This window comes from Rhodococcoides sp. S146-33, from assembly GCF_059489205.1.
Map to the genome: position 1 here is coordinate 1 of NZ_JCAJWY010000002.1, position 115,343 is coordinate 115,343.

Annotated in this window: 97 protein-coding genes and 2 pseudogenes; 54 read left to right on the plus strand and 45 right to left on the minus strand. The window is 61.1% G+C overall.

Annotated elements, in window-relative coordinates:
• The first annotated feature begins 419 nt into the window (after positions 1–419).
• Complete coding sequence (locus tag AC5WEY_RS08715; protein WP_495645564.1) at positions 420–4,040, plus strand: DEAD/DEAH box helicase; 3,621 nt, start codon at positions 420–422, stop codon at positions 4,038–4,040.
• Positions 4,041–4,429: 389 nt separating this feature from the next.
• Complete coding sequence (locus AC5WEY_RS08720) at positions 4,430–6,745, plus strand: KAP family P-loop NTPase fold protein (protein WP_495646512.1); 2,316 nt, start codon at positions 4,430–4,432, stop codon at positions 6,743–6,745.
• 157 nt (positions 6,746–6,902) lie between these two features.
• Here AC5WEY_RS08720 and AC5WEY_RS08725 read toward each other — a convergent pair whose 3' ends face one another.
• Both AC5WEY_RS08725 and AC5WEY_RS08730 read right to left on the minus strand, forming a co-directional pair.
• The gene (locus tag AC5WEY_RS08725) at positions 6,903–10,310 is read right to left on the minus strand and encodes a PIN domain-containing protein (RefSeq protein ID WP_495645565.1); all 3,408 of its coding nucleotides are present in this window, start codon (positions 10,308–10,310) and stop codon (positions 6,903–6,905) included.
• Positions 10,256–10,621, minus strand: a complete 366-nt coding sequence (locus AC5WEY_RS08730; protein ID WP_495645566.1) for a DUF4365 domain-containing protein — start codon at positions 10,619–10,621, stop codon at positions 10,256–10,258. Before AC5WEY_RS08730 ends, AC5WEY_RS08725 begins: the two co-directional genes overlap by 55 nt.
• Positions 10,622–11,201: 580 nt before the next feature.
• On the opposite strand from AC5WEY_RS08730, the gene AC5WEY_RS08735 reads away from it, so the two are divergent.
• From AC5WEY_RS08735 to AC5WEY_RS08745, 3 genes are all read left to right on the plus strand, one after another.
• Positions 11,202–12,071 carry a DUF4062 domain-containing protein gene (locus AC5WEY_RS08735; RefSeq protein ID WP_495645567.1) on the plus strand — a complete coding sequence of 290 codons (870 nt, stop codon included), beginning with the start codon at positions 11,202–11,204 and terminating at the stop codon, positions 12,069–12,071.
• Between the two features lie 138 nt (positions 12,072–12,209).
• Positions 12,210–12,746, plus strand: a complete 537-nt coding sequence (locus AC5WEY_RS08740; RefSeq protein WP_495645568.1) for a hypothetical protein — start codon at positions 12,210–12,212, stop codon at positions 12,744–12,746.
• Between the two features lie 107 nt (positions 12,747–12,853).
• Positions 12,854–13,177 (plus strand): hypothetical protein, encoded by a 324-nt coding sequence (locus AC5WEY_RS08745; RefSeq protein ID WP_495645569.1) that lies wholly within the window; start codon positions 12,854–12,856, stop codon positions 13,175–13,177.
• On the opposite strand, the gene AC5WEY_RS08750 is transcribed toward AC5WEY_RS08745, so the two are convergent.
• Positions 13,174–14,331: a tyrosine-type recombinase/integrase gene (locus AC5WEY_RS08750; RefSeq protein ID WP_495645570.1), complete on the minus strand. Its 1,158-nt coding sequence runs from the start codon at positions 14,329–14,331 to the stop codon at positions 13,174–13,176. The two genes, AC5WEY_RS08745 and AC5WEY_RS08750, sit on opposite strands and share 4 nt — an antisense overlap.
• A gap of 503 nt (positions 14,332–14,834) precedes the next feature.
• Here AC5WEY_RS08750 and AC5WEY_RS08755 point away from each other — a divergent pair.
• The 3 genes from AC5WEY_RS08755 to AC5WEY_RS08765 all read left to right on the plus strand — a co-directional run bounded on the left by AC5WEY_RS08755 (position 14,835) and on the right by AC5WEY_RS08765 (position 17,899).
• A complete protein-coding gene (locus AC5WEY_RS08755) occupies positions 14,835–15,608 on the plus strand; it encodes an SDR family NAD(P)-dependent oxidoreductase (RefSeq protein ID WP_495645571.1) in 774 nt (257 codons plus the stop codon).
• An 84-nt stretch (positions 15,609–15,692) separates the two neighbouring features.
• Positions 15,693–16,844 (plus strand): acyl-CoA dehydrogenase family protein, encoded by a 1,152-nt coding sequence (locus AC5WEY_RS08760; protein ID WP_495645572.1) that lies wholly within the window; start codon positions 15,693–15,695, stop codon positions 16,842–16,844.
• The gene (locus tag AC5WEY_RS08765) at positions 16,841–17,899 is read left to right on the plus strand and encodes an acyl-CoA dehydrogenase family protein (protein ID WP_495645573.1); all 1,059 of its coding nucleotides are present in this window, start codon (positions 16,841–16,843) and stop codon (positions 17,897–17,899) included. Before AC5WEY_RS08760 ends, AC5WEY_RS08765 begins: the two co-directional genes overlap by 4 nt.
• Before the next feature lie 73 nt (positions 17,900–17,972).
• On the opposite strand, the gene AC5WEY_RS08770 is transcribed toward AC5WEY_RS08765, so the two are convergent.
• Together AC5WEY_RS08770 and AC5WEY_RS08775 are read right to left on the minus strand one after the other, a co-directional pair.
• The gene (locus tag AC5WEY_RS08770; protein ID WP_495645574.1) at positions 17,973–18,431 is read right to left on the minus strand and encodes a MaoC family dehydratase; all 459 of its coding nucleotides are present in this window, start codon (positions 18,429–18,431) and stop codon (positions 17,973–17,975) included.
• A 13-nt stretch (positions 18,432–18,444) separates the two neighbouring features.
• Positions 18,445–19,563, minus strand: a complete 1,119-nt coding sequence (locus AC5WEY_RS08775) for an acyl-CoA dehydrogenase family protein (protein ID WP_495645575.1) — start codon at positions 19,561–19,563, stop codon at positions 18,445–18,447.
• An 85-nt stretch (positions 19,564–19,648) separates the two neighbouring features.
• Between AC5WEY_RS08775 and AC5WEY_RS08780 the strand changes: the two genes are divergently transcribed.
• Complete coding sequence (locus AC5WEY_RS08780; protein ID WP_495645576.1) at positions 19,649–20,434, plus strand: enoyl-CoA hydratase/isomerase family protein; 786 nt, start codon at positions 19,649–19,651, stop codon at positions 20,432–20,434.
• Positions 20,435–20,480: 46 nt separating this feature from the next.
• On the opposite strand, the gene AC5WEY_RS08785 is transcribed toward AC5WEY_RS08780, so the two are convergent.
• Positions 20,481–21,629: an acyl-CoA dehydrogenase family protein gene (locus AC5WEY_RS08785; protein WP_495645577.1), complete on the minus strand. Its 1,149-nt coding sequence runs from the start codon at positions 21,627–21,629 to the stop codon at positions 20,481–20,483.
• Between the two features lie 116 nt (positions 21,630–21,745).
• Here AC5WEY_RS08785 and AC5WEY_RS08790 point away from each other — a divergent pair, with 116 nt between their 5' ends.
• Positions 21,746–22,501: a FadR/GntR family transcriptional regulator gene (locus AC5WEY_RS08790; protein WP_495645578.1), complete on the plus strand. Its 756-nt coding sequence runs from the start codon at positions 21,746–21,748 to the stop codon at positions 22,499–22,501.
• Positions 22,502–22,541: 40 nt separating this feature from the next.
• Here AC5WEY_RS08790 and AC5WEY_RS08795 read toward each other — a convergent pair whose 3' ends face one another.
• Positions 22,542–23,768, minus strand: a complete 1,227-nt coding sequence (locus AC5WEY_RS08795; protein WP_495645579.1) for a CaiB/BaiF CoA transferase family protein — start codon at positions 23,766–23,768, stop codon at positions 22,542–22,544.
• A complete protein-coding gene (locus AC5WEY_RS08800) occupies positions 23,765–24,991 on the minus strand; it encodes an acyl-CoA dehydrogenase family protein (RefSeq protein WP_495645580.1) in 1,227 nt (408 codons plus the stop codon). Before AC5WEY_RS08800 ends, AC5WEY_RS08795 begins: the two co-directional genes overlap by 4 nt.
• 56 nt (positions 24,992–25,047) lie before the next feature.
• Between AC5WEY_RS08800 and AC5WEY_RS08805 the strand changes: the two genes are divergently transcribed.
• The 7 genes from AC5WEY_RS08805 to AC5WEY_RS08835 all read left to right on the plus strand — a co-directional run bounded on the left by AC5WEY_RS08805 (position 25,048) and on the right by AC5WEY_RS08835 (position 31,375).
• Entirely contained in the window at positions 25,048–25,839 is a 792-nt protein-coding gene (locus AC5WEY_RS08805; protein ID WP_495645581.1) for an enoyl-CoA hydratase/isomerase family protein, read from the plus strand.
• 14 nt (positions 25,840–25,853) lie between these two features.
• Positions 25,854–26,726, plus strand: coding sequence for an amidohydrolase family protein (locus AC5WEY_RS08810; protein ID WP_495645582.1), 873 nt, complete (start codon positions 25,854–25,856; stop codon positions 26,724–26,726).
• A 49-nt stretch (positions 26,727–26,775) separates the two neighbouring features.
• A complete protein-coding gene (locus AC5WEY_RS08815; protein WP_495645583.1) occupies positions 26,776–27,690 on the plus strand; it encodes an SDR family oxidoreductase in 915 nt (304 codons plus the stop codon).
• Between the two features lies 1 nt (position 27,691).
• Positions 27,692–28,543 carry an enoyl-CoA hydratase-related protein gene (locus AC5WEY_RS08820; RefSeq protein WP_495645584.1) on the plus strand — a complete coding sequence of 284 codons (852 nt, stop codon included), beginning with the start codon at positions 27,692–27,694 and terminating at the stop codon, positions 28,541–28,543.
• Positions 28,536–29,324 carry an enoyl-CoA hydratase-related protein gene (locus tag AC5WEY_RS08825; RefSeq protein WP_495645585.1) on the plus strand — a complete coding sequence of 263 codons (789 nt, stop codon included), beginning with the start codon at positions 28,536–28,538 and terminating at the stop codon, positions 29,322–29,324. The genes AC5WEY_RS08820 and AC5WEY_RS08825 overlap by 8 nt, the downstream gene beginning before the upstream one ends.
• Before the next feature lie 15 nt (positions 29,325–29,339).
• Entirely contained in the window at positions 29,340–30,530 is a 1,191-nt protein-coding gene (locus AC5WEY_RS08830; RefSeq protein ID WP_495645586.1) for an acyl-CoA dehydrogenase family protein, read from the plus strand.
• Between the two features lie 74 nt (positions 30,531–30,604).
• Positions 30,605–31,375 carry an SDR family oxidoreductase gene (locus tag AC5WEY_RS08835; protein WP_495645587.1) on the plus strand — a complete coding sequence of 257 codons (771 nt, stop codon included), beginning with the start codon at positions 30,605–30,607 and terminating at the stop codon, positions 31,373–31,375.
• Positions 31,376–31,434: 59 nt separating this feature from the next.
• Here the strand turns inward: AC5WEY_RS08835 and AC5WEY_RS08840 are convergent, their stop codons facing one another.
• On the minus strand, positions 31,435–32,604 hold the full coding sequence (locus AC5WEY_RS08840) for a thiolase family protein (protein WP_495645588.1): 1,170 nt from the start codon (positions 32,602–32,604) through the stop codon (positions 31,435–31,437).
• Between the two features lie 176 nt (positions 32,605–32,780).
• Here AC5WEY_RS08840 and AC5WEY_RS08845 point away from each other — a divergent pair, with 176 nt between their 5' ends.
• The 3 genes from AC5WEY_RS08845 to AC5WEY_RS08855 all read left to right on the plus strand — a co-directional run bounded on the left by AC5WEY_RS08845 (position 32,781) and on the right by AC5WEY_RS08855 (position 35,180).
• Positions 32,781–33,551 carry a crotonase/enoyl-CoA hydratase family protein gene (locus AC5WEY_RS08845; RefSeq protein ID WP_495645589.1) on the plus strand — a complete coding sequence of 257 codons (771 nt, stop codon included), beginning with the start codon at positions 32,781–32,783 and terminating at the stop codon, positions 33,549–33,551.
• A gap of 28 nt (positions 33,552–33,579) precedes the next feature.
• Positions 33,580–34,089 carry a DoxX family protein gene (locus AC5WEY_RS08850; protein ID WP_495645590.1) on the plus strand — a complete coding sequence of 170 codons (510 nt, stop codon included), beginning with the start codon at positions 33,580–33,582 and terminating at the stop codon, positions 34,087–34,089.
• 77 nt (positions 34,090–34,166) lie between these two features.
• Positions 34,167–35,180 carry a hypothetical protein gene (locus tag AC5WEY_RS08855; protein WP_495645591.1) on the plus strand — a complete coding sequence of 338 codons (1,014 nt, stop codon included), beginning with the start codon at positions 34,167–34,169 and terminating at the stop codon, positions 35,178–35,180.
• On the opposite strand, the gene AC5WEY_RS08860 is transcribed toward AC5WEY_RS08855, so the two are convergent.
• Entirely contained in the window at positions 35,173–36,429 is a 1,257-nt protein-coding gene (locus AC5WEY_RS08860) for an acetyl-CoA C-acetyltransferase (protein ID WP_495645592.1), read from the minus strand. The two genes, AC5WEY_RS08855 and AC5WEY_RS08860, sit on opposite strands and share 8 nt — an antisense overlap.
• Between AC5WEY_RS08860 and AC5WEY_RS08865 the strand changes: the two genes are divergently transcribed.
• Complete coding sequence (locus AC5WEY_RS08865; protein WP_495645593.1) at positions 36,413–37,381, plus strand: acyl-CoA thioesterase; 969 nt, start codon at positions 36,413–36,415, stop codon at positions 37,379–37,381. The two genes, AC5WEY_RS08860 and AC5WEY_RS08865, sit on opposite strands and share 17 nt — an antisense overlap.
• On the opposite strand, the gene AC5WEY_RS08870 is transcribed toward AC5WEY_RS08865, so the two are convergent.
• The 5 genes from AC5WEY_RS08870 to AC5WEY_RS08890 are packed head-to-tail and all read right to left on the minus strand — an operon-like array spanning position 37,364 to position 42,821.
• Positions 37,364–38,890, minus strand: coding sequence for an AMP-binding protein (locus AC5WEY_RS08870; protein ID WP_495645594.1), 1,527 nt, complete (start codon positions 38,888–38,890; stop codon positions 37,364–37,366). The two genes, AC5WEY_RS08865 and AC5WEY_RS08870, sit on opposite strands and share 18 nt — an antisense overlap.
• 13 nt (positions 38,891–38,903) lie before the next feature.
• On the minus strand, positions 38,904–40,049 hold the full coding sequence (locus AC5WEY_RS08875; RefSeq protein WP_495645595.1) for a thiolase family protein: 1,146 nt from the start codon (positions 40,047–40,049) through the stop codon (positions 38,904–38,906).
• Positions 40,046–40,441 (minus strand): OB-fold domain-containing protein, encoded by a 396-nt coding sequence (locus AC5WEY_RS08880; protein WP_495645596.1) that lies wholly within the window; start codon positions 40,439–40,441, stop codon positions 40,046–40,048. The genes AC5WEY_RS08875 and AC5WEY_RS08880 overlap by 4 nt, the downstream gene beginning before the upstream one ends.
• A gap of 41 nt (positions 40,442–40,482) precedes the next feature.
• Positions 40,483–41,931: a class I adenylate-forming enzyme family protein gene (locus AC5WEY_RS08885; RefSeq protein ID WP_495645597.1), complete on the minus strand. Its 1,449-nt coding sequence runs from the start codon at positions 41,929–41,931 to the stop codon at positions 40,483–40,485.
• A complete protein-coding gene (locus AC5WEY_RS08890; protein ID WP_495645598.1) occupies positions 41,928–42,821 on the minus strand; it encodes an enoyl-CoA hydratase in 894 nt (297 codons plus the stop codon). The genes AC5WEY_RS08885 and AC5WEY_RS08890 overlap by 4 nt, the downstream gene beginning before the upstream one ends.
• A gap of 504 nt (positions 42,822–43,325) precedes the next feature.
• Between AC5WEY_RS08890 and AC5WEY_RS08895 the strand changes: the two genes are divergently transcribed.
• Positions 43,326–43,730 (plus strand): hypothetical protein, encoded by a 405-nt coding sequence (locus AC5WEY_RS08895; RefSeq protein ID WP_495645599.1) that lies wholly within the window; start codon positions 43,326–43,328, stop codon positions 43,728–43,730.
• A 195-nt stretch (positions 43,731–43,925) separates the two neighbouring features.
• On the opposite strand, the gene AC5WEY_RS08900 is transcribed toward AC5WEY_RS08895, so the two are convergent.
• Positions 43,926–45,185: a CaiB/BaiF CoA transferase family protein gene (locus AC5WEY_RS08900; protein ID WP_495645600.1), complete on the minus strand. Its 1,260-nt coding sequence runs from the start codon at positions 45,183–45,185 to the stop codon at positions 43,926–43,928.
• Between the two features lie 113 nt (positions 45,186–45,298).
• Here AC5WEY_RS08900 and AC5WEY_RS08905 point away from each other — a divergent pair, with 113 nt between their 5' ends.
• The 3 genes from AC5WEY_RS08905 (at position 45,299) to AC5WEY_RS08915 (ending at position 49,025) form a co-directional block, all read left to right on the plus strand.
• Entirely contained in the window at positions 45,299–46,948 is a 1,650-nt protein-coding gene (locus tag AC5WEY_RS08905) for an AMP-binding protein (protein ID WP_495645601.1), read from the plus strand.
• Complete coding sequence (locus tag AC5WEY_RS08910) at positions 46,945–47,814, plus strand: alpha/beta fold hydrolase (RefSeq protein ID WP_495645602.1); 870 nt, start codon at positions 46,945–46,947, stop codon at positions 47,812–47,814. The genes AC5WEY_RS08905 and AC5WEY_RS08910 overlap by 4 nt, the downstream gene beginning before the upstream one ends.
• Before the next feature lie 104 nt (positions 47,815–47,918).
• Positions 47,919–49,025 carry a CaiB/BaiF CoA transferase family protein gene (locus AC5WEY_RS08915; RefSeq protein ID WP_495645603.1) on the plus strand — a complete coding sequence of 369 codons (1,107 nt, stop codon included), beginning with the start codon at positions 47,919–47,921 and terminating at the stop codon, positions 49,023–49,025.
• Positions 49,026–49,130: 105 nt separating this feature from the next.
• Here the strand turns inward: AC5WEY_RS08915 and AC5WEY_RS08920 are convergent, their stop codons facing one another.
• The 5 genes from AC5WEY_RS08920 to AC5WEY_RS08940 form a co-directional block, all read right to left on the minus strand.
• Positions 49,131–50,213 (minus strand): 2Fe-2S iron-sulfur cluster-binding protein, encoded by a 1,083-nt coding sequence (locus AC5WEY_RS08920; RefSeq protein ID WP_495646513.1) that lies wholly within the window; start codon positions 50,211–50,213, stop codon positions 49,131–49,133.
• A 22-nt stretch (positions 50,214–50,235) separates the two neighbouring features.
• On the minus strand, positions 50,236–51,288 hold the full coding sequence (locus AC5WEY_RS08925; RefSeq protein ID WP_495645604.1) for a Rieske 2Fe-2S domain-containing protein: 1,053 nt from the start codon (positions 51,286–51,288) through the stop codon (positions 50,236–50,238).
• 74 nt (positions 51,289–51,362) lie between these two features.
• Positions 51,363–52,574, minus strand: coding sequence for an amidohydrolase family protein (locus AC5WEY_RS08930; RefSeq protein ID WP_495645605.1), 1,212 nt, complete (start codon positions 52,572–52,574; stop codon positions 51,363–51,365).
• A gap of 83 nt (positions 52,575–52,657) precedes the next feature.
• Positions 52,658–53,266 (minus strand): TetR family transcriptional regulator, encoded by a 609-nt coding sequence (locus tag AC5WEY_RS08935; protein WP_495645606.1) that lies wholly within the window; start codon positions 53,264–53,266, stop codon positions 52,658–52,660.
• A 181-nt stretch (positions 53,267–53,447) separates the two neighbouring features.
• Positions 53,448–54,098 (minus strand): TetR/AcrR family transcriptional regulator, encoded by a 651-nt coding sequence (locus tag AC5WEY_RS08940; RefSeq protein WP_495645607.1) that lies wholly within the window; start codon positions 54,096–54,098, stop codon positions 53,448–53,450.
• A gap of 175 nt (positions 54,099–54,273) precedes the next feature.
• Here AC5WEY_RS08940 and AC5WEY_RS08945 point away from each other — a divergent pair, with 175 nt between their 5' ends.
• From AC5WEY_RS08945 to AC5WEY_RS08955, 3 genes are read left to right on the plus strand one after another with little or no spacing between them, the layout of a single operon-like run.
• Positions 54,274–55,332, plus strand: coding sequence for a hypothetical protein (locus tag AC5WEY_RS08945; RefSeq protein ID WP_495645608.1), 1,059 nt, complete (start codon positions 54,274–54,276; stop codon positions 55,330–55,332).
• 17 nt (positions 55,333–55,349) lie between these two features.
• Entirely contained in the window at positions 55,350–56,444 is a 1,095-nt protein-coding gene (locus AC5WEY_RS08950; RefSeq protein ID WP_495645609.1) for a phosphotransferase family protein, read from the plus strand.
• Entirely contained in the window at positions 56,441–57,619 is a 1,179-nt protein-coding gene (locus tag AC5WEY_RS08955) for an Rv3169 family protein (RefSeq protein WP_495645610.1), read from the plus strand. The genes AC5WEY_RS08950 and AC5WEY_RS08955 overlap by 4 nt, the downstream gene beginning before the upstream one ends.
• 1,538 nt (positions 57,620–59,157) lie before the next feature.
• Here the strand turns inward: AC5WEY_RS08955 and AC5WEY_RS08960 are convergent.
• The 3 genes from AC5WEY_RS08960 to AC5WEY_RS08970 form a co-directional block, all read right to left on the minus strand.
• Positions 59,158–59,346, minus strand: a complete 189-nt coding sequence (locus AC5WEY_RS08960; RefSeq protein ID WP_495645611.1) for a VOC family protein — start codon at positions 59,344–59,346, stop codon at positions 59,158–59,160.
• 130 nt (positions 59,347–59,476) lie between these two features.
• Positions 59,477–59,908, minus strand: a complete 432-nt coding sequence (locus AC5WEY_RS08965) for a hypothetical protein (protein ID WP_495645612.1) — start codon at positions 59,906–59,908, stop codon at positions 59,477–59,479.
• Positions 59,905–60,732: a VOC family protein gene (locus tag AC5WEY_RS08970; protein ID WP_495645613.1), complete on the minus strand. Its 828-nt coding sequence runs from the start codon at positions 60,730–60,732 to the stop codon at positions 59,905–59,907. The genes AC5WEY_RS08965 and AC5WEY_RS08970 overlap by 4 nt, the downstream gene beginning before the upstream one ends.
• 140 nt (positions 60,733–60,872) lie before the next feature.
• Between AC5WEY_RS08970 and AC5WEY_RS08975 the strand changes: the two genes are divergently transcribed.
• The 3 genes from AC5WEY_RS08975 (at position 60,873) to AC5WEY_RS08985 (ending at position 63,779) form a co-directional block, all read left to right on the plus strand.
• Complete coding sequence (locus tag AC5WEY_RS08975; protein WP_495645614.1) at positions 60,873–61,421, plus strand: dihydrofolate reductase family protein; 549 nt, start codon at positions 60,873–60,875, stop codon at positions 61,419–61,421.
• 172 nt (positions 61,422–61,593) lie between these two features.
• On the plus strand, positions 61,594–62,184 hold the full coding sequence (locus AC5WEY_RS08980) for a TetR/AcrR family transcriptional regulator (protein ID WP_495645615.1): 591 nt from the start codon (positions 61,594–61,596) through the stop codon (positions 62,182–62,184).
• Positions 62,181–63,779: a carboxylesterase/lipase family protein gene (locus AC5WEY_RS08985; RefSeq protein WP_495645616.1), complete on the plus strand. Its 1,599-nt coding sequence runs from the start codon at positions 62,181–62,183 to the stop codon at positions 63,777–63,779. The genes AC5WEY_RS08980 and AC5WEY_RS08985 overlap by 4 nt, the downstream gene beginning before the upstream one ends.
• Before the next feature lie 32 nt (positions 63,780–63,811).
• Here the strand turns inward: AC5WEY_RS08985 and AC5WEY_RS08990 are convergent, their stop codons facing one another.
• Positions 63,812–64,348 carry a pyridoxamine 5'-phosphate oxidase family protein gene (locus AC5WEY_RS08990; protein WP_495645617.1) on the minus strand — a complete coding sequence of 179 codons (537 nt, stop codon included), beginning with the start codon at positions 64,346–64,348 and terminating at the stop codon, positions 63,812–63,814.
• Positions 64,349–64,658: 310 nt separating this feature from the next.
• Here AC5WEY_RS08990 and AC5WEY_RS08995 point away from each other — a divergent pair, with 310 nt between their 5' ends.
• The 4 genes from AC5WEY_RS08995 (at position 64,659) to AC5WEY_RS09010 (ending at position 67,692) form a co-directional block, all read left to right on the plus strand.
• A complete protein-coding gene (locus tag AC5WEY_RS08995; RefSeq protein ID WP_495645618.1) occupies positions 64,659–65,150 on the plus strand; it encodes a hypothetical protein in 492 nt (163 codons plus the stop codon).
• A 228-nt stretch (positions 65,151–65,378) separates the two neighbouring features.
• Positions 65,379–66,593, plus strand: a complete 1,215-nt coding sequence (locus AC5WEY_RS09000; protein ID WP_495645619.1) for an FAD-dependent oxidoreductase — start codon at positions 65,379–65,381, stop codon at positions 66,591–66,593.
• The gene (locus tag AC5WEY_RS09005; protein WP_495645620.1) at positions 66,590–67,066 is read left to right on the plus strand and encodes a MarR family winged helix-turn-helix transcriptional regulator; all 477 of its coding nucleotides are present in this window, start codon (positions 66,590–66,592) and stop codon (positions 67,064–67,066) included. The genes AC5WEY_RS09000 and AC5WEY_RS09005 overlap by 4 nt, the downstream gene beginning before the upstream one ends.
• On the plus strand, positions 67,066–67,692 hold the full coding sequence (locus AC5WEY_RS09010; protein ID WP_495645621.1) for a VC0807 family protein: 627 nt from the start codon (positions 67,066–67,068) through the stop codon (positions 67,690–67,692). The genes AC5WEY_RS09005 and AC5WEY_RS09010 overlap by 1 nt, the downstream gene beginning before the upstream one ends.
• Positions 67,693–68,586: 894 nt before the next feature.
• On the opposite strand, the gene AC5WEY_RS09015 is transcribed toward AC5WEY_RS09010, so the two are convergent.
• On the minus strand, positions 68,587–69,195 hold the full coding sequence (locus AC5WEY_RS09015; RefSeq protein WP_495645622.1) for a TetR/AcrR family transcriptional regulator: 609 nt from the start codon (positions 69,193–69,195) through the stop codon (positions 68,587–68,589).
• 98 nt (positions 69,196–69,293) lie between these two features.
• Here AC5WEY_RS09015 and AC5WEY_RS09020 point away from each other — a divergent pair, with 98 nt between their 5' ends.
• Positions 69,294–70,355 (plus strand): hypothetical protein, encoded by a 1,062-nt coding sequence (locus tag AC5WEY_RS09020; protein ID WP_495645623.1) that lies wholly within the window; start codon positions 69,294–69,296, stop codon positions 70,353–70,355.
• Positions 70,352–71,473, plus strand: a complete 1,122-nt coding sequence (locus tag AC5WEY_RS09025; protein WP_495645624.1) for an ABC transporter permease — start codon at positions 70,352–70,354, stop codon at positions 71,471–71,473. Before AC5WEY_RS09020 ends, AC5WEY_RS09025 begins: the two co-directional genes overlap by 4 nt.
• 589 nt (positions 71,474–72,062) lie before the next feature.
• Here AC5WEY_RS09025 and AC5WEY_RS09030 read toward each other — a convergent pair.
• Positions 72,063–73,070 (minus strand): amidohydrolase family protein, encoded by a 1,008-nt coding sequence (locus AC5WEY_RS09030; RefSeq protein ID WP_495645625.1) that lies wholly within the window; start codon positions 73,068–73,070, stop codon positions 72,063–72,065.
• A gap of 63 nt (positions 73,071–73,133) precedes the next feature.
• Here AC5WEY_RS09030 and AC5WEY_RS09035 point away from each other — a divergent pair, with 63 nt between their 5' ends.
• On the plus strand, positions 73,134–73,568 hold the full coding sequence (locus AC5WEY_RS09035) for a MarR family winged helix-turn-helix transcriptional regulator (RefSeq protein WP_495645626.1): 435 nt from the start codon (positions 73,134–73,136) through the stop codon (positions 73,566–73,568).
• 95 nt (positions 73,569–73,663) lie between these two features.
• On the opposite strand, the gene AC5WEY_RS09040 is transcribed toward AC5WEY_RS09035, so the two are convergent.
• Complete coding sequence (locus AC5WEY_RS09040; RefSeq protein WP_495645627.1) at positions 73,664–74,326, minus strand: SDR family NAD(P)-dependent oxidoreductase; 663 nt, start codon at positions 74,324–74,326, stop codon at positions 73,664–73,666.
• A 98-nt stretch (positions 74,327–74,424) separates the two neighbouring features.
• On the opposite strand from AC5WEY_RS09040, the gene AC5WEY_RS09045 reads away from it, so the two are divergent.
• Positions 74,425–74,883 (plus strand): winged helix-turn-helix transcriptional regulator, encoded by a 459-nt coding sequence (locus AC5WEY_RS09045; protein WP_495645628.1) that lies wholly within the window; start codon positions 74,425–74,427, stop codon positions 74,881–74,883.
• A 582-nt stretch (positions 74,884–75,465) separates the two neighbouring features.
• On the opposite strand, the gene AC5WEY_RS09050 is transcribed toward AC5WEY_RS09045, so the two are convergent.
• Positions 75,466–76,119, minus strand: coding sequence for a TetR/AcrR family transcriptional regulator (locus tag AC5WEY_RS09050; RefSeq protein WP_495645629.1), 654 nt, complete (start codon positions 76,117–76,119; stop codon positions 75,466–75,468).
• Positions 76,120–76,239: 120 nt separating this feature from the next.
• On the opposite strand from AC5WEY_RS09050, the gene AC5WEY_RS09055 reads away from it, so the two are divergent.
• The 5 genes from AC5WEY_RS09055 to AC5WEY_RS09075 all read left to right on the plus strand — a co-directional run bounded on the left by AC5WEY_RS09055 (position 76,240) and on the right by AC5WEY_RS09075 (position 82,723).
• Entirely contained in the window at positions 76,240–77,457 is a 1,218-nt protein-coding gene (locus AC5WEY_RS09055; RefSeq protein ID WP_495645630.1) for a serine hydrolase domain-containing protein, read from the plus strand.
• A 121-nt stretch (positions 77,458–77,578) separates the two neighbouring features.
• On the plus strand, positions 77,579–78,469 hold the full coding sequence (locus AC5WEY_RS09060; protein ID WP_495645631.1) for a LysR family transcriptional regulator: 891 nt from the start codon (positions 77,579–77,581) through the stop codon (positions 78,467–78,469).
• Between the two features lie 286 nt (positions 78,470–78,755).
• Positions 78,756–79,994, plus strand: a complete 1,239-nt coding sequence (locus AC5WEY_RS09065) for an alpha/beta hydrolase family protein (protein ID WP_495645632.1) — start codon at positions 78,756–78,758, stop codon at positions 79,992–79,994.
• Between the two features lie 303 nt (positions 79,995–80,297).
• Positions 80,298–81,638 (plus strand): MFS transporter, encoded by a 1,341-nt coding sequence (locus AC5WEY_RS09070; protein ID WP_495645633.1) that lies wholly within the window; start codon positions 80,298–80,300, stop codon positions 81,636–81,638.
• Positions 81,638–82,723: a C45 family autoproteolytic acyltransferase/hydrolase gene (locus AC5WEY_RS09075; RefSeq protein ID WP_495645634.1), complete on the plus strand. Its 1,086-nt coding sequence runs from the start codon at positions 81,638–81,640 to the stop codon at positions 82,721–82,723. The genes AC5WEY_RS09070 and AC5WEY_RS09075 overlap by 1 nt, the downstream gene beginning before the upstream one ends.
• 445 nt (positions 82,724–83,168) lie before the next feature.
• Here the strand turns inward: AC5WEY_RS09075 and AC5WEY_RS09080 are convergent, their stop codons facing one another.
• The 3 genes and pseudogenes from AC5WEY_RS09080 to AC5WEY_RS09090 form a co-directional block, all read right to left on the minus strand.
• Positions 83,169–85,106: a primary-amine oxidase gene (locus tag AC5WEY_RS09080; RefSeq protein ID WP_495645635.1), complete on the minus strand. Its 1,938-nt coding sequence runs from the start codon at positions 85,104–85,106 to the stop codon at positions 83,169–83,171.
• Positions 85,103–86,563 carry an APC family permease gene (locus tag AC5WEY_RS09085; protein ID WP_495645636.1) on the minus strand — a complete coding sequence of 487 codons (1,461 nt, stop codon included), beginning with the start codon at positions 86,561–86,563 and terminating at the stop codon, positions 85,103–85,105. The genes AC5WEY_RS09080 and AC5WEY_RS09085 overlap by 4 nt, the downstream gene beginning before the upstream one ends.
• A gap of 171 nt (positions 86,564–86,734) precedes the next feature.
• A pseudogene (locus AC5WEY_RS09090) lies at positions 86,735–88,241 on the minus strand (aldehyde dehydrogenase family protein).
• A 388-nt stretch (positions 88,242–88,629) separates the two neighbouring features.
• Here AC5WEY_RS09090 and AC5WEY_RS09095 point away from each other — a divergent pair.
• From AC5WEY_RS09095 to AC5WEY_RS09105, 3 genes are all read left to right on the plus strand, one after another.
• Positions 88,630–90,075 (plus strand): APC family permease, encoded by a 1,446-nt coding sequence (locus tag AC5WEY_RS09095; RefSeq protein ID WP_495646514.1) that lies wholly within the window; start codon positions 88,630–88,632, stop codon positions 90,073–90,075.
• The gene (locus AC5WEY_RS09100; protein WP_495646515.1) at positions 90,072–90,827 is read left to right on the plus strand and encodes an IclR family transcriptional regulator; all 756 of its coding nucleotides are present in this window, start codon (positions 90,072–90,074) and stop codon (positions 90,825–90,827) included. The genes AC5WEY_RS09095 and AC5WEY_RS09100 overlap by 4 nt, the downstream gene beginning before the upstream one ends.
• A gap of 523 nt (positions 90,828–91,350) precedes the next feature.
• Positions 91,351–91,629: a GGDEF domain-containing protein gene (locus AC5WEY_RS09105; protein WP_495645637.1), complete on the plus strand. Its 279-nt coding sequence runs from the start codon at positions 91,351–91,353 to the stop codon at positions 91,627–91,629.
• Between the two features lie 775 nt (positions 91,630–92,404).
• Here the strand turns inward: AC5WEY_RS09105 and AC5WEY_RS09110 are convergent.
• The gene (locus tag AC5WEY_RS09110) at positions 92,405–92,923 is read right to left on the minus strand and encodes a PadR family transcriptional regulator (RefSeq protein ID WP_495645638.1); all 519 of its coding nucleotides are present in this window, start codon (positions 92,921–92,923) and stop codon (positions 92,405–92,407) included.
• 185 nt (positions 92,924–93,108) lie between these two features.
• On the opposite strand from AC5WEY_RS09110, the gene AC5WEY_RS09115 reads away from it, so the two are divergent.
• Both AC5WEY_RS09115 and AC5WEY_RS09120 read left to right on the plus strand, forming a co-directional pair.
• Complete coding sequence (locus tag AC5WEY_RS09115) at positions 93,109–94,089, plus strand: NADPH:quinone reductase (RefSeq protein WP_495645639.1); 981 nt, start codon at positions 93,109–93,111, stop codon at positions 94,087–94,089.
• A gap of 40 nt (positions 94,090–94,129) precedes the next feature.
• Positions 94,130–94,549: an ester cyclase gene (locus AC5WEY_RS09120; protein ID WP_495645640.1), complete on the plus strand. Its 420-nt coding sequence runs from the start codon at positions 94,130–94,132 to the stop codon at positions 94,547–94,549.
• Positions 94,550–94,670: 121 nt separating this feature from the next.
• Here the strand turns inward: AC5WEY_RS09120 and AC5WEY_RS09125 are convergent, their stop codons facing one another.
• Positions 94,671–96,029: an MFS transporter gene (locus tag AC5WEY_RS09125; protein WP_495645641.1), complete on the minus strand. Its 1,359-nt coding sequence runs from the start codon at positions 96,027–96,029 to the stop codon at positions 94,671–94,673.
• 181 nt (positions 96,030–96,210) lie between these two features.
• The gene (locus AC5WEY_RS09130; protein WP_495645642.1) at positions 96,211–97,038 is read right to left on the minus strand and encodes an IclR family transcriptional regulator; all 828 of its coding nucleotides are present in this window, start codon (positions 97,036–97,038) and stop codon (positions 96,211–96,213) included.
• Between the two features lie 141 nt (positions 97,039–97,179).
• Here AC5WEY_RS09130 and mhpA point away from each other — a divergent pair, with 141 nt between their 5' ends.
• From mhpA to AC5WEY_RS09150, 4 genes are read left to right on the plus strand one after another with little or no spacing between them, the layout of a single operon-like run.
• Positions 97,180–98,769 carry a bifunctional 3-(3-hydroxy-phenyl)propionate/3-hydroxycinnamic acid hydroxylase MhpA gene (gene mhpA / locus AC5WEY_RS09135; protein ID WP_495645643.1) on the plus strand — a complete coding sequence of 530 codons (1,590 nt, stop codon included), beginning with the start codon at positions 97,180–97,182 and terminating at the stop codon, positions 98,767–98,769.
• A 43-nt stretch (positions 98,770–98,812) separates the two neighbouring features.
• Positions 98,813–99,802: a gamma-resorcylate decarboxylase gene (gene tsdA / locus AC5WEY_RS09140; protein ID WP_495645644.1), complete on the plus strand. Its 990-nt coding sequence runs from the start codon at positions 98,813–98,815 to the stop codon at positions 99,800–99,802.
• A complete protein-coding gene (locus tag AC5WEY_RS09145; RefSeq protein ID WP_495645645.1) occupies positions 99,799–100,893 on the plus strand; it encodes a maleylacetate reductase in 1,095 nt (364 codons plus the stop codon). The genes tsdA and AC5WEY_RS09145 overlap by 4 nt, the downstream gene beginning before the upstream one ends.
• The gene (locus AC5WEY_RS09150) at positions 100,890–101,741 is read left to right on the plus strand and encodes a dioxygenase family protein (RefSeq protein ID WP_495645646.1); all 852 of its coding nucleotides are present in this window, start codon (positions 100,890–100,892) and stop codon (positions 101,739–101,741) included. The genes AC5WEY_RS09145 and AC5WEY_RS09150 overlap by 4 nt, the downstream gene beginning before the upstream one ends.
• Positions 101,742–101,897: 156 nt before the next feature.
• On the opposite strand, the gene AC5WEY_RS09155 is transcribed toward AC5WEY_RS09150, so the two are convergent.
• From AC5WEY_RS09155 to AC5WEY_RS09180, 6 genes are all read right to left on the minus strand, one after another.
• On the minus strand, positions 101,898–103,436 hold the full coding sequence (locus tag AC5WEY_RS09155) for an MDR family MFS transporter (protein WP_495645647.1): 1,539 nt from the start codon (positions 103,434–103,436) through the stop codon (positions 101,898–101,900).
• Complete coding sequence (locus AC5WEY_RS09160; RefSeq protein WP_495645648.1) at positions 103,433–104,080, minus strand: TetR/AcrR family transcriptional regulator; 648 nt, start codon at positions 104,078–104,080, stop codon at positions 103,433–103,435. Before AC5WEY_RS09160 ends, AC5WEY_RS09155 begins: the two co-directional genes overlap by 4 nt.
• Positions 104,081–104,116: 36 nt before the next feature.
• Positions 104,117–104,341 (minus strand): hypothetical protein, encoded by a 225-nt coding sequence (locus AC5WEY_RS09165; protein WP_495645649.1) that lies wholly within the window; start codon positions 104,339–104,341, stop codon positions 104,117–104,119.
• 363 nt (positions 104,342–104,704) lie between these two features.
• Positions 104,705–106,201, minus strand: coding sequence for a CoA-acylating methylmalonate-semialdehyde dehydrogenase (locus AC5WEY_RS09170; protein ID WP_495645650.1), 1,497 nt, complete (start codon positions 106,199–106,201; stop codon positions 104,705–104,707).
• Positions 106,202–106,227: 26 nt separating this feature from the next.
• Positions 106,228–106,575, minus strand: coding sequence for a cupin domain-containing protein (locus AC5WEY_RS09175; protein ID WP_495645651.1), 348 nt, complete (start codon positions 106,573–106,575; stop codon positions 106,228–106,230).
• Positions 106,576–106,596: 21 nt separating this feature from the next.
• Positions 106,597–107,997: an NAD(P)/FAD-dependent oxidoreductase gene (locus tag AC5WEY_RS09180; RefSeq protein WP_495645652.1), complete on the minus strand. Its 1,401-nt coding sequence runs from the start codon at positions 107,995–107,997 to the stop codon at positions 106,597–106,599.
• 157 nt (positions 107,998–108,154) lie between these two features.
• On the opposite strand from AC5WEY_RS09180, the gene AC5WEY_RS09185 reads away from it, so the two are divergent.
• Positions 108,155–109,648, plus strand: coding sequence for a PucR family transcriptional regulator (locus tag AC5WEY_RS09185; RefSeq protein WP_495645653.1), 1,494 nt, complete (start codon positions 108,155–108,157; stop codon positions 109,646–109,648).
• 49 nt (positions 109,649–109,697) lie between these two features.
• Here the strand turns inward: AC5WEY_RS09185 and AC5WEY_RS09190 are convergent, their stop codons facing one another.
• The 4 genes and pseudogenes from AC5WEY_RS09190 to AC5WEY_RS09205 form a co-directional block, all read right to left on the minus strand.
• On the minus strand, positions 109,698–111,140 hold the full coding sequence (locus AC5WEY_RS09190) for an amino acid permease (RefSeq protein WP_495645654.1): 1,443 nt from the start codon (positions 111,138–111,140) through the stop codon (positions 109,698–109,700).
• 329 nt (positions 111,141–111,469) lie between these two features.
• Positions 111,470–111,568: pseudogene (locus AC5WEY_RS09195) on the minus strand (transcriptional regulator); the annotation flags it as partial.
• Positions 111,569–113,231: 1,663 nt separating this feature from the next.
• On the minus strand, positions 113,232–114,374 hold the full coding sequence (locus tag AC5WEY_RS09200; protein WP_495645655.1) for a CocE/NonD family hydrolase: 1,143 nt from the start codon (positions 114,372–114,374) through the stop codon (positions 113,232–113,234).
• Between the two features lie 114 nt (positions 114,375–114,488).
• Positions 114,489–114,875 carry a CocE/NonD family hydrolase gene (locus AC5WEY_RS09205; RefSeq protein ID WP_495645656.1) on the minus strand — a complete coding sequence of 129 codons (387 nt, stop codon included), beginning with the start codon at positions 114,873–114,875 and terminating at the stop codon, positions 114,489–114,491.
• Positions 114,876–115,343 lie beyond the last annotated feature (468 nt).

Consider the following 115,343-nt stretch of genomic DNA (forward strand, 5'->3'; position numbering starts at 1 on the left):
CGGACCTGGGGAATTACGTGACAACTACCCCTGGGGAATTACGAGACCGTCGACATTCATGGGAGTCCATCGGAATCCATCCTTCCGGACTTAAAATTCGCACAGTGTCGGTTCGAGTCCAACTGGGGGCACCAGAGTCCATATGGATCCAAATTTCTGGACCAAGACAGTGCTTTTCGGGTGGTAGCGTGGACTTCAGCGGCCTACCACGGATTTCAGTGGACAACCGAGACAGCGGATTTCAGATCCGCGTGAGGTCTGCTGTCTCCATCGATCCATCTGCACGTTCGTGCAGCTCAGGCCCGCTCTTCGGGTTGGTTGGCGGTCTCTGGGTGTGGCTCGCTGTCACGAGGCTGTCACAACTTGATCTGGCTGAGCTGACTGACCTCATCAACGGTCGCGGGGGTATTTTCTCTACCGTGGCCGTCTTCGCTGATCTCGTTGCATCTCTCGCAGTTGATCCTGGGCTGCGGGGGAGGCAGTTCGAGCACGTCTGTCGCTGGTACTTGGCGAACGATCCGCAGTACCGGAGCACGTTTCGTAACCTGTGGCTGTGGGACGAGTGGCCGGGCCGGTGGGGTGCGGATGCAGGTATAGATATCGTCGCCGAAGACCACCAGGGGCGACTGTGGGCGATTCAAGCGAAGGCTTACGGAAGTCAGCATGCGGTCACCAAGGCCGACGTGAACACGTTCTTGGCCGAATCCTCCCGCGCGGTGTTCTCCCACCGGCTTCTCGTCGCTACCACAGACAAGCTCAGCCCCAACGCCAGGCGAACCATATCCGCTCAAGAAAAGCCCATCGGGTTGGTGATGCTGAGCGACTTACTCACTGCCGAGGTCAACTGGCCTGCCGATCCCACCCAACTAAAACAATCTCCGATGCCACGTAGCTACGTACCGCACCCCTATCAACACGAAGCGATCGAGGCGGTCATCCGCGGCTTCGAGGACGCCGATCGTGGTCAACTGATTATGGCGTGCGGTACGGGTAAGACGATTACAGCGCAATTCATCAGCGATCGACTGGACTCGCGGAGCACGCTGGTTCTGGTTCCTTCACTGTCTCTGTTGAAGCAAACGATGCGCGTCTGGAAGCCTCAATTGCCTTTGGCCGTCGCAGTTCTTCCGGTTTGTTCGGACGAAACGGTGTCACGTGATGACGACACTCCGGTCGAGCACGCCAGCGAGCTTGGACTGCCCGTCACCAGCGACCCCGCCGCCATCGCTGAGTTCCTTCGGGATCGTCGTGGGCCTAGCGTCGTGTTCTCTACATACCAGTCGTCTCCTCAGGTCGCCGAGGCGCAGAAGTTAGCCGGCGTGCCAGGGTTCGACTTGGTCATCGCAGATGAAGCGCACCGCTGTACCGGTCGCCAATCGTCTGCCTTCGCGACGGTATTGGACAGGAATCAGATACGGGCTTCGCGGCGGTTGTTTATGACCGCGACGCCGAGGTACTTCACCGGACGAGTGATCAAGGCTGCGAACGAAGTCGACTTCGAAGTCGCGTCGATGGACGACGAAATGTTGTTCGGCGACGTGTTCCACAGACTTGGCTTCGGTGAGGCAATCAGCCGGGACCTTCTCACGGATTACCAGGTGGTGATCGTCGGAGTCGATGACGCGACGTACAGGAACCATGCCGAGCGGGGGAGCCTGGTCAGCCGGACAGGTGAGGCAATCACCGACGCTCGCACCCTGGCCGGACAGATCGGGCTGGCCAAGGCCATGCGTCAGTACGACCTCACCCGTGTGATCAGTTTTCATTCCAGGGTTGCCCGCGCCCGCAGCTTTGCTGCAGAGATGCCCGCGGTCATCGACTGGATGCCCGACGACCAGCGCCCGATTGGCGACCTGTGGTCCAGGCACGCCTCGGGTTCGATGTCCGCCGGCGAACGACATGTGTTGTTACAGCGCCTGAGCGGTCTGGGTAGTGGGGAGCGAGGCTTGCTGGCAAACGCCCGCTGCCTCGCCGAAGGCGTGGACGTGCCAACCCTCGACGGCGTTGCATTCATCGACCCGAGGAGTTCCGAGGTCGACATCGTCCAGGCCGTCGGACGTGCGATCCGCAACGCCGACGACAAGATGCTGGGAACGATCGTTCTACCCGTCTTCATCGACTCCAACGTGGACCCCGCTGTTGCGCTTGATGATTCCGCGTTCAAGCCGGTGTGGGAGGTGATCAAGGCTCTGAGGGCGCACGACTCCGACCTGGCCGAACAGATTGACACGCTGCGCCGTGAGATGGGTCGCCATGGCGGTTCGCCGAAGTTGCCGGACAAAATCCACCTCGACGTACCGGTGAAGGTCGGGGACGACTTCGTCCGCGCATTCGACACCCGCCTCGTCGAGCAGGTGAGCCAGCCATGGGAGTTCTGGTTTGGACTGCTGCAACGATACGTCGACCAGAATGGGCATGCTCTGGTACAGCAAACACACAGCATCGACGGCTATCGCCTGGGTTCCTGGGTGACAGGTCAACGCAGCCGTATGTTGAAGAACCAACTGAGCCCGGAACGTCGAGAATTATTGCAGGCTTTGCCTGGATGGAGCTGGGACCCGAAGGCGGATCAGTGGGAAACAGGCATCCGACATCTCGAGGCGTATGCAGCTGTGCACGGCACGTCGGAGGTCCGCGACGACTTCGTATGTGATGACGAGTATCGGCTCGGCAAGTGGGTGGGTAAGCAGCGCAGCAAGTGGGCTGCAATGCCGACGGAGCGACAGGCGCGGTTGCAAAGTCTGCCCAGTTGGACCCTAGACGCTCGAACAACATTGTGGGACAGATCATTTACCGCATTGTCGACCTACGTCGAGGAACATGGTCATGCGAATCCTCCGCGAGGGCTGACAGTCAACGGCATCGATTTGGAATCGTGGGTACGACGCCAACGACGGACATGGAACCAGCTGACCGACGACAGGCAGGTAAAGCTCGAAGTACTACCTGGATGGACGCTGAATGCTGTCGAGGGAAAATGGAACTCCGGACACCAGCATCTCGTGGATTACGTAAAGAAGTTCGGTAGTGCCGCCGTCATGCAGTCGTATGCTGCCGGCGACGGCTATCCCTTGGGAAAGTGGGTCAGTGTCCAGCGGGCACAGTGGGACAAAATGGATGAGGCTCGGCGCAGCAAACTCGCGAACCTCCCAGGTTGGACACTCGATGCACGGGGCGACTGGTGGGAAGACTGGGTCGGCAGGCTCGATGCATACGTGGCGGAACACGGTACCTGTCGGGTGCCGATATCCTACGTGGCAGAAGACGGAGCCAAACTCGGAAGCTGGGTCAGCAACCTCAGGACGACGTGGGATTCACTCAATGACGAACGTCGGCGACGAATAGAGCACCTGCCCGGGTGGACACTAGACACCCGGACCTCGGCATGGGAAGACGGCTACCGTCAGCTGGAGCAATATGTATCGGAACACGGCAACGCGAGAGTCCCGCAGGCATACTCCACCGGCGACGGGAAGCGCCTCGGGTCGTGGGTCGCCAATCAGAAGACGAAGTGGCCATCCCTCACAGAAGAGCGCCGCTTTCGGTTAGAGCAGCTCCCCGGATGGACTTTGAACGTTGCAGACGCGCAGTGGGAAGAAGGATTCGAGCGGCTCGCTGCCTACGTAGATGAGAACGGCGGCGCGCAAGTGCGAGCGGACTGCATCTTTCAGGACTTTCGTCTGGGACAGTGGGTTGCCACCCAGCGCACGAAGTGGTCCGAGCTCAGCGAGCAACGCCGCGAGCGCCTCGTGACATTGCCCGAGTGGACCGTGTCATCGCGAGACTTACGTTGGGAGGAGGGCTACCAACATCTGCTGCGATACGTTGATGAGCACGGGCACGCGTGCCCTGCGCAAAAGCAAATCGACGCAACAGGATTCAAGATCGGAACCTGGGTCGCTGGGCAGCGCCAGAGTTGGGCCCACGGGCGGATGGCGGACGAGCGCAAAGACAAGCTCGGCGCGCTACCGGGTTGGAAGTGGAGCACGAGACCGGGAAATTCAGGGCCGGCTTTAACTCCAAGTGAATATCTCTTCTGACTTTCGGCACCACTGCCTACCCTTGTGGTAACCCGTGCGACACGGGCCTTGGTGACGGGTCGGCATTGCCCGCCAGGCTCGGTCGGGACTGCCCCAGGTTTGGTGGCTGTGTGCGTGGCGTAGGCGGTTGCATGTCCGAGGCGAGGTTAAAGTTTCCGGTGTTGGTCACGTCGGCCGACTGGAGAAGTTCACACGGATCCGCAGTCAGAGCTGACGCGGCGGCGCTCCTCCAGCAGCCTGGAAGGTAGTTTTAGTTGAGTGTGGTCGAAGTGGGGAGCTGGGTTGTCGACGCCGTCGAGGCTCTGGGGCCAAGGGGTGAGGATTGGTCGATCTTCAGAAGCGTGGTCGGGGCACTAATTGCTGGCTGTGTCGCACTACCGTTGGCTACTGTGTGGTCCGCAACGCGACCAGCCCCACCACGCCCGCTCGCGAATGTTCAGAATGTTCTAGGTACGGTCTCGCTTTCCCAGGGCTTCTCCGACTCGAACCTGCCCATTGGGGCATCGGAAAACGACATTGAACAATTTGACCGGCTTGGCAGAGCTCCTTATGCCAGCCAAATTGCTGAGCGGATAAACCGGACGGGAACGGGCGCAAGCGTTGTCTACGGACTAACAGGCCCCTGGGGGAGCGGCAAGAGCAGCGTGCTCGCAATGATTGCGTCCAAGCTTGGCAGCAAGACCCGCGAGGACGGAACGTGCACCTGGGCGGTTCGTACCTTCACTCCCTGGTCCGCGGACGACACGACGTCCCTTACCGAAGAATTCTATCGAACCGTGATTGCAGCAATGCCCGACACGAACGAGGGACGCGAGGCCGTTCGTACCCTTGCTAATGCAATGCCAGTCGCAAGCGCGGTATTGAAAGCTGGCCTGACTTCTTATATCGAGAAGCATCTCGGAGATGGGGCTTTGCAAAAGATGGCGGTGAGTGGCACCGACGCAGTCGCGGAACAGCTAGGGAAGTATGGAACGGCCGTCGATCCGTTTGCGGCTCGATTCGCGAAAGCCTCGGCTGCAATAGCCGCCGCCAACGTGAATGTTCTTGTGATTGTGGACGATGTCGATCGCCTGCATTCAAATGAGTTGGTGTCGGTTATGAAGGCGGTTCGACTGCTCGGGCGTTTTAACCGAGTTCACTACCTCCTCGCCTACGACGAAGGCGCAGTCCTTGATGTCCTTGCAGACGCAGATCTAACTGGTGGGCATAGGGAACGAGCTAGGGGGTATCTCGAAAAAATAGTGCAATACCCATTTGCCCTGCCGCCGATACAAGCTGGTCATTTATTGGCTGAGTCTCGCAGGCTACTTCAGCAAGTTGCGGCAACGCACAGCCTCGACTTCGCGGTGCATCTTCGCGGAACGCCCGGTAGGAATCAAGATCTGGCAGCCTTCGTGGTCGAGGCTATTCCGCGGAGTGATCGAATGAATTTGCGATCTGTCTATCGCCTGTGCACCCAGGTGGATGTTATGTTCACACTGGTTGGTGCTCAGGAACTCGATTTAGTAGACGCCACCTTGCTAACTTACGTGCGCCTAACGTACCCGCAAATGTACGAAGAACTGAGGCTCTGGCGCAAGGATCTATTTGACGGAGGAACGCCTTATCTCGGGAAAAAGCCTAGTCTTTCTCGTGTCGACTGGGAGCATCGAATTTCGAAAACCGCAAATTTGGATGCCTCAGGTTCTGAGGTAGCCGAAGTTCTTAATCTTTTGTCAATTCTATTCCCTAAGCTTTCAGAGGTGGACAGAATACCGGGTAGCGATCGGGCCGATGGACACAAGCGAATTGGAGACGGTGCGTACTTCGACCGCTACTTCGATCTTCGTATCCCACTGGACGATATCTCTGACAGCCAAGTGCGCGCTGAGTTCGAATATTTAGTAAGTCACGGATCGTGGCCGCCTCAAAGTGAGATAGAAACGGCAATAGCAAGCGAGGGGCGTGGAGTTCTCGTGCGACGCAAGATCACGGCCGCGCTCGACGCGTGTGCAGAGGCAAGATCGCAACCGTGTCTCGAGGCGGCAATACTCGTCAGCAATTCCGCGCTGGCTGAAAGCCAATACCCCTACCTTCCGTCGACAGGTTGGGACTCTGTAGTCTTTGCCATACTTTGCCGCGCGATCTCCGCAAGCAATGAGCGTGATAGAGAAGGCATTGTTGACGACTATCAACGAGCCTGTGGCCTGACGGCAGCATTTGATGTGCTGGTAGTAAACTATGCAAGGTGGCAAACAAAGGAGAAGTCCTCAGCTTTTGAACGCCCGCTGCCGGGAGTTGATCTGTCGGCAGTCGAACCTTTAAGCGATATCGTCCGAAGGCGTGCTGTAGAAGTCGCGGACAGTGGCCTCATTGAGGAACGGTTTCGGGACGACCCAAAGCTCTATACGTCGATTCTTCACGTTGGACAATGGATGAAAGATGTCGACTGGGCCATGCTCAAGCACAGAGTAACTGATCGCCTTGCATCAGGGGTCACGACTCCTCTAGACATTGCATCGCGCTTTGTCAGCACTGCGTTTCGCGACGGGACTGAATTTTCAGACGAGCTCTTCCAGAAGCTAGTCCCGAGCGAACTTTGGAGGGAGGATGACTTTGTCTTCAATGCGGCGGATGCCCCTGATCCGGGCGACACGACGACTCTGGCAGCTTGCAAATTCTGGGCTTCAAAACACATTCTCGCCGCAATGCCCGGAGAGAAGTAAGGAGCATCACGCACACCTCTATCGCTGGCACATGATCGCGACGGTCCAGTTAGATTTCCCCGGAGGATCTAAGCGGCGTGGCCGTCGCTGCACGAGAACGAGCATAGTTGTGGTTGTCCGTCCGTCGCTCGCACATCGACACCAGGCAGACTGCTGGCTAGTCGGCTTCGCGGAGATTGGCTACTACCTCGGCGGCAACGGCTCCGAGCGTCTCGACGCTCTCGGATGGCAACAGCTTGGCCGCCGAGGCCAGGTAGTTGAGCGGATCGTCGAGGTTGTTTGCCTCTGCTGCGATTCGTGCACGCCGGATTCCCTGCGAGACAATTTCAACGGTCACATCGGTGCCGAACCCAGCGAGCGAAAGTGCTGCGAGCACCGTGGCGGCATATTGTCCGTCGGTGTAAGCAGATGCAGCTCCCTGCATCGCGGCGGATTGCCAGGAACCAAGTTCGTCCGGCGCTGACTCTTGTACCTTTTCATATAACGCGCGGAGGTCCTCGAACGGCGTTTCGGTCCAGCACCACCAAGCGGCGCGAGAAATAGCAGTGGCACCGCTGTGGGCCCGCCAGAGGTCGTTTTCGGCGAGTTCAATCAAGTCCTCGCGAGTCAAAGGCACGTCCACCACGAAATCTTTGGCTAGCTGGAGATTGTCTGATGCCGCTCGTACCGCAGCCGCCTCAACTGCGGCGTCGGTAACCCGCCGCGCAATTGTTCGGTCGCGCACTGCTTCGATCAAGGCTGAGGTTCCGAAGCACACAACCGAATGCTCGCGTGCATATCGTCTGAGCCCGAGGTCATCGCTCCATAGGGGCACACCTCGATCATGAGCGAGTTGTATGACATCGGTCCAGGGATGATGCGCGGGTGCGTCAGATAGTTCCGGATACAGGGTGCGAGCCAACACGACCCGTCCCGGTAAACCTTCGGCGAACTGCTCCAGTTTCGCGGCGCGATCGTGGATCCTTACGAACTCTTCGTCCAAGAGGGGTGCAAAGTAGGGCGAATTGGTTCTCCGATCCCACCCGAGTGTTCCTGGGCTGTTCGCAAGCTGCCGAATGTGTGCTGACGCGTGGTGAACGTCGCGCATGGAGCTTGCAGGCACAGTGAGTTCGACAAATTGGCCACCAAGCCTGCTGCCGGTCTCCATACCTGAGATCGTCAACATGGCTGACGCGTCCATCACCGCTGAGCTGCCGAGTGATTGCTCTGCGTCTTCAACGTCGCGCGTATGCTCGTTATCGTCCGCAGACCCGGAGACCAATGCGCCGAAGAGTCGCTGTATGAGGACCGTCGCATAACCCTTCTCGAGCAGGCCTGACAGTGCGCCCATCGGGAGCCGAGAGGCGTTCACCGACTTCACTATTTCTTCTAGCGAGGAAGTTATCGCGTCACGCTGTTGGAGCTGGGAGATGATCTCTTCCGGTAGTTGATCCTCGGAGACCTGGTGTTCGTCAAACCCCGTAGGTGTTCCCTGAGCGTTGAGGGACGTGAGGATGGCAAATGCTCGCTCGTGAAGTGCCGACGGAACTTCTGACAAGGCGAATGCTCGTATGTCTGGGGCATCGTCATCCGGCGGGTCGCCTCCAGTCTCGGGGTCGGCGGAAGAACGGGTCGCGACCAACACAGCTCGTGCGCACTCCGACGGCAGGTCTGAATCATCGAATTTTTCGGCTAGGGTGAGCGCCTGCGCTGCGGTCTCCTCTTCCCACCGGACAGTGGCGTGCGCGTTGAGCCATAATCGCGCCTCGGCGAGATTGCGAATGCGTGGCCGGTACTTGGCGAAGGTAGCGGCTGCACGATTTAGCTTTCCTTGATTGAGTTGGGCGATCACAATTCTCCAAACGGCAGCGTCGGATTGGCCTCCGACCGCGAGCGCCGCGACGAGATCGCGTTCGGCGACGTGCCAATCGCCGCGGTCTCCGGCTAACCCGGCTAGAAAAAGGTGTAATCGTGCGCGTTCCGCGGGCTGCACTTCTGTGGAATTGGCAGCCGACCGGGCCACCTCCTCAGCATGGGGTGCACCGGCATCTATGAGATTCTGGGCCTGTTGGATCAAGAAATGTGGGTTACCTGTGACGTCGAACTGGGTCCGTGCGTTGTCGGCTGCTTCCTGATATCGCTGGTCCTCCCTCAGTAGCGCGTTGAGGTGTTCGCTGGCGACGATGTCGGTGCGCGCGAGGGCTCGGAGGGTCGGCAAGGCCAGGTCTAAGTCATCGTGAGCCGCGATCAATGCATCGACCAGTTCGACCATCTCTCCGGGCACGATGGATCGGTCCTTCAGCTCACGGAGTACGTCGCCGTGGTCCTCGCCCAGGGCGGCCAATGCGATTACGGCGTTCGCGATTTCGTGGTACTCGAGTGACGCGCGCGCTTCGACAAGCGCTGATCGGTGAAGGGCGATCTGTTCGATGGGGGAAAGTTCTAACAGGCCGATTCGGACTTTCAGCAGGGAGTCGGCCGTGCCGTCACCTAGGTGGGCGATCAGGTGATCGACGAGGTGAGGCTGATCAGAGAAGTAGGCAGCGATGATCGTGTTCCTGCGGATCCGTGGGTCGGCGGTGTCATCGGATGTCGTAGGCCCGCGATCTTGCAGGCTCAGATCGAGGATTGCGTTGAATTTTCCAATGACCAGTAACGATTGCGAGAGTGTCACCGTGAGCTCAAGGATTGGTCCGGCCCACAGGATTCGTTGTGCTCTTGCGCGAGTGAGCAGTTCGATAGCATCGGGCATGTCGTCGGGGTCCGCCGACGTCGAGTTGGAACGGCGCATCAGGATTTCGGCACGCTGCATCATGACAGCTGAGCTCGTCGGCTCTGCGGCAAGCTGTGCAGACGAGTGGCGTTCGGCGGTGTTGACGTCTCCTGCGCGTAGAGCTTGGTCGGCGAGGAAGCCCTGCACCGGTCCTGATGCACGGACTTCCTCGCTGTCAGTTGCGATGACTGGCGGAATCCTCCGGGGCCCGGCATCGTCGGCAGGATGCTCGAGCAGCGCCCTACCGACTGCCACTAAGAGGCGGGCATTTGATGTGAGTTCCGCTTCCGTCAGGAGTTGCTCGGCTCGGATGCGGTCACTGTGCATAGCGTTGAGTCCTGCGGCAGCTAGTAGGTGGCCTCTGCCTGCAGAAAGTGGATGGGCGGCACGTTCGAACGCTTCTGAGCTGAGGTCGAAGTGCTCGTGTTCTGCGGCATAGGAACCGAGTGCTTGCCAAGTCCACACAGGATATCTAGTCATCCAAATCGGCGATGTAGCTAGGAGGGATTCGACCGTGCCTCTCGGATTGGCTCGTCCAGCAGCTAGATGAGCGGTCAGCAGTGCAGCGTCGGCTCTTTCGGACGCTGGGCGATTGGACAGGACTTCTGCGACGGTGGGTGGCACTTGCCCGATGGTGTTCTCGAATTTTGTAAGTGCCTGCGTTTCCAGACCACTTGCGATATGTGTCCACTCAGCGTCGGCGGTTGTCACCGTTTGTGCGCGAGGAACTTCGACTTTGAAACCTTTGCCTGTTGATGTCACCGTTCCATCGGAGATTCTTTGCCAGTAGATCTGGTCGACATCGAGGTCCACATCACAAGTACTACGACTACCGGCAGCGCATGGTCAAGCCATAGTTTGTGCTTTTTTGCGTCGAATGAGAACCACCAGCCGTTGGGGGAAGGCGTCTTGAAGTAGCTCGATCCGGTCTTGATCTGGACGGCGATCAGTCGGCCGGTACCGACCTCCCTGTCCGGCCTACCGGGAGCTTCGGTGATCTCGACTTTTTCGACATGAGCGTCGATGCCCTGATCGCTTTCCTCTTGGGAACGGAAGAACCAGCCGAGTTGTAGCGCCTGCTGTTTGGCGAGTGCAACACCGCGCTGGTTCGTGATCTCGCTCAATTGTCCTCCCGGGTCGAAGGAAAACAAGATTACAGTCGCTCGTCGCTGGGGATTTGTATGACACGAGCTCTTTCCGTCCGCAGGGGCAGAGGCTGAAGCGTATCGGTGGATCGACCCGTCTGTAAGGGGGCTTTCGCGTCACCGTTGGCATTTTCAGATGTCACAGGATCCGCTGCCATTGAACTGCGTAGCCCGACCGTTGGTCCTCCGCGCACCACTGAAGTCCACGTTCGTTCAGGCTCGCCTGACGTCGGCAGGTGCGCATAGTTCGGTGTCACGAGAGTGTCACAAGTCGGTACGTTCGGACATGGACTGGCCCGGACGGTGATGTACGAAAACTGTTGCGAATAAACAGATATCGAGTCCAACGTAGTTCAAGTGAATCCACTTCTAGGGACTTAAAATCCGCACAGTGTCGGTTCGAGTCCGACTGGGGGCACGGCGTTCTCGCAGGTCAGCGGTCGATCGACCGGGCTCGGTTCGCATCCCAACTCTCCGAGGGCCGTGAAAAGGCCGTGAGGGCGGAAAATCGTCCGCGCAACGCAGTTCGCGTGTCGGTACCGCTCGGTACGATCTGGTAATGGCCTTTGACGCGCACGTCCTCGAAGTGATGATCTCGACTCCTGGTGATACAGCCGAGGAGGTGGCAACCGTAAAGGACGCTCTCCACGGTTGGAATGCGAGCCGTGCTCCCGGGGCTCAAACAATTCTGCTGCCGAGATTTTGGAAGACGGATTCCGTCCCGCAGCTCAACGCGAGCGGTGGGCAAAGCGTCATCAACTCGCAGTTGGTGGACAAGGCCGATGTAGTGATTGCCTTGTTCGACAGCCGTCTCGGGCAGGAGACCGATTCTGCAGTGTCGGGAACGGCAGAGGAGATCGAGCGTGCTGCCGATGCGGGCAAGCCGGTGCACGTCTACTTCTCGGACGAACCAATCGATCGCAGCAAGTTTGACGCCAAAGAGTTCTCGCGTCTGGAGAAGTTTAGAGCTGAAATGGAATCCAAGGGCTTGCTGGGTGTTTACACCGACCTGAACGACCTAGCGTTCAAAGTCCGCAACGCCCTCGAGGATGACTTAACCGAGATGGGGCTTGGCGCACCGTCTGTCGTGAAGAAGGGCGAACATGCCGTTCCCCGCCTGACGATAGAAAAGCGACGCGAACAGACGGGCATCGATAAGAAAGGCGCACCGAAGTTCACGACCCGTGCAGCGGTTGTTGTCGCGAACAAGTCTCAGACAGTAACTGCGGAGGGGCTCACGATTGACTTTGGAGACGGGCTACGTGAACACGTCTGTCGGCGGGATGACTCGCCAGTGGACTTGCCGCCACTTGCTTCGCTCAACTGGGTAATGGGATTGCGAATGGGTATGGCGGAACGAACGACCGTCGTATTTAACTGGACCGAGAGTGGCGAAGCGCACTCGGAGAATCAGCCAGTCACCTTGTGATGCCGGATTGTAATGTTGCGCGCAATGCGCAATCGGTAGGAACAGGGTTCCAACGGTGCCAGAGAAATCTACGCCGAGCCGACGTATTGGTGGCGAGTGGTCGTGAAACGCGTGTGTGCCGGTGGGTAGGATGCGTCTGTGACAGCTGAGGGCGGAAGTACGCCGCGCCGTATACCGATTTGGTCGATCGTTCTCGCCGCCTCGTTGGTTTTCGCAACCCTGGTCACGTTCGTTGTTGGCATAGCTCTCAGCTCAGATGGAGGGCAGACTCCAAAGGAAGGGTATGTACTCACAGTTCTGCTGACGGTCCTATCAGTCGCTGCTGGCTGGATAATCGCACTGCTGATGCAGCAGCATCAGCAGCACGACAAGAATTTGCAGGATCTCCACAACCGGGAACTGATGGAGCAGAATGCACGGTCCGCGGCCAGGAGGATCTTTCGATCCCTCAGCGGCCTTGGCCGCTTGCAGGAATTGACTCGGGATCGAAGCGGCAGTTCGTCAGAGTTGCGGACCCAAATGCGCATTGCGGAAGAGTTGGCACAGTCAATATTCAGCAATACTGAAGACTCGATTAAGGATTGGGAGCGGTTCGTTCCAGAAGCAGTCCAAGATGAAATCAATATCGTCCGGGAAGCGGCGGATAGCACCAACAACGGAGGTGGGGAGACTTAATGGCCGATCTAGATGCACAAGGTTTAATAGTCGGATCTGTCGCGAGAGTGGACTCTCAGTACGCTGTCGTAATCAATCGCGGGTCAGAGGATGAGGTCGAACTCGGTATGCGATTCCAGATCCTGTCACGGGAGGGCGAGCCGATCGTCGACCCGGAAACCAATGAGGTGATTGAGACCATTCCTTACGAGAAGGCGCGTGTCGAGGTCGACGAGTTGTATTCGCGCGCTGCGGTTGCTAGCACTTTCAGCACACACTTCGTTGGCGGCCAAGGAGGGCTTGGGGTATCCGGTCTGGCAAATGTGTTCGGTCCGCGGCGTGAAGTGCTCGATTCGTTTGACGCCGAGTTCTCCGAAGCTGACAGCGAGAAGCGGGACATGAAAGTACGAGTCGGCGACCGTGTTCGACAAATCCCAGACGCGACGGATTAGCCCGACCTCTTACCGAACAGCGGCACGACGTTCGACTGCTCGGCGTTGGGTGTCATCGGGACGGCGGTTGGCTCGGGCAGGTTGTTGCCCGCGCCGCCGTCCTCCTCGGGGATCCAATCGCCGTACGTGTCGAGCGTGAGGGTGAATGTACTGTTTCCCAGCCACTTTGATACCTGCATGAAGTGGGTCCCGGCCATCAGCTGCATCGTGGCGAACGTATGCCTGAGGTCGTGGAGCCGCACTCCGCGAGTGGCCGGGGTGTCGCCATCTGCCGGGGCGCTGGCGGGCAGGCCGACCGCGACTAACGCCGGTCGGAAGATGGTGTCGTAGAACGATCCCATCGCCAACGGCAGCGACCAGTCCAGCGGTACTGCGTAGCGTTCGCCTACTGCGCGGTATCCGCCGCCGTTCTTCCGCGAAGGCCACCGGGGAGCGGTCGGCTCGTTGGCTCTCGGGTGGTGTTCCGTGAGGTACAACCGCATCCGTTCCGCGAGCCAGGTCGGCAGCGGAAGCGTTCGCCGAGATTTCCGGGACTTGGGCGTGCTCGGTACCCACTGCCCGTTCTTGCGGTCCTTGGTTCGGCGCACCTGGACGGCGCAGCGCACGGTAGGGGAGCCGTCGGCTCTGGCGGGGCCAGTCGTGAAAGCCAGGTCTCCGACCTCCAGTCCCGCGTTCTCGGCGGCGCGGATGCCGCTGTAGGCGAGGAAGTCCACCATCGGCGCGTAGATCGGGAAGGCCGGTAGCCCGTCCACCTCACCCGCGACCGCGTTCGAGACTGCGGAAACCTGAGCGGCAGTGAGCGGGTGGTGCTCGAAGCGGTCGTGGTCTCCGGTGGACCGCTTTCCGGCGAAGTCCACTCGGTCGGCTGGGTTCGACGGGATTGCGTCGTGCCGCATGGCGTACTTGAGTACTCGTCCGAACGTCGACCATGCGTGCTTGATCGTCGCCGGGGTGAGTCGATTGTTCAGCACTCCGTCTGCGCCTTGCCTGGATTGCTGCCGAACTAGGGCTGCCAGGAACTCCTCGCACTGTCTCGCGGTGATGGTTGCGACGGCCTGGCGGCCGAACCTGTCGAGCACGTACCGATGGAGCAGCTTCCGGTAGTCGTTCAGGGTGCGCTCTTTGAGCTGACCGCGTGCGACCTTGACCTCCATCGACTCCAGCCACGCCGCCGTGTAGTGGCCGAACGGTTGGTCGTCTGCCTTGCGTATCTCCGACGCGGATTGCGCAATGGTCCTGTGCCTTTTGCCATTTCAGTTCGTCGCATCGCTCCTGCGCAGCTTCCTTGGAACCGAACGTCTCCTCGAGGTGGACTTGCTTCTTCTGGCCGTCGGGTCGAGACGGGCTGACTGGGATCGGCCTACCCATCTCTGTTTCGTCCTGGTTCGAGAGCAGAATTTCTTCCTTTGAGCCTCGGCATAGATGTGCGACCACCTTCTGTGCCGAATCCCTGACGATTCGCCCAGTATTCGTCCAGTTCTCCTACCCACGCGATCGCGGCGGTTCGTGCCGATCGGCTGCGGTCATCGCTGCCTCCCTCCGCGCGCCGTTGGTCCGAATCAGGCAGTAACAATATGTAAGACTCTCTCGCAAAGGTTCAGCTAAATTAGCTGAATGATTAAAATATAGACTGTCGAGCATGAAGGAGAGTGACGCAATGGTTGACTTGACTGGGCGGATTGCCTTGGTCACCGGGGCTGCCGGGCAAGGGATCGGAAAAGCGATTGCGATGCGGCTGGGCGCAAGCGGTGCGACCGTCGTGGTGACGGACTCGCATCCGAAGCGAGTTGTCGAAGCGGCCGAAGAGATCGACCGCGCAGCTCGTGAGCACGGGGGCCGGGCGGTCGCCCGACGACTGGATGTCGGTGACCGAGACGATATCGTCGAGGTGACCGACTGGTGCCGTGGGGAGGTGGGACCGATCGACCTGTTGGTCAACAATGCGGCCTACAACGTGCTCGGCTCGATCTTCGACTACGACCCCGCCGAGTGGGATCGGGTCATGGATGTGAACCTCAACGGTCCGTGGATGCTATCTCGTCAGGCCATGAGGCAGATGCGTGACGCGGGCCGAGGTGGGGTGATTCTCAACGTGTCGACCTACGCGCCCGATGTCGGCGGACTGGGGATCGAAGCACCCTATGCAGTCTCAAAGGGCGGATTGAACGTCCTGACCCGCAGCTGTGCCCACGAGGGCGGCCCGTTCGGCATCAGGGCCAACACGCTGTCGATGGGGATGATTACCGGCACCCGCTTCACCGACACGCTCCATGCCGATATGAAGACTGCCGAGCTCTCCAAGTCTCCTCTGGGACGTCTGGCCTCTGTCGGCGATGTCGTCGAAGCGGCTGCGTTCCTCGTCTCCGACGCGTCCGCGAACATCACCGGCGAGACGATCAACGTCTCGGCCGGAACGCACATGCGTTACTGACCCCGTGCGTTGAGACCTTGCCATTGGCCCCGGCACCTATATAGGTATATTATTTTGTTGATTACACCTAGGGAGAGGGGCGTCATGACGATCGGACTCGTGCCGGAGTATCAGGCGCGCACCCGGCCGGGCGCGGACGAGCTACGGCGACGGGTACGAGAGTTCCTCGACATCGAGCGTGCGTCCGGTGGATTCCGGCCGGTCGTGGACTCGTGGATCTCGGGATGGTCTCCAGAGTTCAGCCGCAGGCTCGGTGAACACGGATTCCTGGGAATGACAATTCCCGCGGAATACGGCGGTCAGGGCCGCACACATCTCGACCGCTACATCGTCACCGAGGAACTCCTCGCGGCGGGCGCGCCTGTCGCCGCCCACTGGGTTTCCGATCGCCAGATTGCGCCCGCTCTGCTTGCATACGGTACCGAGTCCCAGCGGCGTATGTACCTCCCGGGGATAGCGCGAGGGGAGACATATTTTGCCATCGGCATGAGTGAACCGGAGTCGGGTTCCGACCTCGCGAGCGTCCGTACGACGGCGAAGAAAGTCGCCGGCGGGTGGACGATTTCGGGCACCAAGGTGTGGACGTCGGGTGCTCATCACAGCACGGCGTTCTTCGTCCTCGCTCGCTCGGAGCCACTGGATCCCGCGCATCGGCACGATGGCCTGTCACAGTTCATCGTCGCCTTGGATTCACCCGGAATCGATATCCGGCCGATCAAGCTGTTGACCGGAGTCCACCACTTCAACGAAGTGCATCTCGACAAGGTGTTTGTTCCGGATGAGATGGTGCTCGGTAATCCCGGTGACGGCTGGTCGCAGGTGACGTCGGAATTGGCCGTCGAACGGAGTGGGCCGGAACGAATTCTGTCCACCATGCCGATACTGAACGCACTCGCCCCAACAGATATCGCCGATGACGACCTCGAACACATGGGTGCCCTGATCGCGCGGGGAAGTGCTCTGCGTCGTCTGTCGATGGCGATCGCGGGTGAGCTGTCCGATGGACACACGCCCGATCTCGCAGCCGCCCTCGTGAAAGACGTTGGTACGCGCTTCGAAGGCCGGGTAGTGGAAGAGGTCAGTAGCGGGACCGTCGATCAACCGGATGCTACGTCCGAAAAGATGCTTACCAGGCTCCTCGCCGAGGGCATTCTCCACGCGCCTGGCTTCACGATCCGCGGTGGTACAAGTGAAATTCTCAGATCCGTGATTGCACGGGGATTAGGTATGCGATGACAGACCCTGACGATCTTGCTGACCTTCGAGAACTGGCCGGAAATATCTTTGCGTCATCGGAAACTCCCAGCGCGCCAACTGTATCGGTACCGTTCGATCGCGACCTGTGGCGAAAGCTCACCGACAGTGGGCTAGCGCTGTTGACGACGTCGGAAGCGGCGGGAGGTAGCGGTGCAAGTGTCCGTGAGTGGAGCACAGTACTCAGGTCTTCGGCGGAGCATTCCGCGCGAGTTCCCCTGGCGGAGAACGACCTCTTGGCGTCGTGGTTGTTGGAACGATCAGGATTGGCTATCGCATCGGGTCCGATGACGGCTGCTGCCGGGACAATCGAGATCAAGTCTGGGCGCGTCAGTGGCACATTCGAGCGGATTCCATGGGCGCGCGACGTCGACTGCGTTGTCGTGCTGGGTGATTGGCGCGGTGAACTGTTCGTGACCGTTGCGACGCCATCCGATCTGGTTCACGGATACAACGTCGCTCGCGAACCGCGTGACTCTTTCGCCATCGACGCAGCGGTGGTGGATCTCGGCCTGACTGCTGTCGACAGTTCGACCTTGGCCGAGTTTCAGCTCCGTGGGGCCCTCGCCCGAGCGGTGCAGATTTCCGGCGCACTCGGCAAGGTGCTCGACCTGACCGTCGAGCACGCGAATTCACGGGTACAGTTCGGTCGATCGGTGGGCAAGTTTCAGGCGGTGCAGCAGCTGGTGGCCGAAGCGGCGGGTGAAGCCGCCATAGCCTCGACTGCAGTGTCCGCTGCTGTGGAGGCAGTCGTTGAAGAGGGGTTCGGCTCCGGGGCAGCGGCTTTCGCCATTGCCGTTGCTCGATCCTGCACCGGCCACGCGGCGACGGTGGTGACGAGGAATGCTCATCAGGTTCACGGTGCTATCGGCTTCACCCTCGATCACCAACTTCGACTGTCGACCATGCGGGCTTCGGCTTGGAGGGACGAGTTCGGAACGCGACGGCAATGGGACCGCGCTGTCGGCCTGCGGACTCGCGACGCCTCCAGTGAATCGATGGGTATCTGGAAACTGATGTCGGGAGAAGCGAGTTAGACGCGGGGGTCTCCGAAACGAGAGAAAGGGCAGAGTCGTCATATACGACTCTGCCCTACTCGATTGCCGGTGGTCAGAAAACGAGGCGGCTGACTGTCTCGGCGACAAGGGCGGGTTTGTCACTGCCCTCCACGTCCAATGTCTGAGTCACGACCATCTGTATCGATCCGTTGGCAAGAGTGGATGCCTCGGACAGAATCGACGTCAGGCGAACCCTCGCCCCGACGAGCACCGGAGTGGGAAAACGCACCTTGTTGGAACCGTAATTGACGCCCATCTTGGCACCTCGGGATGCGTAGATCTGTCCACCGAGCATCGGCAGTAGGGCCAGTGAAAGGTAGCCGTGGGCGATCGTGGTCCCGAAGGGGCTCTCTTTCTGGGCTCGTTCGACATCGACGTGAATCCATTGATTGTCTCCGGTGGCATCTGCGAAAGCGTCGACCCGCGCTTGGTCGATCTCCAGCCAGGCGCTCGAACCGAGCGTCTCGCCCACTGCACCGAGAATGTCGTCTCCTGATTCGAATATTCGCATGAGCTCTCCTTTTTCAGACGATTCCGATTTGCGCCGCGATCAGATCACGATGATGAGACGGACTGCCGAACATGATCTCGGACGTCTTGGCTCTCTTGAAATACAGGTGGGCCGGGTGTTCCCACGTGAATCCGATACCGCCGTGCATCTGGATCGCTTCGGCAGCGATATGGAGAAAAGATGTCGAGCAATAGGTCTTGGCGACCGACGCCGCTACCGGTGCGTCATCGGCGGTGGACGAGATGGTCGACGTCGCGTAATATGCCGCCGAACGCGAGGATTCGAGTTCGACAAGCATGTCTGCGCAGCGGTGTTTGATGGCCTGGAACGAACCTATCGACCGGCCGAATTGCTGACGTACACCAAGATATTCCACAGTGGTTTCGAGCATGAAAGCCGATCCGCCGACCTGCTCGCATGCCAACGCGACCGATGCGATGTCGAGCAGGCTCGAAACGGTGTCCCATCCGGCCCCGTCCACACCCAGGAGCTCGGCGTTCGCACTTTCGAAAACGATGGCGGCCTGACGTCGCGTCGTGTCCATCGTCTGCAGCGGTTTGACGGTCACCCCCTGTGTGCTCGGATCGACGAGAAACAGCGAGATTCCGGCGTCCGTTCGAGCGGCGACTATGATCAGGCTCGCTGACTTGCCATCGAGCACATAGGGTTTGACGCCATTGACCGTCCACGATCCGTCGATGAGAGTGGCGGACGCCGAGATCCCGGACTCGTCCCACTTGCCGGTTGCTTCGGTGATGGCAACCGTCGCGATGAGCGATCCATCGGCGATGGCCGGAAGATATCTGTTGCAGGCCTCGGTATCCTCGGACAACAGCAGGGCGTTGGCGGCGAGGACAACTGTCGACATCAAAGGTGCGCAGAGCAGGCTGCGTCCTGCTTCCTCGAGAACGACGGCGAGTTCGCTGAATCCGTAACCGGCACCGCCGTATTCCTCGGGGATGGCAAGCGACTGAATCCCGATCTGATCGGCCATCTCCTGCCAGACCTTCGGGTCGAAACCGAGCTCGGATTCCATGTGCTGGCGGACGCGCTCTTCGGAAGAACGTGTGGCGAGGAACTTCCGCGTGACCTCGCGAAGTTGCTCTTGTTCGGATGTGAAAGTGAGAACCATGGACACTCCTGTGGACAAGTCGCCTGAGGCAGGCTCTTAAAAGGTATAATAAACTTACTGTTTACCGCAATCGAGGGAGCGAATCGTGTCCAGTCAGCCGGAGTTGGGTACCTTCACAGCGATCGACGCACGGTGCGAGGGAGGGATCTGCTTCCTCACTCTTAACCGTCCGGAGTCGATGAACGCCGCCGACGCAGTCATGCACCGCGAGTTGGCAGAAGTGTGGGACGTGATCGCGGCCGACGACACCATTCGCTGTGTGGTGTTGACCGGTGCCGGCCGCGCCTTCAGTGCGGGTGGAGACTTTCCGAGAATGATTGCGACGCAGGAGGATCAGTCAATTCAGGACGAGGTGTTCGACGAGGCGCGCCGCACAGTTCTCGCCATGCTGAACCTGCCCCAGCCGATCGTCGCTGCGGTGAACGGACCAGCCGTCGGATTGGGTGCAAGCCTGGTGGCCCTGTGTGACCTTGCGGTGGCGTCGGAGCGGTCCTTTCTCGCCGATCCGCACCTCGGCGTCGGCTTGGTGCCCGCTGATGGTGCCGCGCTGCTCTGGCCGTTGGCAATGGGGTTGATGAAGGCGAAGGAGTACATCTTCACGGGCAAGCGGATACCGGCGTCGGTAGCACTCGAACTCGGGTTGCTGACCCGGGTAGTGGCCGCCGACGACGTGATGGCCACCGCCACCGAGTTGGCACGGCAATTGGTTGCGTTGCCTGCTGCGGCCCTGCAGGATACCAAGCGAATCATGAACACTCACGCCGGACTCGTCTTGGATGCCGTGTTGGACGATGCGATCGCGGCCGAACGGCGCAGCGTGAATTCACCCGAGCACAAGGCGCTGACGGCCGAATTGGTTCGCACGAGCTGAACGCACAACCGGCCGGCACGTGAAAGTGCCGGCCGGTCGGCGGTGTCTAGAAGCCCATGGATTTGCCGACGATATCGAGCATGATTTCGTTGGTGCCGCCATAGATTCGCTGTACTCGCGCGTCGCGCCAGAGCCGTGCGATCTCGTACTCGTTGATGTATCCGTACCCGCCGTGCAGCTGAAGGCACCGGTCGATGATCTCCCACTGTGTTTCGGTTGCCCACCACTTGGAACCTGCCGCTTCGTCGGCGGTGAGCGATTTGTCGTTGACACCGAGGATGCACTGATCGATGTACGTTGTCATCACGTTGATCTTCGTGCGCATCTCCGCCAGCGCATGGCGGTTGGTCTGGAACGAACCTATCGCTTGTCCGAAGGCTTTCCGTTCGTGGGCATACGCTTCGGTCAGTTCCAACGCGCGGCGCGCCTGCGCCACCGCGTGGACGGCGATTCCGAGCCGCTCGGCCGGAAGATTTGTCATCAGATGGTAGAAGCCGCGGTTCTCCTCCCCGATCAAGTTCTCGGCGGGAACCCGGACATCTTCGAAGAACAGTTCCGCAGTGTCGGCGGACTTCTGGCCGATCTTGTCGAGTTTGCGCCCGCGCGTGAACCCTTCCATGCCCGTCTCGACCACGAGCAAACTGATTCCGCGGTGAGGTTTTTCGGCATCGGGGTCGGTCCTGCACACGACGACGACAAGATCGGCCAGCAGGCCGTTCGAGATGAACGTTTTCGATCCGTTCAGCACGTAAGTGTCACCATCGCGCCTCGCGGAGGTCTTGATGTTGGCGAGATCCGAGCCAGCGCCGGGTTCCGACATCGCGATCGCGGTGATGTATTCGCCGGACACGTACTTCGGGAGCCAGCGATCTTTCTGCTCCGGCGTCGTGAGATCGCGGAAATACCCGGCGAGGATGTCGTTCTGGACGCCGAGCCCGATTCCGACTGCGCCGGTTGCGTGAAATTCCTCGTTCAGGATGGCGTTGAACCGGAAGTCGTCGATGTCCGCCCCGCCGTAGGTCTCGGGCATCTGCCATCCGATCAACCCCAGCTTCCCGGCCTCGAGCCATGCTTCGCGGTCCACCCAGCCGCGCTGTTCCCATTCTTCCGAATGCGGCACACACTGCTTCTCGAAGAAGCTTCGGGCGGTCCGCCTGAAATCATCGTGTTCGGGTTCGAAAATCGAGCGTTTCATGTGAAGACTCCTGCCGTGAGCATCAAGCATTCGAATGAGCGTAACTATTAAACTATATCAATCGGTTAGATCTCTAGTAGACTTCGGGTTGATAGCGTTCGAAGACAGGGAGTGGCATGGCCGTCGATTTCAGATCGCAGCACGTGAGGGTGCCCAAGGCCGGTGAACTGGTGGCTGCGCAACTTCGACGGCAGATCGTCACGGGGGAGCTGTCTCCCGGGGACCCGCTGCCGTCCGAGGCGGCGTTGATGGACAAGTACGGGGTCTCGAGGCCCACTTTGCGTGAGGCGTTCCGGATCCTGGAGAGCGAATCGATCATCAGGGTGCTCCGCGGCGCGCATGGGGGAGCGCGAGTGCTCGCCCCGAGTACGGAGGTTGCGGCGAACTTCACCGGACTGCTCCTGCAGTACCACGGCGCACCGCTGGTGGATGTCTACCGCGCCCGAGCGTCGATCGAGGTATCGGTCCTGACCGACCTCGTCGGCACCGGTTCGGGTCCCCGTCTGGACATACTGCAGGAGGAGGTGGACAAGGGCAGCGACTTGGTCGGGGAGGCGGTGGCTTTCGCTCGGCACGATGCAACTGTCCATCAGAAGATCGTCGAACTGTCCGGGAACAAGGCGCTGGCCCTGATCTCGAGCATGCTCTACCACATCATCGTCGTGCACAACGAGCAGTTCATCGCGGCGCACGGCGTCGAACACGAACGACCGGCCAACAGGGCGGCGCAGCGTGCGTACGGCAAGTTGATCGGCCTGTTGAGGCAGGGTGATATCGCAAAAGCACAAGCGTTCTGGCGCAAGCATCTCGACGGCGTCGAGAAGTACATGGTGGGTAGCTCGGACACCAAATTGGTAGAGATTCTGTCGTGAACGGAGGACCCTGGCGTGGGGTCCGCCAGGGACCTCCCGATCAGAGGACGCCGTCGGCCGCGAGTTGGTCGATCTCCTCCGTCGACCGGCCCAGTACTCCACCGATGACGTCACGTGTATGCTCGCCCAGTCTTGGTGGCGCTGTGTATTCGTCTATCTCGTTGTTCGAGAAGCGAATCGGATTTCGGATCAGATCGACAGTGTCCGATGTCGGATGGTCGATCGATATGCGAAGACCGCGATGCCGTACCTGCGGGTCGGCGAACACGCCCTCCATCGAATTCACCCGACTGACCGGCACGTCGGCTGCCTCCAATTCTGCCACCCACTCTGCAGCAGAGCGGGTTTCGAATATGGTGCGCAGAGTGTCCAGAACGGTGTCTCGGTGCGCAATGCGCGCGGACACCGTGGCGAATCGAGGGTCGTCGACGAGGTCGGGCCTGCCGAGTGCGCCCGCCAACGCCGCGAACTGACTCGGCGTGCTTGCTACGACGAAGACGTCGTCGTCGGCGCAACGGAACAACTGCGACGGAATGCCCCCGAACCCGCCGTTGCCACGCCTGGGTGCCGCCACCCCGGCGACCAGGTAGTTCTGGGCATAGTGCGACAACGATGCCACGCCACAGTCGAGCAATGACAGGTCGACGTGTTGCCCTGCTCCACCGGACGCGTCGCGGCGGTAGAGGGCGGCAATGATTGCATTGCTGGCGTATAGGCCCGCCACAATGTCGACCATCGAAATCCCGACCTTCATCGGTCCAGCGCCGGGTTCACCGTCAGGCACGCCGGACACGCTCATCATCCCGCTCATGGCCTGGAAGACCCCGTCGTAGCCAGGTCGGTGAGCGTAGGGGCCGTCCTGGCCGAAACCGGTGACCGAGCAGTAGACGAGTTTTGGATTGAGGGCGTGAAGACTTTCGTAGTCGAGCCCGTACTTCGTCAATACACCGCTGCGGAAGTTCTCGACGAAGACGTCGGACTCGAGCGCAAGATCTCGAATGATCCGGGCCCCGTCCGGTGTCGAATACTCGACGGTGATCGAACGTTTGTTTCGGTTGCAACTCAAATAGAAGCCTGACTCGCTGGTCGGATCGCCGTTGCTGTCGTGGAGGAAGGGTGGGCCGTACTGGCGTGCGTCGTCGCCGGCTCCCGGCCTCTCGACTTTGATGACGTCAGCACCCATATCCCCAAGCATTTGAGTCGCAAAGGGAGCAGCAAGGATTCGACTCAGGTCGAGTACGCGAATTCCATCCAGTACTCCGGTCATCGTCCGCCGACCTTGCCTTCCTTTGGCATCCTCATCACTCGTTCGCTGATGATGTTCTTCTGGATCTCGCTGGACCCGGCATAGATGGTCTCTGCTCGCGCGCGGATGAACGACCGTCGAAGCGATTCGGCCACTGTGCTCGGACCGGTGCCCCACTCGGTACCGAGCGCAGCGTCTGGTCCGAGAACATCCATCGCGAGCTCGGTGAACTGTTGATGCCATCTGGACCAGTAGTACTTGCCGATCGAGGCCTCCGGGCCGAACTTGCCGTCCCGGAGTGCGCCGACGAGAGTTCTGGAATTGTTGTGACCCATGATCCGAAGACCGATGTAGCTGTCGATTAGTCGGTCTCGCAACACAGGGTCGTCGAAACTCTGTCGTTGGGCGGCCAGAGTCAGCACCTCGTTCATCTCTCTCCGGAACGAGTATTGGTAGTTCAGAACCGAGGTTGCGCGCTCGTGGCCCAAAGTGGTCATAGCGGCGCGCCACCCGTCGCCCCGATCACCCAGCACATTGTCTGCGGAGGTGCGCGCGCCGTCGAAGTAGACTTCGTTGAACCCGCTGTCTCCCAACATAGTCCGGATCGGCACTACGTTGACGCCTGGTTGATCGAGCGGGATCAGCATGTAAGACAGACCCGCATGGCGAGCCGAGCCCGGCTCGGTGCGGACAATGGCGAAGATCCAGTCGGCATGGTGGGCGAACGTGGTCCAGATCTTCTGGCCGGTCACGACCCACTCGTCACCGTCGAGTACCGCGCGAGTCGCTACGTTCGCCAGATCGGACCCGGCATCGGGTTCCGAGTAGCCCTGGCACCACACGACGTCCGACCTACTCATCGGTGGGAGCAATCGGCGCTTCTGCTCAGGCGTACCCACCGACAGCACCGTCGGTGCCATCAACGATTCTCCGTGAAAGGCAGCACGTGGAGGTGCCCCGGAGGTTGCGTACTCCATCGCGAAAACGATCTCCTGCGTCATCGTCGCTTCTCGGCCGCCGAACTCTCTCGGCCACGACAGTCCGAGCCACCCTCCCTCGCCGAGCTTGCGTTCCCATCGGCGACGGAGGTTCCAGTTGTCGTCGTCGTCAGGACCGCCTCGCTCGGATTGTCCGATGAATTCGCCGACGAGGTTTTCACGCAACCACTGCCGTAGTTCGTCCCGGAATCGGAGATCCTCCCGGGATAGCGGCAGAGCGCTCGATTCGTAGATGTCAGAGGCCATGGTCCTATAGTATAATAATTAATCTATTGCTGGGTATCGATCGATGAGGAGGCGTAGTGGCCGATCTGGAATGGATGGTCAGCGAGGGCGTCGGGACCATCCGGCTCAACCGACCGGCGCAACGTAACGCGTTCACGTTCGACATGATCGCGGAGTGGGCGCACCTACTGCGCTCGGCGAAGACCGACGACAGTGTCCGGGTCGTCGTCCTCACCGGCACCGGCGATCGCGCGTTCTGCTCAGGAGTCGACCTGGGTTCGATCTCGAACGCAAACCCGAATCTGACGCCGTTGGAGCGAAAACTCCAGTTGCACGACGACATTCATCAGGTCGCGCTGGCGCTGGAGGACCTGGACAAGCCAGTGATCGCGTCGATCAACGGTGTCGCGGTGGGTGCCGGGCTCGACATGGCATTGATGTGCGACATGCGGATCATGTCGAGATCGGCGCGGGTGTCCGAGGGCTACGTGAAAGTCGGGCTGACACCAGGAGACGGGGGAGGTTACTACCTGCCGCGGATCGTCGGAACGGCCAAGGCGCTCGAACTGCTGTTGACAGGCGACTTCGTGGACGCCGATGAAGCGCTTCGCATCGGGCTGGTGAATCGTGTCGTCGAGCCGGAGAGCCTCGAGGCCGAGACACGTCGTTTCGCGGAGTCCATTGCCCAGCACGCGCCGATGACTACCCGGTTCATCAAGCGAGTGACCTATCAGTCGGCGAAGACCGACCTGCGAACGTCACTGGATCTGGTGTCGTCGCACTTCGCCGTCATCGCGGCGACGGAGGACGCAGCCGAGGCGCTGGCGGCGATGAAAGAAAAACGCAGCCCGACATACATGGGACGATGAAAGTGAGCCAATCGATGACCGAAAACGCACCGAGAGTGTTCGACTCGTGGATCAACCTGCCGTACCTGCCGGGCGAGGTGACACCCGATCCGTCGGTCGTGGCGAGGTTCAAGCGTGGGAACAGCGCCTACGAAGGCGGCGAGACCATGAGTGATGTCATTGCCGAGATGGACCGGCTCGGAATCTCGGGCGGCGTTCTCAGCAAGGCTCCTCGCGACATCACTCCACCGTTCGTTCACGGCACCAAGACCGGTGAAGCAGTGCTGCGCGAGACGTGCGAGAGACTGGCCACTTTTCAGAAGGAGTATCCGGGTCGCTTCGTCACCTCCGTGGGAATCGACCCGCGGCTGGGCTACGAGGCCGCCAAGCACGTTCGCATCGCCGTCCGAGAGTATGGCATCAAGTGCTTTCGAGTCATTCCGATGTTCACCGGCATTGCGATAGACGACAAGCTCGCCTACCCGATGTATACCGCCGCGTGCGACGAAGGCGCGGTGGTGTCGATCAACGTCGGCGTCCCGGGCCCGATGAAGCCGGCGAAACTCCAGCGCACGATCCTGGTCGACGAAGTAGCCCTTGCCTTTCCCGATCTGAAGATCGCGATGAGTCATCTGGGCGACCCGTGGATCTCGGAGACCGCCGCGATGCTGATCAAGCACCCCAACGTCTTCGCCCTGACCGCCGGCTGGGCTCCGAAGTACGTGCCGGACGAGATCATGCGGCTCGTCGAGAAGCGGGCGAAGAACAAGATCATGTGGGCGTCGGACTACCCGATCCTGCCCTTCGAGCGAACCATCGTCGAGGGCAGGGCGATCGAGCTCAGCGCCGATGCCAGAGCGCGCTACCTAGGCGCGAACGCGCTCGCAGTGTTCGGCGAACCAGTGTGATACCCGCACGACTCCAACATGATTCGACAGACAGGGAGTGAACAGACCGATGGGACTTCACGACGGAAGAGTTGTCATCGTCACCGGTGCCGCAGGCGGAATCGGTAGGGAACACGCGCTCGAATTCGCCCGGCAAGGCGCGAAGGTGGTCGTCAACGATCTGGGACCGGCCCAGGACGTGGTCGATGAGATCGTGGCCGCCGGCGGTGAGGCCGTGGCCAACTCCGACGACGTCTCCGACTGGGACGGCGCCGGTCGCCTCGTGCAGACGGCCCTCGACGCGTTCGGAGACCTCCACGTGTTGGTCAACAACGCAGGCATCCTGCGGGACAAGATGTTCGTCAACATGGACATCGACATGTGGGACGCAGTGATCAAAGTGCACCTTCGCGGAACCTTTGCACCGACCAAGCATGCCGTCGCGTACTGGCGCGAGCAACACAAGGCCGGAACGCCGGTCTCGCACCCGAGAATCGTCAACACGTCGTCGCCGTCGGGGCTGTACGGCAATGTGGGACAAACGAATTACGGGGCCGCCAAGGCCGCCATCGCGTCGTTCACGGTCATTCTTGCGGACGAGCTTGCTCGGTTGGGCATCACCGTGAACGCTATCGCGCCGAGTGCACTGACTCAGATGACTCAGGGACTGGATGCCTACGTGGCAAAAATGGCCGAGATCAAGGAGCGCACCGGCTTCGATGCCGGATCTCCGGCCAATATCTCGCCCCCGGTCGTGTGGCTTGCTTCGTCCGAAGCGCACAACATCACGGGCCGCGTTTTCAATGTCAAGGGCGGATCGATCTCGGTCGCCGAGACCTGGGTGAAGGGACCCGGTGTCGAACGCGAATCACCCTGGGATCCAGCCGAACTGAGTGAGGTCATTCCGGCGCTCGTTGCGGAGGCTCGACCCAACTCCGATGGATCGGGATCGCCGCGAGAAGAACCGACAAGGGCGGGGTCCTAGTGTGAGCAGACACACGGTGGTCGACGGGATCTCCGTCGAGCGCGAGAACCACGTTGCCACTGTCTGGCTCGATCGGCCGGACCGAGGAAACGGCTTCATCTCGGCGATGCAGATCGAACTGCACGAGCAACTGCGTCGGCTGGACGAATCCGACGACGTTCGGGCGATCGTGGTGACGGGTCGCGGTCGGTTTTTCTCCACCGGTGCCGATCTGGAGCCCGGCGGCAGTAATTTCGCATTCTCCGACGAGGAGCACGACACGGCGCGGTCGATGATGCGTGATCGGCCGCGACCGTGGACCATGCGGACACCGATCATCGGGGCCTTGAACGGCGCCGCAGTCGGCCTCGGCCTGACCTTCCCGCTGCAGTGGGACATTCGAATCGTCAACGAATCCGCCAAGTACGGGTTCGTGTTCACTCGCCGTGGCTTGATCCCCGAGCAGAATTCGTTGTGGCTGCTTCCGAAGCTGGTCGGAATGTCGACTGCCATGGAACTCCTGCTCACCGGACGCCTGTTCTCGGGCCGGGAAGCACGGGACATGGGCTTGGCCAGCTACGCGGTACCGGGTGACGAGGTGTTGGCACGTGCGATGAGCATCGCCGAGGAAATATCGTCCACGGCGTCACCGTCTGCAGTGGGCGTGACGAAAACGCTTGCGTACGAGCTACTTCAAGAGCCGGACCGTGAACGTGCGTTCCATCGGGAGTGGGAAACCTTCCGTTGGATGGGCCGCCGAAACGATTCGACCGAAGGCGTTGCGTCGTTCGTAGAGAAGCGCCAACCGAACTTCCTCGACCCGAAGTCGGCACGGATACCCGCAGTCGGTGCGCTATGGAGTGGCAATGAGTGAGAACGTGCTGTACGAGGTGGACGCGGACGGCGTTGTGGTCCTGACGTTGAGCCGGCCCGAGCGACGCAATATGTGGACTGCGGCAATGGAAGCAGACTTCTACGACGCGCTGGATCGCGCCGAGGCCGATCCGGAGGTCCGGGCGCTCGTGGTCACCGGAGCCGGACACTCGTTTGTCCCCGGTTTGGACCCCGAGGTGCTGGACAGTGTCCGAGAGGGCCAGCGGTACACGACGAATCGGCGCCCCCAGACTTATGCGACCACGATAGCCAAGCCGATCATCGGTGCAATCAACGGTGCTTGTGCCGGAATCGGTCTGGCGCAGGCGCTGAACTTCGACTACAGGTTTGCGGTCAAGGGTGCGAAGTTCACCACCGCATTCTCTCGTCGCGGCCTGCCAGCAGAGGATGCCACCGCATGGGTACTCACTCGTCTGGTCGGACCCGCGAATGCCTTCGATCTGTTGGTCTCGGGGCGTGTGTTCCTCGCGGAGGAAGCTCTTGCGCTCGGTGTGGTACAGCGTCTGTCGGATCCGGGTCAGGTCGTAGATGACGCGGTGAGGTACGCGCGTGAACTTGCTTCCAACGTCTCGCCAGTGGCAATGGCGATGATCAAATCGCAGGTGTGGCGAGACAGCGAGCAGACTTTGGACAGCGCACGGGTGCGGGCGCAGTACTTACTGACTCTTGCCAAGGCCCAGCCCGACTTCACCGAGGGTGTGGCGAGTCTCGTCGAAAAAAGGCAACCGAAGTTCGACCCGTACACCCCACTAGAGTTCTGACGTCGACGGAGAAACATGGATATCGACATTGCACCGCAGGAGGCTGATTTCCGAGCCGAAATTCGCGCTTGGCTCGATCAGCATCTCGTCGGGGATTTCGCTGACGCCAGGGGCGTCGGCAGTCCGACCGACGACTCGGCGTGGGACATCAGACTGGCGTGGGAGAAGGAACTCGCGGCCGGTGGATGGCTGGGGCTGAGCTGGCCCGAAGAATACGGCGGCCGGGGTGCCTCGGTGGCCCAAGAAGTCGTGTTCGAGTACGAATACGCACGGGCTGCCGCTCCGGCACGTATCGGAACCCAAGGCCTGGAGCTTCTCGGACCGACGTTGATCGCGTTCGGTACAGACGCGCAGAAGGCCCGTTTTCTTCCCAAGATCGCGTCTGTCGAGGAAATGTGGGGGCAGGGGTTCTCCGAGCCGGGTGCCGGATCGGACCTGGCAGCTGTACGTACCAGGGCAGTGCTGACCGGTGACACCTGGACCTTAGATGGACAGAAGGTGTGGACGACCTTCGGACAACACGCAGACTGGCTGTACGTCCTGTGCAGAACCGACCCCGATGTCTCCAAGCGACACAAGGGCTTGACGCTGTTGCTGGTTCCCGTCGATCAGCCGGGGGTGGACATTCGGCCGATCCGTAACCTGGCGGGGTCCACCGAATTCAGCGAATGCTATTTCGACGGGGCGACCACGTCGGCCGATATGGTCGTCGGGAGTGTCGGCGGTGGCTGGCAGGTGGTGATGGCCACGCTCGGTATGGAGCGCGGTTCCGCTTTGATGCCGATGCAGTTGTCGATGGAGCGGGAAGTTCGCGAGGTCATCGAACAGGCGAGAAAGCTCGGCGCGAGTGCCGACCCGCGGATGCGCCATCGACTGGTCGACGCCTACATCGCGGTCAATCTGATGAGATCGACCAATCTGCGGATCGTTTCCGATTTGGTGGATCCGGACAGTCGGGATCCGGGAGCGAAAACCGCTGCAGCGTCTGCCATCACGAAGCTGTTCGCATCGACACAGCACCAGCGGTTGGGAGAGCTCGCCCTCGATGTACAGGGCAGTGCGGGGCTGGTGATGGACGACGAGTTCACGCCTGCTGCCGATGCCCAGAAGCTGTTCCTGCTCTCCCGTGCGGAGACAATTTACGGTGGGACGGCCGAAATTCAGAAGAACATCATATCGGAACGAGTACTTGGACTTCCGCGTTGACGGCAGTGCGTTGCCATGTGATGAGCAGTGAGTAAGACGAATCCGCATCTGTTACAACGGAAAAGGAGATTTCAATGGCGTCGAGTAATTCGGTAGTGATCGTGACCGGTGGTGCCGGCGGACTGGGTGAGGCTGTGGTTCGGCGGCTTCACGCGGACGGATTTGCCGTCGTCATTGCAGACCTTGCCGAGGACAAGGCGAATGAACTGGCCGAAGAACTCGGTGATCGGGTGGTGTTCGCCGTGACGGACGTGACGGACGAGGACAGTGTCCTTCGGACCATCGGTGTCGCAACCGAATTGGGAAGTCTCCGACACGCGGTAATAGCGCACGGTGGGTGGGGGGTAGCCGAACGGCTGGTATCGCGACAAGGTGAGCCCGCGACGTTGGAAGGCTTCACCAAGACGATCGCGCTCTATCTCACCGGTACTTACAACGTCCTGAGGTTGGTCGCTGCGGCGATCGCGAAAACGGAGCCGGGTGATGGGGGAGAACGCGGCTCGATCGTGGCGACCTCCTCGATCGCGGGTTACGAAGGCCAGGTCGGTCAGACGGCATACGCCGCGGCGAAGGCCGGCGTCATCGGATTGACCGTTTCCAGTGCGCGCGACCTGAGTTCGGTGGGAATCAGATTCAATTCGATCGCACCCGGCACGATGCGTACACCGCTCATGGAAAGCGTTGGCCCCCAAGCGCTGGCGAAGTTCGCAGAGGCGGTCCCGTTCCCGAAGCGTCTGGGTGAACCGGACGAATTCGCCGATCTCGCAGCGTTCTTGCTGACGAACGGTTATATGAACGGTGAAGTGGTACGACTCGACGGGTCGCAACGCTTCGGACCCAAATAGCGCAAGACGCAACGACGAGAGGGGCGGCCCCCAGGCCGCCCCTCTCGTCGTCCCAGCAATCAGAGTCGTTCGTAGATGGTGGCGTTGGCGGTTCCGCCGCCTTCACACATCGTCTGCAGCCCATACCGGCCGCCGGAAATGCGGAGGTGATGAATCAGAGTAGCGGCAAGACGAGCGCCGGAAGCGCCGAGCGGATGGCCGAGTGCGATGGCTCCGCCGTTCGGGTTCAGTCGGTCCATCTTCGCGCCGGTCTCGATCTGCCAGGCCAGCGGGACGGGCGCGAAGGCTTCGTTGACCTCGAAGGCATCGATGTCATCGATCGAAAGTCCGGACTTCTTCAGTGCCAGAGCTGTAGCGGGAATGGGCCCGGTCAGCATCTTCACTGGATCGTCTCCGGTGACGACCGCGGTGTGCACCCTGGCCAGAGGGGTCAGGCCGAGGGCTGCCGCCTTGTCGGACGTCATCATCAACAGCGCGGCGGCACCGTCGGAAATCTGGGACGCGTTTCCCGCGGAGATGACGCCGCCCTCGAGGAACGGAGTCTTGAGGGCGGCGAGCTTCTCGGTCGTCGATCCACGCCTGATTCCCTCGTCGATCCGTACATCCGCGCCGCCCGCGATGTAGGGGGCAATCTCGGCATCGAACGCACCTGCGTCCTGAGCGGCTGCGGCCAGTTCGTGGGATCTGACCGAGTACTCGTCGAGTTGGGTCCGTGACAGATTCCATTCGCGCGCAATCTTCTCGGCACCGGCACCTTGATTGAATCGACCGCCGAAGCCTGGCTCCGTCAGTGTCGCGGCGTAACGATCCACAGCGGGCCCGCCCATCTCGCCCGTTCCCTCGACATTCGCCGCACCCATCGGAACTCCGGACATCATTTCGACTCCGCCGGCCACGATGACGTCGGCTTGCCCGGACACGATGGTCGCAGCCGCGGTCGAGATCGCCTGCTGCGACGATCCACACTGGCGGTCGATGGTGAATCCGGGAATGTGCTCGGGCCATCCGGCACCCAGTACGGCCATCCGTCCGATGTTGCCCGACTGTTGCCCGATACTCAGTACGTTGCCCCAATGCACGTCTTCGATGATGCCCGGATCTATGCCGGTTCGGTCGGCCAGCGCGCGTAGAACGTGTGCGGAGAGCGCGACCGCGTGCACGGATGCCAACCCGCCGTTACGTTTACCGACCGGCGTTCGCACCGCATCGACTATGACTGCATCTCGCATGATCGCTCCTGGTTCATATTCTGAAAAGGTTTAATCATTGCACTGTACAGCGTTGGAGCGGTTTCGATGCGAAGTCGGTGAGCCTCTTCCGACCTAAATCAATATGGTACATTGATTTAACTATTGCCGGTTCGTCGTCCACGTCGCCGGTTTTGCGCGCCGACCGAGGAGAAACTGTGGCCCACAATCCCGAGGCCGTTGTGGTCGAACGTCGTGGAAGGGTACTGCTGATCACCATCGATCGGGCAGGGGCCCGTAATGCGATCAACCGCGCTGTGAGCTTCGGGCTGGCCGAAGCCGTCGACCAGCTTGATTCCGATCCACTTCTGTCGGTGGGGATCGTTACAGGTTCGGGCGGAAACTTCTGCGCTGGTATGGATCTCAAGGCCTTCATCTCCGGCGAGGACGTCGAGGTTCCGGGCAGAGGCCTGGGTTTCACCGAGCGTCCTCCACGTAAACCGATCATTGCGGCGGTCGAAGGGTTCGCACTGGCAGGTGGGACCGAATTGGCGCTGGCGTGCGATTTGATCGTTGCTGCCGACAACGCGAAATTCGGATTACCCGAAGTCAAACGTGGGCTGGTGGCCGGCGGCGGAGGACTGCTTCGGCTTCCCAAGCGCATCCCCTATCAGATTGCCCTCGAGCTTGCCTTGACGGGTGATTCCTTCACAGCCGAAGAGGCGAAGGTCTACGGCCTGGTCAACCGTCTGACTGCGGCGGGTGGAGCTGTGGCTGGTGCCCTCGAATTGGCCGAGAGAATCACGGCAAACGGCCCGCTGGCCATCGTGGCGACAAAGGAGATCGTGCTCGCCTCCCAATCCTGGGGTGCGGGCGAGGCATTCTCGGAACAGCGCAAGCTCATGAAGCCGGTCTTCGAATCGCAGGACGCCGTCGAGGGATCGACCGCCTTCGCCGAGAAGCGACCCCCGAGATGGCAGGGCAAATAAGCGTAGCGCGAGCGAGGGTGGATCTTCGATGAGTGAACAGTTCGACTTCGGCGTCGCCCTCTTGCGTGTGGTGGCAGGGCTTACCCTCGCCGCCCACGGTTACAACAAGTTCTTCGGCGGCGGGCGTATACCCGGGACGGCGGGATGGTTCGACAGTATCGGGATGAGGCCGGGCCGAGTGCACGCGCTCCTGGCCGCGTCGACGGAGATTGCCGCAGGCGTGCTGATCGCGGTCGGCCTGTTCACGTCGTTCGCGGCGGCAGGGTTCGTTGCGCTCATGCTCGTCGCCGCGTACACGGTCCACAAAGGCTCGGGGTTTTTCGTGGTGGGCAACGGGTGGGAATACAACCTCGTTCTCGCCACGGTCGGTGTCGGTGTCGCGACTATGGGACCTGGTACGTGGTCCGTCGACAACGCGCTGGGGCTGTCTCCGATCTTCGACGGCTGGTGGGGCCTGGCCATCGGTCTGGGAGGCGGTGTGGCTGCCGGCGCAGCGCAGCTCTCGCTCTTCTACCGGCCGCCCGCGCCTGCTTCGTGACCGTTCGTTCAGCTGCGCAGGATCGGCTACTTGCCGAAAGGCAAATCGAGTGACACCGAGATACGAGGAGTTCTTCTATGTCATTGCTGGGCAATACCGCCGACTTCGAATCCGCAGCGTTGGCGAGTGGCAGGCGAATCGATGTCGATCAATGGCTGTCCGACGACAGCGTGCTCGGGCTGGTACGTGAGAGCGGATACGTCTGGGGGACAGTGCGCGACGACGCCGGTCGCGCCTACAGCTACATGCGGCGAATGCCGTTCGACACCGGAACCGACTCGACATCGGCCGATGTGCGATCACTGGCCGGACGGCTCATCGTCATGACATCCGAAGCCGAGGGGATGAAGGTCGACCGCACCCCCAAGGGTGCCGCCGACAGTGATCAGCTCTCGAGGACTCTCGACGGCGACGCAATGCTCATCTCGACGAGGAACGGTGCGCAGGGCCGCGACATGCGTCTGCGGTTGTCGCCGACCGACACGGAATACCGAGAAGACGGCGTACTCGACCTGGCTGGAAGGGTTGCCGCGCCCGCAATGCAGTGGTTCCTTCCCGGACCCCGTTCCGCATTGCTGTACCTGACCCAGACGTGGGAAGTCTCCGGCACTGTCCTCGGCGTTCCGGTGCGCGGGTTCATGTTTTACGAAGAGGCTTACATGTACCCCGGGTCTCGTCTCTACGTGACCAACGATCCGCTACACGACGCCGAATACTTCACCTGGTATTCCTGGGCGAACCGATGGGAGGACGGGACGACGGAGGTGGGCCACTTCGTGGCCGGCGAGCGCCGGTTCCACGTCGGGCTGATCGCCGACAGTTCTGGCACGGTCACTGCAGCGAAGACCATGTCAGCTCATGTGACTCGCGATTCCGGCGGATACTGGCACGACGGCCTCGAGTACGAGATCGACGGCGAGACCTGGGTCTGCGAAGCGCGGGTCGAAGGACGGATGCATCTCGGCGAGATCCCGAACCCACAGCAGGAAGGCTACATTCACCGCAAGTCGGAGACCCGCACGCCGGTTGTCTCCATGGCGTGGGGTGAAACCGTTCCGGTCCGCACGGCCGGCTCCTCGGCACTCAACTGAGACGCTCGAGGATCATTGCCATTCCCTGGCCACCGCCGACACACATCGTCTCGATTCCGAATTGCTTGTCATGCCACTGCATCGAGTTGATCAAGGTGGTGGCGATTCGTGCGCCGGTCATTCCGAACGGGTGGCCGACGGCAATCGCACCACCGTTGACATTCACCTTTTCTTCGTCTACGCCAAGCTCTTCGTAGGACGGAATGACCTGTGCGGCAAAGGCTTCGTTGATCTCGAACAGATCGATGTCGGAGATGGACATGGACGCGTGTGTCAAGGCCTGTCGAGTCGCTTCTACAGGGCCGAGGCCCATGATCTCGGGCGACAATGCGGTCACGCCCGTTGCGACAATTCGCGCAAGAGGCTTCAGTCCCAGTTCTTTCGCCTTGACGTCGCTCATGATGACCAGCGCCGCTGCGCCGTCGTTGAGTGGACATGCATTGCCGGCTGTCACAGTACCGTTCGGGCGGAAGACCGGGCGCAGAGCCGCGAGACCTTCGGCGGTGGTACCTGGTCGTGGGCAGTCGTCGGCGGTGATCCGTGTCCCGTCGGGCAGCGTCACCGGAGATATTTCCCGTGCCCAGAAACCCTCGGAGACTGCGCGCTCGGCGCGCTGTTGTGACCGGGCCGCGAATCTATCCTGGTCGGCCCTGCTGACGTTACGAAGTCCCGCAACGTTTTCGGCCGTCTGTCCCATCGATATGTACACGTCGGGAAGTGTGCCGTCCAGACGGGGGTCGATCCATTCGTCACCGACTTCGGCCATGCTGCGAGTCCGCATCTGAGCGTCGGCGAAAGCGCCGTTGACCCAGGGATTACCAGACTTGTTCCTCGGGTCTGCATCATCGGCCACCGGGGGGCTGTCACTCGTTCCCAGTCTGGACCGGCTGCTCGCTTCCACGCCTGCGGCAATGAATGCCGAGCCTTCACCGGCCTTGATCGCGTGCATCGCCATCCGTGCCGCCTGCAGACTCGAGGCGCAGTATCGAGTAACGGTTGTACCCGGAACGGTGTCCCAACCGAGCGCCACTGCGGCAACCCGCGCCATGTTGAAGCCCTGTTCACCGCCGGGTGCGCCGCATCCGAGGATCAAGTCGGCGATGTGTTCCGGGCCGAGCTCGGGCACCTTGTCCATCGCGGTGCGAATCGCGAAGACCGCCAGATCGTCGGGACGCAGTGAAGCCAAGGATCCCTTGAAGGCGCGTCCGATGGGAGTTCTTGCGGTGGCAACGATGACGGCCTCAGGCATGTCTTCCTCAGTTCTAAAGGGTATGTTTATTAAACTATATACTTTACTGCTACTCGAACACGGAGCAACTGTGACAGATACGACGGAAGCGCTGGTTTCACTGCTGGACGTACAGCAGATCGAACCGAACCGATTCTCCGGGAACGAATCCCGGCATTCGTCCCTCCCGCGTGTATTCGGTGGCCTGGTCGCCGGACAGGCCACAACGGCCGCATGCCGCACTGTCGACCCCGACCGGACCATTCATTCGCTCCACGCTTACTTCCTGCGGCCTGGCCATGTGGGAATGCCGATCGAATACGAGGTGGAGTCGATGAGGGATGGCCGAACCTTCTCCACGCGTCGAATCACCGCCCAGCAAGGCAACCGGACGATCTTCACGATGGATGCGTCGTTTCATGTGGAGGAGTCAGGAGTCGACCACCAGGTGGTGCAGCCGGTGGTGCCCGATCCACTCGAGTTGACTCCTTTGCTCGACGTCATGAACGGTGATCCCGGGACGTGGCCGGAGTTCTATCGTGAGTGGGGTGCGATGGACATCAGGCCGATACTGCCCGCGGCGGAAGCTGCCGCCCGAACCGAGGTCGTGCCTGGAACATCGCACGGTCAGGCATGGTTACGGACCGTGGCCGCCTTGCCTGACGAGCAAGCCGCTCACAGTTGCGTGTTGACGTGTGTCAGCGATCTCATGCTTTTGTCGGCGGCCCTCGTCCCGCATAATGTTTCGCCGAATCATGCTGGTTTTCAAGTGGCTTCACTCGATCACGCTGTCTGGTTCCATCGGCCATTTCGCATCGACGATTGGCTTCTGTACGACCAGGTGTCGCCATCGGCGGCCGGCGGACGTGGTCTGGTGCAGGGACGATTGTTCGACCGCACCGGCGCGTTGGTGGCATCGGTGATGCAGGAAGGTCTGATTCGACCGATGCGCGCCTCACACGGTCGAAATTGACCGCACAAGCAGTTTCCCGGTTGGTGTGCGTGGCAAGGAATCGACGAACCGGAACGACCGGGGCACCTTGTAGCCAGCAAGGTGCTCGCGGGCGAATTCGATCAACTTCGCTGCGAGCACATCGGTGTGGATGGATGCATCGACTGGTTGCACGACGGCGAGCAGTGACTCACCCATCTCGTCGTCGGGGACGCCGATGACCGCTACATCGAGGACCTCGTGATGCATGATGAGTGTGTTCTCGATCTCCTGCGGATAGATGTTTACTCCGCCGGAGATGACGAGGTGCGATCGCCTGCCCGCCAGGTACAGATATCCGTCTTTGTCCAGATATCCGACGTCACCGACGCTTGCGCGGGACGTCCCCTCGTCGCGTGCCGCGGCGGTAGCGCCCGGATCGCCTCGATACCGGAATTCCGCGCCGCCCGAAAACCACACGGTGCCGATTTCGCCAGGCGGAAGCTCGTTTCCGTCGTCGTCGAGAATGATCGGCGCTCCCAGCAGAGGTAAACCGACCGATCCCGGCCGTTCGAGCCATTCATCGGAGCGAATTGCCGTGGCGCCCATGCCTTCCGTGCTCGAATAGAACTCGAACAGGATCGGGCCCCACCAGTCGATCATCTGACGTTTGACTTCGATCGGGCAGGCAGCCGCAGCGTGAACCGCGACCCGATGAGATGACAGATCGAACTGTGATCGAATCTCGTCCGGTAACTTGAGCATCCGGACGAACATGGTGGGGACCCACTGGCTGTGAGTCACTCGATGCAGTTCGATCAACTCCAATGCGTGGGCCGCATCGAACTGTTGCATGACCACGACGGTTCCGCCCAGTCGGTTGACCGCCATCGACCATCCGAGGGGTGCCGCGTGGTAGAGCGGTGCTGGACAAAGATAGGTGTCTCCGGCCCGAAATCCGAGTAGTCCGGACAACCATTGGCCGGGCCGGTCGATATAGGTGCCGAGGTCGTGCGCGGTGAGTTCTCTCTGAATTCCTTTGGGACGACCTGTTGTTCCGGACGAATAGAGCATGAAGTCGCCCTCGCTGCCGTCGACGACCGGAGTATCGGGAAATCCTGACGCGTCGAGGGCCTCCCACCCTGATGGGGTCGGACCGCTCACCACGTAGAACAGGCTGGGCCCCTCCACACCCGCCACGACGTGGACGAACCGTGCACCCGCGATCACCGCTACCGCCCCCGAATCGGAGATGATGTACTGCGCTTCGGCAGCGGTCAGGTGTGTGTTGACGCCGACGTAGTACAGCCCAGTTCGTTGCGCAGCCCATGCGAGAACCAAGAATTCGATGCTGTTGTCCATGACAATCGCGATGCTCTGGCCACGTGCTAGTCCCGTGGACCTGAACAGATGGGCGACGCGGTTGGACTCGGCCTCGAGTTCCGCATAGGAAAGGGTGACGCCCGAGGGTTCTGCTACCACCGCAATGCGTTCGTTCCAGTCGGCAGAGAAGAGTCGGTCACCAGGCGGTGCGCAGTGATTGCTGTTCATCGTCTGTCTCTGCTCATCTCGTAAGGATGGTGACGGCACCGGTCCCTGGTGAGCCGTAAAGATGGGTGTAGCCGACTCGCGCGGGACCTTGGATCTGACGCTTTCCGGCCTCCCCTCGCAGCTGGACGACGATCTCGTGGATTTGACGAAGACCGGAGGCGCCGATCGGCTCGCCGTTTGCCATCAAACCTCCGTCGGTGTTGACCGGTAGTCCGCCGCCGATTTCGGTGTAACCCTCCGCGATCAACTTCTCCTGGTCGCCATCGGCGCAGAAGCCGTTCTCGGCGAGATGAATGACCTCGGATCCAGCATCGGTGTCCTGCAATTGCGCGACGTCGACGTCGGTCGGCCCGATCCCGGCAATCTCGAATGCAGCGTGGGACGCTGCGACGCTGGGGCTCGACGGTCCTGCGGGTGCCAGGGACGGAGACTGCATCTCGAATGCTCCGTCTTGGCGTGTACGCAGGGCGCTCGCCGCGAGATGGATCGGCGTACTGCTGTACTTGGAGGCCAGATCGCGCCTGCACAGAACGACGGCAGCAGCGCCCTCGTTGGGTGCACAGTACATAAATTGCGTGAGCGGGTAATTGAGGTACGGCGCGTCGAGAATCTGCTGTTCGGTCTTGGGTGTTCGGCGCCACGCCTTGTCGTTCAACGAACCGTTCGCGAAGTTCTTCGCGGCCACCTTTGCCAGCGTGTGCGGAGTTATTCCGTGAAGCTGCATGTATCTGTTGATCTTCATACCGAAGAAGTGCGTCGTGAGGAAGAGTCCGGTCTCTGCGTACCAGTTCGGTAGCCCCAACACCGACGGGTCAGCCGAGAAAGCTCCCTTCGGATGCTTGTCGAAGCCGATGGCGACCGCGATGTCGGCTTCTCCGTGCTCGATCGACTCCGCCGCAAGCGCCACCGACGTGTGCGCCGTTGCGCAGCCGTTGAAGACGCCGTACATCGGAATGCCGGTCAAGCCGAGTTTGCCGATGACGGCGTCCGGATTGGAGACTTCGTGACTGCCCACGTAGCCGCGTTGGACCTGCTTCCACTTGATGCCGGCGTCGGCGAGTGCAAGCTGGGTGGCTTCGGCTCCCATGTCGAGTGCCTGCTTGCCATCGAACCGCCCGAACGGGTGCAGGCCTACCCCGATGATCGACACGTTGCTCACAGCGACTCCCCGACGGACCCTATGGGCGCGAAAGCGAAAGTGACGGTGTCTTCGCCGAAGGGGACGAGGATGGTACGCATCGGTGTACCGATCGAGAGGATTGCAGGGTCGTAGCTGGTCAACCTGCCCTCGACCATGATCCCCTCCGGGAATTCCACGTATCCGACGCCGAACGACTCGAATTCTGGCGGGCCGGTGTACGGGGGAGACGGCGGTCGGAATTCTTGCGTGGTCCAGGTGACCAACGTGCCTGTGGTCGTCAGCGGCACGATTTCCTGCCCCGGTTCTGCTGGGAACGTCAGAAACCGTGACGATGAGGATTTCGAGGCGGTCAACCGGACTCCGGCCTCGGATTCTGTCCACAGACCGTCTGACACGGGGGTTGCGTTCATCCTCAAACAGTAACATGATTGTGCTATTTCGAGCTGCGGATCTACCGATCTTTCAGCACATGTCGCCGCAATTTTCCCCCTGCGGTTCGGGGCAGGCTGTCTACGAAATGTATGCGGCGGGGACGCTTGTACGTGGCAAGTTTGTCCGTCAGCCAGGCCGTCAGGACGCCGACGGAGAGCGCATCGTCATCACGCACCACATATGCGACGACAGACTCCGAGGTGAGGTCGTCCGGTGTGCCCACTACGCCTGCATCGTTGACTCCTGGGTGACTCATCAGCACTTCTTCGACCTCGGCCGGAGAGACCTGGAAGCCCGACACCTTGATCATGTCCTTGATGCGATCGACGACGTGCAATCGCCCGGTCGCATCGATCGAGACCCTGTCGCCGGTACGAAACCACCCCCCGTCCGTCGAAACGAATGAGTTGTCGTCACTGCCTATGTATCCGCGCGCAACACTCGGTCCGCGTACCTCCAACTCGGAGTCGGCACCGATCCTCAATGTTGTTCCGGCAGCTGCGTATCCCGGCGAGTCCAGCCGCCACTGCGTGCGATCGCCGAACGGGTTGAATGCGACGACCATCGCTTCGGTCATTCCGTACGAGCAGAGAAAGCCGACTCCCGTTCGTTCCTCGATCCTCACGGCGGCAGCAGCCGGCGCTGCACCACCGCCCCACATGAAGAAGCGGAGTTCCCGCAGGTCCCGAGAGCCCAAGTCGTCCATGGCCGCTAGTCGGTGAGCGACCGGTCCCGCGATCGGCCATATGGTGATGCGATCCGACTCGACGTGGCCGAGTGCGTCGTCCAGATCGAAGCGTCGGGACAGGAATACGCCAGCGCCCGTGCTCAATCCGGCCAACGTCAGCGAGGTTCCGAAGATGTGGCAGAGCGGAAGGGCGACCTGTATGCGGTCGTTCTCGGTGAGCCCGGTGTGGTGAATCAGCTGGGCCACACCTCCCGCAACGCTCTCGGTGGTGTGACGAACCCCCTTGGGTAATCCGGTTGTACCCGACGAGAATGGTACGAAGGCATCGCGGTCGGCGTTCGCGGCAAGGGATCTGATGTTCGCCGAGCCGTCGCTCTCCAACTCGGCAACGCCGACACCCACAAGCAATCGATGGGCAACGGACGAGAACCGCGGTTCGTAGATCGCACGCTGCGTGTCGGTCACGGCCATCGCTCGAATGATCTCCGAATCCGTCCAATAGGGATTCGGTGTCACAAATACCGCGCCGACCCGTGACAGAGCTGCCTGCGCCACAACGTATTCGGTGGAATTGTCCAGAAGTAGCGCAACCCGGTGGCCCTCACCGATCCCGACAGAAGCAAGGTGGCGAGCCGCCTTCTCGACTCGATGCGCGAGCTCGTCGAATGTCCACGTGGAACCTTCGAAAGTCAGGGCCGCACGGTGGGGCCAGCGTCGAGCCGATTCTTCGACAATCTCGTAAATACTGCTGAAACGACCATTCGTCCCCGCGCTCGTCAAGGAACGTTCTTCCGTGCCGGTGTCGGCTTTCCGGCCGTTCGCCAATCGGCAATGTCCGGCCCAGGCTTACCGGCGGGGAACTTGTCGTCATGCAGCGACGTCCAATAGGCGTGGCCGAGTTGGTGGATGTGAAACGAATGGCTCAGCGCCTGCTGAAACCCCATGGCGTCCACCGCGCCGTTGACGGAGTCCTTGGCGAGCAAGGCCGCAAATGTGGGCCGTGATGCTATTCTCCTGGCGAACTCGACAGTCTTTTCGGACAGCTCCTCGGTAGGGAAGACCTTGGATACCATTCCGAGCCGGTAGCCCTCTTCGGCGTCGATGGAATCCCCGGTCAACAGCAGCTCTTTGGCCTTCCGTGGCCCGAATTCCCAAGGGTGAGCGAAATATTCGACGCCAGGCATGCCTAGGCGTGATCCGACCACATCGGAGAACACTGCATCGTCGGAGGCGACGATGAGGTCACACGCCCACATCAACATGAGGCCTGCCGATACCACGTTGCCCTGTACCTGGGCGATCGTGATCTTCCGCAAGTCGCGCCAGCGTTGAGTGTTTCGGAAGTAGTACTGCCATTCCTGGAGATATCGACGCTCTACGTGGCCGGCGCGGGTACCGCCGTCGCCCGCAAACGTCGGGTGCTGCTGCGGCCCGGGAAGCTCTTCATCGGACGCAGTTTCCGAACCCATGTCGTGTCCGGTAGAAAAGCTCTTCCCTTTGCCTGCGAGGATGACGACCCTTACTGTGTCGTCGATCTCGGCTGTACGAAGGGCGTCGTCCAACTCGACCAGCAAGCCTCGGTTCTGCGCGTTACCGGCCGCAGGGCGATCGAGCGTGATTCGGGCTACCCGGCCCTCGTCCAGTAACTGGTACTCGATGAACTGTCCCATCTCTCCTCCATCGATCACTTCACACTTACCGACCGCGTCTCGGAAACCTGACGCCGTTACTTGTTCCGCATCGAATCGATCGAAACACTGTCCGTGGTCGGAACCTTCCATTCTGATGAGCGACGTTCCGCAGAGCGTGAGCAACCCGGTATATAGTTACATTATTATGCCGTTTAGGTAGAGAGTATGGGCTACTTTTCGTGAAGTGGAACAGTACACAGAGGAAACGAGGCGAGTCGAGTGCGATCGCAGATCGAGAATGACAGTGCCGAAAACGAGCCTGCACCAGCGCTGGCCGGACTGTTCTCTTTGGGCCCCGGTGTAAGTGGTGTCCGCGAGGTCGTGCGTCGTAGGCCCTACGCCAACGTTCACGCCCGCCCCGTCAGCGCGGCGACAGCGCCGAAAGGGACGCAGCCGCCCAAGCGTCGATGACCATCGGCGTGGCGATGCCGATCGTTCGTAGGGAGCCGGCCACTAGCCGACAACATCGGAGTAATCGCAGGGATGGTGTTTCTTCTTGCATTCATCTGCGGGATCGTCACACTCGGAGGTTTCGTGAAGTTCGGGCCGGTCATGATGCTCATCTCACACGGCGTGTACATCATGCTGGGGGTTCCGGCATCGGGCGTTGCGGTCGGACTCGACCTGACACCGTCGTTCTATCAGTTCCTGCATCCGCTGCTTCCGACGTCCAGGGCGCTGGACGGACTGAACCGCATTGCGTACTTCGACGGCTCGGGCCTGGGTCCTGTTCTGCTCACCATGGCGGTGTGGGCGATGATCGGATGCGCCGGGATCCTGATCGGCCACCGTCGCCGAGCGAAAGCCGTGACGCTCGAGACCGTCTCGGAAGCCGACCGCGCCGACCCGGGCTCGAGCACTCCAACAACGAGTCAGGTGGCGCTCTGACTGCGGTGGCTACGTAGTGTGAAGCTTCGGTTCGAGCATCGCGGTTGCGGACTGTTCCGAGTCTGCACGCAGGGAGGCAATCCGTCGTCGCCATAGGCGACGAATAAGGTTGCCTCCCAGTGGATCGACAGACTTGAAGAAGTCCTCAGGCCGCCGGAACCACATCGGTGGAGTCGGCGGAGTGACTCCGCTACCTCATCCCTGGGCAACAACTCCGTCCCGTACAAGGTTTTCGATCTCCTCAGTCGACAGCCCCAATTCGCCGAGCACTTCCGACGTCTGCTCACCGAGCGCCGGGGCGTGTCGGCGGACGGCGAACGGGACCCCGTTCACGATGGCAGGTGATCCGACGTAGGTGAACGTTCCAGCATCAGGATGGGAACCGTCCAACAAGATCGATCGCTCGCGAATGTGCCGGTCCGCGGCCATATCGTGCAGGGTCGTCGGTGCCGGGGCCAAGGGGAAGTGGTGCTCGATCGCGAGATCCATCCAGTAATCCTGGGTGTGTTGGACAAATACCGCGTCGAGCTCCCGACGCAGCAGAGATTCGTCTCCACCGAAGTCGACCCCGCCGCTCTCCGTCGAAACCTTGCTCGTCAAGTCCGGCCGGTCGATGGCGGAGCAGAAGAGCCTCCAGAATTTGTCCTCTATGGCTGCCAGCAAAACAACTTTGTGGTCGGATGTTTCGTAGAACTGGTACTTCGCGCCGGTCCACTCGCCTCCTTCTATTGTGGGAAGCGACGTCCGGTCGACAATCCGATGGTCGTTCAACGCGTAAATGACCGAGGTCAGCGCTTGTGCGATCACTGCGTCAGACGCGGCTACGTCGATGAAACAGCCGGCACCGGTGCCAGCTCTGGCGACGAGAGCCGCACAGACCTGGAGAGCGGCGTGCGTCGCAACGGCGGTGGTTGCTTCACCGCCTCGATCGGTACCTCCGAGGCCGGTAGGGGGAATGGGTCTCATCAGTCCGTCGTCGCTTCGAGCCATGGGGTTTGCGCCGGCGAGGGCTGTCATCTGCATGCCATGGGTGGGCACTGCGCTGTAGGGCCCAGCGCTCCCGAATCCGGAGGCAGCGACGTACACGATGCCGGGGTTGCGAGCGCTTTGCTGGTCGTACCCGATGCCGAGGCGGTCCATAGCTCCGCCGGCGCTACCGTCGACGAAGACGTCGGCCGAGGAGAGCAGGTCCCAAAAGAGTGCGCGCCCACGGTCGCTGCGAAGGTCGATCGCTACGCTGCGCTTGTTCCGATTGACCTGAATGTGGGCCGGGCTGTTGTGCGGGGTGATCTGCCCCATGAAGTCCCTGAGATAGTCCCCACGCCCAGGGCTCTCGACCTTGATGACGTCTGCGCCCAGGTCGCCGAGGAGCATGCCGACGGTGTCGCCGTTGAGCAACGAAGCGCTCTCGATCACTCGAATACCTGCCAGAGGACCTGCCGTCGAAGGGTTCATGCGGTACCTGCTTCCTGAACGGTCGTGCCCGTCCGAGTTTTGGAAAACGCTAGTGGTGTTAGCTTAATCATTGTACTGTTTGAGAGACCCGTTCCCACCGCATCGGAGTAGATATGCGACATGCCCTTCTCTCGGACTCCCACGATCGTGTCCTCGGGAAAATACTTTCCCAACAGGCTGAATCCATCGGTGACGACCTCTTCTTGATCCAGGACGACCGATCGCTGACGTACCAACAAGTCGACACGCTCGCCGACTCGCATGCTCGAGCCTATGAAGAGATGGGTATCGGACAGGGCGACACCGTCGCGTTTCTGATGGAGAACTCCATCGATCTGGCTGCCACGTCCTTCGGCGTCAATCGACTCGGGGCAATCTGGTCTGCCGTCAGCACCGAGTATCGCGGGGAATGGTTGGCCACTCTCCTGTCCAAAGTGCGGTCCGACGTCTTGGTCGTCGACGGGAAGTTGCTCCACAACGTCGTGGAACTCGGTGACCTCGGATTCAAACACATCGTCATCAAGGGCGAAGCGAATGCTCAGGCCCCTGCAGGTGTGACGACGCACGACTTCGCCGATCTAGCACAGCGTCGGCCCCTCCGCCCGGACCTGCAGATCGAATACGGATCGACCAACGCGGTGCTGTGGACGTCCGGCACCACGGGGCCGTCGAAGGGGGTCGAACAGTCACACAACACGTGGATCACATACGCGCTGGCGCACAACACCTCTTTCAGAGACGAAGTACGCGAGGGTGAGCGGTTCTACGGATGTGTTCCCATGTACAACTCCGGCGGGTGGATCGCCAACGTCTATCCCGCCCTTCTCACCGGGGTGGCTGCGGGAATCGACGAGCGGTTCTCGGTGTCGAACTACTGGGACCGCATCCGCCACTACAAGGCGAGTCACACCATGGTTCTCGGAACCATGCCCTTGTTCCTCCTGCAACAGGCAGCCAGTGACAGCGATCGGGACAATCCGTTGCGCACTGCCCTCGTCAATCCGCCCATTCCGGGAATCGTCGAGAAGTTCATGGAACGTTTCGGTGTCGAACGAGTCGGTTCCGGCTTCGGGCAGAGCGAAATAATGGGATGCACGTTGTGGAATTCACGCATGACGACGACCCCGGGCGCGCAGGGGTACATGAGCGCGCCCGGCTATCCTGTCGAAACCAGATTGCTCGATGAGCACGACAACATGGTGCCGGTCGGTGAAATCGGCGAAATCTGTGTTCGTCCGAACTCGCCGTATTCGATCTTCAACGGCTACTTCAACGAGCCGGAACAGACGCTGGAAGCATTCGCCAATCTGTGGTATCACACCGGGGATCTCGGACGGGGAACCGAGGACGGAGAACTATTCTTCGTCGATCGTAAGAAGGACTCGACCAGGTCTCGCGGACGGAACATCTCGACGTTCGAGGTCGAGCATGTTGCACGACAGTTTCCTGCCGTCGTCAACGTGGCAGCGGTTGGAGTTCCCAGCCAAGACCTCGAATTCGAGAACGATCTTCTCTTGTACATCCAGCCGACTCCAGGCGCGGATTTTTCTCCGCTGGATCTGTGCAAGTTCATCGACGAGAAGGCACCGTACTTTTTCGTCCCGCGTTACGTCGCAGTCGTGGCCGAGTTCCCGATGACACCGACCAACAAGATCCAAAAATTCAAACTTCGGGAGGCAGGACTACCTGTCGACGCATGGGACCGGCTCGCTTCTGCCCCGGAGTGGACCCCCGTGCAAAAGCGATCAGCGCAGCTGCAATGAATCATCCGGTCGATCGACACCTCTCACCCGATGGCAACATCGAGAAACTCATACTGACGAGTGGGGATTCGTCGTTCAGCGCGTTGTATGCAGAGGCCGAGAACCCCAGGGCTCTCGTCGTAGCTCTACACGGCGGCGGTCTGAATTCGAGCTACTTTCACGCGAAGATGAATCCCGACCTCTCCTTGCTGACGCTCGGAGCCCGTCTGGGCTACTCCGTTCTGGCTATCGATCGACCCGGCTACGGCGCTGCGGTCGACATAGACGAGGACCTGATCACCTTCACCGGACAGGCAGCTGCCTTGTGGGCAGTCATCGATAGCGGGCTCCCACAGTGGGCTTCGCTCGACATCGGACTACTCGGCCACTCGTTCGGATCGATGGTGTCGCTCGCGATGGCAGCCGACCCGCCGGTACCATCCCGGTTGATCGGTGTGGAGATCAGTGGCGTCGGAGCGGATTATTCGGACGACGTCGCGGTGGCGGGTGGTGCCAAGCCCGACAGGTCGATGCATTGGGGACCCGAAACCTTCTATCCCGAAGGCACATTCGACCCTGGTGTCCGGCCGCATGCGGCGCTCCCGCCGATCGAACCGCAGGTGGCCGTCGAGTGGCCGAAGCACGCCGAAGCGATCGCTGCACAGGTTGCTTGCCCTGTGCACATCACACATGCAGACCACGAGCGGAATTACTCGACGGACGCGGCCGACTTTGCCGAACTGTTCACCAGTTCGAGCCGCGTGGTCGTCGATACCCAGCCCAGGGCCGGGCACAACATCAGCCTCGGCTGGTCGGCGTACGCCTACCACCTTCGCGCGTTCGCCTTCTTCGAGGACTGCCGAGAGGCACGACGCGAATTGTCCTAGCCGACAGCCGTTCTGAACTCCAACCGCACTGATTCAGTCGACGAAGCGCAACGAAGTCCGTGGAATCGCTCGTCACAGGATCGGGGCCGCCACCCCGACAAACGATGGGAACGAACATGAGTAGAAGCGGCCCGCTTGCGGGGATTCGTGTGGTCGAGTTCGCCGGAATAGGGCCGGGCCCCCACGCGTCCATGTTGCTCTCGGACCTCGGTGCCACCGTTGTACGCGTGCAACGAGCAGGGCTGTTGCACGCGGGCGATCGACGGCCTCTGGACTCGCAGCAGCGCGGCCGGAGGATCGTCGAGGCCGATTTGAAGAATCCGAGAGATATCGACATCGTTCGGTCCCTTTTGCGCACCGCTGACATACTGGTCGAAGGCTTCCGCCCCGGAGTCATGGAGCGTCTGGGGCTGGGCCCTGAGGACGTTGCTGAATTGAACCCTCGAATCGTCTATGGGCGAATGACCGGGTGGGGACAGTCCGGACCATTGTCCAATTCCGCCGGTCACGACATCAACTATCTGTCCGTTACCGGACTCCTCAACGCGATCGGCAGAGCCGGCGAAGCCCCGGTTGCCCCCCTCAATCTGGTAGCCGACCTCGGCGGAGGATCCATGTTCCTCGTTGTGGGCGTCCTGTGCGCGCTCATTGAGCGGCAGTCGTCGGGGAAGGGGCAGACAATAGATGCGGCCATGGTGGACGGAGCGGCTGCGCTGGGTCACATGATCTGGGCTCTGCGAGGACTCGGAGAGTGGTCCGACGAACGCGGAACGAATTACCTCGACACGGGAGCTCCGTTCTATGACACGTATGAATGCTCCGACCGAAAATATGTCGCGGTGGGTGCACTCGAACCTCAGTTCTTTGCTGTGTTGATCTCAGGGCTCGGATTGGATCCGGCACTTGTCTCGGAACAGAATGATCGAGCTCGTTGGCCGGACCTGCGGGCCGTGCTCGCGGCCACCTTTCTCACCCGAACGCGAGACGAGTGGGCAGCACAGTTCGCAGGAACCGATGCGTGTTGCACACCGGTGTTGTCCTTCGACGAAGCGAGCGCATACGAACACATGACGAGCAGACGTGTGTTCACGGAGATCGCCGGGATAGTTCAGCCTTCGCCTGCTCCACGCTTCTCCCGGACTCCTGCAGGCGAACCGACCGCACCGCCATCGACCGCATCCGAACCGTCCGACGTCTGGGACTCGATCTGACGCCGAGCAGTTCGGACGCTGGTCTCGAATTCGCTCTGCAGAGCACCTCGTCCTGCAAGATTGCCGGACGCGCAGCGTATGTGGGGCCACATACGCTGCGCTGGTTCAGAACTCGATTCGAATCGAGTCGGATTCTGGATAGGCTTGGCAGCCGAGAATGTATCCACTCTCGACATCGGCCGGATCGAGGATGCCGCTGTCGTTCATAGTGACCGACCCGCTGACCACGGTGCACGCACAGGAACCGCACTCACCTTCGCGACACGAGTAAGGCACCTCGATTCCTTTGGACAGTAGAAGATCGACGAGATTCTGCTGTCGGGGCCACGCGAATGCATATTCTTCCCCATCCAATTCCACCTCGACGGCGGCAGGGCTGACCACGCCATCAGCCCCCGAGTCGTCATCGAACACTGTTGCGTCGTCGATCTTCACGGAAAATGGATCTCCGGTCAAAGACACATAGACCTCTGCGTGCACTCGTTCCCTGGGTACGCCGATCAGGGCCAAAGCTTTCTGTGCACCGTTCATGAAAGGTGTTGGCCCGCACATGAACGCTTGATGCCGGTCTTTGGACCACAGGAGAGCGGCAAGTGATTCGGGGCTCGGCAGTCCTTGCAGGGTTTCGAGCCAGTGCACGACAGTCAACCGCGCCGGATATTCCAGCAACAGTGCTTTGAGTTCTGCTGCGAAAATGATCGACTCGACGTCCTTGTTTGCATAGACCAACACAACTTTGCCGGTCCCGGCCGATAACGCCGATTTGAGTATCGACATCAGCGGGGTGATGCCACTACCAGCAGCCAGGAGAAGAAAGTCCTCGTCCAGGTCCTTCGGTGAGAAGACCCCCGCCGGCGAAAGTACCTCGAGTGTGTCTCCCTCGGACACGTTGTTGAACAGCCAATTCGAGGCGTAGCCGTCCGTCGTGCGCTTTACCGTGAACGCTGGGTCCGCGTCCACGAAAGGAGACGAGGACAGTGAGTAGCAACGCGCCACGGAGCCTGTCCGCTCGCTCGGGATTCGTACGGTGATGAATTGACCCGGCTTGTAGTCGAACTTCCCGGACAGACCCGCGGGGACGTCGAAAACGAACGAACGCGCGTCGTTCGTCTCAGCGACCACTTTGGTCACTGAGACGAACACCCCGCGGGACCGAGAATCTACAGACACGTGCCCATCCCTCGCCATTCTTGAAAAATTCTCAGGTGCTCTACTTGCTTGCGGTCGCTGATTCGCCTTGGTCGGCATAGATTTCGGCTGCCCTTGCGGCACCCTCTGGATCATCCGGGTAGAACCGTGTGGCCCATTTACGCAGGGTTCGGAATCCCTTACCCTCGGCCGTGGCGAGACCCGGCGGCTCGGTATAGCGCTGATACTTCCAGATCGCCAGGTCCGCCAGGAATTGATTGAATGCCAGTTTTAGCCTGCGATCCATGGTTTCCGGTACCTGCTCACTGGAATCGCCGGCTGCACGGTCCAGCCACACCATATGAAATATATCCGAGGTTTCGTCGTCGACCGGTGTCACTGTGACCATGGATCTCTGGTTGTCCGGACCCCAGAATTTCGCGAACCCCAGGCTGATACCGCAGTTGACCGAATCCACGCCGCCCTTCACGGCACCGTTCGGTGTTTGCACTGTCGCGGCCTTGCCTGCCCCGAAATCCATTAAAAAGTTGGAATAGAAGTGAAAGTCATCGTACTCCTGGCGAACGAACTCGGGCGTAGTCGCGGCCCGGTGCACGAACTGAAAATGGGCGAAGTCGACGCCGTTCTCGATTACGAACTGCGGATGAAGGGATAGACCCTCCTCATGAATGCTGGCTTTCGGCCATGCTCGATAGTAATTGTCCGCAGTGAACTCGTCGTCGAACAGATCCTCGAAGATGTCGGGAACCTCGTACAGAGGGGCGCGACCCTCGCTGTCGTGCCACAGAAATACGGCCTCGTTCTTTTCGCAGACGTGCCAGGTAGGAATTCGCCGGGCGCGATTGGGCTTACCGGGTTGATATGGGATGCAGGTGTTCCGACCGTCGGATCCCCATTCCCAGCCGTGGAACGGACAGATCACCGTGTCGCCCTCGACTCGCCCGCCGTGCCCGAGGTGCGCCCCGAGGTGCTCGCAATACGCGTTGAACACCCGCAATTCGCCCTTGTCGGAACGCCACAGAATAAGTTCCTGACTGAAGTAGTGTTTCCGTACTATCTCACCGGGAGCAACCTCTCCGGAGAATCCGATCTGAAACCACCCTGTCGGTTTCATCGATAGCGCCATTTTTGCCATGGGACTTACCTCTCGCTCGTAGTGTGTTCAACGGGTCTGCAAGAACGGGTGATTCATCGGACGCCGTTCACAAGATTCAGGCCATTGTCGCGGAGGAATGCCTTGCGTGGTTCTTCGCCCAAGTTCTCGACTCGTGCGAAGAAATCCGCCGGCTCCCGCAGACCTTCTGCGTGAGGCCAATCGCTGCCCATGAGCAGAGTCTCGGTCGACCCGAGTTTCTCCACCATGCCCACGGTGTCGTCCTCCGGGTAGGGCACCACACGAACGTGCTTCTTGAATATCGAGGATGGGCGCTCGGTCAGCTGCCCACCCAACCAATGTCCGTTGCGAGCCATGCCTCGGCTCTTGTCCATGTGTCTGATGAAGTGCGGAACCCACTCTGCGCCGAACTCGCTGACCAAGACCTTGATGTTCGGGAAACGACCGAAAATATTGTCGAAAATCAGGGCAGAAAGGGTGTCGGTGATCGGACGCTCACCGTAAGTGTTCTGCCATTGCCAGGCCGAGAACTGAAAGGGTGGGACCAGGCCCCAGCCCCAGTGTCGGGCTACCTGCGACTGGTAGTGGAATTCCGAGATGTGGTACGAAACCACGGCTTTCGCTTCGTTGATGCGCGCCCAGAACGGATCGAAGTACGGGTCACCGGGGGACCTGCCATATGCCGGACCAGCGGGGAGCAGGATGAATCGAGCGCCCGCCTCGAGCACTCGATCGAGCTCCTGGCAGGATCGGTCCAGATCACGCATCGACATCATTGCCGGCGCGTAGATGGTGTCCTTGTACTGGAAACCCCAGTCCTCGTCGATCCACTTGTTGAACGATTCGATGTTGTCGTAGAGAGGATCGATACCATCGAGGTATGCCTCAGCCAGCAGACCCCACCCTCCCGGGTACATGATCGCCTTCTCGATCTGCTGCTCACCGAGCTGGATGAGCCGTTTGTCGCGGTCGAGATACTCGTCTTGAATCGGTTCGTAGAATCGATCTGCATCGGTTGCATCACCGGATGCTCGCTGCTTGAGCATCTCGACGAGTGAGCCGGGAACATATGCCTGATCGAGGTCGGCCTCGAGGGCTGTCACTATTCTGTCGTTTGCGAGCAGTACCTTCCGGTTGTATCCGGACACGGTAATCGGGCGAACTGCGGTGTGTAGCTTGCTTTTCGGCATGAAGCGAGTGAAGGCATCCTGCGCTTCGTAAGAATGCTGGTCGAAATCCGTCATTTTGTAGGGCAGCGGCCCTACCGAGCTTTCGATGATTGCCATCTCTAGGTAACCTCTCCGGTCTGTGCTACGGCTGAATACGGGGTGGAATATTCGAAGGTCGTGCGCCAAGACGACTGCGTGAATCAAGGGGCAAGTGTGCCAACGCGATCGAAAGCGCGGTGTGTCAACAACTGGACGTCATCGGTGTTTTCGGGTTGTTGCCAGACCCACAGTGCTGTGGCCAGGCATGACACCGACAGGTTGGCCAACAACATGATGTCGAACGAATCACGTGGGTGCGGCTCCGTTCGGAGCTGCCGCATCACTGCGTGTTCCCAGCGCAATCGCATACGCATCGAAGGAGCCTCCAACTCTCGAGTTGTCATGACCAAGCGAGTCGAACGATGCGTTCGCGACGTGGATTCGCCGAGAAAAGTCTTCGCGAACATGGAAAACGGCTCAGCAAGAGAGCTGACGGTCTGCGCCATGTCACTCCGCGTTGCGACGTAGCTCATGAGCTCGCGCTCGGCGTCGAACTGACCTGCCAGCAAGACCTCCTCCTTCGAACCGAAGTATCGAAAGAAGGTGGCGCTCGACGACGCTGCCCGCTGGGCGATCTGCTCGACCGTCGTATCGGAATAGCCCTGCGACTCGAACAGATCGAGAGCGGCGTCCTCGAGTACCCCTCTCGTCCGCCGACGGTTGCTCTCCCTCCGTGACCGAGGGGGATCGGCGGGCTGCGTCTCTGGCATGAGTACCTCTCGGTCGGACCGGATGTGAACCGGTCCCCTTGACGGTAGCAACTTGCGAGACTCTCTCACAACCCCAAAGCGTAATTATTTAGATATAAACCCTATTTTCCAGGATCAGGCAGCTAGGAGGCGCGAGCGTCCGACTGGACAGATCGTGAATCGCGCGGGTTGTCAGCCGATCTCACTGTTCTCCATCGCTGTGCGCTCGCTCGATACGGGCGTGACCGTTGATACTTTCGGGCGCGAGCGCCCGGATTGTGGAGGCAATGAGGTGCTCCTGGGCTTTCGGCGAGAGCGGCGTCATCCGCGGCGACGCGAAGACTCGCACCAGCGAGGCCCCGACGAGTGCGTCCGTTGCCCAGAGTGGATCGATGTTCGACGCCAGCTCGCCACGCTCGATGGCACGGGTGAATGCACTCGAAATCAGGCTGGAACCCTGCTGCATGACCTGGGTCCGGAAGTTGTCCATGACACCTGGGTTTTGGCTTGCTTCGACGGTCAGGCGGAGCTGCAATGCCAGCTTGGGCGGGGAGAACGTCGCCATCAAACGCGTCATGATGTGGCGTAGGTCTGTGTGAAGGTCGTCCGCGGCACCGGGATCGTCGAGTCGGAAGACGTCGTTCAGAGCGTCCGCGATCAGCGCTTGCCTGTCGGGCCAGCGCATGAGCAGGCTGGATCTGGCCACGTCAGCGCGGCGCGCTACGCCCCGCACACTGAAACGCACTATCCCGTGATCCGACAGTTCTTCTATTGCCGCAGCCAGGACGCGGGCCTCTACCGTCGAATCCCGCGGGCGTCCTGACGTTCCGGTCCTGCCGTTTCGATCGTCCATACGTTCTCCCGCTGCAATACTGCTCTGCTGCCCGGGGGTGGGCTGCTCAAGAGACTATGCCAATCTCTCCAAAACCGTTGACAGCAACAATATTCTGCGGGATCATCAGTTTTATACCATTCTGGTCTAAAAATAGTCCTCGGTGGGTCCCCGTAGCTCTGACAGAGGAATTGATGTGTCCGAATCTGAAACGCTAGAACTTCCCGCCTATCCACCCCAGGGGCACTTCGGGTGGCAGACGCTGCTAGGTGCTCATCAGCCCAGCGCCCAGGCGATGACAAGTGATCGGGGATATTTCGGTCTGGTACCCGAGGGGACCTTTCTCTACGGATGCCTGCGTTCCGCCGAGGGGGAGATGTTCGAGGTAACGCGTCGAATTCCCCTGCAGGAAGGAGACCGTGGCATGGCGGGACTTGTTATTCAGTCGACTCTGAACGACGACAACGTGCTGCATATCGAGCCTGACAGCGCACGCGCGGGAACCAGCCGTGGTGTCGAGATTTCCGTGGACGGGCATCGGGCGACATGGGCGTCCGCGACCGGCGCCGAGGGCCGGTCGTGGAAAGTCACCATGGACACTCCAAGCATCGACACCACGGCCATGACCTGGAGTGAAACCGATCTGTTCTCTGTCGAAGGGAGCCTGCTGCCACCTGGATTGCAGTGGTACAAAGGCGGTCCCGACAAGGGAATCCTGTACGTCAGTCAGCTGTTCGAGGTCACCGGGCTCGTCCGCGGTGTGCCCGTCAAAGGGATGGTCGGGCTCGACCGCACCTATATGCCCGCCGGGGGAATGTTGTACGTGCGCAAGGACATTCTGGTCGGTGAACAGCTACACAACTCGTGGTACACCTGGGCGACGCGGTACAAGGACGGCAGCTTCGAAGGCGGGCATTTCATGCTGGCCAACGATTCCGGCGGCTTTGCGCTACTGACAAACGAGAAGCAGGAAATCACGCGATCGACATCCGTCACGGGAATCGTGCATCCGAGTAGCGAGCAGAACTTCCCCGACCGTATCGAACTCGTCGTCGATGGCGAGGAATGGGAGTTCCTGCCCGATGTACGGGGCCGTATGCCCGACTTCTTGAGTGCTGCCAAACGGCTGCCGACCCCGCAGAACGAGGGCAGGTGGCGGCGCAAAGGCGATGAGCGCGAGCCGGACGTGTGGTTCGCCTGGGGCGAGATAGCCCCCGGCCACGGCGTCACGCCTACCAACCGATGGTTGGGCTGAAGACGCAATGGCACGCAATGGCACGTAGGAACGACCTCGAAGCACGAGTCCCGGACCTCGAGAGATGGCTGACAGGACGCCTGTTCGACGGCGACGTGACGGTGGTATCTGTGAAGGGCGGGGTATCTGGCCTTTCGAACGCGACGTACTTCCTCGAGGTCGAAGGTACCCAGAACGGTCACACGACTCGCGCGCGCTTGGTTCTGCGAATGTCGCCGAGTGCGTTCACACTCCTGCCTGACGCAGATCTCAGGGTTCAATTCGAGGTCCCTCGGGTTCTGGGATCGGCAGGTGTACCGGTGGCCGGAGTCAGATGGTTCGAGGCCGACACAGCGGTCCTGGGTCAGCCGTTCATAGTGATGGACGAAGTACGAGGCGTCGCGTGCTCCGACAAAGCCCCCGGATATCACGGCGCTGGATTGTTCCATGATCTCGACACCCCCGAGAGGGCGGAATTGTGGTTCCGGACCGTGGATGCGATGGCGGATCTTCACGTGAAGGGATCCACCGTTCTGGCTGATCTGCCAGTCCTCGGTACTCCGTCCGGCCCCAGGGACGCGTTGAACACACAACTCGACACTGTCGAGCGGTGGCTCGATTGGGGCGCACGTTCGGATGTGTCCAAACACCGCGAGGTTCTGTCCTGGCTTCGAGCGCACATGCCGGAGACGGTCCCTCTGTCGGTCTGTTGGGGCGACGCGAAAATTGGAAACGTGATGTACCACGATGGGCAGGTTGCAGCCCTTCTGGACTGGGAACTTGCACACTTCGGTGCGCCGGAGATCGACCTCGCCTACTTCCTGATCGTCGATGAAGTTGCTGCACAGACACACGGTGTGCCACGTCTTGCCGGCCTTCCGGGAAGAGCCGCCACGATTGCGCGATGGGAGGCGCGGATCGGGCGCCCGTGCCAGGACTTCGATTACTACTACATCGTGGCCGCCTTGCGTCTGTCTGTGCTGCTTGTGCTGACACACCGGCTGGCAACAGACATGGAATGGACATTTCTGCCGCCTGGGTTCTTGACCGAGAACCTGCCCTATCGAATCATCGGCGAGGTTCACCAAAAAATCGGCAGCGCACCCTCAAACGGAATCGAGCATGTCGGATGACGAATCAACCTCTTGTTCTCGGCGACCTGGATGATCTGATGGTCCATCAGACCGTCGAGACGGTGGCGCGACCACAATCCACGGATCCCAACTGGACCGAGAAGGGATACATGGTGGCGTATGATTTGAGCGGCGAAATCATGGTCGCCGTCGGGGTTGGAAGATACGCGAATCGAAATGTCTTCGATGGATTCGCGGGCGTTGTGGTGAATGGCAAGCAATACAACGTCAGAGCGTCTCGCAGTCTCCATTCCGATCCCAATTCGACCTCGGTAGGCCCACTGTCCTGGAAGTCCGTAGAACCACCGAGAAAGCTGAGGGTGGCTCTGACGGGAAACGATGTGGGGATCGAATTCGATGTCGAGTTCATCAGCGATTACGTACCGGTCGCCGAGAGCGGTGGTCGGACGCGCGTACGTGGCGTCACCGTGAACGACACCATTCGGTTCTTCCAACTGGGCACGGCGTCGGGAACTGTTGTCGTCGAGGGCAAGAAGTACGTCCTCGATCCTGAACGCACATTTGCGTACAAGGACAGGTCCTGGGGTGTTCGAGGAATGACCGGCGCGCCTGCGTCGTGGATCGTGCAGAACACCGAGGTCGACGATCGCCGTGAGACAGGGCGTTACTTGGCCGACCGAGCACCGCGGCCCACTCTCAGTGGAATGTTCTGCGTGGACCGCGGCACCGAGGCGCTGTGTTCCACGTTCGCCGAAGCGGCAGACGGAACGCAGCTGAGCACCAGTGGAGCAGCAGGTGCTGGAGGATTTCTGATTCCAGCCAACAGCTCGAAGCCTCTGGGAATCGAAACCGTCGAGATGAACTGGACGTTCACGGCTGGTACTCGGCGTGCGCAATCGATGTCCGCAGTCATCTCGGTCTCCGACGGTTCGACAAGAGAGTTGAGCGCCCAGGCCATCGGCTTGACTTACTATTTCCGGGGTGGCGGTTACTTCGGTTTCCGTAACTGGTGGCAAGGGAAATACATGGGTGAACTTCACGTTGGCGGTGAGGTGCTGGATCTCGATAAAAAGAGCGTCCGAGACGAGCTGTACGGATGTGAAGAAATTGCCGCACGAATTGAAATCGATGGGGATGCCCGCTTTGGAGTGCTTGAGCCTTTCGCAATTGGTGAGCTTCCGAAATACGGAATCGTCGAGCATCACTTGGGCTGATCCGGTCGGTTCTTGAGTGCCAGACTCTAGTTCTCGTCAGGACATTGCGAAATAAAATTGGACATCGAAAGAGTTAGAGAACTCAGATCTCATATCGGTGTTCGCGGGCGTGAGCCGGAAGGCAGGTCGCGCTCCAGAAGGGTCCATGCAGTGAAGGTCGTGATTGAACGGACCCGAGCTTTGCGGCGGCGAAATAATCGAATTCACGGCTCGAGTACAAACAAACCCGCGTCGACGACCGAGTACTCACGTCAACGCCTCTTGACACTGCGGTAACTGCACTCGGTGGTCCACGCCGTAATCTGCGGCGTCGAGGTAGTTAACCAATTCGAGGCATCAGCGCGCACGCCACGGGGGCACCGGATCGACGTTTGATGACCGCCAATGGAGCTCCGCAATGCCGTCACCGGGGCTGACAACCGTCACAGCGATTACAGCTGCAGGGTGTGTACTTCCGCTGAACGAATTTGACCGCATTCAATGAGCCATCGACAGCGCCGCTGGCTGGAACTTGCGCCGCATGGCCGCAGGATGCAGGTAGCGTAGGTCGGATTCGAGGCCCGTCGTAAGCCAATCGACTACACGATAGAGAAATCTGCCGCGGCTGAAGTCCTTCCTACGGTCGTCATTCGACGGTGCCCTGGTCAGACTAATACGCGTCTATGGTTGCTGTGTGGCACTGGCCGTCAACCGACTCGTACACAAAGAAGCGGGCGCGAACTAATGCTTAGTTACGGCCTGCCGCCAACCGATCCGTGAGGTAGCCGTCGTGTGCGTACTCTCGGCTTTGGTGGTGCAAGAGGAGGGCCTCAGCAACGGGTTCTGTCCCGCTTAAGGGCTTCGAGTACTGCTGTATCTGTCAGACAGGTGCCGGAGTTCGTTGACACAGATGTCGGACTCATCAGACGTGCACAGAAGATCGAAGTGTTCTCTAGAGCGGGCACCGGGTCCACCTCGATACGGGATGGAGCATCGTGGTCCGAGTGCGTCCAGTCGACTGGTCTCGTTGACACGAGAGTGACACAAGTCGGTACAGATCGACATGGACTGGTGTGCACTTCCGCGTACGAAAACTGTTGTGACGCAGAAAAAAGTGGATTCATCGGAGTCCACCAGAATCCATCCTTCCGGACTTAAAATCCGCACAGTGTCGGTTCGAGTCCGACTGGGGGCACTGGAGTTCATACGGATCCGGAACGAGTCCAGATAGCCAGTGTCGACGAGCGCAGTGAACTGTGGCAGTTCTCAATAATGTTGTAAGACAGTGGATCTTGAGTCCTCTTCTGGTTTCCAACTGCCTCAGTCGCGATTCGGTGCGTTTGTACAGTTCACGCTCTGTTTCCGCGTCGAACACACCACTTGCGATGGCTCGTTGATACGAAGCTGACATATCTCGGTACAAGCCGCCAAGGCCGAGAGCCGTTCTTGGTTCAATTTTGGACTGCGGTGGTTTACCGGAGCACGGGCCACGACCGCTGCCGTCCGCTCGGCAGCGACTGCGCTACACGAGTTGAACGCGCCCATCGAGGCTTTCGAACTCACGAAATGTGACTGGCCACGCTGATGACGAGACCCGCAGGGTCGCCTACGAAGAACCGGCGGATTCCCCAGAGTTCGTCACGTATCTCCCTCACGATCACCAATCCGTCCGCTTTGGCTCGAGCGTAGGCCGCGTCCGCATTGCCGACCTCCATCGAGATGTCGGCTGACGTGATGTCGGGATCCACGGCAGCGATACAACTGCTCAGCCAGGGTGGGGCTTCGCGATCCGCCTCCCTACTCGCTGAGCGCCGGGCACCGAAACGGGCGGAGTGCCCGATCATCTGATTGTCGAGACGCGTTCAGCCGCTCTCGCTTTCAACCGATCCTGTCGAATCGCATCGACATCCAGGTTCTCCAGGTGTCACTGTCGGACCGTTCCCACCGAGTTGTCATATGGCGGGTCCCGGCTCGGAAGTGGAACCAACTGCGAATGCCGTTGCCCTCCAGAAGGAGTAGGTTGTCGTCGCGCATTGACAGCCTCATGAGCCCGGGCTCGGAGCCTTCGTCGAATGCGTACATGTGCCAACCGCCGTCGGGGTGAGCCCCGCCGATGAGTTCGTGGGCGAGGGTGCGGTGGCCACCGATCGTGACGTCGACGTCGTGTGCAATCCACTGCCCGCCTGGCAGTGCGGTATAGGTGTCGGTGCCCGAGATGTCGCCATCGGGGTGTCCGTCGGAATCGACGATGGTGCCCGAGGTCCGCCACCGGCCCAGGATGGGGTTCAGTGTGGCCAGTGGGAGGGTCATCGGTCGGCTCGGATCGCGGCGTCGAGTGATGCCAGGGAGTCGTCGAGGAAGCTGTTCGGGACTGCCGGCATCCCGCCGATTTCGTCTCGTATTGCTGCGGGGGTGTCGCTCCAGTCGTAGGTGAGTGTCACCAGGGTTCCGTCGTCTCGGGAGGTCAGGTCGTATCGCCACCACCATCCGCCGGCTTGCAGTTCGCCGTCGCTGTTCTGCGAGCAGGGCAGCCACGCGATGATGCGGTCGCGCTCGAACGCTGTGACGAGGTTGTGCATCACGTAGTGTCCGCCGGCTTGCTCGAGGTACATGTTGACAGCGAACGTCTGGCCCGGGCCGGTGATCAAGGTGGTGTCGACGGCGTCGCGAACCCAATCGGTCGGTTCGGTGTGTTGGTGATTGTGCGGGTTCAACAGGAAAGCGAAGACGGTCGACGGTGGTGCGTCGATGGTGCGGGTGCTGGTGAATCGCTCGATGGCGGGCGTCGCATCGGCCAGTGATTGGGAGAGGATCACGTTGTTGCCGGCGGGGTCGGGGAGTACGGCGAGCTTGAACTGCCCCGAGGGAACGGTGAATGCCTCGGCGTCGATACCCCGTGAGCCGATTTCCTTTATTGCGTCGTCGAGGTCGGGCACTCCGAGAACGACGTCGTGCCCGCCGGCCCGCGCGGGGTCGTGGTAGATCTGCACTCCGCGGCCGTCGCCGAGGTCCCATTCGGCGGCGGGGTCCATCGGTCGTCGGTCGAAGGTGCGGCCGAGAAGCTTTGTGTACCAGTCGATAGCGGTGTCGTGATCGTCGACGAACAACACTGGCAGGGTATGAATTATCTGCATGCCAAATCCTTCGCATCGGTGGATAGAGAACCTTGCTATGGGTTGTGACCGAACGAAGTCCGAAAATTCACCGCGCAGGTAGAAACGAGAGGTGTCTGGAACGGGCGAGAAGTAGGCGGGCGCAGTGGTATCTTCCGATGATGCGCACCTTGGTTGTCACGCAGAACATCACGGTCGACGGCGTGATCGAGGCGACCGACGACTGGTTCGACCGGGCAGGGAGCGACGCCGAACTCGACGCGGCTTTGGCTGCGCAACGCGATGCGTCGGATGGCTTCTTGGTGGGGCGGGTGACGTTCGAGGGTATGCGGGATTTCTGGGGGCCGAAGATCGATGACACGACGGGAGTGACCGAGCACCTGAATCGCGTCGCGAAGTACGTCGTGTCCTCGACCATGGAGGATCCCGGTTGGGCGAATTCGACCGTGCTGTCGGGAGATCTGATCGAGGAAGTCACGCGGATCAAGGCGATGGACGGCGGCGACATCGTGTGTACGGGGAGTATCGGATTGTGTCGGGATCTGATCGCGGCTGACCTCGTCGACGAGTACAGGTTCTTCCAGTACCCGTACGCGCGTGGACACGGTGAACGACTTTTCGACGGCACCCCGTCACAGAAACTGCGGCTACTGGAATGCCGCGCATTTCGATCCGGATCGTCGTTGATGCGGTACGCCGTCGAGCGGTGATGGGGTGTCGGACGCGATGGTGTCGACCAGTCGAGCGTCCGGTCTTGTTCTACGCATGCGGAATTGGCAGATACATCAACTCCTGAATGCCACCGTCGAGACTCATTCTGAGATCTCAGGTTAAATTCTGACATAGGTGTCAAAATTCGATCAGTGATGCTAACTTTGGGTGATGGTCGAAACGTTTCTTCAATCTGCGCGGCGCGCTCAACTCGTCGACGCGGCGATTGATGCCTTGGCCGATCTCGGTGCCGAGCAGGCATCGCTGGTGCGGATAGCGGAGCGTGCCGGTGTCAGCCGCGGGGTGGTGAACTACCACTTTCCTGGCGGGCGACGAGAGTTGTTCGAGGCAGCGGTAGACGCGATCTACGACTTGGGGCGTCGGGAAGTGCAGCCGGATACTGTGTCCGCCCAATCGCCCCGTGACAGCCTGACGTCATTCGTGAGAGGGAGCATCGAGTTCTACGCCCGCTACCCGCGTCATCTTCGGGCCCTCACCGCCATCTACACAAGCCGCACAGTGGATAGCATGCGACGGGAGGAACGGCCTGAGCATGCGGCCGAGTTGATGACGACCGCCGGCATGCTCCGGGATGGTCAAGTCGCGGGCCAGATGCGCGAGTTCGACGTGACACTCATGGCGCTCACCATCCGCGCGGTCCTGGACACTGCGGTCGGTCTGACCGCAGCGGGAGCCGACCCCGTTCGCCTCGCCGACGAACTCGTCGGCACCATCGACGCCGCAACTCGGGCGACGCCGTGAGGCGCGCATTCGCGGTCATCGCCGCGGCGGTGCTGGTTGTCGCCGGTTGCTCGTCGGTGGAGAACGAAGCGGACACCGGGTCGGACCTGTTGGTGGACACCACGACCGGGACTCTGCAGGGGGTAGCCGTAGGCGACACGCACCAGTTCCTCGGTGTTCGGTACGCGCAGCCACCGACCGGTGACCGCCGGTGGACCCTGCCCGAATCGGCTCCCGACACCGACGACGTCCTGGACGCCACTCGGCCCGGGTCGCCGTGTCCGCAGACAGGCGAAACTGCACAGGCCGTCTCGTCCACCGATGAGGACTGCCTGTTCCTGAACGTCACCGTCCCGGCTCGCACAAGCGATGAACCTCGCCCGGTGATGGTGTGGTGGCACGGTGGCGGTTTCACCAGCGGAGCCGGCGCGCAGTACGACGCGCAGCGGCTCGCCGATCAGGGGGACGTGATCGTCGTCTCGGCGAACTATCGGCTCGGAATGCTCGGGTATTTGGGTTTGCCCGGGCTCGAAGGCTCCGGAAACTTCGGTCTCGCAGACCAATTGGCCGCCTTGCGGTGGGCCAACGACAACGCCGCAGCATTCGGCGGCGACCCCGACTCGATCACTGTGTTCGGTGAATCGGCTGGCGGAACCTCGACCTGCGCCGCCCTCACCTCCCCGGCCGCCGAAGGGTTGATCGACCGGGCCATCTTCTCGTCGGGATCCTGCCGTCTCGCGTGGCCCGCGGGCACCTTGTTCCCCGGGTTGCCGGCATCGTCATCGCTGATTCCTGTGTCCGACAGCGAAGCTCAGGGTTCTGCGGCTGCTGAAGCACTCGGGTGCACCGACCTCGACGTACTGAAGTGCCTACGCGGACGGCCTGTGGATGCCCTGCTTGGGCAGTCGGTGTTATTCGGGAACCCGTTGGCCTACGGCACCGATCTGCTACCACGCGAACCGGCTCGAGCCGTCGAGGACGGGGACTGGCTGAAAGTGCCCGTCCTGTCCGGGGGCAATCGCGACGAGCACCGATCGTTCATCGGCGGACTATTACTCACCGACCCCACCGCAGTGACCGCGGAAAATTACGCGTCGCTGATCGAGGGTTCGTTCCCTGCGGATGCGGGGGCGGTGAGCGGGCAGTATCCGCTCGGTGATTACGAGTCGGCTCCCGTCGCGTGGGCGACCTTGGTCACCGATGTGGCGTGGGCCTGCACGACGGCTCGCGGTGCCCGCGATCTGGCCGCGGACGGAACACCGGTCTACAGCTACGAATTCGCCGATCGGAGCGCCCCCGACGTGAGCGGTGTAGCGACGTCGGGCGTGCCCCAGGGGGCGGCGCACGCCACCGACCTGCCGTACCTGTTCGACCTCGGCAGTGAGAATCTGCTCACCGAACACGGGCAGCGTGAGCTCGGTGAGGACATGGTGGCCGCGTGGTCGTCGTTCGCCCACACCGGTATGCCCGGTGGGGCCGGCGTCGAGTGGCCGGTCACCACCGGTACGGATACCCCGGTGATGCAGTTCGACAATCCGGTCACCGGATCCGGCGTGCACCTGGTCGATCATCGCGCCGAGCATCACTGCGAACTCTGGGACGCAATCTCCGCCTGACTGGTCCGCGAACCACCATTGCTCGATGGTCTTCAGCGCGCCCGAAAGACGAACTTGGTGGGCTCGAACTGATCTTGGGTCGGAAAGGCCCAGGAGCGGGTGGGACGCAACTCCCAGGCTTGCAAGGGCGGACCACCGGACGTCGGTGCCGCGTACGGTGCGTCGAGTTCATCTCCTCGAACCTGGGTGGGCCAGTCGAAGACGTCGAGTAAGACTGCGGAGGCGTGGTGAAGGTCGTCCGGGGTTGTCAAGCGCTCGGCGACCCCGTCGACGACGAGATGCATCTCGTCGAGGTCGATGGCCAGCGAGACTTCGTTGTTGTCGTGCAGATGGGCAGTTTTGGCCGCCGACCCTTTGGTGGCGAAGAAGAACGACATGTCACCGAACGCGGCAAATACCGGCCGGGTGTGGACACCGCCTCGAGAACGACTGACGCTCAGCCAACTCGTTGCCTCTCCAGAACGGAGTTTTGCCGTGATGTCCGACCATTCTGCGGCTCCGTTGCTGTCCTTTTCGTTGACGGTGCCGCGGCCGGTGCGGGCAATGATCTTCGTGTCGATGATGTGCATGTGTGATGAGACAGGTGTGGGTGCCGAACTCATCGCGGTGGCCACCTCAATTTATGAAGTCACCGCCGATCGCGCGTGTGCGGTGACTATCGTGACAGGCTGAATTGCGTACTCGACGAGGCACGCTGTTCTCGTCAACTACGAGACGCAGCTGACCGAGCAGTTCGGGGACGCGCAGTCGCTGGCACTACTTCTGCGACTGCCGATTTTCGTCGGCACCTTCACGCCCCAGGGCGAGCAAGCTCTCCGACTGTTTCGGAGAACACTGCCGGCGGATCTACGCGGTTTCGTCACTGACTACGAATCGGGTTTGGACGAGGCGACCGTCAACGACTCTCGCTGTGAATTTCGGCTGCGGGCGATGGTCGAGCTGGCACCGAAGGACCCGGACGCCGTCGCGATGCAGTTCACGCGGTACGAGGACATGTCCGATGAAGAGCGTGCGGTCGCCGAGGAGATGGCCCGTCGTGGACAGGTGATCGGGCGCGAACAGAAGCGGCCCGTCTCGGGCCTCGGACGGCTCATGCCGAAGCCGACAGCTGCCGAGGTCGAGGCGGGAATCCCTTTCGCATTCAACCAGGCCCACTTCACGGCAGCCTGGAAGAGGAAGGAGATTCGTCCGCCCATCGGTGACCCGAACCCGGACAGGACGAACCCAGACTTCTGCGAGTACGACGAGCCGACGAGGTCGTACCGCTACACCAAGGCGTACGTGAAGCACCTCATCAAGAAGTGCTCGACGCCGGAGGGCTTCGCGGACACGACGGGCACGGAGCTGCGACTCGCAGCGTCCCCTGACTGATTGGATGACCAACGCTGCCAGCATCGTTGATGGTCGTCCCTGAGGCCCAGATCGAAGCCAGCGATTGCGCGACCTTGGCGATGTTCGCAGTCGTTACGTCATTGTTGGGCTCGACGCGTGCGATGGTTGGGCGAGTCCAGGCGGGCTCACCTTCGCGCGCGCTTCGAGAGCCTGGGTCATCGCAATCGAAACGTTGAAGTATCAGGGTCCTGATATTAGAGTGGCATCATGAAGGTGATCGTGGTGGGCGCGGGTATCGGCGGCCTGACCCTTGCACAGGCGTTGGTCGGTCGTGGCGTCGATGTAGTCGTGATCGACCGGGACACGAAGATCTCGAACACCGGCGGCTATCGATTGCACATCAACGCCGTGGCCTGCAGAGCACTGCGAACGGCGATGCCCGGCAACGTCTTCGCTGCACTGAGTGCATCGTCGGCGCCGCCGGGGTCGTTCGAGCGAATGCACGTCACCGACCGTCGACTGCGTGTGATCGCAACAGTCCCGAACGGCGACCAGGGCGAGCACCTGATGATCGGGCGGGTCGTCCTGCGCACCTTGCTCGCTTACGGTCTCGCAGACCGGCTGCGGATGGCCACGACCGTGGTGGGGTACGAGCGCACTGCAGCTGGCGTCGACGTCGTCACCGATACGGGGGAACACATCAGCGGTGATCTGATGGTGGCGGCCGACGGTGCCCGGTCCGTGATGGCCGAACAAGCGGCCGGACACCCGCTGTCCGCTCCGGTGGGCCTTCGCGGCCTTGCAGGCACGGTGCCGCTGGCCTCGGCGTCGTCGATGCCTGAGTTACTCCGCCACGGTCCGGTGCTCGCGATCGGCCCTCGTGGCACGGGACTGTTTCTCACCCGGCACTGTCCGCGTCGCCTCGCGCACGAAAGGATCGGGTCGGTCGAGCCGATCATCGAGCCGGCGTCGTTGATCTGGGGATTGATCGCCACCGAGCGGGCGGCAGCGACCCTGGAACCAGGCGGGATGTCCCTGGCCGGCGTCGATCGACTGTTGGGTGGATGGAGCCCATGGGTTCGCACGGCTCTCGCCGCCACGGACCCACGCACTCTGGGCAAGTACACCTTTCGGGCCGCTGCCCCATCCGCGCGGATGGTTCCGTGGACGGACGAGAGAGTGACGGCACTCGGCGATGCGGTACATGCCATGCCTCCCACCGGTGGCCGATCTGCATCGACAGCGATCGTCGACGCGGCGGACCTCGCCGAGGTGATCTCACGAGGTGTCTGCATCGACACGTTGGCCGAATACCACGACCGTGTGTCGACGCGCGGCGCGGACGCGGTCCGCGAATCGTTGACACCGGCGAGGTGGATCACGCGCTCCGACAACGTCGCCGGCACGGTGGTTCTGTCGACCGCTCTGCCGGCGGTGGCACAGATCCGGTCGCTGGTGTCGTCTACGAGGTGGTCGCGGTGACGGAATCGGGCGCTGTGGAATCGAACGCCGAGGAGTCGGGCGCGGCTTTGTTGTGGAGGTTGGTGCGGGCATCGCACGTGGTGCGACGACGATTCACCGCAGTGTTCGACGTCCACGGCATCACCGGTCCCCAGTTCGGAGTCCTGTCGGCCGTCGCCGACGGTGACGACCTCTCGTCGGCCGATTTGGCTCGGGCACTGGGTGTTCGGCCGCAGACGATGACCGGAATCGTGGACGCACTGACCGCATCGGGTTACCTCGCGCGCACTGCCACAGGGCGGGGACGACGCGCCGTGATCACCCTGACCGATTACGGGACCGAACTACTCGCTCGAGCGCGGTCGGATCTCGCAGGGTTCGACTCGGCGGCGACCACCGGTCTCGCGGCAGACGATATGGCCGTTCTGGGGGAGTTGCTCGGTCGGTTGGAACGCGCCATGGACGACATCGACGTCGGGGGTGATGCCGGGTGATGGCCGCGGAAGCAGCATCGAATCGACTCTCGCGGATCGTGGCCGGGGTTGCGCAGAACGTCGGTGTGCCGATCGGGGCGTACTTCACACTCGGTGCTTTCGGCGCGGATCCGGTGTGGGCGCTGACGGGTTGTGCGGGTGTGGCGGTGCTCGTCCTTGCCGTCGAATGGGGTCGAACGCGTCGGATCAACGCCCTCGGGATGTTGGTGCTGCTGCGGTTCGGTTTGGCGCTGGCGCTGGCATGGGTGACCGGTGATGCGCGGGTGATCTTGGTCAAGGACAGTGCCATCACCTTTGTGATCGCGGTGGTAGCCGGTGTGTCCTTGGTGTCGACACGGCCGTTGATCGAACGGATTCGACGCGACTTGTCAGGCGACCCAGAGGGTTTCGAGGAAACCATGGCGCGAAGCTCGGTCCTGGACTCGGCGCATCGGCGACTGACGGGCGTGTGGGCAGGTGTCCTCGCCGCCGAAGCGTGCGTGAGCGCGACCATCGCGCTCATCGCGCCCATCGGTCTTGCTGTGGTGGTCACCAACATCACCGGCCCGGCCGTGATCGTGTCACTCGTCGCCCTGACCGAGTGGACGGTGCGACGGGCACGGCACGGACAACGACGGACCGTGTGACCACCGTTGGTAGGGCATCGACCCAACCGAGGGTTCCAGACGGTGCGGAAACTGTAGTTTCCGCGTGATGTCGTCGGCGGCATCGTGTCTGTTGTTGGCAACTCGGCACTTGTTCGCTTCCGTCAGCATCATCGCCGGATGGCTAACGCCTCGCCTGGAGCAGCTGTCCAACAAGCCGTGTGGACCAATGCGGTGGGGTTCGCCGTTGCACTTTCGACTGACGCGAGTGCGATGTGGGTTCGCGACGAATAAGTCTCGTTGTCACGAGTCCCCCAGAGCGTCGGTGCGCCAGGACACTCTTCGTCCACTCGATACCGTGGCTGTCCGACACCGATCAGGACTGTCCGGTGTCGGAGAATCGGCGGCAGTTCGGTGTCACTAGAGTGTCACAAGTCGGTACGTTCGTGCATGGACCGGTTCGGACGTTGATGTACGAAAAGCGTTGATAATAAGCAAATAGCGAGTCCATTGAAGTTCCTGCGAATCCACTTCTGGGGACTTGAAATCTGCACAGTGTCGGTTCGAGTCCGACTGGGGGCACCAGAGTCCATATGGATCCAGATTTCTGGACCAGGAAAGTGCTTTTCGGTTGGTAGCGTGTATGCCGGTGGCTTCCCACGGATCCGAGTGGACAACCGACACAGCGGATTCAGATCCGTGCGAGAGTTACCTTCATCGCCGCCGTATCTTTGCTTTTCGTGTTGCTCAGGGTCGGTCTTCGGGTTCGATGGTCGATTCCGCAAGTGGTTCGCTGTCACGAGGTTGTCACAACTGGACATGGTGGAACTGCTGCGAAAGCGCTCGAGATGACCGGCATCCCGACGGACTCGCGGCATCACACACCATCGGACGAGCGCACCGTCACGGATCTGACGATGTACGTCGAGGACTTGGTTACTGCAGCTCTTGCGGTTCAGGGGCACTCGCCACGGTCGACAAGAGATGCCACAGTCGTTCGGCCAACCAGCGTTGCTCCGAGGGCTCGTCAACATGGTCGCCGTCGAGCCACTTCGACAGGACCGTCACCATTCCACCCGTGATGAACAACGCTTCTTCGTCGAGCCGCCTCGATTGACGGGAGTTCGGCGAGGTGTCGCCCAGTCTTTGTTGTCGGAGATACTGGCCCACTCCCTGACGCAGAACGGTCATTACCTGCTCGCGAGAACGCGAATTCGATTGAGCCCCGATCAATTTGCGGTAGAACTCACGGTTCGATCCTAGCTCGGCCACAACGAGCCCGATGCTGCGTTCCGCTTGCTCTCGATCCACCACCACGTCGTCATCCAGCGCGGCGATCGACTGCAGTCGTCTCCGAACGACGCCGGCGAACAGGGTGTCTCGGTCCTGGAAGTGCAGATACAGGGTCGGCCTGCTGACGCCGGCGGCCGAGGCGATGTCGGTGATCGACACCTCCGCGGGATCACGGTGAGAGACCAATTCGGCAGCAGCGTCCAGTAACAGTTCTCGACTGCGTACTGCGCGAGGGTCCATGTTTGCGGTCATCGTGGACCACCCTAATGGGTGATGCGCAGCTCTCGCTGCTTGTATCTTACATGTGTATTGTAATGAACAGATGTAAACTAGCGACGAGGAGTTCGATTGTGACCGACCAGCTGGCCGCGGGTGCCCCGGAAGCGCATCCGCGCAAGAAACCGTCACCGACAGTGATGATGCTCGGGGGAATGGTGGTGCCGCTCTTCCTGATGACGGTTCTTCCACTGCTCTATACCTGGGGCCTTCATTCGCCGACGCCGCACGACATGGACGTGCGGATAGTTGGAACGTCGACGCAAGTCGAGCAATTCGCGCAGCAGGTTCAGGCCCAGGTCGGGTCTTCATTCGACGTCGGAGTCGTAGCAGATGTCGACGCGGCAAAGGATGCTGTGTCCAGCTTGGAAACGCGTGGTGCCTACGATCCGGCAACGAACATCGTGTACGTCGCGTCCGAAGGAAATCTTGCCGCTGCGCAGGCAGTCGAGGGTCTCTTCGGTTCCATTGCGGGCAAGACAGTCGGCACTGTGCCTACCGTCTTCGACGTAGCACCGACGAGTTCTACCGACAGGTTGGGCGCATCGCTGATGTTCGTCGGCCTCGCGGCGATTCTTGGTGGCTTCTTGACTGCGACAGTTCTCCAACTGCTCCTGCCCGGCCTTTCGCTGCGTGTCGAGCTGACCGTCATTGCCGTCATGAGCGTGGTATCCGCGGTAGTGCCGGCCTTCGTTGCATACGGGGTGTACGGCGCGGTGTCCGGAAGCATCCTGGAGGTGCTCGCACTGCTTGCACTGTCGGCGTTCGTCGTCGGATCCTTCCATCTAGGGGGGATGCGCTTGATCGGACCGGGGATGATGATCCCCACCCTGCTCATCATGGTGCTACTCGGAGTGCCCTCCTCGGGTGCGGCGATTGCGCCTGAGATGGTGCCCGGCTTTTTCACCACACTCAATAACTTCCTTCCCACGCCTGCGTTACTGGAGGGCCTCAAGCGCCTCGTGTACTTCCCGGGAGCAAGTATCGGGGGCACAGTTGCCGTGATGGCGATGTGGGGATTTTTGGCCGCCGGACTACTGGGGCTCTCGGTGCTTCGACACAAAAAGGATCCGGACGAACCGATTCTGAGCTCCTTCGCCGCAATTCCCGCACCCGAGAACGGATACTCGAAATGAGTGAAACAGGAACTGCGCCGGCTGCATCGAACGCAGACTTTCCAACGCAGGGAACGAACCATTTCCGCTTCTACTTCGGCGACGAACATTCCGCGACTCCGCAGCAGATGAAACGGAGGCACATGCTGACGGGCGGACTGTTGCTCCCGCTGTTCATGATGTTCGTCCTACCTCTCACCTATATCGGCCTCTTCCACAGCCCCGGACCGAACGGTGTTCATATCGACGTTGTCGGAAACAGTCCGGCCGCAATGCAATTCGTCCAGAGCAGCGATGCCCTCAACAACGACGATTTCGTAGTCGACCGCGTTGCGACAGTGGACGAGGGCACCGAGCGACTCCTCGATCTGGAAACCCGAGCCGTATACGATCCGACGACCTCGACGTTGTACACAGCGCAGGCGGGCAATACACAATCGACCATCGCTGCGGAGCGATTCGTGACCGCGCTCGCTGCATCGACGAATGCAACGGTGAATATCGAGAATCTGGTACCACTCCCGGAATCGGACGCGGTAGGTGCCGGCGTGATGTATGTCGGACTCGGAGCCATCCTGGCAGGCTTTCTGACGACCGCGGTGGCGTCGCTGGTTGCACCCGGCGTGCGCATCAGGTGGAAAGTGTTGTTGCTCGGCGTGATGAGCAGCATCGCGGCGGGAATCCAAGTGCTGATTTCCTACGGAATCACCGGGACCTTGCACGACAACATCGGCGGAGTCGCAGGGATGGTGTTTCTTCTTGCATTCACCTGCGGGATCGTCACACTCGGAGGTTTCGTGAACTTCGGACCGGTCATGATGCTCATCTCACTCGGCCTGTACATCATGCTGGGGGTTCCGGCATCGGGCGTTGCGGTCGGACTCGATCTGGCACCGTCGTTCTACCAGTTCCTGCATCCGCTGCTTCCGACGTCCACGGGACTGGACGGACTGAAACGTATTGCGTACTTCGACGGCTCGGGTCTGGGTCCTGTTCTGCTCACCATGGCGGTGTGGGCGCTGATCGGATGCGCGGGGGTCGTTATCGGCCACCGTCGCCGCGCGAAAGCCGTGGCGCTCGAACCGACCGTCGCAGCTGCCGAGGTCACCGACCCCGGTTCGCTCAGTGAGCGCGTGTGAAATCTGCGCTTGATCTGCACCACTCCCCGGCGGACTCGGAAATTCAACTCCGACCACCGGGGAGCGCGTGCAGGCATGTACGCGGTTCTTTTACCGAGGATCGCGCTATAGCGATGTTCGCGGATCGGAAGGCGACTGTCTCGGCTGCCGCGACGGGCGTTGGCTCGACGAACGATGTGGGCCTGTTCGACTGAATGCGCTGTGGTGCAGCGTTTTCTGGCGGTATGGAACAAGATCGTGGGTCTGTCGATCACGCCGCGACATCGAATCCGCAGCTGCCGAAAGACGATTCGATGATGCTGAGCGTCGCCCACGGGTCCGCGGCCGGACTGTGCCCTTCCCGGTCCGCCCGACGGTCCACGTCGAGCATGGACGCCGAGCACCGAGGGGTGCTTCGAGTAGAGCTCGGTTACGGCCCGGCACCTCGAATCGGCTCGGATACGAGGCCGTTCGGCGGAACGGGCAGGCCACACCATGGTGGGGCCGGCCCGTTCCCGGTCAACTCCGACATTCGTGAGCCGGCGTCCGTGCGGCCGTGGCCCGGTCGATCAGCGGTTGGAGTAGCTGATCTATCCTGAATGCCGAAAGACTATGGTTGCGTTGGGGTTCCGGCTGTCAGCCGAGGTAGGAGACTGTAGGCGTTGTCGTGCATGACCTGCGCGAGCATTGTCGGCCTGTCGGCGAAGTAGGTGTCGACGTTGTCGGTGAACCAGCTCGCAGTGCGCGGGTTAGCGGCGGGGAAGTCTGTACCGAAGAGAATGTGGTCCGGTGCAACGAAGTTCTCGAGTGCCACCAGGTTGGTTTCGAATCCGGATAGGGCGGTCTCGTAGTAGAACGTTCGGAAGTCCTCGAGGATCTCGTCTGCTGTCAGTTCGCAGTCGAGATGGAATGCACACAGTGCGGCGACGCGCGCGGCGAGGTACGGCGTGCTGCCGCCCGAGTGGGCGAGGATGATCCGTACGTTCGGGTACTGGCGTTTGCGTCCGCTGGTCACCAAATCTGCTGCACCCTTGTAGGTTTCGTTCGGAGTTTCGCTGATCGGGGTGGGCAGGAATCTGCTCGGGGCCCGATTGCTACCGGGTGTCTGCTCGCCGTGTAGGAACACGAGGGCGTGGCGGCGGTCGAGCTCGGCCCACAGTGGCTCGAAGATAGGGTCGCCCAGCGATCGGGCCTGATCTCCGGCACCGTAGACGTTGGTCAGGGTTATTCCGTCGGCTCCCAACACGTCGAACGCGTAGGTCAACTCTTCGAGTGCGGCGTCGGTGTCGGTCGGTGTCGGCAGATGAGCGAACACCCCGAATCGTCCTGGATGGTCATCCGCAGCCTGACGGGACAAGGTGTTCACCTCGCGGGCGAAGTGATGGCGCTTGTTCTCCGGGAGCCGGGATTCGATGTCGTTGGGTACGGACAGGATCGCAGTATCGATCTGCAGTCGATCCATGAAATCGACACTGACCTGCGGTGACCAGGCGCTTTCACCCTCTTTGAATTTCCAGCCGGATGTGTCGCCGAACAAGCCAGAGGTAAGCATGCTGGACGGCATGAAGTGGTGATGAAAGTCGATACGGCCGGGTGTGGTGGCGTTGTCGTGAGTCATACTCACCACTCAACGCGCAATAGTTGCCACTTGTCAATAATATTCAGATGTTAGGTTCTTTACATGGTTGACACCGACGCACCCGAATTGCAGCTTCTCGACGCGCTGTATCGCCTCAACAAGCTGGTCTTGACCGACGCCCGTGTGCACGTCTCCGCTGTCGCGCACCTGGATCTCGTCGACTTTCTGGTGTTACGCACCGTGAAGATGGGCATCGATACCCCCGGTGATCTCGTCGTCGATCTCGGTCTGAACCCATCGGTGCTGAGCAGGTCGTTGTCCAAGCTTGCCGACGCGGGCCTGGTGATTCGCGAGATCGATTCCGCGGACTCGCGCCGATCACGGATCAGACTGACCGACGACGGTGTGCGCACCACCGCTGACATCGGGGGTCGGATTCGCCCCAGCCTGGCGCAGCGGCTTCAGCTCCTGCCCCCCGACCGGATCCGTGTCCTGTTGGACAGTCTCGAAATCCTGTGCGGGGATGCACTCGACTGAACCTGGGCTTCCTCTATTCGGTGGAAGGTGCCGCAGGAACCCGGCGCGAGGCCGATGTCAGTGGTGGTGCTTCACCTCGACATGACGCTGCGACGTCACATCGGTGCGGTCGGGTAGCGGGGGTCTGCATCGGACCGCGTTTCGTGCAATTCGAGGTACGTGGGAGCGATCTCGGCGGCCGAGGTGCCGGGTTGCCCGGATCCGATCCATGCGCTGATGGCCAGATGTGCTGCGTACACACCGTGTTCGGCGAGTACGTTGTGCAAATTCAGAACCCAATTGCGCAGGCCGGCCGACGCGATGCTGATGTTGGCGAAGGACGGTGTCGGATTTATCGAGCCGCCGCCGGTGGTGACGATGATGGTGCCCGCTTTCGCGGCGATCATGTCGTCGACGACCTGTTTCACGACATGTATCGCACTGAGATAGAAGTCGAGCTGCGGCTGCAGGTTTGCCGGCGTGATGTCGAGGACGCCGACAGCAGGCAGGGTCGCGTCGGCCGCCGAGAACTCGAGAACGTCGACGGTGCCAAGTGTGGCGCGGACCTGGGTGAAGGCCGTCGTGATCGATTCCGCGTCGAGTATGTCTGCGGTGAATCCGTGCGCGTCGATCCCCTCGCTTTTCAGCTGTTCGGTCAGGGAATCCAACTTCGCCTGATTACGGGCGACGAGGGCGACGGTGAAACCTGTGCGCCCGAAAACGCGGGCGATCTCCAGCCCCATTCCGGGGCCGGCGCCGACTATGGCGATCAACGACATGGGCTCACTCCTGCTCGGTTACTATTTGTGTGTCACCCCATCCTCTGTGTGCCGCATCCCCGGCACAAGAGGGCACATTCGTGTTCGTGAGGAGCGCCATGGCGACCAGGAAGACCGGCACCGCCGAGCTCGGCACTCCGGTGCCCGGGCCGTGCGAGGGATGGGGCGACGATGCGGCGTTGATCCGCGGAATTCTCGATCGTGTCGGAGACAAGTGGGGCATTCTCGTGATCGCCGTGCTTCGTGACGCGCCTATGCGATACAAGGAGTTACAGCGCGCGATTCCTGGCATATCTCAGCGGATGCTCACTCTCACGTTGCGTCACCTCGAGCGCGACGGCCTGCTCACACGCACCGTGTATCCGGAGGTGCCGCTGCGCGTCGAGTATGCCCTGACACACCTCGGCGTCTCGCTTCTCGAGCATGTCTTGGGTCTGGCGATGTGGGCATCAGCGCATACCGACGAGATCCGAAAACACAGGAGCGACTTCGACAGCCGCGATCATGACAAGCCACGAGAAGGGCCGGCTCGCGCGACCACGGGAAGTCGAAGGTAGACGCGCTGGTTCTGCTGCGACCCGGCACCGCTGTCCTGAGGTCCTCGACAGAAGCGAAAACCTTGTGTTCTCAGCATGATCTGCCGTCGATAGACGAAACGGATTGCGGCACAGAGCCGTAGCTCGTGGTCGTTGTCGTGGTCGACAAAGTGGCGGCTCGACACCGACCTGCTCATGGTCGAGCGACTTTCGGTGCGCTAGGTGTGCGAGTTCGGGCTGTGAATGTTGCCGCTGCCCACGATCGTTGCGACCGCTGCCGCGACCGGCCAGAGCGACGGCAGCATTGTTCGGGTCTAGACCGAGGAGCGTGGCGCCGGCGGTGAGGGCACCGGTGCGTGCGTCCTCGAACACTTGCCAGGCCTCCGGATCGGCCCCGCGCCCGCCCAGGATCATCCGTAGCGCCAAACCGCGGTGTGTGCGGAGGTAAGTCAGATGCGCTGTCGGTGCCGCACGGATCTGAACATCAGGTGTGCGATCTGCGGGCAGGTTCGCGAACGATTGCGGCGAACAAGCATGCGGCACCGCCCAACTCGCGCTGCGGCGTAGCTCCTCGGCGCGAGGGCTTGGAGAGTGCAGGTGTCGTCACGATTGAGATGTACTTTTGCCCGGCTGGTGACGTGAACTACCCGCCGTCGCGGTTCCGTGATGTAGTTGCTCCAGCGAGATTTCGAATGCGGCGTCGAGACGTACGTGGTCGTTCGTGAGGAGCAGGTCCAGTTGTAAACCACGTATCTGAGCCAGAAACAGTGTGGCCCGAAGAATGGCTTGTTCTTCGGGCCATCCATCTCCTTGGAGTCGTCGAGCGATCATTGCCACCCATTTTCCGACCATGGACTCGGACAAATGGTGTGGATCCACCGCACTCCTGTTGCGGTTGCTCGCGAGCTCGAACAGAAGGGCGAACTGACGGCGCTGATGGGGATTGCACAATTTGCGCCATACTGCGCGGGCGAGTTCGATAGACGACTCGGCTGTCGTCAGCTGCGGGTCTGTTATCAGATCACGCTCGAAAGACTCCCGAATATGTTGCGTCACTGCGGCTATCAAGCCTTCTTTGGTTGAGAAGTGCCGCAACAGAGTTGCGTGTGTGACTCCGACTGCGACCGCCACGGGCCGAAGCGACAATTCGGCTGCGCCGTGGTCGAGAACATATTCGGTGACCGCATCCAGCAACTTCGGCCGCCTGTCTTGGTAGCGCACCGCTCGCCCGTCGACCTTCTTTCGGTCAGTGCTCATGCTCGATACTCCACAGAGCGAGCATAGCGTCGCCAAAGTTGTAGTACCGATCGGTTGATCAAAACGCTTCGGGCTGCTACTTTCATGCGATTACTTGTGCATCGACCGAGGAGTCAGCCTGTGCCGTCGACCAGAGACACCAATCGACTGTTGTTCACATTGCGGTATCTCGGTCGCAAGGCCTTCGTCCGTTCGAGACCTGCTTCGTTGGCGGAAGCTGGACTCTTCACCGGCAAACCCCAGCACGAGAACTTCGCCAGCACGGACGCCCTGGCACCCGTGAGGCGTATGCCTGCGTCGTCGTCGCCGCAGAGTTGGCCGATAGGGGAGAGCGTCGAACTTCCGTCGACCTATCGATTCGACGGTGAGAATCGCTCGACTGCAGAGTTCCTGGAAGTCACCGATACCGCCGCCCTGCTTGTCTTGGTCGACGGTGCAATACGGTACGAGCGGTATTGGCTGAGCGGCGGACCGACCGTGAATTGGTTGTCGATGTCGGTTGCGAAGAGTTTCGTGTCGGCGCTGGTCGGAATTGCGTTGCAGGAGGGTCATATCGCATCGGTGAACGAGCCCATCAGTAAGTACGTACCGGTAGATCCACATTCGGCGTACGACGGGGTCGCCATTGTCGATGTTCTTCAGATGTCGTCCGGTGCGAGGTGGAATGAGGACTACAACGACTCTCGATCCGATGTTCACCAACTCACGAAGGCCATGATGGGACTCGGCGGCGGTCTCGACGGCTTCGTCGCGCGCATGGTCAGGCAGGATCAGCCGCAGACGGCGTGCCGCTACAACTCGGGGGAAACGCAGATTCTCGGTGCCCTGATCGCACATGCCACCGGCCGGACTGTCTCGGACTATATGTTCGAGAAGTTGGTCGAACCGCTCGGATTCGAGACGCCGAGCTACTGGCTGACCGATATGCGCGGGACCGAGATGTCCTATGCCGGCTTGAATTCGACCGCCCGTGACTATGCCCGTCTGGGGGAGCTCTACAGAAACGACGGGATGTGGCATGGCCGCCGTATTCTCGATCCGCAGTGGGTACGCGCCTCCACGACCATCGATTCTCCGATTCGGGAGGCCGGACACCCCATAGTGGGGGGACACAACATCGACCTGGGCTACGGCTACCAATGGTGGATTCCTGCCGGCCACCACGGCGACTACTGTGCAGTCGGGGTCCTCAATCAGCTCGTCTACGTCGACCCCGGAACACGCACGACCATCGTGAAACTCTCTGCGAACCGCGTCTACGGCACCTCGGACGAGGAGAGTACCAATCGAGACCTCGAGAACGTCGAATTTCTGCGCGCCATCGCACAGAGCCTGTGATCGTCCCGACATGGATTGTAACGCAGCGTATTCGGGCCGTTGCTTGCGGTGGCTGAGGAGACATCCTGCGACGGGGCAGATGGCCTGCGCGTCGGCGTCGACACCACTGGCGTGATCGATCATGGATGTTCGCTCGCTCGGATACTTCAAGGCAGTGGCCGAACAGGGTTCGGTCAGTGCTGCCGCCCTCGATCAGTCGATCTCGCAACCGGCCCTGTCTCGGCACATCGCAGGCCTGGAGCGGAGTCTGGGTGCACGGTTGTTCCAACGCACTCCGCACGGGATGGTCATGACGGCGGCAGGAAACAAGCTCCTGGAATTCGCGTCCGACATACTCGCCAGGGTCTCTCGCGCCGAAGAAGTGATAAAGATTCTGTACGCCGGCAACCCCGCCTTCCACGTCGCGTGTATGGAAACCACCGCCCAGTTCGTGATCGCACCCTTCACCGCAGAGACAGCTGCCCCGGTCGTCGATATCAGAACTGCACGCCCGGACGAGCTGTACTCGACCTTGACTTCAGGTACCGACCTCGTGGTCAGTACCTTTGTGCCGCCTTCGAACCTGGCTTCGATCGAGCTCGCGGCCATCCCGATATCGGTGCAGTACATGCCCGCTGCGGTCGGAGGATCGAAGGTGGAACATCTCGAGTCCGTCGAGCTGGCCGATCTCGTCGGTCGGCCGATTGCGGTTCCTGGCAACGGCAGCGCCATCGAACACACAGTGCAGCATGCTGCTTCGGCCGACGGACACCCACTCGAACTGACGTACATTTCGAGTAACGGCACCGTAGCCCAAGCCATCGCGGCCAGTGGACGGGCGACGGCGTTGGTCCTCGAAGCACCCAGGTTCGGACTTCATCGAGCACAGCTGACCGACCATGGCGCTGCGTTGACGGTGCCACTGTTCGCCGCGTGGCCGGTCGATCACTATGCGGCACAAGCCCTCGAGGCCACGGCACGACATCTCACTGAGTGGCTCGCCCTCCGAACGCCGTGGATTACCTCCATCTAGTGCTGCGACAATCTGCTTCGGCAACGCCGTCTCGGTGTGCACGTGAACCCCGCCAACCTGACGATTCGGATGTGAAAGGGGCTCGATGGCCCCAATTTCGGAATCGGTTGTGTCGTGTTTCGATCAGTTCAGCACGAATGAGAATCCAGCGGTCGCCGTTCATCACTCGGTGCCGCTCGATGGTGACGGAGCGGCAATCGATTCGACCAAATCGCGGTGCACTCTGGTATCCAGTGCGCGGCTCATCACGTAGCCGTCCCCTCACGCTCGACGAAGGAACCAACCTGTGAAGACTCGATCTCTGACGATGGCAGTGGCAACTGTTCTCGCGTACTCGTTCGTAGTGTCGACCGCGTCTGCAACACCGGCGTCCGAGATGTCGCCGGACTGGTCGGGCCTGGACGCCCGCCAATATTCCGGTCCTATCCCGGAGCAACACGGTGTGGTTATCGAATCCGTTCCCTTGTCCGCGCACATAGCGGCTACCGATTTTCCCCGTAACCCGACTCCTATACGCTTTTTGTACAGCACACCGACCCAACACTCCGAAGCAGGAGTATCGACCGCTGTGCTCTACCAGCCGTCGGAACCCGCTCCAGCAGAGGGCTATCCGGTGGTTGCGTTCGCCCACGGAACCTCCGGCATCGCCGACGAATGCGCGCCCTCGGTCAAGCCGTATCGCCCGAATATCGGACTCGAAGCCGACTACATTCAAATGCTGCTCGATGCCGGCTATGCGGTCGTGGCCACGGACTACGCAGGCTCGGGGACACCGGGAACGCAGAGTTATCTCAATTCCGCTGTCGAAGGCGCGAACGTGATCGACAGTGTCATCGCATCGCGGTCCTTGGGTGTTCCGCTGGCCTCGCGCTGGGGAATCACGGGATATTCACAAGGCGGTGGTGCAGCCCTCGGTGCCGCACACATTCTGTCGACGTATGCTCGCGCCGAACTATCCAATTATCGGGGCGCGATGTCCCTCGCCGGACCTGCCAACCTCGAATCGATCATCCCGCTGCTGGGACCAGGGGTGCCGCCGGTGAACGTCGACCCGATCAATCCTCGTATCACGCTCTACGTCGCGTTGGTACTGACATCGGTACGGGAGGCATACCCGAACCTCGATCTCGAAGCCGCGCTCACCCCTGAGGGCCGACGCGTGATCGACGATGCTGCGTACACGTGCCTGGCCGATATCGACGACCTGGGACAGTTCAACCACCTGGTCGTGGGCGACCTCTTCACCCGTCCGCTGTGGACGGTCCCCGGTCTGGTGGACAATCTTCGAGACCTGGCCGGTTCGCCCACCACGGGTGTTGCCGGGCCACTGTTGCTGATGCAGGGCCTGCTCGATACCGACGTTCCCGCCACGACCTCCAACGTGACGACGGCACCCGCCCTGCTTGCGAACGGTACCGATGTCCGAGTTGTCCTCGAACCGACGGACACCCATCTGACCCTGATCGACAATTCCTACGATGAAACACTCGACTTCTTCGGGCGGAATCTGAAGCCAGTTTCCTGATCACCTGGCACTCGGACGAACGCGACTGCAACAGGGCGAGGTCACTGGGCTCGAACCCAGTGACCTCGCCCCTTCGCATTCAGACGCACTTCGGACCCACAAACACTTCCGTGCAGATCCCGGAGAAGCACACCGGCTGACAACCTCGTCCGCGAACGTGTAACAAATCGGCACATATAACAGGAATTACCACCCCCTATCACTATTTTGCATTGGACAACCTGGGAAGTTCGCGAAAAAATTCGGGTTCCATACGAACCCGCGTTCCTTGTTCGGGAATGCCGACGTTTCTCGAAGGATGACATGTCGATTCTGCCTCAGGAGAAAAATCCGTCCGTCGGCCGGGAACGTCGTGCGACGTTCGGTGCGTTCATCGGTAATGCAATCGAGTGGTACGACTTCTTCATTTTCGGCACTGCTGCCGCGCTCGTCTTCAATCGAGTGTTCTTTCCTTCTATCGACCCCGGAACTGCATTGCTCGCATCTTTCGCAACATTATGGGTGGGTTTCTTGGCCCGTCCGATCGGTGCTGTCGTGTTCGGGCACCTCGGTGACAAGTTCGGACGCAAGTCCGTTTTGGTGGCCACTCTCGTTCTCATGGGAGTCAGTACCACCCTGATCGGTTTGCTGCCCACGTACGACAAGGTCGGCGTGCTCGCCCCAGTTGGGCTGATACTCCTGCGTGCCCTGCAAGGCATCGCGGTCGGTGGTGAGTGGGGTGGTGCGGTGCTCATGGCCACCGAGAATGCACGCACAACCGCAAAATCGACAGCAGGTGCGTGGGTGCAGCAGGGCAGCCCCACCGGATCGATTCTGGCGACAGGTGCCTTCTTGGTCGTGGGGCTGCTGCCGGACGAGCAGTTCTATTCGTGGGGTTGGCGCATTCCATTCCTGATCTCCATTGTGCTTGTTGTCGTCGGTTCGGTGATCCGGGTGAAGGTGGAGGAATCGGTCGAATTCTTGGAGTCGAAGGAGAACCGGACAGTGGAATGGCCGGTGCTCGAAGTGATACGGTCCTCGCCCAAAACCTTGGCGTTCGGATTCCTTGCATCGGCCATGGCGATATCGATGGCGTACTTCTTGAATACTTTCTTGCTTTCGTGGACGACGACGACACTGGGTATCGAACGTCAAACCATGCTGAACGTTCTACTAGGAGCAGCCGTGCTGCAATTTTTCGCGCAGCCTCTAGCTGCATACCTCGCGACGAAGATCGGAGCGCATCGGGTAATGGTGGGGGGACTGACTCTGACTCTCGTGTCGGTCGTACCGTTCTTTCTCGCAATAGGTTCCTCCAACGTGCTCTACATCGCAATCACGTTGTTCGTGAGCATGATCGGCGCGTGTTCGTACTTCGCAATGCTGGCAAGCATGCTCGCTGCATCGTTCCCGGCGAATGTTCGATACTCAGGAGTGTCGATCGCCTACCAACTGTGCTCGTCACTTGTCGGCGGATCCACACCGTTGCTCGCACAGTGGATACTCAACGTGAGCGGTGATGGACACTCGACGATCGGTGTCGGACTGTTCTACTCCACCATCCTGCTCGCGACCATGCTCGGGGTCTGGGGGTTGATCACGCAGGCCAACGGACGTGCGGCCCGTGCAGGGTCCAACGGACTCGATACAATCGGAGCCAACTGATGCCCTCCCACGTAGAGGTTGCGGGCTCGGCGCAGGCGCGCGGAACACAACGGGGTCTGCAATCGGCTGCGGAACTACAGCGGTCACTGGCGCTGTACTTGCAGATCTTTCGGTCGGTCGGGCTCTCGGAGTCCCTCGTCCGAGAGCACGCATTCCGGGTGGCTGACACGGTGTCTCGGTGGAACGGTCGTTATGTCGACGAAATGGACGCGGTAGCTCAGGCCGCGTCGATTCAGGACTGGCATATCTACGCGCTCAATGCGCGTACCGAAATTGCCGCACAAGGTCAGCACGGTGTCGTACCCGAATGTTCGACGCTGGTGGAACTTGCTATCGACGACGGTACCGGTGCGTCGACCCACACTCCGATCGGCGTCCAGACCTGGGACTGGCATCACGAATTGGCCGAATCCTGGCACACCCAGTCCGTCCAGGGACACAAGCACTCCTACGTTGGCCTGACCGAATACGGAATTCTGTCCAAGATCGGTCTCAACAGCGCGGGCGTCGGAGTTCTGATAAATATTCTCGCGCATCGGGACGACTCGACGACCGGCATTCCGATGCATCTTCTGTCCGCCGAAATCCTGGGCGGTGCGGCATCGGTGGCGCAGGCGGTGGACATCCTGCGTGAAGCACCGCTCGCGTCATCGAGCGCGTTTACAGTGTTGGACGAGACCACCATGGTGTGCGCGGAGGTGAGCCCGGTCGGGGTTGCCGAACTGAAACCGCCTGTGCCCTCCGCCTTCCTGGCTCACACGAACCACTTTCTCGATCTACGCAACCGCGAACTCGCCAAGGAAGAGGCCTACATCGGAGATTCCGTGGACCGATGGAATCTGCTCGTGCAGCGTCATCGGGCGCGCTCCGGACCGGTCAGCGACATAGGCGACGTGGTCGCGGCACTGCGCTCAGGTCCGGACGAACCTCTGCTGTGTCGCGCACCTGACCCGTCTGCAGGCTTCGGAGAAAACTGGACCACACTGGCCACCGTGACCGTCGAACCGGCAGCCCGTCGGATGCGGGTGCTCGCCGGACTTCCGACCGAGTTGGACTCACTCCCGTGGACCGAGCTCACACCGTAAGAGTTCGCAATCGGTTCTGGATTCGTCTGAGGCACACTCGCGCGTGTGCTGGCGAACAGGATCGCGGTGGCGAACACGACTTCGAGTGCCGCGAGAGCGAGGGCGAACGCGGTACTCGAGCCGGGCATCGCGGCGACGGGGTGTGACGTTGCCGGTGCCCCGTGATGGCCGGCGTGAGATCCCGTCGAGCTCATGGTTTGGTGCATGGCAATCATCGCTACGTTCATGATCGCAGTCGTGGCCCATCCTGTGGGCGTCGGCTTCCTCCACAGATGCCATGCGCAGTAGAGACATCCGAGAGCCATCGCAGTAACTATCACGGTATGTGTATGGCCGTGACCGACCGAGCTCACGAGATGCATTGCCGCAGAGGCGATGGCCAGAACGGCCCCCACCCGCCCCGCCCATACTCGGGCGGGGCGGACGGGGAGAAGCGTCGCCATAGTCACTCCTCGGAGCAGCAGTGCTCAACCGTGGACGCCGGCGCGTTCAAGGTGGGGTTTCGGTCGAAGAAACCCACCGGCTTGAGCTTGAAACCGGCATAGTCGACCGGCATGACCGGCCAGTCCTCAGGGCGAGGAAAGTGCGTCAGGCCGAAGGTGTGCCAGAGCACTACATCCTTGTCCTCGACATTGCGATTGTTGACGACGTAGGCGGGCAAGCCGCTGTTGCCGGGATGTTGGTTGACGAAATCGCCGGCCGGATAGCGTTCCTTCTTGTCGTACGGCGTCACCCACAGGTGTTTGGTCGCGAAGGCTGCTCGGGAAGCGATGGAGCTGGTGGGATCGGCGAGCAATACCGGTTGACCTTCGGGATGCAGTGCGTATCCGACGTCCTGACCGAGTCTGTTTTGCTTCTCCGGATTGGTGATGTGCCAAACCCGGGCTTTCGAATTGTCGGCCAGACGCTGCCCGTCGGCTTCGCTGCGAATCGTCGTCTTCTTCGGCCGAAACGCGTTGCCCCAGGGATTGTCCGGTCCTATCGGCACGGGTACCGCATCCACCTCGGTAACCGTGTTGGACTGTCCGTCGACTTCCATGTCCAATCTGGCCGAGAACAGGTGCTGGTGGAACGGCGCGCCCAGACCGGGTGCCATCTCTGTCGAGAAGCCGTCCTCGCCTCGGTAGGCCGAGGTGAACACGATTCCGGTGGCCTTTGCCTCGAGCTCGATGGTGCCGTCGAGGTAGAGGTACCAGTAGAAACCGTAGTCGTAGTTCCCGATGGTCAGGAAGAACGAGATGACCAGCCGGCGTGAACGTCTCGTCTCGGCCATGCCATTGAACAGGTCGGTGTGCTTCCAGAGAATTCCGTAGTCTTCCTCGTGTAGGCAGATCGCGTTCTTCATCACCCTGGGATTTCCGGATTCGTCCGCGACGGTGACGTCGAAGTACTTGATCTCCCCGAGGCAGTCGCACCCCAGTTCCAGTGCGTTGGTGTAGCGGCCGAACAGGTATTCACCCTGATCGAAATAGTTCTGCCAGTACCGCACGGGCGAGGGGTCGGCGTAAGGGACGACCATCTCGGCGATCGAAGCGCGGTAGATGACGGGGCGCTCGGTTCCACCATCGTTGAACGAGAGCTGATGCAGAGACAGTCCCTCTCGGATATCGAATCCGAACTTGAACTTCCAATCCGCCCAGGTGATTTCGTTGCCGTCGACAGAGAAACTCGCACCGTCGGGCTGGGTGATCTCGATCGGTTTCAGGTCGGTACGGGTGGGGGAGGCGTGCGGTTCGGCGTTCCACTCGCCGCGTTCGGACGGAACCGGCAGTACGACGTCATCGACCACCTCGAGGAGCTTGCGCCCGGTGAGGTCGACGTAGGCGACGACACCGTCGATGGGGTGCGCCCAGGGGAGATCCGCCTCGTCTTCCTGGTAGAAGGCAAGCACTCGGACGATGCGTCGGCCCACTTCGTTCTCGTGACCGAATACGCCGGCCGAGAGGGGAACTGCGCGAACTTTCGACGGGTCGAGCGAGCGGGTCTTCATGGCAGCGAGCCAGTCTTCACTGTCGAGCATGAACGATTCGATGTCGTCGAACTCAGCATCGAGAATGGGTACGTGCCCGTCATTCGCGGTGTCGATCGTGGTCGATGTGATGATCTCGCCCGCCGTCACCGAGACGATGTTGTCGGTTCCGACCCCGCTGGCGCGGTCCAACAGCAGTGCCCGCACACGTCGGTCGATGTCGGATTCTGGCTCGAAGGCGTGAACCACGGATTTGTCGGGTTCGTCGAGACCGACGTAGACGAACTGCGTCGACGCGGTCACGAGCCCCGCTTGGCTCAGAATGTCTCGTGCAGTGCTGATTTCGTCGGCTGTCAGCATGCTCAACGGGTGGGCAACGGTCCGTTGGGTCGTGTCGGAATCTAGCAATGTCATCGTGAGGGCTCCTTGTTCTGTGTGGAATCGATGGATGCTGCGTGTGGCCGAAGAATTGCCACGGCGATGCCGGCCATGAAGACTCCGACCAGCAGAACACCGATGAGCATTGCGAGGGTGGACGAGCCGCCGACGAGCAGTGGCAGGTTGATCACTGTCATCACCAGCAATGCGGCGAGTCCGACGAGACCCAACAGGGGGGCTACGAGGGTGTTCCATGGACGTGTGTCGACTCGGGTGCGGCCGAAGTAGACGAGGACTGCGACGGAGGTGATTGTCATCAGAGCAACGATCCCGACCGAGGACACACCGGCGAACCACGCGAACACTTCGGTGACGGGGTCGAGTCCGGCCAGCGCGGAGGCAATCACGAGGACGAGCGCGGACACGGTCTGCACGACGGATGCTATGTGGGGGGAGGCGTGCTCGACGTGGGCTCGTCCGCATCGAGCGGGCAAAGCGGAGGTGTTGGCGAGGGAGAAGATGTAGCGTGCAAGCACGTTGTGGAATGCGAGAAGCGCGGCGAACAGGCTGGAGATGAGAAAGAGCTGCACGAGGTCGCCGGCGACAGAGCCGACGTAACGCGTGGCGGTCTCGGTGATCATTCCTTCGGGATTCTCCGAGGCAATCGCCACGGCCCCGTCGTCGCCCCACGCGCTCACCATTGCCCAACTCGAGATGGCGTAGAACACGCCGATGACAATCAGTGCCAGGTAGGTGGCCCGGGGGATCGTGCGTTCCGGGTCGCGTGCTTCGTCGCGGAACACGGCCGTTGCCTCGAATCCGATGTAGCCGGCGATGGCGAAGATCAGAGCAATTCCTGGTGCGCCCGAGAAGAATTCGCCGGGGTTCAGCGCGGCTGTCGACAGTCCGGTCTCTCCGCCCCCACGAGCCAGGACCGCGGCGTCGATGACCAGGACGACGCCGACTTCGCAAATCAACAGAACGCCCAGGATCTTTCCCGACAGATCTATGTGGCGGTAGCCGAGTATGGCGACCACTGCCATCACGGCGACGGCATATGCGTACCAGGGAATTTCGGGCCCGCCGTGGGAGGTGACGAAGTCGTTGATCGCCGCACCCATGTACCCGTACACCGCACCCTGTACGGCTGTGTAGGACAGGAGCGCGAGGAACGCCGAACCGAGGCCGGCGTGACGACCGAGACCTTGGGTTATGTAGGTGTAAAACGCGCCGGCACCAGGTACGTGCTTGGCCATTGTCGTGAAGCCGACGGCGAAGAGCAACAGAATGACCGTGCACACGATGTACGACGCCGGGTATGCAGCGCCGTTGCCGACCGCGATGCCCAGCGGCACGGTCCCGGCGATGACGGTCAACGGTGCAGCGGCGGCCACCACCATGAAGACGATGGCACCTGGCCCGAGTGTGCCGCTCAACCTCGGCGGTCCACCGTCCGGGGTGGCGCGCCCTGCGGCGGAAGATGTTGTTGTCATGGCTTTCTCGCATCTTTCGGAAGAGTCGGAGGTTCGTGAGAACAAGAGTGGACGGCCCATTGGTCGTCGCAGTTGCCTGCGCGTCACAGTTTCTCGACAGCGAACGGGACCGGTGGGGGACGAATTCTCATTCGATTGGAAGCGTCCGTAACATCACCCAACCTCGCACCGTCAGAGTGCGATGTTCACCGACTTGCCCTGGGTGTATTCGCCGATCGCGCCCTCGCCGAGTTCGCGGCCCCAACCCGACTGCTTGTATCCGCCGAACGGAAGAGCTGTGTCGAAAGCGTTGTGGCAGTTGATCCATACGGTTCCGGCTTTGATTTCCGCGGCGACATCGTGTGCCTTGGACACATCACGTGTCCACACGCTGGCCGCCAGCCCGTACGGAGTGTCGTTCGCTGCAGCCCGCACACCCTCGCTGGGTGAAAAAGGGACTGCGACGGCAACCGGTCCGAAAATCTCTTCCTGGTAGACGCTGAAATCGCTACGCACGTCGACCAACAAGGTGGGCTCGACGTAGAAACCCCGGTCGCCGTGGCGCTTTCCGCCCGCGATTGCGCGCGCGCCGTCGGCAATACCGGCGTCGATGTAGCCGGTGACCTTGCCGAGCTGTTCACCCGAGATGAGCGGGCCTAGGTCGTTGGTCGGGTCCATGCCCGGACCGATCTTCTGCGTGCGGGCGAAATCGGCGATACCTTCGGTGAACTCGTCGAAGATCCTGTCCTCGATCAGCAGACGCGTTCCCGCCGTGCATGCCTGCCCATGGTTGAACAGAAAGCCGCTGGCCACACCCGGTATGGCCGATTCCATGTCCGCGTCGGCGAAAATGAGCTGTGGGCTCTTGCCTCCCAGTTCGAGCGAGACCTTCTTCAAATTCCCCGATGCAGCCTGCACGATCTTCTTGCCGACTTCGGTCGAACCGGTGAAGGCGACCTTGTCCACGTCCTGGTGGGACGACAGAGCGGCACCTGCGTCGCCGAATCCGGTGACGACATTGAACACACCATCGGGTAAGCCGACCTCGGCGATGACCTCTGCGAGCAATAGGGCGGTCAACGGCGTCTGCTCGGCCGGTTTGAGGACCAGTGTGTTGCCGCAGGTCAGACCGGGTGCGACTTTGAACGCAGCCATGACGAGGGGAAAGTTCCACGGAATGATCTGTGCGCACACGCCTACCGGTTCGCGCAGGGTGTAGGCGTGGAACCTGCCCCCCCGGAGCCCACGGCACCGACACCGGAATCGTGCGCCCCTCGATCTTGGTGGCCCACCCGGCGTAGTAGAAGAAGATCTCAGCTGCCCACGTGACATCGACCGCCTGAGCAACGGCCACGGACTTACCGTTGTCGATCGATTCCAGCTGCGCGAACTGCTCGGCACGGGCCAGAATGCCCTCCCCGATCTTCCACAACAACCGCTGACGCTGTGCCGGAGTGATCCGCCGCCACTCACCGGAATCGAACGCGCGCCGAGCTGCGGCGACCGCACGATCGACGTCCGCGGCCCGACCGTGCGGAACGGTGGTGATCGCCTCCCCGGTAGCAGGGTCGACCGTCTCGAATGTCTCTCCCGATGCGGCGTCGACCCATTGTCCATCGATGAACATTTGTTTCGGTGCCGAGATGAATTCTCGGACATCGGAACGGAGAGCGGTCGGTGAGCCCACTACTGAAGTCATGGATTTCCTTACGTTGGATTCGCGAAAGACATTGAGACAGAACACCTGTGGGTGTGAGAATGACTGCGCTGAAGGCGTTCCGAGAGTCGACAGTAGAACAAGATGTGCTGTAGGTCACCCAAAAATGCAAGTGAGTATGCGACACCGAAAGAATTCTCATTCGACTCTGATCGGCGTTCTCATTCGGCACTGCGCTTCGCGGCCATGTCAACGGGCTTTCCGGTGTCCAGACCGGTCCGATCCGTGCCCCGATTGCGCTCGGATTCTCATTCGAGGCTACAGAGCGTTCACTGCATTCGCGGATTCGTAACCAACGAACGGGCTATCGTGCAGCATCGATCGAACTGTCGAATCTTGACCCGAAAAGAGGTGCCCCGTGAATGAGGAGATGTCGATACGGACACGTTCACCGGTCGCTGGGCTCGGACGGTCGCGGCTCACCTTCACGCAGGTGCTCGCTCAATCGGTGTCCGCTGTGGCTCCGTCGGCGGTGATGGTCACCCTCCCTGCACTCGTCATTCCCGACGCCGGGAGAGCTACGATCGCGGTGTTCGCTGCGGCCGGGCTGCTGATGACCTTGGTGGGATACAGCGTCGGGTTGTTCGCCGAGCGAATGGTGGCCGTGAGTGGTCTTTACAGCTACGTCGCCAAGGGTCTCGGTGCCATTCCCGGGTTCGCAGCGGGGTGGTCGTCGGTCATCGGTTACGCGGCAGCAGCAATGGCGAGCGTTCTCGGTGCCGCGAGCTATTCGACGGTGCTTCTGGGTCGACTCGGACTGCAGACAGGGACCGCGACGGTAGCCGCCCTGTCGGCCGTCGTCGGGGTGGTGGCACTGGTCTTGATGGTTCGAGGCATCCGCTTTTCCACTCGCGTCACTCTCGCCGTCGAAGTGTTCGCGATCGTGGTCGCGGCTGTAGTACTGACGGTGGTGTTCGTTCAGACCGTCGGCGAGGTTCCTGCAGGCCCGGATCCACCGGTGCAGGAGGGAAACTCTGCCAGCATCGGATTCGTTGTCCTGCTTGCCATCACATCCTATGTAGGTTTCGAGAGCGCTGGAACGGTGGCGCGCGAAGCCCGCAACCCGCTCAGGTCGATCCCACGCGCGATCAGGTGGACTCCGATAGTGGTTGGTGTGTTGTACTTGGGCGCGGCGGGCGCGCAACTTTCGGCTCCGGTACAGCAGAACGAGACGTTGGCAATTGTGTTGACTTTGCCGGATTCGTCCGGCGCTGCATCCATCGCGCTGTCGGTTGTCATGGAACTGGGCATCACCTGCTCCTGGTTCGCGTGCGTTCTGGGATCGACGACTGCGTTGTCGCGCATCCTGTTCGCGATGGGACGCGAGGGCGTTGTTCCGACGGCGTTGGGACGCACGCATCGACGATTCCATACTCCACACGTGGCCCTGGTGGTGGTGATGCCGGTGATCGTCGCAGTGCCGGTGATCTACCAACTGTTCGCCGACTCCACTCGAGAGGTTCTGCTGGGGTTGTTGACAGTCTCAGCGCATGGGTATGTGGTTGCGTACATCCTGGTATGTGTTGCAGCGCCGTGGTTTCTGTACAAAATCGGGGAGTTGACGATTGTCCCCGTTCTCGTCTCGGGAGGGGCAGCGCTTCTGTTGACCGCCGTAGTGGTGTGGGCAGCGGTGACGCCGGCATACACCGCGGGCGCGGGAACCGCTGTGTACCTGGCGCTTATCGTGGCGGGGTTCGCAATCCTCCTCGTGCGGTGGCGCACTGGGCACGGCGTCCTCGGACGGGTGGGTGTGTACGACGAGACCATCGCCGACGACGTCGTATCTCGGTATCGGCCGTGGGAGGTCCGAAGTTGAGCGGCGGTGACAGTTCGTTCTCCGGCCGGCAACCGAAAGCAGTTCAAAGTGCACTGAGAGTGCTCGAGACCGTGGCCAGGGGTGGTGCTGGCATTACAGCGAAAACTGTTGCTGCCGAACTCGATCTCCCGTCGGCTACCACGTACCGTCTGCTGAACATCCTCGCCGGGGAGGGATACCTCGTACGTCTGCCGGACCTGTCCGGGTTCGCGCTCGGCCACAAAGTCGGAGTGCTGATCGACGCGGCAATCGCACCTGTGGTGTGTACGGCAGCCAGAGAGCTGCTCGCCGAATTCAGGCTCACCGTGCGGTTCGGCGTACATTTGGCCTACTTCACCAACTCGGGCATTCGCATTGCGAGCGAAGATCCCGAATTCCCGCTGCCGCACGACGAGTCCTTCCTCAATCGGCATCTTCATGCGGGAGCGCTCGGCAAACTACTCCTCTCCGAGAAGGACGACCCCCTGTCGCTGCTATCGGCATCCGGAATGACTGCGCTCACGCGGGCGACCATAGTGACCCGTAGCGAACTCGCGGCAACGTTGAACACGGTTCGGGCGGAGGGGTTTTCGCGACAGGTCGAGGAAATCGCCGTCGGAACTGCATGTGTCGCCGTACCACTGAGGACTCGATCCGGGTCGTTGTTCGCCGGTCTTGCGCTGTCCGGGAGTGCGCAGTTCGAGCACGCGTTGCGACGATCTGTTCCGTTGATGGTCGAGACTGCAACGCGGTTGGTGCCCCTGTTGGTCTGAAGAGCCTCCCCTGCCACACGCGAACGAGGTCGGCTCGGCCGTTTCGGGTGGTGATCTCGGCCCCCGGTTCTGTCGGTTGTGGACTTCCAGACCGGCATCAGATGCTCGCCGGAGAAGTCGAGTGTTTCGTCGTAGGAATTGTCGATCAGGGTCAGCTGGGTGTCCGTCGGTTCGATGACAACTCGAACATCGGTACCGTTCGCACGTAGGGAAGGCGCGGTCGTCACGTTGGGGACCGGGGCGGGAACGTCTGCACCGAGCAGGCACTGCATCAGCAACAGTGGCCCGAGGAGAACAAGTGGACTGCCTCTGCGCCCTCAACGTCCCGAACCAACAGCCCCCAGTTGTCCATCACGCAAACTGTAAAACTTCCTTGAATCGTACGTTCTGAACGTAGAACTTGATGGCCCGGATGTATGTGCTGGATTTCTCCTGAAAGCATGCTAGGAGCAGGCACGACGCTTCCGGCGCGTATTTCGACCAACTGACCGGGCTGCGAAACAGGCGAGGCCTCATCTCGGCCGTGAGCGAGCTGGACCGGTCCGGACCTGCCGCTGGATCAGTCGCGTGGAGTGTGGTGATCGATCTCGATGGGTTCAAGTCCGTCAACGACCGTTTCGGCCATGGCCCCGGAGACAACGTTCTGCGGCGTACCGCTGCAAGAATCGACCAGGCGTGCCCGGGATCGGCATTCTCGGCGCGCATCGGCGGTGAGGAGTTCACCGTGGTTGGGCGGCGGGGCCGAGGTCGATGCGCGCGAGTGCGCCGACCGCATCCTGCGCTCGATATTTCGCGACAGTGATGTCACCCCGGTAACGGCATCTTTGGGCGTGGTGACCATGGCCGTTCCTCGACTCGCCGAAGACGTCGCAAGTGCGATGACTGCTCTGACGGGCCGGGAGGACGCCGCGATGTACGACGCCGAAAAAGCAGGGCGGCAACCGTGTAGTTCAGGTCGGACATGAGTGCGGCGACAAACCTGAATTCTGTTGTTTCGCCGAACGTCGTTGTCGAACAGGACCCACTTCGGTCTAAAGCTTCCTTGTAAGGAAAGCGCGGCTCTACAGTGACGGCGTCCGATGAAATCCGACGCGAAACACAGTGTTGTGAGAAAGACTAGAGGCCGTTGTAGCCATGTCGACAGATGTATCCGGCAGTCGCGGACGCGCTCTCGCTGTGCGATCGATCTGCTTACGGTGGCCTGGGTCCTGGTGACCGTCGCAGCGTTCTGCTCTGGTTCGACGGCGTCGGCCACCCCGGTGCGGGCAACTGTTCCGGCGCACGCCGCGGAAGCCCGCCTACCGGAGCACGCCGTGTACTGCCCGGTGGACCTCGAACGAAAACACCGGTTCTCGTGTGGGCGAAGGCAGGTGCGCTGCGGTCGACTTGCTGTACAGCGAGTTCTCGACAGCCATCGCTGCCTGGGAAGTGGTCGTCATCATGGGGTGACACCGAATTATGCCGAATTCGAGATGGAGGACGAGGTGTATTACTGATCATGTAGAAGAACGCTTTTCGTGTCCAGCAGTTGTCCTGGGAGCGCGGAACACAGTCGGCTACGGGCAGGTGCGAATTCTTCAGTTCGGGCTGTCGAGTAGAGACCTGAGCCAGACTTTCTCTATACGACTTGTCCGGCGTGCCAAGAGTAATAGGCCCCGACGGTAGATGTCGGATATTTCTTCCGCTTTCACGGCCCGATCCCCGTCGTAGAAGAAGCTGGCCGGTTCCTCGAGAAAGCGCAGCCTCCGTCGCAGTACTGCATGCTGCTCCTCCACAGAAGGCACAAGAGACAAGAATGTCAGCACCACAACGAAACGCGAGAAGTCCGACAAGTCGTTGTCCTGCGGATCCCGGAGGCGGGATGTCAACTCGTGGCGTCCCTTGTCGGTGATGGTGAGTACGTAGCGCGCCGGCCCTGCACCGGGCTCGGAGCGGCGCTCCAGAAGACCGTTTCGGTCCAGGCGTTTGATTGCGGGATACAAAGTTCCATCGCTCACTGGCCTCGCGTAGCCGGTCAGCTGAGCCACTCGTCGTTTGAGTTCATATCCATGCAACGGGCCCTCCGAAAGAAACCCGAGAATTGCCAATTCCAACATGGGTCCAGTGTGACAGGTGTACCTCGCTTCGATGCGTACCTCGAATCGAGGTAGTAGGGTGGCGGAGTGATGAACAGGACTCACCTCCTCCGAAGGGACTACATGGCAATTCTCGAGCTCGAACGCATCACGCTGGTTCCCGCGAACGGACCGCGGGGCATCACCGACGCTTCGGTCGTGGCACATTGATCGCCGCGTGGTACGACTCGCAGGGAGAAGCCCAGGACGTTCTCCGAGTCGGAGAGATTCCGGCACGCGACCCGGGACCAGGCGAGGTTCGAGTGCGCCTGTCGTTGTCCTCGGTCAATCCGGGCGACACCAAGAAACGGCGTGGGTGGCTCGGCTCGACGATGCCCTATCCGCGGGTGGTGCCCCACAGCGACGGAGCCGGGTACATAGACCTAGTGGGGGAGGGCGTCGAGCGAACACGAGTTGGCCAGCGCGTGTGGGTTTTCGGTGCGCAGTCCTATCGAGCGTTCGGTACCGCGGCGCAATGCACGGTCGTACCCGGCTGGCAGGCAGTCGCCTTGCCGGATTCCGTGGATCCGAACCTCGCTGCTTGCCTGGGAATTCCAGGTATCACGGCACACCGCGCAGTGTTCGGCGATGGTGCGGTTGCCGAACAGGCGGTGCTGGTCCACGGCGTATTGGGCGGCGTCGGGTCGCTCGCTGCGCAGTTGGCTCGGTGGAACGGGGCGACGGTAATCGGAACTGTTCGCACAGAAGTGGACGCGGATCTCGCGCGTGCCCACGGCACCGACCACGTCGTGGTGCTGAGCGACGACGAAGCAGTGACGCAGGTACGGGATCTTGCGGTTGGTGGCGTCGACCGCATCATCGAAGTATCGTTCTCGGACAATGTCGAATTCGACGCGGCAATTGCCAAGAACAACACGGTGATTGCCGCCTACGGCACCCGTGACGATCGACCGAGTATGCCGTTCTGGCCGATGCTGTTCGACAACATCACTATTCGTTTGCTCGGCAGCGACGATTTTTCGCGACAGGCAAAGTCGAGTGCCGCGGCGGACCTGACCGCGGCTGCTTCTACCGGTGCGCTGTCCATTCCGGTCAGCGATCCACTGCCTCTTGATCGAATCGCCGACGCTCACGACCGCGTCGACGCGGGAACTCGGACGCGAGTCCTCCTACAGATCCCAGAGTGATCAACCAATGAACTTTGCATCACAGAATGAATGGAACAACATGAAACCGAAATCTCCCGAAGAGGTGTTGACACGATTCGTCGAGTTCATCAACACAGCAGACGAGCAGCTCGCTCATGAGGTGATTGCGGCGGAAGCCGTGTTCCATGCCCCGACACATCCCGAACCGCTGCGGGGACCGTCGGGCTATCTGGAATTGCTCGCCCTGTTGCGCAACGGCTTTTCCAATATCCAGTGGACCATGGAGGAGACGATCATCGAAGACGACAGGATCGCAGCGCGATTCACCATGCGTGGCACACACTCGGGCGAATTCTTCGGCGTCCCGCCCACCGGCGTGACGATCTCGGCCCAAGCCTTCAACTTCTACTACCTCGCCCATGGGCAGATCGTCGGCGAGCACGGGCAGCCGGACCTGTTGGGAATCCTGCAGCAAATCGGTGCCCTACCTGCACCGTGATGTCATAGCCGAAGCCCGTGTCCGGTTCGAGGTTCTACATCCTCGAACCGGACACGGGATCAATCATGTACCAGCACAACCATTTCGGGCTGTGCGGCCCACGGATCCAATCAGCCGGCGCTCAGGGCAGCCGAGTGGAATCCGGCGCCGCATCTGCAAGTGATGTGTCGGTCATCGAACTCGTCACGGACTGCCGGGTTCGAGGCCGCGGAACGGCCACTGCGGTGATCGCCCCGGCGAGCCCGACTATCGCGAAGCTGTAGAAATTCCAGTCGACGCCGCTTGCCCGATCGAGAACGAAGGCACCGAGGGTTGGGCCGACGATGGCCCCGAGACGTCCGACCGACAGGGCCCAGGCCAGCGCGCTGCTGCGGTTTTCGGGATCGTAGACCGAGAGAATGAAGGCGTTGGCCAGAATCTGAGAACCGATGAACCCGAAACCACTGACGAACATCAGCACGAACAGCACGGGGGTGGGCGGTGAGAGGCTCATCAGGATCAGGCTCACCGTGCCGGTCAGGAAGGCTGCGACCACCACGATGCGCGGACCGAACTTGTCGGCCACGGGCCCGGCTGCGATGACTCCGACGAATACGCCCAGCCACATGGCGGCAGTTTGCATCAGTGCAGAGCCGAGCGAGTATCCGGCGGCTTGCATGATCGACGGCAGCCATGCACTGATGCCGAAGACGAGCAGCAGCCCGCAGAAAGACATCACCCAGGCGAGGATGGTGGTGGGGGCGAGGCGTCTGGTCAGGAGCGGGCCGAGACCGAGGAACCGGCCGGCGGAGGTGCTGGTTGCCATCGGTTCGTGGGCGAGACCGTAGAGGTTTTCGATCTGCTTCGCATCGGCATCTCTTCCGGTGAGGCGCAGGTGGAACGGGCTTTCCGGCAACCGGAACATCAACGGCAGAGCGACGAGCGGCAGGATGACGCCGATGAGGTACAGCCAGTGGTAGGAGATCTCGGGTAGGAGTGCAGCTCCGAGAAGCGGAGCGGCGAGCGCACCGATCGCGTAGCCGCTCATCATCAATCCGATATGTCGGGCGCGGCGTCCTGGTTCGCTGAGGTCGGCGACGTAGGCGTTCAGCGTGGGAAGAACGACGCCCAGACCGAGGCCGACGACCAAACGGCCGAGCCCGAATATCTCACCGCTCGTCGCGATGGTGGACAGAAGCATGCCGACGGTGAAGATGGCGATCGATCCGAGCAACAGCCTGCGAGGCCCGAAGCGATGCATCACGGCTCCAGCGAAGGCTGCTCCGACCAGCATGCCGACGCCGACCAGCGAGCCGATGGTTCCCGCCGACGCTCTGTCGAGGCCGAGCGAGGGCGTCTGCAGTAGGACGGGCACTGTGGCCCCATAAATGGCGAGATCGAAACCTTCCAGGGTGGCGACCAGCCACGTTACATACAGCATTCTTTTGGTGGCGCGGGGCAGGCTGCGCCCCTGTGCGGTTGGTGTTGTCGAGCGGCTCACGTGAATCTCCTGTCGAGGCAAAGTCGTTGGTGCGCAGCTAATGCCGACGTGCGACGTCGATCGGCGCGGCGCGTTGTGCGCGGTCGACCAGATGCCCGTATGGCGCAGATCACAGTTCAACATAAAGGAACAAGTTGCGCAATAGTGAATTGGAATTTGCTTCGATGAGCCGGTGGTCGCGTCAGGCGGGCCGCTCGGCCGCTGCGCCGGAGCTACCGAAATCCTCGGAGATCGCCTGCGTCGTACGCAGCAATTCCTCGGTAGCGGCAGCGACCACTTCGGCGCTGCCGATCTTTGCCGGGATCGCCACTGCTACCACCAGGGGAGTGGACTGGCCCGCAGGGAATACCGGGGCTGCTATCGACATCACGCCGGGGATCACCTCGCCGGAGATCGTCGCGACACTTTTTTGTCGGACGCGCGAGCGAAGTGCTGCCACCTCGTCCTCGTCAGGTGCGGCGGCACCCATCGACTCGAGCTCGTCGCGCAGGAAAGGCGCGACCATCGTCTCGGGTAGATGCGCGAGATAGACGTGGCCGATGGCAGACGTCAGTAGCGGCATCGTCGATCCCACACGGATGGTGATCGGCAGCGCGTGTGCGCCGTAATCCCACCGCACCAGAACTGGACCGTGATCCCCCCAGGCTGCCAGGTTGACCGAATGGCCGGTGCGGTCTCGCAGGGTCGGGAGGTGCTCGGACGCGACGCTGACGTCATCCATTCTTCGGAGCGATTCGATGCCGAGCCGGCGCATCGCGGGTCCGAAGTCGTACAAGCCCGACCGGCCGGACTGCACGATCAGCCCGGCCCGCCCGAGGCTCACCAGATAACGGTGGACTTTGCTGGCCGCCATGCCCGAGGCGTTCGCAATCTGGGTCAGGCTCATCGGACCGAGGCCTCGCTCGAGCGCTTCGATGACACCCATCGCAAGTTCGACCGACTGAATGCCCTGGCGAGCACCCGTCCGTTCGGAGGCGTCGACGGCATCGGAGTCTGGGTTATCGGTCACGGATCCAGCCTAGGCACTCGGGAAGAATTCGACGACGTCGAGAAATTCACTACTGTGCATTGACTTCACTATTAATGAACTCTAGCGTTGTGGTTGTCATCACATTCGACGACAGAACGTCACAGCGAGAGGAGCAGCCACATGTCTGCTTTCGAATCAACGCAGGCCGGCCACGAGACGACGGCTGACGTCGTTGTCGTGGGCTGCGGTCCCACCGGCATGGTGCTGGCCGCCCTTCTGGGAAGTCAGGGGCGCAGCGTCGTGGTTCTCGAGCGGTACAGCGGCCTCTACAGCCTGCCGCGCGCTGCAGCATTCGACGACGAAACGATGCGCACGTTTCAGAAACTCGGTATCGCGGAGAAGATGCTGCCGGGTGTCAACGTGCAGCGCGGATACATCTGGGTCAACGCCCAGGACGACGTTCTGCTCGACATCGAGTACGACAACCCGGGCCGCAGTGGATGGCCATCGCAGTACATGATGCATCAACCGCACGTCGAGACCGTGCTCGACGGATTGCTGACCTCGCTTCCGACGGTCGAGGTGCGGCGCGGACACACTGTCACCGGAATCGAGCAGTCCGATTCCGGCACAACCGTTCTCGCCACCGACGCAGAGGGCCGCACCGTCCGCGTCGACACCGAGTTCGTCGTCGGCTGCGACGGCGGCAATGGAATTGTCCGAGAGGTCGTCGGCGGGGACCTCGACGATTACGGCTTCTTCGAGAATTGGCTGGTGTGCGACTTCGAACTTGCTCGCGACGTCCCGACCCTCCCCACGTTCCGCCAGGTGTGCGACCCCGCCGAGCCGATCGCTATCGTGAACATCGGGCCGCGCCACCACCGGTTCTCGTTCCGTCTCGACAGTGGCGCGCAACGAAACGAGGTCGTACAGCAGGACAGGGTGTGGTCTCGTGTGTCTGCATACTTGACCCCCGACGACGCCGAGCTCGTCCGCGTCGCGAACTACACCTTTCGATCATGCATCGCCTCGAAGTGGCGCGCAGACAACGTCTTTCTGGCCGGCGACGCCGCACATCAGATGCCTCCGTTCCTGGCGCAGGGCATGGTGTCCGGTATCCGCGACGCCCGAAACCTGGCGTGGAAGCTCGACATGGTTCTGTCTGGGCATCCCGACACGCTCCTCGACACCTACCAGGCCGAACGCGAACCGCACGTCCGATTCATCACCGAGAAGGCCATCGAACTGGGCCGCGTCCAAACGATGCGAGACCCCGTCCTCGCAGCCGAACGTGATGCGAGAATGATCGCCGCTCGCAAGGCCAATCAGAAGCCCGACAAGCTGCAGTACCCGGCGCTTTCCGGCGGTTTGATCGCCAACAGCGGGGACATCTTTCCCCAGGGGCTGGTCTCCACGTCGTCACGAACTGCACTGTTCGACGACATCGCTGGAACAGGATGGCTCGTTGTATCCGACGGAAATGCTGCGCTGCATACCATTTCGAGTGACCACCGTGAACGGTTCGCAGAACTGGGCGGCAGAGAGATCGTCTTCGGGCTGTCCTCGATGTTCGACGGTGCTCCGACCTCCGACACCGCCGGTGTGTACACCCGCTGGTTCGCCGCGCAGAAGTGCGTCGCGGCAATTGTGCGGCCCGATGGCTACATCTACGGACTGGCCCGCACCGACGACGAACTGGCCCAGTTGATGACAAGCCTGATCGAGGCGGTAACACCGACCCGGTCGGCGTTACTCGCCACGACATCCTGACACCCCGATTTCCGGACCGACCGACAACACCCGAGGAGAGATCATGCAGGGCAAGATCGCACTGGAAGAACACTTCGCCATCCCCGAGACCCTCAACGACTCAGCGGGATTTGTGCCCGGTACTTACTGGGACGAGCTGCAGAGGCGGTTGCTCGATATCCAGGACGTTCGACTGAAGTTGATGGACGACAACGGCATCGAGACCATGATTCTTTCCCTCAATGCCCCTGCCGTGCAGGCCATCTCAGAGCACAAGCGCGCTATCGACATCGCTCGCCGCGCCAACGACGTGCTCGCGGAGGAAATCGCCAAACGCCCCGACCGGTTCCGCGGCTTCGCTGCCCTTCCCCTTCAGGATCCCGACGCAGCCACCGAGGAACTGCGGCGCTGCGTCACCGAACTCGGATTTGTCGGTGCACTGGTCAACGGGTTCTCGCAGAGCGAGTCCGTAGACGGCGGAAACACCCCGCTGTACTACGACCTACCGCAATACCGTTCCTTTTGGGCAGAGGTGGAACGACTCGACGTGCCGTTCTACCTTCACCCGCGCAATCCGCTCGAGCAGGACGCGCGCATCTACCAGGGCCACCCGTGGCTTCTAGGACCGACGTGGGCGTTCGCCCAGGAGACCGCCGTGCACGCACTGCGACTGATGACATCCGGTCTGTTCGACGAGCATCCTGGTCTGAACATCGTGGTCGGCCACATGGGGGAGGGCATCCCGGCCATGCTGTGGCGAATCGACAACCGCAACGCGTGGGTGGACGTGCCGCCCACCTATCCCGCGAAACGTAGGATGGTGGACTACTTCACCGAGAATTTCTTCATCACCACCTCGGGCAACTTTCGCACCCAAACTCTGATCGATGCGCTTCTCGAACTCGGATCCGAGCGCGTGATGTTCTCCACCGATTGGCCTTTCGAGAACGTCGATCACGCGGCGAACTGGTTCGACTCGGCCAGCATTTCCGAAGCCGACAGGCTCAAGATCGGGCGTAGCAACGCCGCAGCGCTGTTCAAGCTCGACCGATGATCCGGGACACGACTCTGTCGCCCTTCGTCCACAGCGGATCACCCGCGCGCGTCGTCTTCGGGCGCGGCAGTGTGAAAACGGTGTCCGCCGAAGTGGAGAGGCTCGGATGCAGTCGGGCCGTCGTATTGTCCACCCCCCATCAGCGCGACGAGGCGACGCGTCTGCTGGGGAGTCTCGGTGCACTCGGTGTCGGGGTCGTCGCCCTTGCCGAAATGCACACACCGACCTCGGTGACAGCTCGAGCATTGATCGAGGTGGAGACCATGGGCGCGGACTGCATCGTCGCCATCGGCGGCGGATCGACAACGGGGCTGGGGAAGGCAATTGCGGCACGAACCGCACTGCCGCAGGTCGTCGTTCCCACCACCTACGCGGGCTCGGAGGTGACACCGGTTCTCGGAGAAACCGAGAACGGGGTCAAGACCACCCGGCGTGGACCGGAGATCCTCCCCGAAACCGTGGTCTACGACCCCGATCTCACCGATTCGATGCCGCTCGACCTCACCGTCGCCAGTGGCCTCAACGCCATGGCGCACGCAGCCGAAGGCACCTACGCTCGCGACGGCAGCCCCATCTACACGTTGATGGCGATCGAGGGGCTCAGGGCGCTGCGCGATTCTCTACCGGCACTGGTCGAGGCCCCCGGCAATCAGGACGCACGCGACGGGGCCCTGTACGGTGCCTGGCTGTGCGGCACCGTGCTCGGCGGCGTGGGAATGTCGGTGCACCACAAGCTGTGTCACACCCTCGGCGGTGCGCTGGATCTCCCGCACGCACAGACTCACGCAATCATGCTTCCCCACACCATCGGCTTCGTCGAAGAATCCGTGCCGCAAACACTTACCGACGTCGCGACACTGTTCGGTGGGTCGGCGGGTGCAGGACTGCACGATTTCGCCGTCGATATCGGTGCGCCGCTCCGGCTCGCGGATCTGGGAATCACAGCCGATCAGCTGGATCTGGTCGCGGACCAGGCCATCGCCTCGCCGTACTGGTCGCCGCGCCCACTGGACCGCGACTCCATTCGCAGGGTCCTGCAAGATGCCCACGACGGCACCCGACCGAACCCTAGGAGCGAATCACCCGCATGAAGTACTTCACCGAACACGCATCGGTCGACACCGTCAACGAACGCATGAACATCCCCGCCGACGACCGTGTCGCAGTCGTCATGAGCAGCCTCGTTCGTCACGTGCACGAATTCGTCAAGGACGTGAACCTCACCGAAGCCGAATGGGACCTTGCCATCGACTTCCTCACCCGAACGGGACAGATCAGCGGCCCCGAACGGCAAGAATTCATCCTGCTCTCGGACGCGCTCGGCGTGTCCATGCTCGTGGACGCAATCAACCACCGCCGGCCCGAGAATGCCACCGACAGCACGGTATTCGGACCGTTCCACGTCGAGAACGCGCCGATCCGCGAGATGGGCGACAACATCAGCCTCGACGGGAAAGGCGAAGCATGCCTGTTCGTCGGGCGTGTTACCGGTACCGACGGTACGCCGATCGAGGGCGCATGCGTCGACGTGTGGTCGGACAACGAGGACGGCTACTACGACGTCCAGCAACCCGACATTCAACCGCGCTGGAACAACCGAGGCCGCTTCGTGACCGGAGCCGACGGTAGGTACAGCTTTCGCGGCATCAAACCCACGTCGTATCCGATCCCCGACGACGGGCCCGTCGGGCAGATGCTCACCCGCCTTGGACGCCACCCCTACCGGCCGGCACACATGCACTTCCTCGTCTCGGCCGACGGTTACGAGCGACTGGTGACACACACCTTCGTCGACGGCGACGAATACCTGGAGTCCGACGCAGTATTCGGTGTCAAGGAATCACTCGTCGCACCGTACGAAAAGCGCGGACCGGATGCAGACACCATGTGGATATCCGAGTACGACTTCGCACTTGTGCAGGAACCCGGCGAGGTATAGACCTACAGTTGCTTCGGGCCACACGTTGCCCACCGCATCGCCGTCTTGTCATACTGCCGAGCACGTTCCGCCAGTGCGAGTCGGCACCGCACACGCCATCGGTCCGCCGGGTGTCCGTGTGCCTGGTGGATACCGACTGCATCGACGTGATTTCAGTTAGTGCGGGTGCTCGGGGGTGCGCTCTCTCGTTGTTGCCAGGGGTTTTTCGTCGATGAAGACCAGAAGGAGCAGCGCGACGATCATCAGGGGCACCATGTAGAGAAAGACCGGTGTGAGGGCATCGTTGTAGGCGTTGACGATGACCTCTCGTGCGGCGTCGGGTAGTGCTCGCACGGATTCGGGTGTCAACGAACTCTCCGGTGATGATCCGTCGGTCGAGGCTCCTCCCAGGAGAGAGGTCAATCGGGAGACGAACAGCGTGCCGACCACCGCGGAGCCGAGGGATGCGCCGATCTGCCGAAAGTAGTTGTTTGATGCGGTCGCGGTGCCGACTTCGGTGATCGGGAACGAGTTCTGTACTACGAGTACGAGGATCTGCATACTCATACCCAGTCCAACTCCCATGACGGCCAGGTACGCACAGATGATCCACACTTCCATGCCGGCAGTCATCGTCGATAGCAAGACCAGTGATACGACAACAATTCCCGAGCCCACGATGGGTAGGTATTTGTAGCGTCCGGTCTTGCTGACGAGTTGGCCGGACACGATCGATGTCACCAATAGACCAGCCATCATGGGGATCATCAGCAAGCCGGCTTTCGTTGCTCCCGCGCCGGTGACCATCTGGAGATATGTGGGCAGGTAGGCGAGTGCACCGAACATGGAGACGCCGATGATGAGTCCGGCGACGGTGGTCAGATTGAAGTTTCGGTCTTTGAAAAGGTGTAGCGGCATGATGGGTTCCGCGGCTGCCTTCTCGACTCCGACGAAGCTGACAGCCGCAACGGCCGTTGCCATGATCAGGGCGATTATTGCGGGGGAATTCCAGGCGTAAGTTGTTCCGCCCCATGTAGTTATGAGCACCACGCCCGTCGAGGCCAGGGCGAGAAGCGTCATTCCTGTGACGTCCAGTCGGGGTTTGTCGTGGTCGATCTTGGGGAGTCTCAGGAAAAATACTGCTGAGGCGATCGCGAGCACGCCCAGTGGGATGTTCATCCAAAAAGCCCAGCGCCATCCGATTCCTTCGGTGAAGAATCCGCCGAGTAAGGGGCCTGCGACCGAAGAGAGCGCGAAGACGCCGCCCATGATGCCCATGTACTTGCCGCGCTGGCGTGCGGGAACGACGTCGGCGATGATTGCCTGAGCCAGGATCATCAGGCCGCCGCCGCCGAGCCCCTGGATCGCGCGCCCCGTGATGAGCCAGGGCATGTCTCGAGCGAGTCCGCCGACTATCGATCCCGCCATGAACAATGCAATTGCGAAAATGAACAGCGACTTTCGGCCGATGAGGTCACCTACCTTGCCGTAGATCGGCAGCATGATCGTCGAGGCGAGAACGTACGCCGTGGTCACCCATAGCATCTGGTCGACACCGTTGAGTTCGCCGACGATGGTGGGCAGAGCAGTGCTGAAGATGGTTTGGTCGAGTGAAGCGAGCAACATCGTCACCATGAGACCGGCGAAGACGAGCAGGATGCTGCGCCTGTCGTCGGTGACGAGGGCCTGTTCGACGGTTTTGTCAGCGGTTGTCATGACAGTCCTTCTCGTAGCTCGTGCACGAGCGAGATTGCTCGGCGTTCGATGTCGGTCACTCTCGAGTCGGCTCCGACGACGGAGTCGTCGAGAGATGTCGCCCACTCGCGAAGGGCGATGCGCACTGCGCCGCCGCACAACACCAACAGCAGTTCGGCGTGCGCAGTTCTATCACTCGTTTTCTCGAACGGCGTTCCAGTGAGCATCGTCTCGATGGTCTGGGTGAGTTTGCTTGCCCGGGCGGTGAATTGCGCCATTTGGCCACCGAGAATCTCTGGATGCCGTTTGACGACTTCGAGGCGGTCGGTTTTCATTCGGGCTCGGCTCGAGTGAGGGGATCCCATGACCGTGAGCACCAAGCCGACGATGGCCGGGATCAAGGCCGGGTCCGGGTGCTCGTGTATGTAATCGGCGATCAGTTCGTCGATGACTTCGGCGGGGTGAACACCCAGAACAGCATTGTCTTTGCTTTCGAAGTAGTTGAAGAACGTCCGGGTGGAGATGTCGGCCAGATCGCTGATCGCGTCCACGGTCGTCTCACCGAGCCCGTCCCTGAGCACGAGAGTCAACGCGGCTTCCTCTATGCGGGCGCGCGTCTCGGCGCGCTTGCGGTCTCGCCGGCCTGGCTTTTCGGTAGTGGGCACCTTTCTACAGTACTGCAAATATGCAGGACTGCATGTTTATATGTTGGAGGTCAGTCGGTCGATGGCGAATTGATTGAGGAGCGCGGCGGCGGTCATGGTCAGCCACTCCGGCGGTTCGTGATCGGACGTGACGATCGCGGTCTTCTTCCGGTGGCGAGCAGTGGCCAAATCGATTTGAATCGATACCACCGACCTCAATACCGCAGTTGCGGAGATGATTCCACGACCGGTCCGGGTGACCAGCGGCGCAGTAGGGATCACCCTTGCAAGTGTCCTTTGAGGAACTGTTCGTCTCCGTGTCCGAACGACCAGTCGACGCGGGTGTCCTCGACGACGGACACGATCAGATCGTCCTGCACTAGCTCGTTCTGGTCGTGCAGTTGCCACGCCAGCGCGCGTAACTGCTCCGGAGCGGAGTGCGACGATTTGCGGCAATGTCGATGCGAAGTAGAGGCTTGATGGTCCTGTCAATCGGAAAAGCGGTGAGGTCGACGCGTCATTACGTTGACCTCACCGTCTCTGATGAGCTCATGGGCTGAGTCCGTGAGTTCTCGGCGGATTCTGGCAGATTCGATCTAGCTGTTTTCGGGCTCAGCTGTTCTCAGGGCTCAGTCGTTTCAGGTCTCAGTCGTTTTCTGGGAATCCGAGGTTGATGCCGCCGTGGCTCGGGTCGAGCCATCGGCTGGTGACGGCTTTGCCTCGGGTGAAGAAGTGCACGCCTTCCATTCCGTGGGCGTGGGTGTCACCGAACAGACTGTTCTTCCAACCACCGAAGCTGTAGTACGCCATGGGCACCGGGATCGGGACGTTGATGCCGATCATGCCGACCTCGACCTCGTTCTGGAAGCGTCGGGCCGCGCCGCCGTCATTGGTGAAGATGGCGGTGCCGTTGCCGTAGGGGTTCGAGTTGATGAGCTCGAGTGCCTCGTCGTAGGTATCGACCCGAACCACCGACAGGACCGGTCCGAAGATCTCGTCGGTGTAGATGGACATGTCGGTGGTGACATTGTCGATCAGCGTCGGGCCGAGCCAGAAGCCGTCGGCACCGCCGTCGGCCTGGACCGTACGTCCGTCGACCACGATTGTCGCACCGGCGGCTTCTCCGGCATCGACGTACGAGGCAACCTTGTCGCGGTGCGCCTTGGTCACCAGAGGCCCCATATCGGCACCCTTGGTTCCGTCGCCGGTGACCAGCGGCGTGGTGCGTTCGACGATCTTCGCAACCAGTTCGTCGGCGATGTTCCCGACGGCAACCAGCGCGGAGATGGCCATGCAACGCTCACCGGCAGAACCGAACCCGGCGTTGACCATCGCGTCGGCCGCGAGGTCGAGATCGGCATCCGGCAGCACGATCGCATGGTTCTTCGCGCCGCCGAGAGCCTGGACGCGCTTACCGTTCGCGGTGCCGGTGGAGTAGACGTACTGCGCGATCGGCGTCGACCCGACGAAGCTGATCGACTTGATCGACTTGTTCTCGAGCAGTTCGTCGACAGAGACCTTGTCACCCTGGAGCACGTTGAAGACACCGGGAGGTAGGCCCGCCTCTTCCCAGAGCTCGGCGATCCACAGCGACGCCGTCGGATCCTTCTCGCTGGGCTTGAGAACTACGGTGTTGCCTGCCGCAATGGCGATGGGGAAGAACCACATCGGAACCATCGCGGGGAAGTTGAACGGGCTGATGATGCCCACGGGGCCGAGAGGCTGCCGGATCGAGTAGATATCGACCTTCGTCGACGCGTTCTCGGTGAAGCCACCCTTGAGCAGATGGGGAATGCCACAAGCGAATTCGACGACTTCCTGGCCGCGACTGATCTCGCCGAGTGCATCGGAGAGAACCTTGCCGTGCTCGGCAGTGATGATCTCGGCGAGCTCACCCTTCTTGGCGTTGAGCAATTCCCGGAACTTGAAGATGATCGCGGTTCGCTTGGCCAACGAGGTGTCTCGCCAGACCGGGAATGCTGCTGCGGCAGAAGCGATGACCCTGCGGGCATCGTCGACGGTGGCCAGCGCAACCTGGCCGGTGATCTGTCCGGTCGCGGGGTTGGTGACCGGAGCGGTCTTGTCGGACGTGCCGGCGAACGGCTTACCGTCGAGCCAGTGACCGATAGTGTTGTCAGACATAAGATTCCAATCAGCTTCGGGGGGTTTCAGAAGATCGTGTAGGCCTTGCGCAGGGTTTCGGTGACGTCCCACCGCCCACTCCACCCTGGGGGGAGAGTGAGGTAGTCACCGGCTTTGATCTCGGTCTTCTTGCCGGTGTCGTCATCGGTCAATGTCGCGGCACCCGAGATGATGTAGCACGTTTCGGTGTTCGGGCGGTTGATGACGGGCCAGCCGCCTGGTTGGCATTCCCAGATGCCGATCTGGGCTTCGGTGCCGCCATCGACGGTCGTGGTTGCCAGTTGCGGGTCGCCGCTGTCGGCACCGGGACGCTGGCCGACGGGGGTGAGTTCGCCGGTGACGGTGGCTGAGTCGAGGTGGATCAGTGATGGCATGTGGAGGTCCCTGTCTGTGGGTCAGTGTGCGCCGGTGAGCTTTTCGAGCATGGCCGAGATTTTCGAGGGTTTGCCGGTGACGCGTTCTTCCAGGTCGGAAGCGGTCGCGGCTTGCAGACCGGCGTTGACTCCGAACCAACGAAATGGTTCGACTTCCCATTTGCGAGAATGGTGGTCGACTATCGGCAAGCGATTCAGACCGTCGTCGGTGCCGATGATGAGGTTCCGCAGGACGCGTCCGGCGAGGTTGCTGGTCGCGACGCCGTCGCCGACATACGGTCCCGCCCAAGCCATCTTCGAGGCGCGGTCGTAACCAACCGAAGGGAACCAGTCGCGGGGAACCCCCAGCGGTCCGCCCCACTTGTGGGTGATGTTCACACCTGCGAGGGAAGGGAAGAAATCTTCCATGGTCGAGACGATCTTGTCGTGGATCTTGGTGTTGACATCGAACTTCGGTGATACCGCCGACCTGAAGTGATATGGGGCGCCGCGGCCGCCGAAGACGAGCCGACCCTCGGAGGTGACTTGGGCATAGATGCGCAGATTGCGCATGTCGTTGAACGCAGTCCGGGTGTCCAGTCCTAGACGTGTGCGGACGTCCTGAGGGAGGGGTTCGGTGGCGACGACGAGCGAGTACAGGGGGGCGACGTTGCGGCGGTACTGCGGAAACTCGGGGGTGAACGCTTCCGTAGCACGGACGACGACGTTGGCTGTGACCGTTCCGCCGGGAGTCCGGGCCTTGCCGTTGCCGAAGTCGGTGACAGCGGTGTCCTCGTAGATCACTCCGCCATGATTCTCGATCCACGATGCGAGACCGCGAACGAGTTTGTCCGGGTGTAGCAACGCGCAGTGCGGGGTGTGAACGCCTCCGAGTACTCCGTCGGCGTTGATGGTGGACGTAGCTGCGTTCTTGTCCAGAAACTTCCACTGTCCCGGTACGCCGAAAGCATCGGCACCGGCCACGGTTGCGTGCGCTCGGGTGAGTTGCGCAGCAGTGCGGGCCAGCGAGACGAATCCTTCCGGGCTGTAGTCGCAGTCGATGCCTTCGGCGCCGGTCGCACGGCCCACTTCGGCGACGGTGTTGTTCATGGCGTGTTGGAGTTCGATGGCAGCCTGGTGGTCATAGAGCTTCTCCACCCGCGCCAGGGACACGGGGAAGATCGCCGAGCACCAACCGCCGTTGCGGCCGGATGCGCCGAATCCGGCGTATTCACGTTCGAGGAGAACCACTTTCAGGGAGGGGTCTTCTTTGAGAAGGTAGTAGGCGGCCCAGAGCCCGGTAAATCCTGCACCGACGATCGCGACATCTGCAGTGATGTTCTGGGCGAGTGCGGGTCGGCGAGTCACCGCCGCACGGTCATCGAGCCACAAGGGCACGCCCTGCGAGGTGTGTCCTCCTGTGCGGGCGTCGTTCACTACCATGTCGTGCCTCCAAGAATGGGACTGTGTCGTGCCGCGGCCGAGCCGCTGGGCTGGTGAACTTATTCTCACGCGATGGATGTGAGCGGGGACATACGCCAGGTGGACAGTCTTCCCGGTCAGGTCTATACATTTGTATTAACGACTGGGAAGGGACGCCATGATTTCGGTGGACAGATTGACGTCGGTGCCGTCGTTGGGGTTGTCCTACCTGGCGGGAACGGCTGGTGGAGCACGGCTGGTGACGTGGGCACATGCGTGCGATCTGCCCGATCCTTGGGAATGGATCGATGCCGGCGACCTGGTGATGACGACGGGCGGCGGGATGCCGGTGACCGAGGAGGCGCAGATCGACTGGATCACCCGGTTGATCGACAGCAAAGTCAGCGCCTTGGTTATCGCCAGGGAACCCCACGCCCCGGAAGTCTCGCCTGCGTTACTCGCGGTGGCGGAGAACCGGCGGTTTCCGATACTCGCTGCGAGTTTCGATCTACATTTTGTCGCATTGGCACGCACGGTCATCGAAAGCGCCGTGGAGGGCGAGAGGTACCGGATAGCCACGATCACACGCCTGTACGACGCCTACTGGCAATCACTGCATGCCCGAGGCTCGTTCGGCGATCGTGTGTCCACCCTCGAGGGTGCTACCGGCATGACGCTGGAGGTCCGTGACACCTCTTCGGGCGACTGCATCTCCCGTGGACGCAATTCGGCCCGTTCCAGGGCTGCGCACTCGGCCGCGATTGCGCCGGGGTGGTCATCGCCGGAAGTGTCGGTGCCGGTACCAGGATCAGGTGACGCCGTGCTGGTTGCTGGATCGGCCCGAGTCGACCCTGTTTCCGATCGTGTTCTACTGCAACATATCGCGGGACTCATTGCGCTCGAACTCGAACATGACGCCGTTCGGAGGGACAGCCTTCGCGCGTCCGGGCAGGATCTGCTGCTCGGTTTGTTGGATGGATCCATTGCACCGTCGGCAGTGTGGCCGGAACTGCGACATCGCGGAATGCCGGGACCTGTGGTGGCTGTGTGTTGGACCTCGCCCGAGTCGTCACCGTTGACGCACGAGAGCGTGCACTTGGACACCCGGCTGCAGCGCTCGGCCCCACTGCTGACATACCGGAGTCCGATGCTCATCGCGATCGCTCCCTACGATGTCGAGTTGCTGAGCGCGCTGGCGTCGAGACTGGCTCCCAATTGTGTTGTGGGGCTGAGCGCGCCGCTGAAGCCGTCCGGCGATGTCGCAGAGTCCGTGCGTCAGGCGCAGATTGCTGCCTCGCGGGCGACGTCGATGGGCGTGACGGCCGTGTCGTACGACGAACTCGAAGGCAATTCGGGTGTGTTTCCCCGAAGCGTGGAGGACACACGCCGCTTGGTCGTGCGGGTCCTCGGGCCGCTGGTGACCCATGATGCGGCGTCGGACGGGGAATTGGTCGAATCGGTTCGCGTCTTCCTCGCCAACGATTCGAATTGGCAGCGCAGCGCCGATCAGTTGGGCGTTCACCGGCAGACGCTCGTCTACCGGCTCAAGAAAGTCGAGCAGCTCACCGAACTCAAGGTCACGTCGACAAAGGGGTCTGCCTTGCTGTGGCTGGCGTTCGAGGCAGCGGATCAAGCGCGGCTGTCGGTGTCCGAACTGGTCGAAAGCGCGTAGGCCGCTGATCCGGTTCGTGGATCCGCGGCCTACGTCGCGAGCGGGTCGATCAGGTGACGGCGGGGGTATCGGTCGACGGCTTCGACGGGGCTGTGCTGTCGAGTCGACCGTCGATGACGTCGTCGTTTCGGAGATTCCCGAACTTGCGTCGCAACAAATAGATGATCGAGAGTGCGACCCACACGGCGATTCCTTGGAACAGTTCGATTCGGTTCTGCTCTCGCAGGCCCATGCTCACGAGGACCGCGACGATCGCGACGGTGACGATCAGTGGGAGGACCGGGTACAGCCACATCCGGAACTCGAGGATTCCGGGGCTTTCCTTCTCCCATCGACGGCGAAGGCGTAGCTCGGAGATGCAGATCATGAAGTAGACGAACAGGAATACCGCGCCCGAGGCGTTGATCAGGAACAGGAAGACGGTGTCGGGGTAGAGGGCGGAGAGTACGACACAGCCGTAGCCGACAACGGTGCACGACAGAATGCCTTTCACCGGCACGCCTCGCGAGTTGGTGGTTGTCATCCATTGCGGGGCATCCCCACGGGAACCCATGACGAACAGCAGACGTGACGCGGTGTAGAGGCCCGAATTCAGCACGGAGAGAACAGCTACCAAGATCACGAGGTTGAGCAGATCGGCTGATGCTGGAATGCCGATACGGTCGAGTGCAGCAACGAAGGGAGACTGGCCCGGGACGACGTCACTCCAGGGAACGATCATGACGATCAGGAATGTGGAAATCACGAAGAATGCGAGAATTCGGAAGACGACGGAATTGACGGCTTTGCGAATGGCTTTGGCGGGTTCTGCGGACTCGGCTGCGGCGATCGTGACCACTTCGACGCCGGTCATGGAGAAAATGACGACGACGACACCGACGAACAACGTGCCGAGACCGTTGGGGAGCAACCCGCCGTGGTCGGTCATGTTGGCGAACGTCAGTGAGGAGCCGGGCCAGATGCCGAAGGCGAACAACGCTGCGACCGCGATGAATGCGACGATGGCCACGACTTTGATGCCCGCGAACCAGTACTCGGCCTCGCCGAACGATCCGACCGAGAGCATGTTGATGCCGGTCATGATGACCATCAACGCGAGCGCGATCGCCCATACCGGAATACTCGGTATCCATTTGTTGATCATCTGGCCGCCGACTACAGCTTCGAATCCTACGACTATTACCCAGAAGTACCAGTAGAGCCAGCCGGTGGAGAACCCGGCGAATCGTCCGAGGGCCATGCGAGCGTAGTCGGTGAACGATCCTGTGCAGGGCTTCGCTGCAGCCATTTCGCCGAGCATGCGCATCACGAGCAACACGATCAGTCCTGTGATGCCGTAGGTGATGAAGGCCAGCGGACCGGCCTGGTTGATGATGGCACTCGATCCCACGAACAGGCCGGCGCCGATGACGCCACCAAGCGAGAGCATTGTCAGATGACGTTGCTTGAGCCCCGGTTTCAGGGTGTTGGATCGATCGGCGATTTGCGCCATGGCAGTTGTTCCCTCTCCGCGAATGTAGGCATGGCCCCAGCGAACGGGCCGGTGGGCTTGAAACCCATGCTTTTGTGACTGCCATCACGATCCTGGTTGTCGCAGAACCTAGCTATCCGCGAACTGACGAGATCGACGGTCCCCGTTCATACGTATGTAGGAGAGATGGTGTTGCAAGGAGCTCTGACTGCGGGGACGACCACGATTGTGATTCGTGCCGTCGGCGGCGATTGCGTTGATTCTCGGGCGCGGTATCCCTGTTCGTCGGATTCAGCAATCGTGTGCCGACAACGGCACACCGGTTACCGCCAGTTTTGTCGATCTCTTCGGATCGAAACGCTGGCCAGCATGACGACCTCCTCGCGACGAAGCTCTTTGACGCGTCTGTTGCCGCCGTACGCAGGCAGGCCGGCTTCCTCCGGCGATATGCGTGCTCGCCGTGAGCAGAGAAGGTCACGAAGTTCGGTGCGAAGGTCGGTCGTACTCCTAACCCCACCTCAGAAGCGGTACCGAGCTTGGGGGGACTGCCAGTACCTGAATCGGCAGTGATGCCACAAGCACGCGAACTTGCTCGGCAAATTCGTTGCGCCCGCGTGCGAGAGGGAATGTGTGGCCGGTGCGTTCTGCGATGTGGCCGCTGCGTTTCACTGATGCGCCTACGTCCACCGGGTGCACGTCAGCGGGCCGTGTCGCAACGACGAGAGCCTTCTGTGTCGCCGCGTGTGAATCGAATCGGTTTGTAGTTGGTAGCGTTCGGCTCGCACGGCGCTGACAGTGACATCGACGCCGAACACGCCCGCAACCCGAATCCCTTCTCGTTCCATCAATTCGTTTGCGGCGCATCGCATGATGAAACGGTTCTTCGTCAGTACCTGGATTTTGTCGGTGTCGTCGTGGTCGAGTACCCAACTTCAACTAGGCCATGTCCAGGCATACGGTGTGCGTCGATATCTGTTGACGGTGCGGTAACTGTCGTTTCCGCACGATGTCGTGGACGCTTTCGCGTCTGTTGTCGCCGCCTTCGGCTTTTCGGCTTCGCCGGCATCATCGCCGCAGCGAACTCCCGGCCTTCAGGTAGGCGGCACCACTGCGTATCCCCGCGACGGCTATCTCGTCCGGCTCTGCAAATCCAAGACGGACCGAGTGGGCAGCCAGTCAGCGAAATCCTGGCCATACAACGACAGTGACGAAACTTGCCCGCTCGACGCCGAAGTGCGGTGGGGTCACATAGATGCACTTGCCTACCGACTCCAGGGCGATGTCGGCTTGCGACGAATGAGTCTCGTTGTCACGAGTCCGCGCAGAGTGTTGATGCGGATGGCGCGCTCGTCCACCCGAAACCGTAGTCGTCCGCGGCTGATTACGACTGTGAGGTGCCGGAGCACTGGCGGTAGCTCGGTGTCACGAGAGTGTCACAAGTCGGTACGTTCGTGCATGGACTCGATCGGACGTCGATGCACGAAAAGCGTTGCAAATAAATAAATATCGAGTCCATCGTAGTTTACGTGAATCCACTTCCAGGGACTTAAAATCCGCACAGTGTCGGTTCGAGTCCGACTGGGGGCACCAGAGTCCATATGGATCCAGAATCTTGGACCAGTACAGTGCTTTTGGGGTGGTAGCGTGGACTTCAGCGGTCTACCACGGATTTGAGTGGACAACCGAGGCAGCGGATTCTGGATCCGCGCCGGATTGCATCCATTCTGCTATCGCGGCCTTGCGTTCGTCCAGCTCGGGGCCTGATTCCTTGGTCCTTGGTCATTGGTCGTCTCCTCGCGATGCTGGTGGCACGAGTCTGTTACGACTGGGTCCGGCGGCACTGCCTGTTTCACGAGCACCCGCGGCCTCTCAGGATCACACTCTCACGAGGTCGCGCTGGAACAGTGACTAGAAATCCGCACAGTGTCGGTTCGCGTCCGGCTTGGGGGCTCGGCTTCCAACGATCCCACCTTCTGGACCGGGTTTCGGTTGGATTTCATCCATAACGCCGAGCCAACCCGAGTCGAATTGCCCTACAGGACATGCAAACTCGATTATCGTCGAGGGTGAACCTCATGTCGAGATTGGAGGTGCCGGTCTCGCATCTTCCCCCTAACGTAGAGCCGGAAGTACCGAGAGGAGCAGTCGGGCGCCCTCTGGTCCGCCGACCGTGAGTGATTGTTCGTTCGGGCGAACCTCCACCGCAAGCCACGGATGTTCACCGGTACCAGGCTGCGGGATGTAGTCCGGGAAATCGCTACTGGCTACATGCACGCGCAGGTGATGTCCAGCTTCCAGGCGGTACCCCGCTTGGCCGAGATCGACCGTCACACATGCCCCATGAGCGGGCTTCCGAAGGTGCTGCTGCCCGCGGGCTATGAGGTGTGCGGCGCCGTCGGGGTCCACATCCAGCAGTCGGACGAATGCGTCCATCGACGGTCCGCTGCTGTTCCACACCGCGTCGAACCGCACCGCTCCGACGATGTCGATCGCCTCGTCCACGGGTGTTCCGTCGAAGGTCAATACGTCGGATCGTTCTATTGTGTCCCGTTCGTCGGGGTATTCCTGGATGAAAGCGAAAGTGTTGTGTGCTGGGGACGGAACGAGCTTGTCCGGATCGTGGATCCACGTCAGTCGTTCGGGCGTTGTTGGTGGGATCTCGGCCAGGATGCGTTCACCTGTGAGATGCAGAGTGTGTTCGACCGTGCCTGGCGGTGGCCATGACACGGCTGGCCGTAGACCTTCGGTGTTGGCCAGGTTCCATCGAACTCGAGGGATGGACGTCGCCGGGTGAAGATTCTTCAAAAAGACGTCGAAGAACTCGATGGTCGGATCGAGCGTTTCAGGCAAGAGCGCCAACACTTCCTCGGGGGTGCGGCTGGGGTTCTTGGTTCCGTGGGTGAGGTGGTATCCCTCGTGGTCGATCGAGTCGATGACCAGATATTCCTGGTTTGCCCAGGCGGCGCGTCGCGATATCTCGGCGTGATCATCCCATTGCCATGGGGCGCAGTTGTCGAACCAGCCGATCGTCTGAAGCACCGGAATCGCCCGTGCATCGAACGGATGTCCGTGCGGGAATCGTCTCAGCGCGACCGGCTCTGGAAAGCAGAGGTCGTACGAGGGCGAGCGGGAGCCCATCGCGCTGAAGAATGCCTCGATGTTCGCCGCATACGGACGACGAGTCCAATCGAACTCCCAATCGTACGAGTCGTTCGAGTGAAAGAACGTGCAGGGATAGAGGCGTGAAATGCTCATCTCGACGTCTCGTTGCCGGACGCCGGGCCCGTCGCTGGGGAGCTCCGACAGACGTGTGCCTGTGAGACGCGGCGAGATTGCGCGGAGGGCCGGGTGGCCGGATGCGACAGCCGCTCATTGGGTGAACCCGTAGTACGAGTCGCCCCACATGCCGACTGTGCCGTCGGAAAAGCCTTGCTGGACGACCCATTCGATCGTGTCGTAGCCGTCGGTCACTTCGTTGACGAACTGCATCGTCTCGCCCTCGGACCGGTACTTACCTCGCACATCTTGAGCGACCACGTGGTAGCCGCGGGTGGTGAAGTAGTCCGCTATCTGAGGAACGAAGGTGTAGGAACCCGACTTGTCGTAGGGCAAGCGAATCAGGACGGTCGGACCCGGCACGCTGTCACACCGATAAACATCGGTGGCCAAGTGGATACCGTCGCGCATGCGAACCACACACGGTTCGGCAGCTTCGGATATCGGAGCGCTCGTCACCACTCGAATGTCGACCGCCATGTCAGAGACCTTCGGCAAAGCAGGCGACAATCCAGGTGCGCTCCGGTGTGTTCGGGTGCACAGCCTGCTGACCGCGGAGCCAGAGGCGGGTAGGTGCGTTCACAGTTGCTCCTCGATGCTGAGTCCGAGCCGGACCAAGTGCAGTATCTTCTATGTTTTGCGGCAGACGCCGCCGTAAGCGCGCCATCACCCGAAGTCTGCCGTAGACGTTCGTATCGGTTGACCTGGCTGTACAGATTCGACCGGTCGGCTCGCCTAGACGGTCAGCCGGTTATGCAGTGACCACTATATAACCAGTGAGCAGAGGCGGTGCGCGGCCGAGCTGGCCAGCAACCTCTACGGCGGTCGGCGCCAGCGCGTGGCGATTGCGCGGACCCTCTCTTCCGAGCCGAAGGTGCTTCTGCTCGCGAGGCCGTATCGGCACTCGATGTCACTGTCCACACCCGTCGGGCTGCAGCTCAGCGGACC

Coding starts and splice junctions, on each gene's coding strand:
- AC5WEY_RS09120 (WP_495645640.1), top strand. CDS start 94,130: ATGAAACCGAAATCTCCCGAAGAGGTGTTGACACGATTCGTCGAGTTC.
- AC5WEY_RS09170 (WP_495645650.1), bottom strand. CDS start 106,201: ATGTCTGACAACACTATCGGTCACTGGCTCGACGGTAAGCCGTTCGCC.
- AC5WEY_RS08940 (WP_495645607.1), bottom strand. CDS start 54,098: ATGGACGATCGAAACGGCAGGACCGGAACGTCAGGACGCCCGCGGGAT.
- AC5WEY_RS08980 (WP_495645615.1), top strand. CDS start 61,594: ATGGTCGAAACGTTTCTTCAATCTGCGCGGCGCGCTCAACTCGTCGAC.
- AC5WEY_RS08830 (WP_495645586.1), top strand. CDS start 29,340: ATGGATATCGACATTGCACCGCAGGAGGCTGATTTCCGAGCCGAAATT.
- AC5WEY_RS08950 (WP_495645609.1), top strand. CDS start 55,350: ATGGCACGTAGGAACGACCTCGAAGCACGAGTCCCGGACCTCGAGAGA.
- AC5WEY_RS08750 (WP_495645570.1), bottom strand. CDS start 14,331: ATGGAGGTCAAGGTCGCACGCGGTCAGCTCAAAGAGCGCACCCTGAAC.
- AC5WEY_RS08765 (WP_495645573.1), top strand. CDS start 16,841: ATGACAGACCCTGACGATCTTGCTGACCTTCGAGAACTGGCCGGAAAT.
- AC5WEY_RS09190 (WP_495645654.1), bottom strand. CDS start 111,140: ATGGCGCAAATCGCCGATCGATCCAACACCCTGAAACCGGGGCTCAAG.
- AC5WEY_RS08840 (WP_495645588.1), bottom strand. CDS start 32,604: ATGCGAGATGCAGTCATAGTCGATGCGGTGCGAACGCCGGTCGGTAAA.
- AC5WEY_RS08770 (WP_495645574.1), bottom strand. CDS start 18,431: ATGCGAATATTCGAATCAGGAGACGACATTCTCGGTGCAGTGGGCGAG.
- AC5WEY_RS08810 (WP_495645582.1), top strand. CDS start 25,854: ATGACCGAAAACGCACCGAGAGTGTTCGACTCGTGGATCAACCTGCCG.
- AC5WEY_RS08975 (WP_495645614.1), top strand. CDS start 60,873: ATGCGCACCTTGGTTGTCACGCAGAACATCACGGTCGACGGCGTGATC.
- AC5WEY_RS08905 (WP_495645601.1), top strand. CDS start 45,299: ATGCGACATGCCCTTCTCTCGGACTCCCACGATCGTGTCCTCGGGAAA.
- AC5WEY_RS08910 (WP_495645602.1), top strand. CDS start 46,945: ATGAATCATCCGGTCGATCGACACCTCTCACCCGATGGCAACATCGAG.
- AC5WEY_RS08735 (WP_495645567.1), top strand. CDS start 11,202: ATGGCCTTTGACGCGCACGTCCTCGAAGTGATGATCTCGACTCCTGGT.
- AC5WEY_RS09175 (WP_495645651.1), bottom strand. CDS start 106,575: ATGCCATCACTGATCCACCTCGACTCAGCCACCGTCACCGGCGAACTC.
- AC5WEY_RS08775 (WP_495645575.1), bottom strand. CDS start 19,563: ATGGTTCTCACTTTCACATCCGAACAAGAGCAACTTCGCGAGGTCACG.
- AC5WEY_RS08790 (WP_495645578.1), top strand. CDS start 21,746: ATGGCCGTCGATTTCAGATCGCAGCACGTGAGGGTGCCCAAGGCCGGT.
- AC5WEY_RS08760 (WP_495645572.1), top strand. CDS start 15,693: ATGACGATCGGACTCGTGCCGGAGTATCAGGCGCGCACCCGGCCGGGC.
- AC5WEY_RS08895 (WP_495645599.1), top strand. CDS start 43,326: ATGGTGTTTCTTCTTGCATTCATCTGCGGGATCGTCACACTCGGAGGT.
- AC5WEY_RS09060 (WP_495645631.1), top strand. CDS start 77,579: ATGGATGTTCGCTCGCTCGGATACTTCAAGGCAGTGGCCGAACAGGGT.
- AC5WEY_RS09200 (WP_495645655.1), bottom strand. CDS start 114,374: ATGAGCATTTCACGCCTCTATCCCTGCACGTTCTTTCACTCGAACGAC.
- AC5WEY_RS09050 (WP_495645629.1), bottom strand. CDS start 76,119: ATGAGCACTGACCGAAAGAAGGTCGACGGGCGAGCGGTGCGCTACCAA.
- tsdA (WP_495645644.1), top strand. CDS start 98,813: ATGCAGGGCAAGATCGCACTGGAAGAACACTTCGCCATCCCCGAGACC.
- AC5WEY_RS09110 (WP_495645638.1), bottom strand. CDS start 92,923: ATGTTGGAATTGGCAATTCTCGGGTTTCTTTCGGAGGGCCCGTTGCAT.
- AC5WEY_RS08925 (WP_495645604.1), bottom strand. CDS start 51,288: ATGAAACCGACAGGGTGGTTTCAGATCGGATTCTCCGGAGAGGTTGCT.
- AC5WEY_RS09035 (WP_495645626.1), top strand. CDS start 73,134: ATGGTTGACACCGACGCACCCGAATTGCAGCTTCTCGACGCGCTGTAT.
- AC5WEY_RS08890 (WP_495645598.1), bottom strand. CDS start 42,821: ATGGGACAGTTCATCGAGTACCAGTTACTGGACGAGGGCCGGGTAGCC.
- AC5WEY_RS08880 (WP_495645596.1), bottom strand. CDS start 40,441: ATGAACGCAACCCCCGTGTCAGACGGTCTGTGGACAGAATCCGAGGCC.
- AC5WEY_RS08815 (WP_495645583.1), top strand. CDS start 26,776: ATGGGACTTCACGACGGAAGAGTTGTCATCGTCACCGGTGCCGCAGGC.
- AC5WEY_RS09155 (WP_495645647.1), bottom strand. CDS start 103,436: ATGACAACCGCTGACAAAACCGTCGAACAGGCCCTCGTCACCGACGAC.
- AC5WEY_RS09025 (WP_495645624.1), top strand. CDS start 70,352: ATGAGTGAAACAGGAACTGCGCCGGCTGCATCGAACGCAGACTTTCCA.
- mhpA (WP_495645643.1), top strand. CDS start 97,180: ATGTCTGCTTTCGAATCAACGCAGGCCGGCCACGAGACGACGGCTGAC.
- AC5WEY_RS09085 (WP_495645636.1), bottom strand. CDS start 86,563: ATGACAACAACATCTTCCGCCGCAGGGCGCGCCACCCCGGACGGTGGA.
- AC5WEY_RS08900 (WP_495645600.1), bottom strand. CDS start 45,185: ATGAACCCTTCGACGGCAGGTCCTCTGGCAGGTATTCGAGTGATCGAG.
- AC5WEY_RS08920 (WP_495646513.1), bottom strand. CDS start 50,213: ATGGCGAGGGATGGGCACGTGTCTGTAGATTCTCGGTCCCGCGGGGTG.
- AC5WEY_RS08755 (WP_495645571.1), top strand. CDS start 14,835: ATGGTTGACTTGACTGGGCGGATTGCCTTGGTCACCGGGGCTGCCGGG.
- AC5WEY_RS09030 (WP_495645625.1), bottom strand. CDS start 73,070: ATGACTCACGACAACGCCACCACACCCGGCCGTATCGACTTTCATCAC.
- AC5WEY_RS09070 (WP_495645633.1), top strand. CDS start 80,298: ATGTCGATTCTGCCTCAGGAGAAAAATCCGTCCGTCGGCCGGGAACGT.
- AC5WEY_RS09185 (WP_495645653.1), top strand. CDS start 108,155: ATGATTTCGGTGGACAGATTGACGTCGGTGCCGTCGTTGGGGTTGTCC.
- AC5WEY_RS08915 (WP_495645603.1), top strand. CDS start 47,919: ATGGGAACGAACATGAGTAGAAGCGGCCCGCTTGCGGGGATTCGTGTG.
- AC5WEY_RS08835 (WP_495645587.1), top strand. CDS start 30,605: ATGGCGTCGAGTAATTCGGTAGTGATCGTGACCGGTGGTGCCGGCGGA.
- AC5WEY_RS09000 (WP_495645619.1), top strand. CDS start 65,379: ATGAAGGTGATCGTGGTGGGCGCGGGTATCGGCGGCCTGACCCTTGCA.
- AC5WEY_RS09010 (WP_495645621.1), top strand. CDS start 67,066: ATGGCCGCGGAAGCAGCATCGAATCGACTCTCGCGGATCGTGGCCGGG.
- AC5WEY_RS08865 (WP_495645593.1), top strand. CDS start 36,413: ATGACGGCCTCAGGCATGTCTTCCTCAGTTCTAAAGGGTATGTTTATT.
- AC5WEY_RS08990 (WP_495645617.1), bottom strand. CDS start 64,348: ATGCACATCATCGACACGAAGATCATTGCCCGCACCGGCCGCGGCACC.
- AC5WEY_RS08870 (WP_495645594.1), bottom strand. CDS start 38,890: ATGAACAGCAATCACTGCGCACCGCCTGGTGACCGACTCTTCTCTGCC.
- AC5WEY_RS08745 (WP_495645569.1), top strand. CDS start 12,854: ATGCGATTCCAGATCCTGTCACGGGAGGGCGAGCCGATCGTCGACCCG.
- AC5WEY_RS09145 (WP_495645645.1), top strand. CDS start 99,799: ATGATCCGGGACACGACTCTGTCGCCCTTCGTCCACAGCGGATCACCC.
- AC5WEY_RS08785 (WP_495645577.1), bottom strand. CDS start 21,629: ATGAAACGCTCGATTTTCGAACCCGAACACGATGATTTCAGGCGGACC.
- AC5WEY_RS08855 (WP_495645591.1), top strand. CDS start 34,167: ATGTCATTGCTGGGCAATACCGCCGACTTCGAATCCGCAGCGTTGGCG.
- AC5WEY_RS08800 (WP_495645580.1), bottom strand. CDS start 24,991: ATGGCCTCTGACATCTACGAATCGAGCGCTCTGCCGCTATCCCGGGAG.
- AC5WEY_RS08970 (WP_495645613.1), bottom strand. CDS start 60,732: ATGCAGATAATTCATACCCTGCCAGTGTTGTTCGTCGACGATCACGAC.
- AC5WEY_RS09180 (WP_495645652.1), bottom strand. CDS start 107,997: ATGGTAGTGAACGACGCCCGCACAGGAGGACACACCTCGCAGGGCGTG.
- AC5WEY_RS08930 (WP_495645605.1), bottom strand. CDS start 52,574: ATGGCAATCATCGAAAGCTCGGTAGGGCCGCTGCCCTACAAAATGACG.
- AC5WEY_RS08965 (WP_495645612.1), bottom strand. CDS start 59,908: ATGACCCTCCCACTGGCCACACTGAACCCCATCCTGGGCCGGTGGCGG.
- AC5WEY_RS09150 (WP_495645646.1), top strand. CDS start 100,890: ATGAAGTACTTCACCGAACACGCATCGGTCGACACCGTCAACGAACGC.
- AC5WEY_RS08850 (WP_495645590.1), top strand. CDS start 33,580: ATGAGTGAACAGTTCGACTTCGGCGTCGCCCTCTTGCGTGTGGTGGCA.
- AC5WEY_RS09015 (WP_495645622.1), bottom strand. CDS start 69,195: ATGACCGCAAACATGGACCCTCGCGCAGTACGCAGTCGAGAACTGTTA.
- AC5WEY_RS09040 (WP_495645627.1), bottom strand. CDS start 74,326: ATGTCGTTGATCGCCATAGTCGGCGCCGGCCCCGGAATGGGGCTGGAG.
- AC5WEY_RS09080 (WP_495645635.1), bottom strand. CDS start 85,106: ATGACATTGCTAGATTCCGACACGACCCAACGGACCGTTGCCCACCCG.
- AC5WEY_RS09075 (WP_495645634.1), top strand. CDS start 81,638: ATGCCCTCCCACGTAGAGGTTGCGGGCTCGGCGCAGGCGCGCGGAACA.
- AC5WEY_RS09095 (WP_495646514.1), top strand. CDS start 88,630: ATGTCGATACGGACACGTTCACCGGTCGCTGGGCTCGGACGGTCGCGG.
- AC5WEY_RS08935 (WP_495645606.1), bottom strand. CDS start 53,266: ATGCCAGAGACGCAGCCCGCCGATCCCCCTCGGTCACGGAGGGAGAGC.
- AC5WEY_RS08860 (WP_495645592.1), bottom strand. CDS start 36,429: ATGCCTGAGGCCGTCATCGTTGCCACCGCAAGAACTCCCATCGGACGC.
- AC5WEY_RS09205 (WP_495645656.1), bottom strand. CDS start 114,875: ATGGCGGTCGACATTCGAGTGGTGACGAGCGCTCCGATATCCGAAGCT.
- AC5WEY_RS08795 (WP_495645579.1), bottom strand. CDS start 23,768: ATGACCGGAGTACTGGATGGAATTCGCGTACTCGACCTGAGTCGAATC.
- AC5WEY_RS09045 (WP_495645628.1), top strand. CDS start 74,425: ATGGCGACCAGGAAGACCGGCACCGCCGAGCTCGGCACTCCGGTGCCC.
- AC5WEY_RS08825 (WP_495645585.1), top strand. CDS start 28,536: ATGAGTGAGAACGTGCTGTACGAGGTGGACGCGGACGGCGTTGTGGTC.
- AC5WEY_RS08955 (WP_495645610.1), top strand. CDS start 56,441: ATGACGAATCAACCTCTTGTTCTCGGCGACCTGGATGATCTGATGGTC.